Source organism: Halomonas sp. 5021, assembly GCF_036663435.1.
Taxonomy (GTDB): Bacteria; Pseudomonadota; Gammaproteobacteria; order Pseudomonadales; family Halomonadaceae; genus Vreelandella; species Vreelandella janggokensis.
The window spans coordinates 1-107,686 of sequence record NZ_JAXOVU010000011.1 but is presented as its reverse complement, the minus strand read 5'-3'; the positions used below and the strand labels follow the sequence as shown (position 1 = coordinate 107,686).

91 protein-coding genes and 1 riboswitch are annotated in these 107,686 nt (G+C 56.3%); of the genes, 50 read left to right on the top strand and 41 right to left on the bottom strand.

Translation table 11 applies throughout. The features are described from left to right. Nucleotides 1-66: 66 nt before the first annotated feature. Nucleotides 67-666 (bottom strand): HEPN domain-containing protein, encoded by a 600-nt coding sequence (locus R3F64_RS15590; protein WP_332612468.1) that lies wholly within the window; start codon nt 664-666, stop codon nt 67-69. A 330-nt stretch (nt 667-996) separates the two neighbouring features. On the opposite strand from R3F64_RS15590, the gene R3F64_RS19440 reads away from it, so the two are divergent. The 4 genes from R3F64_RS19440 (at nt 997) to R3F64_RS15575 (ending at nt 5,908) form a co-directional block, all read left to right on the top strand. Further along, complete coding sequence (locus tag R3F64_RS19440) at nt 997-1,242, top strand: phage integrase N-terminal SAM-like domain-containing protein (RefSeq protein ID WP_366065239.1); 246 nt, start codon at nt 997-999, stop codon at nt 1,240-1,242. Further along, nucleotides 1,208-1,363: riboswitch (TPP riboswitch) on the top strand. (Overlaps the previous gene by 35 nt.) Before the next feature lie 89 nt (nt 1,364-1,452). Continuing rightward, nucleotides 1,453-2,136, top strand: coding sequence for a thiaminase II (tenA, locus tag R3F64_RS15585; RefSeq protein ID WP_332612471.1), 684 nt, complete (start codon nt 1,453-1,455; stop codon nt 2,134-2,136). A 31-nt stretch (nt 2,137-2,167) separates the two neighbouring features. Then, nucleotides 2,168-4,057: a phosphomethylpyrimidine synthase ThiC gene (thiC, locus tag R3F64_RS15580; RefSeq protein WP_332612466.1), complete on the top strand. Its 1,890-nt coding sequence runs from the start codon at nt 2,168-2,170 to the stop codon at nt 4,055-4,057. A gap of 180 nt (nt 4,058-4,237) precedes the next feature. Continuing rightward, nucleotides 4,238-5,908, top strand: a complete 1,671-nt coding sequence (locus R3F64_RS15575) for a hypothetical protein (protein ID WP_332612464.1) — start codon at nt 4,238-4,240, stop codon at nt 5,906-5,908. Nucleotides 5,909-6,015: 107 nt separating this feature from the next. Here the strand turns inward: R3F64_RS15575 and R3F64_RS15570 are convergent, their stop codons facing one another. From R3F64_RS15570 to R3F64_RS15550, 5 genes are all read right to left on the bottom strand, one after another. Continuing rightward, nucleotides 6,016-7,095 carry an NAD(P)-dependent alcohol dehydrogenase gene (locus R3F64_RS15570; protein ID WP_199283758.1) on the bottom strand — a complete coding sequence of 360 codons (1,080 nt, stop codon included), beginning with the start codon at nt 7,093-7,095 and terminating at the stop codon, nt 6,016-6,018. A 142-nt stretch (nt 7,096-7,237) separates the two neighbouring features. Then, nucleotides 7,238-7,423, bottom strand: a complete 186-nt coding sequence (locus R3F64_RS15565) for a CsbD family protein (protein WP_082925981.1) — start codon at nt 7,421-7,423, stop codon at nt 7,238-7,240. 173 nt (nt 7,424-7,596) lie between these two features. Next, entirely contained in the window at nt 7,597-8,673 is a 1,077-nt protein-coding gene (locus R3F64_RS15560) for a DUF2955 domain-containing protein (protein ID WP_199283759.1), read from the bottom strand. A 2-nt stretch (nt 8,674-8,675) separates the two neighbouring features. Next, on the bottom strand, nt 8,676-9,737 hold the full coding sequence (locus R3F64_RS15555; RefSeq protein ID WP_199283760.1) for an HlyD family secretion protein: 1,062 nt from the start codon (nt 9,735-9,737) through the stop codon (nt 8,676-8,678). 63 nt (nt 9,738-9,800) lie between these two features. Beyond that, a complete protein-coding gene (locus R3F64_RS15550) occupies nt 9,801-10,721 on the bottom strand; it encodes an EamA family transporter (RefSeq protein WP_199283761.1) in 921 nt (306 codons plus the stop codon). 164 nt (nt 10,722-10,885) lie between these two features. Between R3F64_RS15550 and R3F64_RS15545 the strand changes: the two genes are divergently transcribed. Together R3F64_RS15545 and pta are read left to right on the top strand one after the other, a co-directional pair. Further along, nucleotides 10,886-12,070: an acetate/propionate family kinase gene (locus tag R3F64_RS15545; RefSeq protein ID WP_199283762.1), complete on the top strand. Its 1,185-nt coding sequence runs from the start codon at nt 10,886-10,888 to the stop codon at nt 12,068-12,070. Beyond that, on the top strand, nt 12,067-14,250 hold the full coding sequence (gene pta / locus R3F64_RS15540; RefSeq protein WP_199283763.1) for a phosphate acetyltransferase: 2,184 nt from the start codon (nt 12,067-12,069) through the stop codon (nt 14,248-14,250). The genes R3F64_RS15545 and pta overlap by 4 nt, the downstream gene beginning before the upstream one ends. Before the next feature lie 89 nt (nt 14,251-14,339). Here pta and R3F64_RS15535 read toward each other — a convergent pair whose 3' ends face one another. The 7 genes from R3F64_RS15535 to R3F64_RS15505 all read right to left on the bottom strand — a co-directional run bounded on the left by R3F64_RS15535 (nt 14,340) and on the right by R3F64_RS15505 (nt 20,980). Further along, nucleotides 14,340-14,945 (bottom strand): Yip1 family protein, encoded by a 606-nt coding sequence (locus R3F64_RS15535; RefSeq protein WP_085918156.1) that lies wholly within the window; start codon nt 14,943-14,945, stop codon nt 14,340-14,342. Between the two features lie 118 nt (nt 14,946-15,063). Further along, nucleotides 15,064-15,957, bottom strand: a complete 894-nt coding sequence (cyoE, locus tag R3F64_RS15530; RefSeq protein ID WP_199283764.1) for a heme o synthase — start codon at nt 15,955-15,957, stop codon at nt 15,064-15,066. A gap of 5 nt (nt 15,958-15,962) precedes the next feature. Beyond that, nucleotides 15,963-16,280 (bottom strand): cytochrome o ubiquinol oxidase subunit IV, encoded by a 318-nt coding sequence (gene cyoD / locus R3F64_RS15525; RefSeq protein WP_199283765.1) that lies wholly within the window; start codon nt 16,278-16,280, stop codon nt 15,963-15,965. 1 nt (nt 16,281) lies between these two features. Then, entirely contained in the window at nt 16,282-16,902 is a 621-nt protein-coding gene (cyoC, locus tag R3F64_RS15520; RefSeq protein WP_199283766.1) for a cytochrome o ubiquinol oxidase subunit III, read from the bottom strand. Between the two features lie 2 nt (nt 16,903-16,904). Beyond that, nucleotides 16,905-18,944 (bottom strand): cytochrome o ubiquinol oxidase subunit I, encoded by a 2,040-nt coding sequence (gene cyoB, locus R3F64_RS15515; RefSeq protein WP_199283767.1) that lies wholly within the window; start codon nt 18,942-18,944, stop codon nt 16,905-16,907. A 3-nt stretch (nt 18,945-18,947) separates the two neighbouring features. Further along, the gene (gene cyoA, locus R3F64_RS15510) at nt 18,948-19,904 is read right to left on the bottom strand and encodes a ubiquinol oxidase subunit II (RefSeq protein ID WP_199283768.1); all 957 of its coding nucleotides are present in this window, start codon (nt 19,902-19,904) and stop codon (nt 18,948-18,950) included. Nucleotides 19,905-20,212: 308 nt separating this feature from the next. Continuing rightward, nucleotides 20,213-20,980 (bottom strand): DeoR/GlpR family DNA-binding transcription regulator, encoded by a 768-nt coding sequence (locus R3F64_RS15505; RefSeq protein WP_085918161.1) that lies wholly within the window; start codon nt 20,978-20,980, stop codon nt 20,213-20,215. A gap of 355 nt (nt 20,981-21,335) precedes the next feature. On the opposite strand from R3F64_RS15505, the gene R3F64_RS15500 reads away from it, so the two are divergent. The 8 genes from R3F64_RS15500 to R3F64_RS15465 all read left to right on the top strand — a co-directional run bounded on the left by R3F64_RS15500 (nt 21,336) and on the right by R3F64_RS15465 (nt 29,404). Continuing rightward, a complete protein-coding gene (locus R3F64_RS15500) occupies nt 21,336-22,175 on the top strand; it encodes an outer membrane protein OmpK (protein ID WP_085918162.1) in 840 nt (279 codons plus the stop codon). Nucleotides 22,176-22,208: 33 nt separating this feature from the next. After that, on the top strand, nt 22,209-23,492 hold the full coding sequence (locus R3F64_RS15495; RefSeq protein WP_199283771.1) for a NupC/NupG family nucleoside CNT transporter: 1,284 nt from the start codon (nt 22,209-22,211) through the stop codon (nt 23,490-23,492). 89 nt (nt 23,493-23,581) lie between these two features. After that, nucleotides 23,582-24,385: a deoxyribose-phosphate aldolase gene (gene deoC, locus R3F64_RS15490; RefSeq protein WP_332612455.1), complete on the top strand. Its 804-nt coding sequence runs from the start codon at nt 23,582-23,584 to the stop codon at nt 24,383-24,385. 1 nt (nt 24,386) lies between these two features. Further along, nucleotides 24,387-25,712 carry a thymidine phosphorylase gene (gene deoA / locus R3F64_RS15485; RefSeq protein ID WP_332612453.1) on the top strand — a complete coding sequence of 442 codons (1,326 nt, stop codon included), beginning with the start codon at nt 24,387-24,389 and terminating at the stop codon, nt 25,710-25,712. After that, nucleotides 25,712-26,956: a phosphopentomutase gene (locus tag R3F64_RS15480; protein WP_332612451.1), complete on the top strand. Its 1,245-nt coding sequence runs from the start codon at nt 25,712-25,714 to the stop codon at nt 26,954-26,956. The genes deoA and R3F64_RS15480 overlap by 1 nt, the downstream gene beginning before the upstream one ends. A 14-nt stretch (nt 26,957-26,970) precedes the next feature. Next, on the top strand, nt 26,971-27,696 hold the full coding sequence (gene deoD / locus R3F64_RS15475) for a purine-nucleoside phosphorylase (protein WP_309780695.1): 726 nt from the start codon (nt 26,971-26,973) through the stop codon (nt 27,694-27,696). A 23-nt stretch (nt 27,697-27,719) separates the two neighbouring features. Beyond that, nucleotides 27,720-28,127, top strand: coding sequence for a cytidine deaminase (gene cdd, locus R3F64_RS15470; RefSeq protein WP_085918168.1), 408 nt, complete (start codon nt 27,720-27,722; stop codon nt 28,125-28,127). Between the two features lie 152 nt (nt 28,128-28,279). Further along, the gene (locus R3F64_RS15465; protein WP_085918169.1) at nt 28,280-29,404 is read left to right on the top strand and encodes an aminotransferase class V-fold PLP-dependent enzyme; all 1,125 of its coding nucleotides are present in this window, start codon (nt 28,280-28,282) and stop codon (nt 29,402-29,404) included. 84 nt (nt 29,405-29,488) lie between these two features. Here R3F64_RS15465 and R3F64_RS15460 read toward each other — a convergent pair whose 3' ends face one another. Continuing rightward, complete coding sequence (locus R3F64_RS15460) at nt 29,489-30,178, bottom strand: CBS domain-containing protein (protein ID WP_268902510.1); 690 nt, start codon at nt 30,176-30,178, stop codon at nt 29,489-29,491. Nucleotides 30,179-30,317: 139 nt separating this feature from the next. Further along, entirely contained in the window at nt 30,318-31,745 is a 1,428-nt protein-coding gene (locus R3F64_RS15455; protein WP_332612446.1) for a hypothetical protein, read from the bottom strand. 133 nt (nt 31,746-31,878) lie between these two features. Here R3F64_RS15455 and R3F64_RS15450 point away from each other — a divergent pair, with 133 nt between their 5' ends. Further along, entirely contained in the window at nt 31,879-32,868 is a 990-nt protein-coding gene (locus tag R3F64_RS15450; protein ID WP_085918172.1) for a J domain-containing protein, read from the top strand. A 37-nt stretch (nt 32,869-32,905) separates the two neighbouring features. Then, the gene (locus tag R3F64_RS15445) at nt 32,906-33,337 is read left to right on the top strand and encodes a hypothetical protein (RefSeq protein WP_264823496.1); all 432 of its coding nucleotides are present in this window, start codon (nt 32,906-32,908) and stop codon (nt 33,335-33,337) included. Here R3F64_RS15445 and R3F64_RS15440 read toward each other — a convergent pair. Then, nucleotides 33,254-35,743 carry a mechanosensitive ion channel family protein gene (locus tag R3F64_RS15440; RefSeq protein WP_332612444.1) on the bottom strand — a complete coding sequence of 830 codons (2,490 nt, stop codon included), beginning with the start codon at nt 35,741-35,743 and terminating at the stop codon, nt 33,254-33,256. The genes R3F64_RS15445 and R3F64_RS15440 overlap by 84 nt on opposite strands. Before the next feature lie 141 nt (nt 35,744-35,884). Between R3F64_RS15440 and R3F64_RS15435 the strand changes: the two genes are divergently transcribed. Together R3F64_RS15435 and R3F64_RS15430 are read left to right on the top strand one after the other, a co-directional pair. Then, complete coding sequence (locus R3F64_RS15435; protein WP_085918175.1) at nt 35,885-36,907, top strand: amidoligase family protein; 1,023 nt, start codon at nt 35,885-35,887, stop codon at nt 36,905-36,907. Between the two features lie 93 nt (nt 36,908-37,000). Continuing rightward, nucleotides 37,001-37,684, top strand: a complete 684-nt coding sequence (locus R3F64_RS15430; RefSeq protein WP_085918176.1) for a gamma-glutamyl-gamma-aminobutyrate hydrolase family protein — start codon at nt 37,001-37,003, stop codon at nt 37,682-37,684. Here the strand turns inward: R3F64_RS15430 and tpx are convergent. Then, complete coding sequence (gene tpx, locus R3F64_RS15425) at nt 37,674-38,177, bottom strand: thiol peroxidase (RefSeq protein ID WP_085918177.1); 504 nt, start codon at nt 38,175-38,177, stop codon at nt 37,674-37,676. The genes R3F64_RS15430 and tpx overlap by 11 nt on opposite strands. 98 nt (nt 38,178-38,275) lie before the next feature. Between tpx and R3F64_RS15420 the strand changes: the two genes are divergently transcribed. Next, nucleotides 38,276-38,992 carry a glutamine amidotransferase gene (locus tag R3F64_RS15420; protein ID WP_085918178.1) on the top strand — a complete coding sequence of 239 codons (717 nt, stop codon included), beginning with the start codon at nt 38,276-38,278 and terminating at the stop codon, nt 38,990-38,992. On the opposite strand, the gene nfi is transcribed toward R3F64_RS15420, so the two are convergent. Both nfi and R3F64_RS15410 read right to left on the bottom strand, forming a co-directional pair. Then, nucleotides 38,993-39,685, bottom strand: a complete 693-nt coding sequence (gene nfi, locus R3F64_RS15415) for a deoxyribonuclease V (RefSeq protein WP_332612442.1) — start codon at nt 39,683-39,685, stop codon at nt 38,993-38,995. It abuts the gene before it with no gap. A 114-nt stretch (nt 39,686-39,799) separates the two neighbouring features. Then, nucleotides 39,800-41,512, bottom strand: a complete 1,713-nt coding sequence (locus tag R3F64_RS15410) for a DEAD/DEAH box helicase (protein ID WP_085918180.1) — start codon at nt 41,510-41,512, stop codon at nt 39,800-39,802. Between the two features lie 522 nt (nt 41,513-42,034). On the opposite strand from R3F64_RS15410, the gene R3F64_RS15405 reads away from it, so the two are divergent. Together R3F64_RS15405 and R3F64_RS15400 are read left to right on the top strand one after the other, a co-directional pair. Beyond that, complete coding sequence (locus tag R3F64_RS15405) at nt 42,035-42,232, top strand: CsbD family protein (RefSeq protein ID WP_085918181.1); 198 nt, start codon at nt 42,035-42,037, stop codon at nt 42,230-42,232. Between the two features lie 105 nt (nt 42,233-42,337). After that, nucleotides 42,338-42,835: a PRC-barrel domain-containing protein gene (locus tag R3F64_RS15400; protein WP_199283783.1), complete on the top strand. Its 498-nt coding sequence runs from the start codon at nt 42,338-42,340 to the stop codon at nt 42,833-42,835. An 86-nt stretch (nt 42,836-42,921) separates the two neighbouring features. Here the strand turns inward: R3F64_RS15400 and R3F64_RS15395 are convergent, their stop codons facing one another. Beyond that, nucleotides 42,922-43,917, bottom strand: coding sequence for a glutathione S-transferase family protein (locus R3F64_RS15395; protein ID WP_085918183.1), 996 nt, complete (start codon nt 43,915-43,917; stop codon nt 42,922-42,924). Nucleotides 43,918-43,993: 76 nt separating this feature from the next. Then, a complete protein-coding gene (locus R3F64_RS15390) occupies nt 43,994-44,908 on the bottom strand; it encodes a LysR family transcriptional regulator (RefSeq protein WP_085918184.1) in 915 nt (304 codons plus the stop codon). Nucleotides 44,909-45,435: 527 nt separating this feature from the next. On the opposite strand from R3F64_RS15390, the gene R3F64_RS15385 reads away from it, so the two are divergent. Further along, the gene (locus R3F64_RS15385; protein ID WP_332612438.1) at nt 45,436-47,178 is read left to right on the top strand and encodes a peptidoglycan DD-metalloendopeptidase family protein; all 1,743 of its coding nucleotides are present in this window, start codon (nt 45,436-45,438) and stop codon (nt 47,176-47,178) included. Between the two features lie 82 nt (nt 47,179-47,260). On the opposite strand, the gene R3F64_RS15380 is transcribed toward R3F64_RS15385, so the two are convergent. Then, nucleotides 47,261-48,892: a L,D-transpeptidase family protein gene (locus R3F64_RS15380; RefSeq protein ID WP_332612436.1), complete on the bottom strand. Its 1,632-nt coding sequence runs from the start codon at nt 48,890-48,892 to the stop codon at nt 47,261-47,263. Between the two features lie 127 nt (nt 48,893-49,019). Between R3F64_RS15380 and R3F64_RS15375 the strand changes: the two genes are divergently transcribed. From R3F64_RS15375 to R3F64_RS15340, 8 genes are all read left to right on the top strand, one after another. Beyond that, nucleotides 49,020-49,742 carry a murein L,D-transpeptidase catalytic domain family protein gene (locus tag R3F64_RS15375; protein ID WP_085918186.1) on the top strand — a complete coding sequence of 241 codons (723 nt, stop codon included), beginning with the start codon at nt 49,020-49,022 and terminating at the stop codon, nt 49,740-49,742. A gap of 25 nt (nt 49,743-49,767) precedes the next feature. Further along, a complete protein-coding gene (locus R3F64_RS15370; RefSeq protein WP_085918187.1) occupies nt 49,768-50,814 on the top strand; it encodes a patatin-like phospholipase family protein in 1,047 nt (348 codons plus the stop codon). A gap of 296 nt (nt 50,815-51,110) precedes the next feature. Then, nucleotides 51,111-52,463 (top strand): NarK family nitrate/nitrite MFS transporter, encoded by a 1,353-nt coding sequence (locus R3F64_RS15365; RefSeq protein ID WP_264823502.1) that lies wholly within the window; start codon nt 51,111-51,113, stop codon nt 52,461-52,463. Between the two features lie 67 nt (nt 52,464-52,530). After that, nucleotides 52,531-53,793 carry a nitrate- and nitrite sensing domain-containing protein gene (locus tag R3F64_RS15360; RefSeq protein ID WP_332612432.1) on the top strand — a complete coding sequence of 421 codons (1,263 nt, stop codon included), beginning with the start codon at nt 52,531-52,533 and terminating at the stop codon, nt 53,791-53,793. Between the two features lie 100 nt (nt 53,794-53,893). Further along, nucleotides 53,894-54,580, top strand: coding sequence for an SDR family oxidoreductase (locus tag R3F64_RS15355; RefSeq protein ID WP_199283789.1), 687 nt, complete (start codon nt 53,894-53,896; stop codon nt 54,578-54,580). Nucleotides 54,581-54,721: 141 nt separating this feature from the next. After that, the gene (locus R3F64_RS15350; protein ID WP_264823505.1) at nt 54,722-55,714 is read left to right on the top strand and encodes an LLM class flavin-dependent oxidoreductase; all 993 of its coding nucleotides are present in this window, start codon (nt 54,722-54,724) and stop codon (nt 55,712-55,714) included. An 80-nt stretch (nt 55,715-55,794) separates the two neighbouring features. Next, nucleotides 55,795-56,289, top strand: coding sequence for a GNAT family N-acetyltransferase (locus tag R3F64_RS15345; RefSeq protein ID WP_264823506.1), 495 nt, complete (start codon nt 55,795-55,797; stop codon nt 56,287-56,289). Nucleotides 56,290-56,403: 114 nt separating this feature from the next. Next, nucleotides 56,404-58,062: a diguanylate cyclase domain-containing protein gene (locus R3F64_RS15340; protein WP_332612427.1), complete on the top strand. Its 1,659-nt coding sequence runs from the start codon at nt 56,404-56,406 to the stop codon at nt 58,060-58,062. Here the strand turns inward: R3F64_RS15340 and R3F64_RS15335 are convergent. Together R3F64_RS15335 and R3F64_RS15330 are read right to left on the bottom strand one after the other, a co-directional pair. Then, nucleotides 58,053-58,616 (bottom strand): DUF1415 domain-containing protein, encoded by a 564-nt coding sequence (locus tag R3F64_RS15335; RefSeq protein WP_332612425.1) that lies wholly within the window; start codon nt 58,614-58,616, stop codon nt 58,053-58,055. The two genes, R3F64_RS15340 and R3F64_RS15335, sit on opposite strands and share 10 nt — an antisense overlap. 76 nt (nt 58,617-58,692) lie before the next feature. After that, entirely contained in the window at nt 58,693-59,361 is a 669-nt protein-coding gene (locus tag R3F64_RS15330) for a GntR family transcriptional regulator (RefSeq protein WP_085918194.1), read from the bottom strand. A 162-nt stretch (nt 59,362-59,523) separates the two neighbouring features. Between R3F64_RS15330 and R3F64_RS15325 the strand changes: the two genes are divergently transcribed. The 5 genes from R3F64_RS15325 (at nt 59,524) to R3F64_RS15305 (ending at nt 65,651) form a co-directional block, all read left to right on the top strand. After that, nucleotides 59,524-60,102 carry a chromate transporter gene (locus R3F64_RS15325; protein ID WP_332612423.1) on the top strand — a complete coding sequence of 193 codons (579 nt, stop codon included), beginning with the start codon at nt 59,524-59,526 and terminating at the stop codon, nt 60,100-60,102. Further along, entirely contained in the window at nt 60,099-60,629 is a 531-nt protein-coding gene (locus R3F64_RS15320; RefSeq protein ID WP_085918197.1) for a chromate transporter, read from the top strand. Before R3F64_RS15325 ends, R3F64_RS15320 begins: the two co-directional genes overlap by 4 nt. Before the next feature lie 67 nt (nt 60,630-60,696). After that, nucleotides 60,697-62,544 (top strand): ABC transporter ATP-binding protein, encoded by a 1,848-nt coding sequence (locus R3F64_RS15315; protein ID WP_332612420.1) that lies wholly within the window; start codon nt 60,697-60,699, stop codon nt 62,542-62,544. Nucleotides 62,545-62,697: 153 nt separating this feature from the next. Continuing rightward, nucleotides 62,698-64,374 carry a methyl-accepting chemotaxis protein gene (locus R3F64_RS15310; protein WP_332612419.1) on the top strand — a complete coding sequence of 559 codons (1,677 nt, stop codon included), beginning with the start codon at nt 62,698-62,700 and terminating at the stop codon, nt 64,372-64,374. A gap of 122 nt (nt 64,375-64,496) precedes the next feature. Beyond that, nucleotides 64,497-65,651: an EAL domain-containing response regulator gene (locus R3F64_RS15305; RefSeq protein ID WP_332612417.1), complete on the top strand. Its 1,155-nt coding sequence runs from the start codon at nt 64,497-64,499 to the stop codon at nt 65,649-65,651. A 19-nt stretch (nt 65,652-65,670) separates the two neighbouring features. On the opposite strand, the gene R3F64_RS15300 is transcribed toward R3F64_RS15305, so the two are convergent. Both R3F64_RS15300 and R3F64_RS15295 read right to left on the bottom strand, forming a co-directional pair. Further along, nucleotides 65,671-67,917 (bottom strand): ATP-binding protein, encoded by a 2,247-nt coding sequence (locus R3F64_RS15300; protein WP_332612415.1) that lies wholly within the window; start codon nt 67,915-67,917, stop codon nt 65,671-65,673. 18 nt (nt 67,918-67,935) lie between these two features. Further along, the gene (locus R3F64_RS15295) at nt 67,936-68,415 is read right to left on the bottom strand and encodes a molybdopterin-dependent oxidoreductase (protein ID WP_332612469.1); all 480 of its coding nucleotides are present in this window, start codon (nt 68,413-68,415) and stop codon (nt 67,936-67,938) included. A 188-nt stretch (nt 68,416-68,603) separates the two neighbouring features. On the opposite strand from R3F64_RS15295, the gene R3F64_RS15290 reads away from it, so the two are divergent. Next, nucleotides 68,604-69,317 (top strand): response regulator transcription factor, encoded by a 714-nt coding sequence (locus R3F64_RS15290; RefSeq protein WP_332612411.1) that lies wholly within the window; start codon nt 68,604-68,606, stop codon nt 69,315-69,317. A gap of 283 nt (nt 69,318-69,600) precedes the next feature. Continuing rightward, on the top strand, nt 69,601-69,849 hold the full coding sequence (locus R3F64_RS15285) for a hypothetical protein (protein WP_199283799.1): 249 nt from the start codon (nt 69,601-69,603) through the stop codon (nt 69,847-69,849). 105 nt (nt 69,850-69,954) lie between these two features. Here R3F64_RS15285 and arfA read toward each other — a convergent pair whose 3' ends face one another. Further along, a complete protein-coding gene (arfA, locus tag R3F64_RS15280; protein ID WP_254902860.1) occupies nt 69,955-70,191 on the bottom strand; it encodes an alternative ribosome rescue factor ArfA in 237 nt (78 codons plus the stop codon). 124 nt (nt 70,192-70,315) lie between these two features. On the opposite strand from arfA, the gene R3F64_RS15275 reads away from it, so the two are divergent. Next, entirely contained in the window at nt 70,316-71,767 is a 1,452-nt protein-coding gene (locus tag R3F64_RS15275) for a phospholipase D-like domain-containing protein (protein ID WP_332612408.1), read from the top strand. Here the strand turns inward: R3F64_RS15275 and R3F64_RS15270 are convergent. The 6 genes from R3F64_RS15270 to R3F64_RS15245 form a co-directional block, all read right to left on the bottom strand. Then, nucleotides 71,761-73,491, bottom strand: coding sequence for a bifunctional protein-serine/threonine kinase/phosphatase (locus R3F64_RS15270; protein ID WP_332612406.1), 1,731 nt, complete (start codon nt 73,489-73,491; stop codon nt 71,761-71,763). The two genes, R3F64_RS15275 and R3F64_RS15270, sit on opposite strands and share 7 nt — an antisense overlap. After that, nucleotides 73,479-74,372 (bottom strand): uroporphyrinogen-III C-methyltransferase, encoded by an 894-nt coding sequence (gene cobA / locus R3F64_RS15265; protein WP_264823512.1) that lies wholly within the window; start codon nt 74,370-74,372, stop codon nt 73,479-73,481. Before cobA ends, R3F64_RS15270 begins: the two co-directional genes overlap by 13 nt. Beyond that, on the bottom strand, nt 74,332-77,052 hold the full coding sequence (locus R3F64_RS15260) for a nitrate reductase (RefSeq protein WP_332612404.1): 2,721 nt from the start codon (nt 77,050-77,052) through the stop codon (nt 74,332-74,334). Before R3F64_RS15260 ends, cobA begins: the two co-directional genes overlap by 41 nt. Nucleotides 77,053-77,624: 572 nt before the next feature. Further along, nucleotides 77,625-79,022 (bottom strand): L-lactate permease, encoded by a 1,398-nt coding sequence (locus tag R3F64_RS15255; RefSeq protein WP_332612402.1) that lies wholly within the window; start codon nt 79,020-79,022, stop codon nt 77,625-77,627. Between the two features lie 41 nt (nt 79,023-79,063). Continuing rightward, nucleotides 79,064-79,918 carry an aminotransferase class IV gene (locus R3F64_RS15250; protein WP_332612400.1) on the bottom strand — a complete coding sequence of 285 codons (855 nt, stop codon included), beginning with the start codon at nt 79,916-79,918 and terminating at the stop codon, nt 79,064-79,066. Between the two features lie 22 nt (nt 79,919-79,940). Continuing rightward, nucleotides 79,941-81,791: a putative PEP-binding protein gene (locus R3F64_RS15245; RefSeq protein ID WP_332612397.1), complete on the bottom strand. Its 1,851-nt coding sequence runs from the start codon at nt 81,789-81,791 to the stop codon at nt 79,941-79,943. A 311-nt stretch (nt 81,792-82,102) separates the two neighbouring features. Between R3F64_RS15245 and R3F64_RS15240 the strand changes: the two genes are divergently transcribed. From R3F64_RS15240 to R3F64_RS15220, 5 genes are all read left to right on the top strand, one after another. Continuing rightward, complete coding sequence (locus R3F64_RS15240) at nt 82,103-83,509, top strand: aminotransferase-like domain-containing protein (protein WP_332612395.1); 1,407 nt, start codon at nt 82,103-82,105, stop codon at nt 83,507-83,509. A gap of 402 nt (nt 83,510-83,911) precedes the next feature. Continuing rightward, nucleotides 83,912-85,207: an NAD(P)/FAD-dependent oxidoreductase gene (locus R3F64_RS15235; protein ID WP_332612394.1), complete on the top strand. Its 1,296-nt coding sequence runs from the start codon at nt 83,912-83,914 to the stop codon at nt 85,205-85,207. Beyond that, nucleotides 85,207-87,723 carry a nitrite reductase large subunit NirB gene (nirB, locus tag R3F64_RS15230; protein WP_332612393.1) on the top strand — a complete coding sequence of 839 codons (2,517 nt, stop codon included), beginning with the start codon at nt 85,207-85,209 and terminating at the stop codon, nt 87,721-87,723. The genes R3F64_RS15235 and nirB overlap by 1 nt, the downstream gene beginning before the upstream one ends. A gap of 40 nt (nt 87,724-87,763) precedes the next feature. Beyond that, nucleotides 87,764-88,156 carry a nitrite reductase small subunit NirD gene (nirD, locus tag R3F64_RS15225; RefSeq protein ID WP_332612391.1) on the top strand — a complete coding sequence of 131 codons (393 nt, stop codon included), beginning with the start codon at nt 87,764-87,766 and terminating at the stop codon, nt 88,154-88,156. Nucleotides 88,157-88,227: 71 nt separating this feature from the next. Beyond that, nucleotides 88,228-89,160 carry a cation diffusion facilitator family transporter gene (locus R3F64_RS15220; RefSeq protein WP_199283806.1) on the top strand — a complete coding sequence of 311 codons (933 nt, stop codon included), beginning with the start codon at nt 88,228-88,230 and terminating at the stop codon, nt 89,158-89,160. A 52-nt stretch (nt 89,161-89,212) separates the two neighbouring features. On the opposite strand, the gene R3F64_RS15215 is transcribed toward R3F64_RS15220, so the two are convergent. Continuing rightward, nucleotides 89,213-90,700 carry an alanine/glycine:cation symporter family protein gene (locus tag R3F64_RS15215; RefSeq protein WP_199283807.1) on the bottom strand — a complete coding sequence of 496 codons (1,488 nt, stop codon included), beginning with the start codon at nt 90,698-90,700 and terminating at the stop codon, nt 89,213-89,215. 132 nt (nt 90,701-90,832) lie between these two features. After that, nucleotides 90,833-91,594, bottom strand: a complete 762-nt coding sequence (locus R3F64_RS15210; RefSeq protein ID WP_085918210.1) for a metallophosphoesterase — start codon at nt 91,592-91,594, stop codon at nt 90,833-90,835. A gap of 144 nt (nt 91,595-91,738) precedes the next feature. On the opposite strand from R3F64_RS15210, the gene R3F64_RS15205 reads away from it, so the two are divergent. Next, complete coding sequence (locus tag R3F64_RS15205) at nt 91,739-91,876, top strand: hypothetical protein (protein ID WP_156524473.1); 138 nt, start codon at nt 91,739-91,741, stop codon at nt 91,874-91,876. Between the two features lie 394 nt (nt 91,877-92,270). On the opposite strand, the gene speG is transcribed toward R3F64_RS15205, so the two are convergent. After that, the gene (gene speG / locus R3F64_RS15200) at nt 92,271-92,825 is read right to left on the bottom strand and encodes a spermidine N1-acetyltransferase (protein WP_199283809.1); all 555 of its coding nucleotides are present in this window, start codon (nt 92,823-92,825) and stop codon (nt 92,271-92,273) included. 114 nt (nt 92,826-92,939) lie between these two features. Between speG and ltaE the strand changes: the two genes are divergently transcribed. Beyond that, nucleotides 92,940-93,950 (top strand): low-specificity L-threonine aldolase, encoded by a 1,011-nt coding sequence (gene ltaE / locus R3F64_RS15195; protein ID WP_264823519.1) that lies wholly within the window; start codon nt 92,940-92,942, stop codon nt 93,948-93,950. Here ltaE and R3F64_RS15190 read toward each other — a convergent pair whose 3' ends face one another. From R3F64_RS15190 to fhuB, 4 genes are all read right to left on the bottom strand, one after another. Beyond that, nucleotides 93,951-94,556, bottom strand: a complete 606-nt coding sequence (locus R3F64_RS15190; RefSeq protein ID WP_085918212.1) for a LysE/ArgO family amino acid transporter — start codon at nt 94,554-94,556, stop codon at nt 93,951-93,953. A gap of 180 nt (nt 94,557-94,736) precedes the next feature. Then, complete coding sequence (locus R3F64_RS15185) at nt 94,737-96,395, bottom strand: multidrug ABC transporter permease/ATP-binding protein (RefSeq protein WP_332612387.1); 1,659 nt, start codon at nt 96,393-96,395, stop codon at nt 94,737-94,739. A gap of 27 nt (nt 96,396-96,422) precedes the next feature. Beyond that, the gene (gene fhuF, locus R3F64_RS15180; RefSeq protein WP_332612385.1) at nt 96,423-97,202 is read right to left on the bottom strand and encodes a siderophore-iron reductase FhuF; all 780 of its coding nucleotides are present in this window, start codon (nt 97,200-97,202) and stop codon (nt 96,423-96,425) included. Between the two features lie 5 nt (nt 97,203-97,207). Continuing rightward, nucleotides 97,208-99,208 (bottom strand): Fe(3+)-hydroxamate ABC transporter permease FhuB, encoded by a 2,001-nt coding sequence (fhuB, locus tag R3F64_RS15175; RefSeq protein WP_085918215.1) that lies wholly within the window; start codon nt 99,206-99,208, stop codon nt 97,208-97,210. Between the two features lie 175 nt (nt 99,209-99,383). Here fhuB and R3F64_RS15170 point away from each other — a divergent pair, with 175 nt between their 5' ends. After that, a complete protein-coding gene (locus tag R3F64_RS15170; protein ID WP_332612383.1) occupies nt 99,384-100,328 on the top strand; it encodes a siderophore-interacting protein in 945 nt (314 codons plus the stop codon). Continuing rightward, nucleotides 100,321-100,941, top strand: a complete 621-nt coding sequence (locus R3F64_RS15165; RefSeq protein ID WP_085918217.1) for a cytochrome b — start codon at nt 100,321-100,323, stop codon at nt 100,939-100,941. The genes R3F64_RS15170 and R3F64_RS15165 overlap by 8 nt, the downstream gene beginning before the upstream one ends. On the opposite strand, the gene R3F64_RS15160 is transcribed toward R3F64_RS15165, so the two are convergent. Continuing rightward, a complete protein-coding gene (locus R3F64_RS15160; RefSeq protein WP_332612380.1) occupies nt 100,927-102,573 on the bottom strand; it encodes a cyclic peptide export ABC transporter in 1,647 nt (548 codons plus the stop codon). The genes R3F64_RS15165 and R3F64_RS15160 overlap by 15 nt on opposite strands. A 167-nt stretch (nt 102,574-102,740) precedes the next feature. Here R3F64_RS15160 and R3F64_RS15155 point away from each other — a divergent pair, with 167 nt between their 5' ends. From R3F64_RS15155 to R3F64_RS15145, 3 genes are all read left to right on the top strand, one after another. Continuing rightward, complete coding sequence (locus R3F64_RS15155) at nt 102,741-103,853, top strand: GNAT family N-acetyltransferase (RefSeq protein ID WP_332612378.1); 1,113 nt, start codon at nt 102,741-102,743, stop codon at nt 103,851-103,853. Nucleotides 103,854-103,876: 23 nt separating this feature from the next. Further along, nucleotides 103,877-105,169, top strand: coding sequence for a lysine N(6)-hydroxylase/L-ornithine N(5)-oxygenase family protein (locus R3F64_RS15150; protein ID WP_332612376.1), 1,293 nt, complete (start codon nt 103,877-103,879; stop codon nt 105,167-105,169). A 114-nt stretch (nt 105,170-105,283) separates the two neighbouring features. Then, nucleotides 105,284-107,479: a TonB-dependent siderophore receptor gene (locus R3F64_RS15145; RefSeq protein WP_332612374.1), complete on the top strand. Its 2,196-nt coding sequence runs from the start codon at nt 105,284-105,286 to the stop codon at nt 107,477-107,479. Nucleotides 107,480-107,686 lie beyond the last annotated feature (207 nt).

Below are 107,686 nucleotides of genomic sequence, written 5' to 3'. Positions count from 1 at the left end.
ATCCATGCGGTAATGAATCCTAGGCAGTTGACGATGGCCGTATTATCGCTGATTTCGGAGACTTATTCAGAGTCTCCTTAGCTCGTTATCGACATCCAGCGCTGTTGTTTCAACCTGCTGGCGATACTCTCTTAAATTGATGATGGTGACATAATGAGCATCCCTACCTTTATGGGCTATATCACCCCGGGATGACACGAAGTCGTTGATTGAATTTTTACCTAAAGTCCACCAACCAGACATCTCTGGAATACCGAGGAAACGGGTGTATAGCGGATCTAAGTTTCCGGACTTAGGAGTATTCAACCCTTGAAGAACCTCGGAAACATGGTTCCTGTACAGGTCTTTCCAGCCCTCGCCCGCCAACTCCAACGGCTTTAATTCGTGCTTTGACTCTTTGACGGTTCGGGAGAGTTCTTTCTGTACCGGTTTCGGCAGTTGCTTCGGCGAATCCAGTTTTCCCGTAAAGTAATTAACGCCTTCCATGAGTAGTTCTTCTATGTATAGCTCCCATGCAGCGCAGAGCATAAGAACTCCGCTGCGAGTAATATGCCCAAGTGCCCGCCGCCCTTTACCATCGTGATTAAGATGCCCATGGCTTTCTATGATGCGATCGACATCGATTAGCAAGTTGCTCTCGAATTTTTTAAAGCTTGATGACGGCATCAAGGACCCTTTTAACAGTGAATCTACACCCAGCTACAAAACATCAATGAATGCGACGGCACATTCATTGGTATTTTGTAGCCAACCATTTTGACTCTACCCCATTGATTCCCTTGAGAGCAAAGCAAAATTTGGCAGCATAGCCAAAATTCGCGCGCTTGCGCGATTTTCTGTTTTCAATAAAACTGTATATAAAAACAGCTAAAGTCACATGGGTGCAATCTATGAAACTGATGGAGAGGGTGAAAGCTGCCCTAAGAGTCAAGCGCTATACTTCGCACTGAGAAAACTTATTGCTACAGGATTCGCTTTTTCATTCGTTTTCATAGTATGCGGCATCCCGCCACCATGACAGGCAATGAAGTGCGGCAATTTTTGGAATATCTCGCGATAGAAAGGCGCGCTGCTACGGAAAAACAGAACCAAGCGCTGAATGCCATCGTATTTCTTGACCCCCTTTTTAGATCAACCACTCGCAGAATGCGCTTCACCATTAGTCCCCCTTGCATCTCCCCCAACCGCCTCCTACACTCCGCTAACGAACAGCTTGACGGGGTGCCGGTGATATCCGGCTGAGATGGCGCAGGGCGAGCATTTTTGCTGCCAAGCGCTGGTCCCGCTGAACCTGATCCGGCTAATGCGCTGCTTAACATTGAGCAGCACGGGTACCGGCGTAGGGATCAAGCGATGGTCATGGCTAACTTTCTCCCACGATCGCAAGCCACCTTTCCGGGCCATTTCCTCGATCTCTCGCCTGCCCTCCGGATCATTACTACCGGAGGCATCATGGGCTACCGCTTTACCGATCTCACCACCGCCTGCCATAACGATTGGCGTGCTTATATCGAGCACGATTTTGTGCGTCAGTTGGGCAATGCCACGCTGCCTGAGGCGTCGTTTCGCCACTACCTGAAGCAGGACTACCTGTTTTTGATTCACTTCGCTCGCGCCTATGCGCTGGCTGCCTATAAAAGCCCCACCCTTGCGGATTTGCGCCAGGCCCATGACGGCATGAAAGCCATCGTGGACGTGGAATTGGGCCTGCACGTGGGCTTTTGCCAGGAGTGGGGGATTTCCGAACAGGAGTTGGAGGCGCTTCCCGAAGCCAGGGCGACGCTTGCCTACACGCGCTATGTATTGGATACCGGCAGCCGCGGCGACCTGCTCGATCTACATGTGGCGCTGGCCCCCTGCCTGGTGGGCTACGGCGAGATCGCCAACTGGCTAAACGCTCAGCCATCTACGGTACGCGGCGAGCAAAATCCCTATGACGCCTGGATCGCCATGTACGAAGGCGACGAGTTTCAGGCCGCCATGCAGGCGGAGCTTGAATGGCTCAATACCCGCCTGGCCGACGTTACCCCTGCCCGCTTTGCTGAACTCAGCAAAATTTTCCGCGATGCCACCCGCCTGGAAATCGACTTCTGGCAGATGGGCCTAGAGCTCATAGACCAAGACCTGACAGCTTAATGCAGCACCACAACAACCTATGGAGACCGTAATGAGCAAAACCAGTCACTTTTTAGCCGAAACCGCCCAGGTCGATGCCGCCGCCATTCAGCCGCTGCCTGGCTCAAGGAAGGTGTATGTCGAAGGCTCACGGCCGGATATCCGCGTGCCGTTCCGGGAAATTTCGCTATCGCCGACCAAAACCACCGGCATTGATGAAGAGAACCCGCCGCTGCTGGTGTACGACACCTCCGGCCCCTATACTGACCCCGACGCTAACAATGACCTGCGCCGCGGCCTGCCGGAACTTCGCCGGGCGTGGATTGAAGAGCGCGACGACACCGAATTTCTCTCAGGCCCCACATCGGAATACGGCAACCGCCGCGCCAACGACCCGACGCTGGCCCAGCTGCGCTTTGATTTAACCCGCACCCCGCGCCGGGCAAAGCCCGGTAAAAACGTCACTCAGCTTTACTACGCGCGCCAGGGGATTATCACGCCGGAAATGGAGTTTATTGCCATCCGCGAAAACCAGCGCCGCCAGGCGTTAGGGTCTGAAGAAGTAGAGCGTATTTTGGGCCACCAGCATACAGGTCAGAGCTTTGGCGCCAGCCTACCGGAAGAGATTACGCCCGAGTTTGTGCGTGATGAAGTCGCCCGCGGGCGGGCGATCATTCCCAATAACATCAACCACCCGGAAAGCGAGCCGATGATTATCGGCCGTAACTTCCTGGTCAAGATTAATGGCAACCTGGGTAACTCCGCGGTGACGTCTTCCATCGAAGAAGAGGTGGACAAGATGACCTGGGGCATCCGCTGGGGCGCGGATACCATCATGGATCTCTCCACGGGGCAAAATATCCACGAAACCCGCGAGTGGATTCTGCGCAACTCGCCGGTGCCGATTGGCACGGTGCCCATCTATCAGGCGCTGGAGAAGGTTAAAGGCGTGGCCGAGGACCTCACCTGGGAAGTCTTCCGCGATACGCTGATTGAGCAGGCCGAACAGGGCGTGGACTACTTCACCATTCACGCGGGCGTACTGTTGCGCTATGTGCCGCTCACCGCCAAGCGGGTCACCGGCATTGTCAGCCGCGGCGGCTCGATCATGGCCAAGTGGTGTTTGTACCACCACCAGGAGAGCTTCCTGTACACCCATTTCGAAGAGATCTGCGAGATCTGCAAGCAGTACGACGTGGCGTTCTCCCTCGGCGATGGCCTGCGTCCCGGCTCGGTGGCGGATGCCAACGACGAAGCGCAAATGGCGGAGCTGAAAACCCTTGGCGAGCTGACCCATATCGCCTGGAAGCACGATGTGCAGGTGATGATCGAAGGCCCCGGCCATGTGCCCATGCACTTGGTGAAAGAGAACATGGATAAGCAGTTGGAGTACTGCGACGAGGCGCCCTTCTATACCCTCGGCCCGCTGGTCACCGATATCGCCCCCGGCTACGACCACATCACCTCCGGCATTGGGGCGGCGATGATCGGCTGGTTTGGCTGTGCGATGCTCTGCTACGTGACGCCTAAAGAACACCTGGGGCTGCCCAATAAAGACGACGTTAAAACCGGCATTATTACTTACAAGATTGCCGCCCACGCAGCAGACTTGGCCAAAGGCCACCCGGCGGCACAGCGGCGCGATAATGCGCTTTCCAAGGCACGGTTTGAATTCCGCTGGGAAGACCAGTTCAACCTGGGGCTGGACCCGGACACCGCCCGGGAATACCACGACGAGACCCTGCCCAAGGATTCCGCCAAGGTGGCCCATTTCTGCTCCATGTGCGGGCCGAAGTTCTGCTCCATGAAGATCAGCCAGGAGGTTCGTGACTATGCCAATGAACACGGCCTGGACGGCGACCAGGAAGCGGTGATGAAAGGCATGGAGGAGCAGGCGGAGAAATTTCGCCAGAAAGGCAGCGAGCTGTACCAGGAGGTTTAAAGCAGCGGCTTAGCAAATTACATAGCTGAGCAAGGTGGCTCTTGAGTGTTGACAAGCCTCAAGGGTCACTTTTTACTTAAGGAGAAGATCATAAATAAAATTATGTGTATGATTATCATTTACTGATTATTAAGGCCAACAACCACCTAAAACCAACACCATTCAAGGAACGAATACCCGATGAAAACCCAACTTTCCCTGGCGGTTACCCTGATCAGCGCAGGCCTGCTTAGCGGCTGCAGCGATGACAACGCATCAACCGAAGCAGCGACGATGCTGAGTTATATTCCGGCTGATTCCCCTTACTTCATGGCCTCCAGTGAGGCAATGCCCGAGCAGGAAGCCTTTGATCTCTATCAGCGCTTTCAGCCCATGGCGAGCCTTGAGTCTGATCTGGATGAACTGCGCGCGACGCTGCCCGATATTGACGATGAAGCGTCGCGGTCAATGATGAAGCTGCTGATCGCCATGGGTGAAGAGCTCGACGGTGTTGAGTCACTGGATGATTTCCATGCGCTGGGCCTGAAGGTGAGCCCTCGCGCCGCCTTGTATGGACTGGGTATCTTGCCTGTATTGCGCATGCAGCTGCAGGATGAAGAGGCCTTTCGCGAAACGCTTCAGCGCATCCTGACCAAGGCGGAGATCACCCCCAGCACGGCCACCACCAACGGCACCGAGTACTGGGTCCTGACGCCCGAGGCGCCCGTCCAGGCGATCCTCGTCATTGAAGATCAGAAGCTGCTGATGTCGGTAGTACCGCAGGATGCCAGCGACGAGTTGCTTGCGCAGGTACTGGGTAGCGATTTGCCTGACAGCAGCCTTGAAGATTCTGGCGCGCTGGCAGCGCTTGAGCAACGCCATGACTTTACCCCTTACGGTGCCGGGGAAGTCGACTTTTCACGCCTGCTTAATGAGCTCAGCTCTCCTTCCCATGCAGGTACTCAGGCATTGATGGACGCCGTTGAGGCAGAGCAATTGGATCTGTCTGCCTGCCAAACCGATATTGACCGCCTCACCAGCCGCTTCCCCGGCCTTGTTATGGGCATGCGCGAGTACAATCAAGACCGCATGGAGATGAATGTCATCCTGGAAACCGATGAAGCGATCGTCAGTGACCTGCGCGCTCTGACCACTCAGGTGCCAGGTCTTGGCAGCACGGAGGGTATGGCCAGTTTCGGAATGGGCCTGAACTTACCCTTACTGCTTCAGACAGCCCAGAGATATGCCCAGGAAGTGCGTCAGACCCCCTTCAGCTGTGATGAGCTACAGGATTTGAATAGCGCCTGGAGAGACATCAACACGGCGATGAACAACCCGGCCACCATGATGATCGGGTCAGCGCTATCCGGCTTGAGAGCGCGCATCGACAGCCTGACAGTCACCGATGGCGAACCCAGTGGCAGCGGCATCCTGACCCTTGCCTCCCCCAACCCTATGGGGCTGGTGACGACCGCAGGTGCCTTCATGCCTGAATTCGGGGCGCTCGAACTTGAACCAGGCGGAGAGGCCAAGCAAATCGAAAGCATGATGCTGCCGCCAGAGACACCGACGCTCCATGCCGCCATGTCTGACACGGCCATTGCCCTGGGCGCAGACATCAGCGACCCGTCGTCACTGCAGAAAGCCCTGCAAGCCCCTGCGTCAGAGCGCGACCTACTGCTTCATGGTCATCTGACCGGCGAGTTTTATCATTCCCTGGCCGATGTCATGGAGCAGGTGCCTTCCGATGAGCTGGAAACGTCCGATATTGAAATGTTCAGACAGTATGCGGATATCTACAAGAACATGGAGTACTGGTTCAGAGTGGACGATGCAGGCGTTGAAATGAGTTTCTCGCTGGAACTGGACTGATACCTGGCGGCTATTGCCGCCAGCAATAAAACCCGCTGACAGTTATACAGATAACCGTTAGCGGGTTTTTCATTTATAGCCTCGTTGTTTTATACGGTGCCTGAAACTCAGGAGACCCCGAGCGCCACTTTCAAGACGCCGTCGCGCTGGTGGGCGAAAAGATCGTAGGCTTCGACGATGTTCTCCAGCGCGTAGCGGTGGGTAACCATGGGGCCCAGATCCAGGCGGCCGGCGGCGATGATGCTCATCAGCCGGCGCATGCGCTCTTTGCCACCCGGGCACAGGGAGGTAATGATCTTGTGGTCACCAAGCCCCGCACAAAACGCCCCCAGCGGAACCGTCAGGTCTTCGGAGTAGACGCCAAGGCTGGAGAGCGTGCCACCGGGTTTTAACACCCGCAAGGCCGACTCGAACGTCTGCTGCAGGCCGAGCGCTTCAATGGCGCAATCGACCCCACGCCCACCGGTGAGCTTGAGGATTTCATCCACCACGTCGACCTTGCGAAAGTCCAGCGTCACGTCGGCGCCCATCTGCTTGGCCATGGTCAAACGCTCATCCACGCCGTCAACGGCGATGATCATGCCCGCCCCGCGCAGCCTTGCACCGGCCGTCGCGCAAAGGCCGATCGGCCCCTGGGCAAACACCACCACGATGTCGCCAATCTTGATCCCTCCGGCTTCGGCACCGGCAAACCCGGTCGACATGATGTCGGGGCACATCAGTACCTGCTCATCGGTCAGGCCATCCGGCACCGGCGAGAGATTGGCCTGGACATCCGGTACCAACAGGTACTCCGCCTGGGCGCCGTCGATGGTGTTACCGAAACGCCAGCCGCCCATGGGTTTGTAGCCGTGGCTGTGGTGGCCGCCATCCTGGGATGAACAGCCGTCCTGGCAGCCATAGGAGGTAAAGCTCGGGCAGATCGCCCCAGCGATCACTCGCTGGCCTTCGTGGTACCCTTGGACGTTGGCACCCAATTTCTCGATAACACCCACGGGCTCGTGACCAATCGTCAGGCCACGCTCCACCGGGTATTCGCCTTTCAGGATATGTACATCGGTGCCGCAGATGGTCGTGGTGGTCACGCGCATCAAGGCATCGTTGGGGCCAATCTCAGGGATCGGTTTGTCGTCAATTTCAATACGGCCAGGTTCAACAAAAATGGCCGCTTTCATCATGGTCGGCATGGGACGTCTCCTCGGTCGGAAGTCGAATCACCTGACCATTACGGCACACAAGACGACGCGCCATATTGCGCTGGATCAAACTTACCGCGCTTAAACGCCAACAGGGGGCCGAAGCCCCCTGTTGGTCGTCAGTATCATGTGGCTAGCGTTGTTTTTTCTGATTCTCCCTCAAATGACCTACGCCTTTCTGCATGCCGCCCTTTGCCTGTTGGGCTTTGCCTTTGGCTTCGGTTTTGCCGCTTCCGGTCACCTTGCCCGCCGCTTCTTTCAGTTTACCGACGGTCTGACTGGCAGCCCCTTTCGCCTTGTCTTTTTTGCCACTTGCCATGATGAACACCTCTAGTCCGTTAGTGGAGAATAGTGCTGGAGACAGCGCTGGAGATAGTACTGGAAATAGTTCTGAAGATAGATCTGGAGACAGCGCCTAAAAAGTAAATACTTACTTCGTCCTAGGCGCTTTCATCAGCATAGTCGGTATCTGAAATATCACCGCAATTTCTTTTAGCCTACCGCATCGGGTAAGCGCGTGGGCGACCTGGAGTTCAGTGCAACATGCAGGCAGGCCATCACCAGCAGCGTTGCCAGCAACGCCACGCTCATCGACGAAAAACGGTATAGCGCGCTGTAAACGAGGTCTTGCCCCGGCCCCAACGACTGACCAAATAAAATGCCCAGCGTTGTCAGCCCACCAAAACCGATGCCAGAGCCGCCGCCTTCCAGAATGTGCTCCCTTGCGAACAGCATGAGACCCAGCCAGTAGAGCAGGATGACCAGCATAAAATGGTGGCTTTGGGTATACAGCACCAGTTGCATGGCAAGCGCGAGGTTGCACCCCAGAAGCGTGCCCACGGCACGCTTGCCCGCAGACACTTTGGCGCCGTCATAGCCCAGTGAGAAAAGCACCAGAATGGTCGCCATCTGCGCCGAGAGCGACCCTTGCAGATCAAATACTTGAAACATCACAAACGATAGCGTCGCGGTGATGCCGCCCATCAGGGTTTCGTGGCGAATTTGTTCAGCGGGTTTTATGCCTTTGGGTGGCGGCTGACGTGGCTCAACATCGGGAAATAGCGTGTACATCAGCATGGCGATGAACACCGCAAGCCCGCTGGCCACCATGTTACTGGCCAGCAAGTCGCTCAAATCAACACTTGGGTAACTGGCAAAGTGCAGCAGAATGCTGAGCGTCAGCACACCGTTGGCCCCGAACAAGAACAAGGGGCCTTTGGCCATGAGATAAAAGCGAAAGGAGAACATCGCCAGCACTACCAACGTCATCACCACGGGCATATGCTTGAGCAAACCAACGACCAAGCTGACCTCGAGTACATTGATCGACACATTGGCCAGAAACTGGCGCACGATATGGCCGTTCAGGATGGGCACCATCCCCAGCAAAAACATCGGAAAAACGGTGAAGAACACGCCGTAGTTCCAATCCATCAGTTGGCTGACCACAAACCCCATCAGGCCACCGCCTGCCACCCGCAAACATTGGCGCAGGCCGTTCTCCGTTAATCCGGCAGGGTGCTTATCCGCCGCCGGGCGGTAGGGCTTCAATAGCCGTCGGATTGCCATGCTCAATACACCGCGTGAAGCCAGCTGATTAAACGCGCCTGAAGCGCGGCGAACGGCCTGGCCAACAGGTGGCCGCCCGGCACCAGCTGAACAGAGGCACGAGCACCACTGGCCGGTAACGAGGGGACCGGTTCGTCGAGTGCCACGTGGAGGCGTAGCCGCTGGGCATCGCGCACCCAGCGATCCGTCGTCGGAATATCAGCCAGTTGGCCATCGGCAGCCAGCTGGCCGTTACGCACGCCCGCATCAAAGGCACTGACCTTGCCTTCAAACACCTTCCCCGGCCAACTGTCGAAGACAACTTTTGCCTGATCGCCGGGGTGCACATGACGCAGGCTCTTCTCGCGGAAATCGGCAATGATATCCATCTGATCGGCCACCAGCGCCAATGCAGGCTGACCGGCCTGAACGTAGTCGCCCGCCTGCAGTTGAAGGTTGGTAACTACCCCCGGCTGCGCAGCGCGGACTTGGGTATGCGCCATATCCAACTGCGCTTTTTCCAGGGCATTTTCCGCCTGACGCAAACGCAAATTGGCCTCGCCCTCCTCACCCAACTGTACTTCAAGGCTTTCAATTTCGGCCTGGGCAGAGGCGACGGCGGACGTCGCCGTTTGTTCGGCGGCAACCTGCTGATCGTACTGCTGACGAGAAAGGCTGTGCTGTGCGAGCAACGCTTCCCCACGACGGCGCTCGCCACGACGTTCCTGGGCCGTGGCCTCTGCCGATGCCAGCCTGGCACGGGCGGCCGCAAGCTCTGCCCTCAAGCGGGCATTGTCTTGCAGGGCTTGTTCGCGATTGAGCCGGGCTTCGGCGAGCGCTAGCTGAAACGGCGCCGGGTCCAGGCGGAACAGCACATCACCTTTAGCTACCTGCTGATGGTCGTCTACCATCACTTCCTTAACAGGCGCGCTCAATTCAGGGGCAATACGCGTCACCGGGCGCATCACCCGCGCTTCCGGGGTGATGGGCATAAAGCTATCGGCGATGAGAAAATACACAAACAAAAGAATAAAGGCAGCAACCGCTACCTTTACCCAACGGGCAAAACGTTGTTCGGGGGACATGCAGGACTCATTAGCGTGTTAATGACAGCATTAGCTTATCATTTAATTAGCGCGCTAACAATATTACCGCTGCCTGGAGAGACTCAGCACCATAATCCCCCCAACAACCACGGCCCCACCGACCAACTGACTGGGGCTGAGCATTTGGCCCAGGACGAAGTAACCAATCACTAACGAAGCGACGGGTTCGATATTCATTACCGGTGCGTTGCGCGCCATATTCAGTCGAGGCACAAAGATAAACAGGGTCGAAAATGCCGAGCCGTACAACAACCCCAAAAGCGCTAACCCAATCCAGCCCTGGTTAGTTTCCGGCAAGCTCATACCTCCGGGCACAATGCCGGTAAGGCCACCGATGATCATGGCGATAAACACCGTTTGCATGGTGAGCAGGCTGCGCAGGGTACTCCCCACTCTCGCGAGCCGGTGCTCCGTAGTCCAGAGAGCACAGGCGAAGGCAAACGCCGCCGTCAAACCGAAGCCGATGCCCGCCAGCCAACCGGGGCCCATATCGTCTATATTGGCGTACCAGGCGGGAATATCGAGCACCACCAGTAAGCCGATCAGAATCGTGCCCATGATCAGACAGCTGCGCAGCGTGGGTCGCGGTCCACCTAACGCCCAACTCAGCAATGCCAACTGGATCGGAAAGGTATTCACCAGTAACAGGGCAATGACCACGGGCAAGCGCGCCACGGCCGAGTACAAACAGAGGCTCTGCACCGTGATACAGAGCCCGACCGCAAGCTGCCACGGCCAGGTGCCCGGCGGCAGCCAGAGGCGCTTTTTTTGTGCAACGACCAGACAAACCAGAATCAAGCAGGCCACACCTGAGCGGGTAAGCACCGCCAGCAAAAGCCCTGTGCCATTATCGAACGCCAGTCGCGCCGAGACGTGGTTGGCCGCGAACATCGTCGCCACCGTCATTAACAGCAGGATGGCCAAGTGACGGGGTAAAACAGACGGAAGCGAGGGGGATTGCATGTTGGAAGCGGGCTCTTTTTATGATGAAACGAAGGGTGGTAATACCCAGCATGCCGGGATTGTAGCTAGAAGGCTAACGATATAGGTGCACTGACCGCCAACCTCACATAATGTTATACTAACGTCTAATCAACCCATTGTCTCTCTATCGACAGAAGGCCTCTATGAACGCGTCGGTTCTGGTCATTAACTGCGGTTCCTCTTCCATTAAATACGCACTGATTGATGCAGACCCCAAGGCGGCACGTCTTGATGGTATTGTCGAGCGTTTGGACAGTGCGGATGCACAGCTAAAGGGCAACGATAACGCCGGTGAGCGTTTTATCAAATCACTGCCTGGCGCCGACCATGCCGAAGCCATTAGCGCTATTCTGGATAATCTGGAAGGCCGACTGCCCTCTGCGGTGGGCCACCGTATCGTTCATGGCGGTGAACATTTCACAGAAGCGGCGCTGATTGATGAGCATGTCATCGCCGCCATTGAAACCACCGCGGCCTTGGCGCCTCTCCATAACCCGGCTAACCTGACCGGTATTGCCGCGACTCGAAACGTCTTTCCATCGCTTCCTCAGGTCGCCGTGTTTGATACCGCCTTTCATCAAACCCTGCCGCCGCGCGCCTACCGCTATGCGCTGCCTGAAGCGCTTTATACCCATCATGGTATTCGCCGTTACGGCTTTCACGGCACCAGCCATGCCTTTGTTAGCCAGCGCGCCGGGGAGTTAAGCGACAGGGGAGCTGGCGGCTGGCTGACAGCGCACCTGGGCAACGGTTGCTCGACCAGCGCCGTGTGGCAACACCAAAGCCTGGACACCAGCATGGGGTTAACGCCGCTGGAAGGCCTGGTAATGGGGACCCGCAGCGGCGATGTCGACCCCGGCCTGCACGCGCATCTTCACCGCCAGCTGGGTTGGTCGCTGGAAGAGATCGATAACGTGCTGAACAAGCAGAGCGGCCTGCTGGGGCTTTCCGGCCTGACCAACGACATGCGCGAAATCGAACAGGCCGCCGAACAGGGCCACGCGGGGGCGTCGCTGGCGGTGGAGGTTTTCTGCTACCGTATCGCCAAATCACTGGCCGGCCTGTCCTGCGCGCTTCCCACCCTCGATGGCGTGATCTTCACCGGCGGCATCGGCGAAAACTCGCCCCAGGTGCGTCGCCGGGTGATTCAGCTGATGCCCCACTTCGGCTTTGCGCTGGACGACGCGACTAACGACGCCACGGTTCGCGGCCGGGAAGGCGCGCTGGATCGCGACGGTCATCGCGGCCCAGAAGTATGGGTCATCCCCACCGATGAGGAAGCCCGTATCGCTCTGGAAACCCGCCACTGCCTGGAGACCCAAGCATGAATACGCCCTCCGAAACTCCTCAGGCCATTTTGCTTGTGCCCACCAGCGAAGGGGCCGGGTTAACCTCCGCCTGTCTCGGGCTGATTCAAGCGCTGGATACCATTGGTCTCAAGGCGGGCTTCCTAAAACCGTTCATGCAGAACGAGTTGAACGGCCCGGGCCTTGATCGCTCAACGGCGCTGGTGTCCCGGGCGCTGAATCAGCGCCCGCCCTCGCCCATTTCCCAGACCCGCCTGGAGCGCCTGCTGCGCGACAACCAGACCGATGAGCTGATGGAAAACGTCATCGAGCTCTACGATCAGGTCACCCAGCAGGCTTATCGCGACGGCAGCGCACTGGATCTGGTGGTGGTCGAGGGCGTCGTCCCTACCCAGCACACCACCTACGCCACCCAGACCAATGCACAGTTGGCCAATGCATTAAATGCACGCATTATTCTGGTCGGCACCGGGGATTTAAATGAGCCTGAGGCCTTGGCGGACCAGCTAGATATGCACGCGCGCAGCTTTGGCGGCGTCAGCTCAAGCCGTACCCTGGGCGGCATTTTAATGCGTATGAAAAACTTACCTTATGCCCAGGACGATGATCTTTCTGCAGCGCCGGGCACCTTTAAACCTCAGTTGGAAGAGTCGGTGCTCGCTGAACTCCGCCAGTATTCCCCTGCTCTGGCGACTGACAAGTTTCACCTGATTGGCGTTGTCCCTTACAGCAACGCCCTCAGCGCACCGCGCACGCTGGATGTCGCACGGGCACTGAAGGCAAAGATGCTGAACGAAGGCGAGGCCCTCAGTCGCAGGGTGCTTTCCACCAGCCTATGCGCCCGAAGTGCCGCCAATGCATTGCATATTTTCACGCCGGGTAGCCTGGTCGTGGCGTCTGGCGACCGCGACGACGTGATACTGGCTTCTGCGCTTGCCACCATGAACGGCACTCGGCTGGCAGGCGTACTGCTGACCAATGGCTTTATGCCTAACGACAACATGATTGAAATGTGTCGACCAGCGCTGAAAACCGGCCTCCCTGTGCTCGCCGTCGATACCGACAGCCTGACCACCGCCCAGAACTTGAGCCAGTTGAGTAACGAAATTCCCATGGACGATTTCGAGCGCGCAGAACAGGTGGCCCGTTATGTCGCAGCTCACATCGACCTGGAATGGTTAAAGACCCATCTCAGTCGCGGCTACACGCATCGTCTTTCGCCCTCGGCGTTTCGTCACCAACTGGTCAAGCTCGCCCAGCACGCCAAGAAACGTATTGTGCTGCCTGAAGGCGACGAGCCACGCACCATCGAAGCAGCGATTATCTGTCAACGCCGCGGCATCGCCAACTGTGTGCTGCTGGGTAAACGCGATGACATTGACAGCATCGCTCGCAACCGCGGCCTGACGTTGCCAGAAGAGCTGACCATCATCGACCCGGAAAGCACCCGCGCACATTACATCGCGCCCATGGTCGACCGCCGGCGCGGCAAGCTCAACGAGTTAACCGCCGAGGCCCAGTTGCAGGACAATGTCGTGCTCGGCACCATGATGCTGCAGCTGGATGAAGTCGATGGTTTGGTATCAGGGGCGGTACACACTACGGCCAATACCGTACGCCCTGCGTTCCAACTGATTAAAACCGCGCCAGAATATCATCAGGTCTCGTCGATATTCTTCATGCTGCTGCCGGAGCAGGTAGTGGTCTATGGTGATTGCGCCGTGAACCCCGACCCGGACGCTGAAACGCTGGCCGAGATCGCCCTGCAGGGCGCCCGTTCTGCCGAAGCCTTTGGTATCGAACCACGCGTCGCGATGATCAGCTACTCGACTGGCGACTCAGGTACCGGGGCCGATGTCGACAAGGTGCGCGAGGCGACGCGCATTGCCCAGCAGCGCGCACCACACTTACTCATTGATGGCCCGCTTCAATACGACGCTGCCGCGATCGAAAGCGTCGGCAAACAGAAGGCTCCTGACTCGCCTGTGGCGGGCAAGGCCACGGTGTTTGTCTTCCCGGATCTCAATACCGGCAATACCACTTACAAAGCCGTTCAACGTAGCGCACGGGTGGTCAGCGTTGGCCCCATGCTGCAGGGCCTGAACAAGCCGGTGAACGACCTCTCACGTGGCGCGCTGGTCGATGATATCGTTTATACCATTGCCCTCACCGCCATTCAGGCCAGTCAACGACTCGCCTGACTCACCAACGCAAGCTGCCACCTTATCGTTGACGATGAGGTGGCAGGCATTAAATGTCTGAAGACATACAGAAGGCATGTCGACACTGGCTATTGCAGAATACTCAGGATTATCCGCTCACCGTAGCCCCACAGCAGTACCGTCGCTGCCAGCAGCATCTCCAATACCAGCACCCCAATTGCCAACGTCGCGCTGGAAACGATAAACCCCTGCTCATCAGAGATATCCAGGAAGTTCGGTATCCCCACGTAGAGCAGATAACCCGACCAGCAAAGTCCGATCACACCGGCCAGCAGGCAGAGCCATACAATGGGATAAAGCGCCACAACGCCGCTGAGCAACATGGGGGTAGCGACATAGCCTGCAAATTTTACGCAGCGGCGACGGTTCGGGGGGTCAACAAAACGTTGTGCCATCCAGTGGATAACATTGCCCATGAAAAACACGGCCGCCAGAATGACCAGGTAGAAAACGATGCCCGCATAAAAGGCGTCCAGCAAACCCAACTGAATGGTGCGCTCAGCACCGAGTCCCCAGCCAAACTGAGTGGTGCCAATGAAGGAACAGACTACGGGTACTGCGCTTAGAATCAGCACATGGTGGGCATAAAGATGAAACACCGTTTCGTGCTCATCGTGCATTTGTTTCCATTCGCGCTGAGGGTGGGCCATCAAGCCCCAGACGTGTGTCAGCATGGGTACGCCTCCTACTGTCCTTTTTATTCTAACCGACGGGATAGCCGGTCAAACCCGCATCGGGCTTATAGACAGTATAGACAGGAGCATTGCACTCCTGCCTAATTTCTGACGTACTTCATAACCAACGGTCTAACAACGGAGGTAACGAGAGCAGGCTGGCATCCAGCGACATGGCAACACTAAGCGCCGTAATCGCCAGAATCGATACACCAAAAACGCGCCTGGCCCAGCGAACATCATCGCTTCCGTGATAGCCCTGCACGGCTTGGTAAAGCCAATAGCTTCCCATCACCAATGCCACGATCAGATAGCCAACGCCGGCATAGCCAGCCAGCGCTAATGCCAATGACGCGGCAATGAACGCCACAATATAGCCAAGGATGTAGCGGCGAGCCGAGGCAATACCGCGAACGACTGGCAGGACCGGAATTGAAGCGGCGCGATAATCATCCATCCGGAAAATAGCGATCGCATAGGAATGCGGCATTTGCCATAGGCAGAAAATCAACAGCAGCGTCAGTGCGCCTGCGTCCAGTTGGTTCGTCACGGCGCAGTAACCCACCACCGGCGGTATTGCGCCAGATAGGCTCCCCACCAGGGTGCCGAACTCTGAATGCCGCTTCATGTAAAGGCTATATGCCCCGACATAAATAGCATAGCCAAAGCCGGCAAGCCCGACGGTGAGCGCATTGGTGCCCAACGCCAGTACCGAGAAGCCGGCAATGCCGAGTAGTGTCGCAAAGCACAGCGCCGAAACAGGGGTAATGCGCCCCTGCACCAGGGCCCGCGTACGCGTACGGCTCATCACCGCATCGATATCGCGATCAATCACGTTATTGAAGGCACAGCCCGACGCAATGACCAGCGCCAGGCCCACCACCGCGCTCATAAACAGTAGCAAGTCAAAGTCGCCGCGGGCGGCTAAAAAATAGCCGCCCATGACCGAAATGGTATTGCCACCAATGATGCCCGGTTTGGTGAGGGCGAAATAATCGCCCACGTTGACCATAAACGTTATCCCATTTGTAGATTGAGGTGTAGATGTTGCATGATCCACAACGATCCTCCAACAACCAGGCCGAGAATAACCAAGGTGAAGACGAAAGACATCAAATTCCAGCCTTCCTCCTGCTTGGTGTCCATGTGCATGAACATCACAAGCTGCACCAATATCTGGGCAACTGCAGTGATCACGATCGTCCAGACGGTGGCATTCATGCTCAACGCGCCGCTCATCACCGCCGCGAACGGGATAATGGTCAGCACGATGGAGAGAATCAGCCCCGTCACATAAGACTTGACGCTGCCGTGTGCAGTGGGTGAGTCCTTCATATTACAGAGCCCCCATCAGGTAGACGAATGAGAATACACAAATCCACACGATATCCAGAAAGTGCCAGAACAAGCTTAGACACAAAATACGCGGACGCGTCATATCGTTCAGACCCTTGGTACGCAGCTGATAGAGTACCACCAGGATCCAGATCAGCCCGAAGGTTACGTGCAGACCGTGTGTGCCAACCAGTGTAAAGAAGGCAGACAAGAAGCCGCTGCGATCAGGGCCATAGCCGAGATTTATGAGATGCTGGAACTCATAAATCTCCATGGCGATAAAGGCTGCTCCCAGCACGAAGGTGATCCAAAGCCATTTCTTGACCTTGTCGACCTTCTCGGCGGTCATTGCCAGCACCGCCATCCCATAGGTAAAACTACTGATCAGCAGTGCAAAGGTACCGGTCAGAATCAGTGGTAGATCAAAGATCTCTGAGCCGTCGGGTCCACCGGCCGTGCCCCGAAGGAGCACGGCAAAGGTAGCGAATAGTATTCCGAAGATTACCAAGTCGCTCATCAGGTAAACCCAGAAACCGAACACCTTGATGCTGCCGGTATCGTGGTGATCATGCGTCTCGGGATGAGCGTGATCGTCGTGGTTAGTTACTGCTTCGTTCGCCATGGTTACCCCTGCATCCGGACCTGTAGATGAGACGCTTCTTCGGGATGCTGCTTCAACCACTCCCGATACTCTTCGAGGCGCTGTTTATGTGCAGTCTCAATACGTTCGACTTCAGCCGCTGGCACGTAGTAATCAATGTCGTCATTGGCAACGCGTGCGATGAAGGCGACAAACATACCGATACCACCGACAATCGCCAGCCACCAGATGTGCCATACCAAGGCAAAGCCAAAGATCATCGAGAACAGACTGATCACCGGTCCCGCAATCGTATTCCGCGGCATGTGGATGTCCTGATAAGGACCGCTGCTGATCGCATCACGACCTTCCTGTTTCTGGCGCCAGAAGTCATCGATACCGCTGATTTTCGGCAGATGCGCAAAGTTGTAGAACGGCGCAGGAGAGGACGTTGCCCACTCGAGGGTACGGCCATCCCAAGGGTCACCGCTCATGTCAGCATACTTCATGCTATGGCGGTTCTTGATGCTGACCGCCACCATGATCAGCGTCGACAAGATACCCATCAGGATAATGCAGGCACCGATAAAGGCAATGATCATCATCGGCTGCCACTCGGTGGGTCCGTAAGACGACATGCGACGCACGGCCCCATCGAAGCTGAGCACGTAGAGTGGCATAAAGGCCATGAGAAAGCCGATCAACCAGCACCAGAAGCTGCGCTTGCCCCACTTTTCGTCGAGCTTGAAGCCAAACGCCTTCGGGAACCAGTAGTACAATCCCGCCATCATGCCGAACACCACACCGCCGATGATGACGTTATGGAAGTGGGCGATAACGAACAGGCTGTTATGCAGCACAAAGTTGGCCGCTGGCACCGACAACATGACGCCGGTCATACCACCGATGGTAAAGACGATGATGAAACCGATGAGCCACAGCATGGGCACGGACAGCTCGATGCTGCCGCGGTACATGGTGAACAGCCAGTTGAATACCTTCACGCCCGTGGGGATGGCGATGATCATCGTCATGATGCCGAAGAAGGCATTGACGTTGGCCCCCGCCCCCATAGTGAAGAAGTGGTGCAGCCACACGACAAACGACAGAATCGTAATCGCGACGGTGGCCCATACCATGGTGTGGTAGCCGAACAGCCGTTTGCGGGCGTACGTCGCCACGACTTCAGAGAACACCCCGAAGGCCGGCAGAATCAGGATGTATACCTCAGGATGGCCCCAGGCCCAGATGAGGTTGACGTACATCATCACGTTGCCGCCAAGATCGTTGGTGAAGAAGTTCATCCCCAGGTAGCGATCAAGGGTCAGCAGCGCGATCGTCGCGGTCAGAATCGGGAAGGACGCGATGATCAGCACGTTGGCGCACAGCGACGTCCAGGTGAAAATAGGCATGCGGAACATTTTCATGCCCGGCGCACGCATTTTCAGGATCGTCACGAAGAAGTTGATCCCCGTCAAGGTGGTACCCACCCCGGATATCTGCAACGCCCATATCCAGTAGTCGACCCCGACCCCGGGACTGTACTCAATCCCCGAGAGAGGCGCATAGGCCAACCAGCCGGTGGTACCAAACTGGCCGATAAACAGAGATAGGTTGACGATCATCGCACCGGATACAAACAACCAGAAGCTGAGGTTGTTCAGGAACGGATAGGCGACGTCGCGCGCACCGATCTGCAGCGGCACGATCAGGTTCATCAAACCGATGACCATGGGCATGGCCACGAAGAAGATCATGATCACGCCATGGGTCGTGAACAGCTGGTCGTAGTGCTCCGGCGGCAGGAAGCCTTCTGCCCCGCCAGAGGCAATCGCCAACTGGGCACGCATCATCAGCGCTTCACCAATACCGCGGATCAGCATCACCAGTGCCACGATGAAATACATGATCCCGATCTTTTTATGATCGACCGAGGTTACCCACTCACTCCACAGGTAGCCCCACTTGCGGAAGTAGGTAACACCCCCTAACACTACCGCTCCGCCCAAGGCGGTCATGACCATGAGCGTTACCATGATGGGATCGTAAAAGGGGATCGAGTCTAAACCGAGTTTTCCAAACATAGTTTACTCCGCTGCCTCCGCGTTCATCGCCATATCGCCGTCCTGCTCTTGATGATCGCTACTGGCATTTTTGTATCCGGTCTCATCAGGCAACACCTCAACAGGCTCACCGCTGTGGTAAACGTTCAGGATGTCGTCATAGAGGGTTGGCGATACTTCAGAGAAGTACTCGACCGGATGATTACGGCTTGGCTTCAACAGCTCGTTATAGCCATCGTCGAAGCTTATCGATTGGGAGGACGCTTTGACTTCTGCCACCCACTCATCGAAGCCTTCTTCCGATGTCGCATGCGCGTCAAAGGTCATGCCCGAGAAGCCCGAACCACTGTAGTTGGTAGAACGACCTGGGTAAGTGCCTTCCTCGTCTGCAATCAGATGGACGTCGTTATCCATACCCGCCATGGCATAGATCTGGCTGCCAAGCTCAGGAATGAAGAACGAATTCATCACTGACGCGGAGCTGACCCGGAAACGTACGGGCGTATCCGTGGGGAACGCCACCTCGTTGACCGTGGCAATGCCTTGCTCGGGATAGATGAACAGCCACTTCCAATCCATGGACACAGCCTGGATTTCAAGCGTTTCTTCGCCTTCCTCAGCAATGGACTTGTGCGGGTCCAGGCTGTGCGAGGTGTACCAGGTCAGCCCCGCTAGGAAGAGAACAATAACGCATGGAATCAGCCACACCACCACTTCAACCCAGGTGTTGTGAGCCCAGTCAGGCGTGTAGGCGGCCTTGTGGTTACTGCGACGATAGCGCCATGCGAAGAACAGCGTCATCCCGATAACGGGAAGCACGACGATCTGCATAATGCCAAAGGCTGTCAGAATCAGGGTGCGTTGCTCTTCGCCGATCTGACCCTTAGGATCCATCAGCGCCGAGCTACAACCACCCAGCAATAAAAATAAAGAAAGCAACAGTAGAATACCTGCCGCTTTGGCGTAGAGGTTTTTTCTCATGTTACGACCTCGTCAGGGCTGGGAGGCAAACATTGTAAACAAGCTGCCATTCTGGATAGCGAGCTAACAAAATCTCTTGAGCAAACGCAGTCGATAAGCAGGTGCTTAACGTCGACGTCTGATCGCGAGAGAGGATCGTTCGGCAGGCTAACACCGAACACAGTTACCGCAGACGAAGGCTATTCTCGCATCAATGACGCAGAAGAGAAGAGACGATTTGCCGCAGGTAAACGCCGCGGATTCTGCCACGATTGGTCCACGGCTTAAAGGTAACTTGGCAAATTTAATCCAAAAAACGACGCTAGAGGCTATGGCGCAGTGATCGTCGGGTGAGCGCTGTGCGCATCGCGCAGCAAGGCCGGGGCGCCCTCCTCGTCGGTGACAATGACGTCAAACTCACTCACTGACGCAAAGTACGCCGGTCGTACCACACCGAATTTACTGGCATCTACGACCAATAGACGCCGCATGGCCGACGCCATCGCCGCCTGCTTGGGCAGCACCTCATGGAAATGGAAGCAACTCACTCCACGCTGCATATCGACACCCGCCGCCGAAATAAATGCCTTGTTAATACCCAGCCGCTCGATGGACTCGGCCATGGTGTCACTGGCAAAAGACTGCGACGCCGGATAAAACAAGCCACCCAGCAAAACCAGTCGCACGTTCGGCAAGGGTGCGACAGCATTCGCGATGTTGAGGGCATAGGTAATCACTGTCAGTTCCTGAAAGCCCCCCAACTGATTCATCAGCGGCATCAATGTCGAGCCACAATCAACAAACAGCGTATCGCCATCCTCTATGAAACGTTGAGCACGTTGGCACAGGCGACTTTTCGCCTGGTAGTGGCTGGCCTGTTGCTCGGTCAAGTCATATACCGGCGTAACTCCCGGTGTATGCGCCATGACCAGCCGACCACCAAGCAGGCTGATCACTTGAGGATAGGCATTCACATCCCGCCGGATGGTCATTTCGGACACACCGCACAGCTCGGCTGCATCGCGCAGATGCAGCGTCCCGCCACTTGCTAGCGCCTCTTGCAACGTTGCCAAGCGCAACGCGCTTCGGTCTTTCATTGACAGCTTCTCCTGGTAACGGCCTGTTGTCGTTGAATGGGCCTAGGTTATCACTGGGCGTTTCCCCTTGATGGCTGAGGGCTCTCCCCCTTCTTGCAGAGGACCACCCCTTATGCTGAGCGAGCACTCAAAGAATTACCATTAAACCAACGATTCTTGAAACACATGTCAGCCGTTTATCATTTAATGACCGTTGACGGGATAAAAGTTGCAAAATGGCGTTAGAAAAATAACACTAAATGTTATAATTTTAACATTACAATTCCAGAAACCCGCTGACACGGGTCAACGCCAGCCCTCACGTCCGTCGTTGAGGCGGATCAAAACTGCAACTAACAAACCTGTTGAGGCTACCATGACTGCTCGTACTCGTTTTATCTCCGCTACTCCTTCACGCGCGTCGCTAACAGCGCTTGGGGCTGGCGTATTAATCGCCGGTGCCGCCAGCACCGCTAATGCGGACGCCTTTGATCCCATTTGGTCGTTTGCCAATGTGTCGGTCAATTACCTTGACTGGTCTGACGGCACCGAAAACCGTACCGCGAGCAATGCCGCCAAGAGCGATTTCATGTTCCTGGAAATCGAGGGTGGGCTTGGCTACGAATGGGGTGAGTTTTACGGCTTCTTCGATTTTGAAAACCCGACCAACGACCAGTTCGACGAATCAAGCGGCGGCACCGATAACTTCCGTACGGCGGGCAAGTTGACCTCGCACATTTACCTGGGCGACAGCCCGTTATCGATTTATGCCCACCTCTACGACTTTCGCGATTACGGTTTCAATAGCCGCGAGCAAGACCAGATTCTGGGTCTGGGCTATCTAGCCAACTTCGATAACGGCATTTGGTTCAAGCCGTTTCTGGGTGCCGCCCGGGTGCAAAGTAACAGTTACACCGGTTCGAACGGCTTCATGGCCGGCTGGGTCGCGGGCTACGACTTCAATGCCTTTGGCCAGAAGTTTGGTGTCACCAACTGGCACGAGCAGACCTTTGGCCGGGACGACGAATACCTGGAACAGAACTACGTCGGTGGCAAGGCTGACAGCGTGGGCACCAATGGCGCGGTAAGCTTGTGGTGGCATCCTTCCGAGTTGATCACGACCGGCATCCAGTACCGCTATTCTGATGAAAAACTAGGCACGCCTAACAATTATCAGAACGCGATGATTTACACTGTGAAGCTCAACCTGCTGTAACACGCACTTGGCCCACGCGAAGGATCTTTTTTTATGACACTCCTGATGAGCTTGGTCGGCATGGTCACCCTGGTGACCATCGCCCTGATCTTTTCTTATGATCGCAAGTCAATTCGCTTACGTACGGTGTTGGGTGCCTTCGGCATTCAAGCGGGCATTGGCGCTTTCGTCCTTTATGTGCCCTTTGGTCAGAGCGTCTTGCAGACGATCTCGGCTGGCGTTAGCCAGATTCTGGTGTATGCCGATGACGGCATCAGCTTTCTGTTCGGCGGCTTGGCAGATACTGACGAGGTCGGCTTCGTATTCGCCATTAAAGTGCTGCCGGTGATTATCTTTTTCTCCTCGCTGATTGCAGTGCTGTACTACATCGGGATCATGCAGTGGGTTATCCGTATTCTGGGTGGCGCCCTGCAGAAAGCGCTGGGCACTTCGCGTACCGAGTCGCTTTCCGCCACGGCCAACATCTTCGTCGGCCAGACCGAAGCGCCGCTCGTGGTACGTCCGTTTATTGCCCGGATGACACCTTCTCAGCTGTTTGCCGTCATGTGTGGCGGCTTGGCGTCGGTGGCGGGCTCCGTACTGGCGGGCTATGCCGCGCTGGGCATTCCCATGGAATATCTGGTGGCTGCCTCTTTCATGGCAGCTCCCGGCGGCTTGCTGTTTGCTAAACTGATCATGCCCGAAACGCAGGAAATACAGGATAGAGACAGTGTTTCCAAGGTTGAGGAAGAATTAAAAGAGCAGGAAGACAAGCCCAGCAACGTACTGGACGCAGCGGCGTCTGGCGCGACATCCGGCTTGATGCTGGCTGCCAATGTAGGGGCCATGCTGCTTGCCTTCATCGCGCTTATCGCCTTGATCAACGGCATTCTCGGCGGTGTTGGCGGCTGGTTCGGCTTTGAATCGTTGAGCCTTGAGTGGATTCTGGGCTGGCTGTTTGCCCCGCTGGCCTTTTTACTGGGTGTCCCCTGGGAAGAAGCAACACTGGCCGGCTCATTCATTGGCCAAAAACTGGTTGTTAATGAGTTTGTCGCCTATATCAACCTTGCGCCCTATATTGAAGGCGAGCAGATGGTCGCAGCCACTGGCCAAGCGATGACCGCGCACACCATGGCGATTCTTTCCTTTGCCTTGTGCGGCTTTGCAAATTTATCCTCTATTGCGATTTTGCTCGGCGGCCTGGGTAGCATTGCCCCCTCGCGGCGCAAGGAAATCGCCCGCTTTGGCGTCAAGGCGGTATTGGCAGGCACCTTGTCTAACCTGATGTCGGCCTCTATTGCAGGCTTCTTTATCGCCCTGAGCAGCGTAGCTTCTTAACGTAACCGTCAACGATTACGCGGGCGCTGCTGTCATATACAGTAGTGCCCGTTTTTTTCAGTCGTTCTTAAATCCTAATACTGTGCGAGATGTCCATGACCGCTTCGATTAACATCACCCTTGCTGCGCGCCAGGCGCTTTCACTGATGGACTTGACCAGTCTCAACGATACCGACACCGATGCGTCCACCGAATCGCTGTGCAAAAAGGCAAAAACCCCCTTTGGCTACCCGGCGGCGGTATGCGTATACCCCCAGTTCGTCGTGACCGCGCGTCGCGCCCTCACCGCCCACGAGCTCAACGGTGACGTCAAAATTGCCACGGTCACCAACTTTCCCCACGGCGGTGACGACATCATGGGCGCCGCCCGCGAGACCCGTGAAGCCGTCGCCTCCGGGGCAGATGAAGTCGATGTCGTTTTCCCCTACCGCGCCCTCATGGCGGGCGACGAAGAGACCGGCCGCGAGCTGGTGGAAATGTGCCATGCGGCCTGCGGTGGCCAGGCGCTGTTGAAAGTCATCATTGAGGTCGGCGAGCTTAAAGAGCCTGCGCTTATCAAGCGGGCAAGCGAGCTGGCCATTGAAGGCGGCGCCGACTTTATCAAGACCTCAACCGGCAAGGTGGCGGTCAACGCAACGCTGGAATCCGCCGAGATCATGCTCCAGGCGATCAAAGCCAGCGGCAAGGATGTCGGGTTCAAGGCGGCAGGTGGCGTCAAGACAGCCGAAGAGGCCGCCGAATACCTGGCTCTCGCCGCCAACATCATGGGGGACCAGTGGATCTCGCCACGCCACTTCCGGTTTGGTGCGTCCAGCCTGCTGGGGGACTTGCTCAATACCCTGAGTGGCAACCCGCAGACCGCGTCGCTCTCGCGTAATGACGGAGGCTACTAACATGCTCCCGCAAGAACTGATTCGCCTCAAGCGCGATAACCAGCCGCTGCCGGCAGAAAAAATCAAGGCCTTTGTTCAGAGCATTGCCGATGACCGTATCAGTGATGCCCAGATTGGCGCCTTTACCATGGCGGTGTTTTTAAACGGCATGAGCCGTGAGGAAGTCGTCGCGCTGACCACCGCCACCCGTGACTCCGGTCACGTCATGCAATGGGATTCGCTTGACCTGCCGGGCCCGATCGTCGACAAGCACTCCACCGGCGGCGTGGGTGACCTGGTCTCTCTGGTACTCGGCCCCTGGGTCGCCGCCTGCGGCGCTTTCGTACCGATGATTTCCGGCCGCGGCCTGGGCCACACCGGCGGCACGCTGGACAAGCTGGAATCCATTCCCGGCTATAACCCCTACCCCGCCCCGGAGCGCTTCGGCGATGTGGTCAAATCCACTGGCGTGGCGATTATCGGCCAGACCGGCAACCTCGCTCCAGCGGACAAGCGCATCTACGGTGTGCGTGACGTGACCGCCACAGTGGAATCCATCCCGCTGATCACCGCCTCTATCCTGGGCAAAAAGCTGGCCTCCGGCCTGGATGCCCTGGTCATGGATGTCAAAGTCGGCAGCGGCGCCTTCATGCCCACGCCGGAAAAATCCCGCGAACTGGCCAAGAGCATTGCCAACGTGGCTACACAGGCGGGCACACCTACCACCGCCCTGCTCACCGACATGAGCCAGCCGCTGGCTCCCTGCGCCGGTAACGCGGTCGAAATCGTCGAAACCCTGGCGCTATTGGGCGGCGAACGCTCCAACAGTCGGGTGATGCAGGTAACCCGCGAACTGGCGGTGGAAATGCTGATGGCGGGCAAGTTGGTCAATAGCCGCGAGGAAGCGCTGACCAAGCTTGAAAAAGCCCTCACGTCAGGTGCGGCGGCCGAGGTCTTTGCCCGCATGGTGAGCGAGCTTGGTGGCCCTGCCGACTTCATGGAGCGCTCGGATCACTACCTGGCCAAAGCCGACGTGGTCAAGCCAGTGTATGCCGAACAATCAGGCATCATCCAGCGCATTGACACTCGTGCCGTCGGCATGAGCGTGGTGGAACTCGGCGGGGGACGCCTGCGTAACGACGCCAACGTCGACCACAGCGTCGGCTTCAGCGACATTGCCGAAATCGGCGACCGTGTTGATAGCCAACACCCCATCGCCATGGTTCACGCCAACAGCGAAGACGCCGCCGCCCTTGCCGCCGCCCAGCTTCGCGCTGCGGTCACCTTGGGTGACGCCGCCGCGACCGCCGATACGCTACTTCAAGATACCTTCAGAGGAGAAGCCTGATGCGCCGCGCCATTGTTGTTGTCCTCGACTCATTCGGCATCGGCAGCGCGCCGGATGCCAACCAGTTCGGCGACCAAGGGGCTGACACCCTGGGCCATATTGCCGCCGCCTGCGCCCGCGGCGAAGCGGATACCGCCGAGCGCTCAGGCCCTTTGAAACTGCCCAACATGGCAAAACTCGGCCTGTTTCACGCCCACCGCGATGCCACGGGAAAAGTCGCCGAGGGCGTTGACCTGCCGAATACGCTGACAGGTGCCTACGCCCACGCTAAAGAGGTTTCCAGCGGCAAGGATACGCCGTCGGGCCACTGGGAAATTGCCGGCGTGCCGGTTCGCTTCGACTGGGGCTACTTCCTCGATAAAACCGACAGTTTCCCGACAGAGCTGCTCGACAGGATTGTCGATGCCGCCAACCTGCCCGGCGTGATCGGCAACTGCCACGCCTCGGGCACCGAGATCATCGCCCGCCTGGGCGAAGAGCATGTCGCCACGGGCAAGCCCATCGTCTACACCTCGGCGGATTCCGTGTTTCAGATTGCCGCCCACGAGGAGCACTTCGGCCTCGAACGGCTCTATGAACTATGCGAAACCGTGCGCGGTCTGCTCGAGCCCTACAACATTGGCCGCGTGATCGCCCGCCCCTTTGTCGGCAATGACCGCGACGACTTTGCGCGTACCGGCAATCGCCGCGACTACAGCGTCGAGCCCCCCACGCCTACGGTGCTGCAAAAACTCGCCGAAGCGGGGGGCGAAGTGGTGTCGATCGGCAAGATTGCCGATATCTACGCCCACTGCGGCATTACCCACAAGGTCAAGGCCAGCGGTCACGACGCGCTGATGGAAGCGACGCTTGGCGAGGTAGCGCGCACTGCCAAGGAAACCAGCGACCGCCCGACCATGATCATGACCAACTTTGTCGATTTTGATTCGGTCTACGGTCACCGCCGCGACGTGCCGGGCTATGCGGCCGCGCTCGAGCATTTCGATGCCCGCTTGCCCGAGCTGTTCGCCGCGCTCAACGAGGATGACCTGCTGCTGCTTACCGCCGACCACGGCTGCGACCCCAGTTGGGAAGGTACCGAGCACACCCGCGAATACGTACCGGTCATGGTACGCGGCGCCGGTTTCACCCCTGGCCCCATGGGCGAACGCGGCACCTTTGCCGATATCGGCCAGACGCTCGCCGACTACTTCGCGCTCGAAGCCATGGCCGATGGCGAAAGCTTTTTATCCAGCGCCGCTTAAAGGAGAAACCTACAATGGCGACACCGCATATTAATGCTGAGAAAGGCGATTTTGCCGATACCGTGCTGATGCCCGGCGACCCGCTGCGTGCCAAGTTCATCGCCGAGACCTACCTGGACGATGTCCGCCTGGTCAACGACGTGCGCAGCATGCTTGGCTATACCGGCACCTACAAAGGCCGCGAGATTTCGGTCATGGGCCATGGCATGGGCATCCCCTCGGTCTCGATCTACGCCAAGGAACTGATCACCGACTACGGCGTTAAATCCGTGATTCGTGTCGGCTCCTGCGGCGCGGTACGCGACGACGTCAACGTCCGCGACGTGGTTATCGGCATGGGTGCGTGCACCGACTCCAAGGTTAACCGCATGCGCTTCAACGACCACGATTTTGCTGCGATTGCCGACTTCGATCTGACCCAGCACGCGGTCGCCGCCGCCAACGCGCAAAACGTGCCGGTGAAAGTCGGCAACATTTTCTCGGCGGATCTGTTCTATAACCCGCAGACCGAGATGGCCGAGATGCTCAAGCGCTACGGCATTGTCGGCGTCGAGATGGAAGCGGCAGGTCTCTACGGCGTGGCCGCGGAATTCGGCGCCCGGGCGCTGACCATCTGCACGGTATCCGACCATATTCTGAAAGGCGACTCGCTCTCCAGCGCCGACCGCCAAACCACCTTCAATGACATGATGACAATTGCGCTCGACACGGTATTACGCGACGACGCAGCGCGCACCTGAAGGCCAACACCAAGGAAATCGCCATGAGCCAAGTCGATTCGGCACTGGTTGAGACACTACTGACAGCGCTCGGCAATGCCTACGCGCCCTATTCCAGCCACCCAGTGGCCGCCGTGATGGAGTGCCCGGACGGCCAGCAGTTCGCCGGTTGCAACGTCGAAGTGGCCCACTACAAAGGGCTCTGTGCCGAAGCCTCGGCGATTTCCGCCATGGCAACCGCCGGGCAACGCGAACTTGCCAAGGTCTATGTGATGGGTCCCGGCGAGCATCTGTGTACGCCCTGCGGCGACTGCCGCCAGCGCATCCGCGAATTTGCCACGCCCGACACGCAGATCCTGGTGCTTTCTCGCGAAGGCGAGGTGCTGAAGACCTACACCATGGAAACGCTGCTGCCTGACGCCTTCGGCCCCGAGCAACTGCCGGCGCGATAACGCCCTCTGTATATCTCTAACGACCAGCCCCTTGTGGGCTGGTTTTGTGCGTTTATTGCTCGTACTCTTATGCGTACTCTTACTCTTAAGAAAACCTGATTGTACAAGACAAAATGTGCCGATTGAGAGCGCATCACACACTGGAGAACGCCATGGCTGGACTATTGCCCAACGTCGACCCCGACGGCCTGCTGGAATATTCGGTGGTCTATACCGACCGCTCGCTGAACCATATGTCGCAGCAGTTTCAAGGCGTGATGCGCGATATTTCCGCCACGCTCAAAGAAGTTTACAACGCCCATACGGCTGTCATCGTGCCGGGTAGCGGTACCTTCGGCATGGAAGCGGTTGCGCGCCAGTTCGCTGTCGACCAGCCGACGCTGGTCATTCGTAACGGCTGGTTCAGCTACCGCTGGACGCAGATTATCGAGATGGGCCGACTGACCGACCAGCACACCGTTCTGAAAGCACGGCGCGAAGCTCCCAACGACCCGCACTCCCCCTTCGCGCCGGTACCCGCCGACGAGGTTGCTGAGCGCATTCGTGCTGAAAAGCCAGCGGTCGTTTTTGCCCCTCAGGTGGAAACGTCCGCCGGGATGCTCTTGCCGGACGACTACATCCGGACCGTTGCCCAGGCGACCCGTGATGTGGGCGGCCTGTTTGTGCTCGACGCGATTGCTGCCGGCACGCTGTGGGTGGACATGCAGTCGCTGGGTGTGGATGTCGTGGTCAGCGCGCCGCAAAAGGGGTGGAGCGGCTCGCCCTGCTGCGCCATGGTGATGCTGTCGGACCGTGCGGCCCAGCGTCTTTCCGAGACGCAGAGCAACAGCTTTGCCTGTGACCTGGGAAAGTGGCACAGCATCATGCAGGCCTACGAGAACGGCGGGCACGCCTACCACGCCACCATGCCCACCGATGCCTTGCGCCAGCTGCGCGACATCATGCAGGAAACGCGTGACTACGGCTTTGGCAAGGTCAAAGAGGAGCAGCAGGCGATCGGTCGAGATGTCCGCGCCATGCTCAAGCGCCACGGCTTTGCAAGCGTCGCGGCAAATGGCTTTGAGGCCCCGGGTGTGGTGGTGTGTTACACCGACGACAGCGGCCTGGTTGGCAAGCTCGCCCGGGCTGGCGTGCAGGTGGCCGGCGGAGTGCCACTAATGTGCGATGAGGGCGACCACTTCCAGACCTTCCGGATTGGCCTGTTCGGGCTCGATAAGCTACACCATACCCAGCGCAGTGTTGATAGCCTGGAAAAAGCCATCGAGGCAGTCAGCTAGGTATGGAAAAGCCTGCTATCCGCGATAGCAGGCTTTTGGCAAGTCGCACCAGCCCACTAGCGAGCCGACCACAGCAATCAAGGGCTACATATAGCCCACGCCACGCGGCATCATGCCCAGGTTGTTTTCAACCTGCGTCACCCCTGCAACGTTCTCTGCCACCACCGTCACGGCCTTTTTCTGTTCAAGGGATTCAACCAGCCCCCAGACTTCCACGCCGCCGCCATCGACAATCAGACTGATATTTTCGACGCGCACGTCGGTATGGCGTTCAATGTCGTTAAGGATGGCTTCGCGAATTTGTCGATCGTCTGCGGGCGACTGTGTTGGCCCCACGACGGCATTCGCAATGCCTTGCAATAAATTAGCGCGACTGACGATGCCCACCAATTTGCCATCACGCAGAACAGGCACGCGTTTGATGTGGTGCTTTTCCAGCAGGCGAGCAATGCTGTGTATTGGCGTGTTTTCCTCAATGCTCAGTGGGTTGGGCGTCATGACATCCTGAGCTTTACGACCATGGGATTTCACATAGCCGCTTGAACTTTTGCCGGCCCCCAAAAGCGACAACCAACCTGACTGGGGGTGGCCGTCATCGTCTTTTAACCGACGCATCAAATCGCCTTCGCTAACAATCCCGACCACTCTATGCTCACCATCCACCACAGGGACAGCACTGATACGGTGGCTAAGCAGCAATTGTGCGATATCGCGCACATCGGTGTCGGGCGCCACACTCACCACTTTGGGCGTCATGATATCGATAGCTTGCATGGTGCTCCTCCTGGCAACGGGCCCTTGCGACGTTATCGTCGTAGTTTGCAAAGCCCTATATCTCAGACTAGCCCGCTGCTCTTCAGTTGCCCATGCTGACGCCCATTAGTTGGCGCCTTTTTGATCTAGCGCAGTTTATTCACTGGTCTTTTTCACTGACCTTTTCTGTGCCGCTCTCCCCGACTTTTTCTACGTCGACAATCCCTGATCGGCTGACCACGACCTTCCAGCGGGCCAGGTAAGGCTGATCTTCGCTCCCGGTTTCGCGAATGACCAGGTTGAACAGATGACGACGCTCGACACTTTCACGCACGGCCTGGCCTTCTTTAAGTCGATAGACGGCGTACTTGCCCTTGCTCATCAGCCGGGTCAGCATGGAGATATCCAGCGTTAAGCTTTCCTGGGTATGTTCGTAACCACTCAGGAAGCGGGTCGGCGACATCCGAGAGCGTGAACGGTAATGCAGCACCACCTCCTCACGCTGGGCCACGGTCCGGCGACGCAACTGCTGAATTTCAGCGTCCAGGGATGAATAGCGCTTATAGTCGAACCATTCGAGTTGATGCCCCACCGACACATTGCGGTTGGGGTCGACGTACTGGCGCCGCCACTTAGGCCGTCCACGGCGCAGCCAGCGCCATAGCGTATTACGTAAATCGTCTTTGAAGACTTCGCGCATGGCATAAAGTACGGCCATGGCAATCACAAACAACGCGGTAATATCGCCGAGGGTATCGCGCAGACGAAGTACGCCAAACGAAACAAAGGCCATCACCACAGCCGTCGCCAAGGCTTTGACGGCTTTTTGCTCACCTCCGCCCAACTCCTGGGGTCGCTGCTTGAGGGTAATGGGATATTCGATCAAGCGCCGCAGCAAACGCATTTTATTCGACATGCGGGTAGGGTCAGCCATCACCCGTTCGGCGTTGTATTCCTGCTCGCGCCGGTAGGCTTCTTCACGCTGGCAAATCGCCACAAACCGGTGACGGATAGGGGTAAACTCACCGCCCCTGGGCATGTGAGCCACCAGCGCCAATAACTGCTGTTCGGTAAACCACGACAGATAATTATCAATGTTGGTGAAATACTTGGTCAGTCGTTCATCCCGGGGCGGATGGCGACGCAGGCGCCTCAGAATGCTTTCACTCAAATCACTGGTTTCCTGCAGCTGGTCACGCAGACGATCGGCGCTTTCCTGGTCGACCTGATATTTATCTTCGCTTCGGCGTATATCCCGCGCACAGGCCAGCATCGCTTGCGTATTGCGCTCCATGGCGCCAACGTATTGATAAGCATAAAGGCTGAGGCTTAGACGATAGGAGTCACTGCCCAACTGGTTGCGGCTCGCCAGGCGGCTGTGCACCAAGGGCAGATGATATTCGTCACTGTAGTAGGTACGCGACACTTGAATCGCCGCGTGGTAGAACGCCTCCTCCGAAATCAGCTGGGTCGAAAGGCCAAGATCCCCAGGCACGAATAGATAAATATCCAGGTTGTGAGAGGTTTCTTCCTTCAAGCGGCGTGAAATACGCAGTTGAAAGCTATTTTTACGTTCTACATTAATCAACTCACCAATCTCCTGCTTCCCTGGATACGTCAATGCGATAACATGTCATTATCTCGAACCGGTGAAGGCCTTGCCTTAAGGCACGCCTGACGCCACTATTGCCCGCTGTTCTTTTCGCTTTGGGAGCCTGTGGATGTCCATGGCCCGTTTTTCACCCTTTGAGCTGGTGCTGTTAAATAGCCGCAGCCAAGTGGATACGGCAACGCTACTATTGCTGGCTTGGGTACTTGTGAACCGCCAGCACGTGTCGGAAGGTCAGCGACGCCGTCGCCTGGCCCAGGTCACGGCGCAGTTTCGTCATGGACATGAATTGGGGCCGGTCATGAGCATTGCCCATAGTCAGGACCTTCAAGCCATTCAGCTGGCCGCCGAGATTCTGCGTAAAGAGTGCTCGCAGGAGCGCAGCTTGAGTGTATTGCACCAGTCGATCACCGTGGCAACCGATGACGGAGAACTGTCGTTAGCCAACCATTATATCCTGCGCTTTCTGGCGGACTTGCTCAATGTGACCCCCACAACCCTGAGCACCTTGTTTCATGAACTAACGGGCCGGCCGTTTGTGTCTCCTGAAGATCCCAGTCGTCATGCCTACTGGCAGCATCACAATCCTGACTATTTTAACCAAAAGGCACGCGAGGCCGCTGCTGAACAGCAGGCTCGGGACGAAGCAGCACAGCAGGCCGATGAGAAACACCAGCAACGCAAACAGAAAAAACAGCGTAAGCAGCAGGAAAAGCAGCGCCAACAGGAAGAGGCTCAAGCGCGTCAGGCGCACGCCCGACAGGAACGTGAACGCCAACGGCAACGCGATGACCAGTACCGCCGCGAACAGGCTCAGCGTGAACAGGCGCATCAAGACCGGTCTCGGTACGAACGCGCCCAGGGTGAACGCCGACAGTGGCAGCGCACCGCACCTCCCCCGGACCGTACCACGCGTGCCCTGGCCGTCCTCGGGCTGCCGCCGGGGGCCAGCCGCAGCGACGTACGCCTCGCTTATCGGCGCATGGCACAGCTTCATCACCCGGATCGTTTTTTTACCGAAAGCGAGCATCAGGTGGCGCTTGCCTCCGCACGTTTTCAGCGGATCAAAAACGCGTATGATTACCTGATGCAAACCTACTAAAAGACGCAGCAGCGACAGACGGAATAACCACAAAACTATGCGCGATTTGTATCAACGCCTATCACTTTCACCAGAGGCAAGTGAGCACGACATCCATAATGCCGTGATGCGCTGCCCCAACAGTGCCCTACGCCAGGACGCTGAGAGTGTTCTCGCGGTCAACGAGCACCGTGAGGCCTACGATACGTTACACCACACGCTCAACGATATTGGCTGCCTGCGTGCGCGACTTGGCTTGACCCACGGAGCGCACTGGCAAGGCGATGTGGCCAACGATTTTTCGCTGCCACCCGATCATGCCATTTCGCGCCACGATGAAATGGTCGACCGCGTCAGCAACGCAGTCTCACTGTACAATCGCTGGCGGCGCTGGCGAGGCCCATGGCTACTCGTCACCGTGTTCGCGACCGGGGCCGGTCTCGGCATCATAATGGGATTTGCCCTCTGCATGGGGCTTGCCGCGGGATAGGCGACGGTTCTCATCCCCTCCCTTGCGCTGTCGTTCATCTTTCCTGATTTCGGCTTTGGTCGGCATCGGTGCGGGTTTGGGTGGTGTCGGCCTTTCTCTCCCTCCTGATGTCTCCTCAGGGTCACTGACGTCCTCATTGGAGTGACGCTCGTCGGCTGAGTCACCGTCACCCTGCAGCCTCATGTCCACGCTGCCACCCGACGCCGTAGAACCACCTGCCAGACCTTCCATGCTGACGCTCAAACGTGGCACGCCCAGGTCGACCCCGTCGGCTTCCATGCGTTGTTTCAACATCAGGTTAAAGGCGCGGGCTACGTCCCATTGCATTTCGGGTGCGGTACGGAACCGCATGCGCAAGATAGCACCACCATCGTCAAAACTGTCGATTCCCTGCATCTCAAGCGGCGACCAGATATGGTGGCGCATCATCGGATCCTTGCGCAGTTCCTGGGCGGTTTCCTGCATCAGATGGATGGCATCGTCTATGTTCATGTCGTGGGGAATCCGGATACGCATCAGCGCAATACCGAACTGCCGGGACATGTTGTGGATCGATTCAATGCGGCTGAACGTGATGATATGCACAATGCCGTCAAGGTCGCGCAGCCTTACCGTTCGTAGAGTCAGGCCTTCTACCGTGCCCATGTGGCCATTGATTTCGACAAAGTCGTCCACGGCAAGGGAGTCTTCAATCAGGATAAAAATACCCGTGATCAGATCCTGAACCAGCGTTTGCGCCCCAAAGCCGATCGCCAGACCGATGACACCAGCACCCGCCAACAGCGGCGTCACGTTAACGCCCAGATTGGCGAGTCCGGCAATAACGGCAATAATCAGAATCGTGATGAATATGACGTTGCGGATCATCGGCGTGATGGTTTGCGCACGCGCCTGATTGACCCGTTTACCGCGGGAGCGCGTTGATGAGATCAACGCGCGCTGAATGGCCGTATCGGCAAAAATCCATACCAGCCACGCCAGCAGTACGGTTCCGCCCAGGCTCACCAGGGCTGGGCCAAGCTGGGCGCCCGCCAGGCCGCGCTGGCCCAGGCCAAACATCGAGCTACCCCATACCTGCATCGACAGTTCAGCAAAGACCACCCAAGCACAAATGTGTGCCAGCACGAATCCAAAACGCTCAAGCCGCTTTCGGTACTGACTCTGCCGACGGCGACGGTGGCGGCGCTGACCCAAGCGCTCAGCTTGACGACGCAGCAGGCCAGTCACAACCAGCGTCAGTACCAGTAGGCTCGCCGAAATGATCGACCGGGCAAGTGCCGTGCCCACATCGCCAACGGTAATAAAGATCGCCAGCAAAGAGCCACCTACCAACAGCAGCGCAGGGATATGCCACAGCCCACCGAGCGCGCGAATCATCTCCACAGCAGTGTTGGCATCCCGCCGTTGCTTGTAGGGGCGGTTACAGATCAGGTGACGCACTGGACGTTTGAATTTGATCACGAAGCGGGCCGAGATCAACGCTGCCAGCATATTGGCCAGTACGGAAACCAGGCTGGAAAGCTCGTTGCCCAGCATTTCGACAATGCGGGTCGAATTCACCGCATCGCCCAGTGCGATCAGCGCACCAATGACAAACAGGCCTCGCAGAGCACGCTGATGCAGCAGTTGCACGGCCGTAAACCGATGCCCACGGCTGAAGAAGGCCACGACGGTTTCAAACACCACCGAGAGCAACCGACCACAAACGCAAATATAAGCCACGACCAACACCATGGTCCGGCCTGGGCTATAAGCCATCAACTGGCCGATCCCCAGCGTAATCGCAAACGCCAGTATCCAGGGCAGGATGCGCCGAAAGAAGTGCACGACCATCAGCCAGCCTTTCGGGTCGCGGGGCAAATCAAGCGGCCACTCGCGGCGATTGGCGATCACCCTTCCTGCACCAATCATGGATACCAGCAGTCCCACCCAGACCACAGCAAGGACCGCGCCTTCGGCCACCGCACGAATCATCTCGCCGCGACTGGCGCTACTGGCCACGGCTTGCAACCCCTCACCGCCGTTGACCAGTTGACGTTGCCACTCTTCTATTGGCGAACCACCCGCCTGTGCCTGCTCACCGATGTCGGTAAGCGTATCCGCAAGCGCCCCTAGTACCCCCTGGCGAACGACCCCATCATCATTACTGGCTTCTTCCGTCGTGGTTTGCAGTTCACGCAGCGAGTTGATCAATTCGCTGCGCCGCTCTTCGTCTTCAAGCATTGAAATAACGTCATTCAGCGATCCCTGAAAGTCTTCGCTGTTAACGTCGTTCTGCTCTTCCGAGTCACCGCCACCGAGGCTTGGCAGCGAGATCGCTTGCGCGTGAGCGTGGGACGTCATGACGCCCATCAGTACAATGAAAACAAAACTAAGAACGGTATTGATTAGCCAGTGCGGTCGCACATGTTACTCCTGAACCAAGGCATCAAAAGGCAATGCCGCATAATTATCCCTCTAAAGGGCTCGCTGAGCGAATATTCTCAGCCCTCGGACGTGACTATGATAGGCTGAGCACACAAATCGTTCACCTCACAGGATGCCGAGATGACGTTAGAAGCGCCACCTAATGGATGGAACTCAAAGGGCAAAACTCGCCAGGTCGGTGTCGAAATCGAGTTTGCCGGTCTGCCCCCACGCGACACAGCCCTGATCGTGCGCGAGCTGTTTGGTGGCGAGCTTAACGTGGTCAGCCCTCATCGGCTACTGGTCGAAGGCACTCGTTGGGGCGAATTTGGCATTGAGCTGGATACCCAATATGCGCACCCTGACCGGGCACTACTGGAGGAAATCCACGAGCAGGACAGCGAATGGTCGCGCCAGCAACACCAACATCGCCTGGAGTTCCACCGTAAAACCCGCGAGTTGATTGGCGATATGGTGACGGGCCTGGTGCCGACAGAGATCGTTTGCCCACCGGTACCCTGGAACGAGCTTGACGAGCTCGATACGCTGTTTGAGGCATTGCGGACGCACGGGGCCAAAGGCACGGATGCCAGTTTACTCTACGGTTTTGGGTTACACCTCAACCCGGAAGTTGAGCGCGAAGACGTGGATTACTTGCTGGCGATGCTACGCGCCTACCTGCTCCTGGCAAGCTGGCTGCGCAGCGAGATCAAGGTGGATATCACTCGCGAAGTGCTGCCCCACGCCAATCCCTTCCCCAAAGAGTATGCACTCAAGGTATTAAACCGTCAGTACACGCCGGATATCGACACGCTGATTGATGACTATCTGCACTACAATCCCACCCGCAACCGGGAACTGGATTTACTGCCACTGTTTGCTTACCTTCGCCCTGACCATCCGCACAAGCTGTTGCATAGCGAGTTGACCAAACCGCGACCAACGTTTCATTACCGGCTACCTAATGCCCAGCTTTCGGAGCCCCATTGGGGAGGCGTCACGGAATGGAATCGCTGGGTCGCCGTGGAACGTTTGGCAGCCTCCAGGGAAAACCTTGATGCGCGCTGCGACCACTATATCGCCCAGCATAACCGGCCATTGATCACTCGCCTGGCAAGCCGAGCCAAGCGATGGTGGAGTGAGCACGCTTCAACGAAGCGCTGATAGTTTTAACCTCGGGGTATTCCTGTTCAGTCCTTCACGTCGACTATTCATTCACATTGACTATCCATTCACATTAACCAAGAGTGCCGTTGCATGGCCCGCCCGTTAATTGGCATTACTACTTCAGATGCAAAAAGCCAGCTTGCCTGGTGTTTCGACTGGTTTGCAGTCTGGCGTCATGGTGGCCGACCGCTGCGTTTATCGCCTGCCAGACCTCTGCCCGATGATCTTGACGGACTTATCATCGGCGGTGGTGATGATATTGAAGCCTCACTCTATGGTGGTGAGGTGCAGCTGGACGTCCGTTTGGACCCTGCCCGAGACGAACTGGAGCTCAGACTGCTGAAGCATTTCATACCGCGAAACACCCCCGTACTGGGTATTTGCCGGGGCGCTCAACTGATCAACGTGCACCTGGGGGGAACCCTGGACCCGGATATTTACACGACCCATGAAGGATTGAAGCGTCGACGCACGGTGCTGCCGCGCAAGACCGTCGATATCGTGGGGGCCAGTCAGTTGCACCGCTTGCTCGGCGTTACCTGGTGCCGCGTCAACAGCCTGCACCACCAAGCCGTCAATCGGGCAGGAAAGGGAATCGACATTGTCGCTCGCGACCGCGATGGTCTGGTTCAGGGTATTGAGTCCCGGGACCACGATTTTCTGCTTGGCGTGCAATGGCACCCTGAATGGCTGGTTTTCAACCGCCCCCAACAGCGTTTAGTTCGCGCACTGGTGGCGGCGGCAGAGCGCCGTCAGGCCACTATCAAGCGTTAAGCGCAGCTAGCGCCGCGTCGTAATCCGGCTGGTTTTTCAACTCACTGACCAGCTCGCTGTGCAACACGCGGTTATCGGCGTCCAGCACCACGACGGCCCGGGCACACAGCCCTTCCATAGCGCTATTGCACAACGCAACGCCCCAGGCTTCCTGAAACTCGCGATGGCGGAAGGTGGACAGCGTTTCGACATCGTCCAGGCCTTCCGCGCCGCAAAACCGCTTGGCGGCGAAGGGCAAGTCAGCCGACACCACCAACACCACGGTGTTTTCAAGCCTGGACGCCAGCTCGTTAAACTGCCGGGTCGACATCGCGCAAGTCGGCGTATCAACGCTGGGAATGATGTTGAGCACTTTGCGTTTACCTTGATACGTATCAAGGGTGACATCCTGAAGCTCACTGTTGGTGAGCGTCATGGCAGGCGCCACTTCGCCTGGGGCTGGCAAACGGCCGGCAACATCCATCGGCTCACCGGCACGGGTAATCTGTTGCATATCAGACTCCTGAACGTAGTATGGGATGCCTATACTGCATCCTAAACGGAAATTATCCTAGCTGGTTTGTTACACGCCGCGCCAAGACGAGAGCCATCATGCCTTCTTTAGTGATTCTTAAAACCGGTGATGCCTTCCCGGAAGTGGTTGAACAGCACGGTGATTTTGAGCAGCTTTTTATCCAGCAACTGCGCGAGGCGCTACCTGACGACCTGACATTAAGCGTTTGGGATGTACGGGAGAAAACACCAACGGCGTCGCCCGCCTCGTTTGCCGGTGTGGTCATCACCGGCTCGCACAGTATGGTGAGTGAAGCACCGCCATGGAGCGAGGCGCTAAAACCCTGGCTCAAGCAGGCGCTGGCCGACGACGTGCCAATGCTCGGCGTGTGTTACGGGCACCAGCTCATGGCAGCGGCCTTTGACGGCGTCAGCGACTTCCACCCCGCCGGTCGGGAGTCAGGCACACATCGGCTAAGGCTTACCCAGGCCGGTCAGCAGGATCCTCTCTTCAGCCAGTTGCCCGCGTCCTTCACGGCGCATCTCACCCATGCGCAATCAGTGATGCAGTTGCCACCCAACGCCACGGTGCTCGCGCATAACAGCCACGATGCCCATCAGGCACTACGCTATGGACCACGCCAATGGAGCGTGCAGTTTCACCCCGAATTCACTGCACCGGTGATGCGGGCGTATCTGGAGCGTCAGCGGGCAGCGCTACGCGACCAGGGCGAAGATCCCGACGCCCTGCTGAGTGACGTTCACGACACGCCAGAGGCATCAGGCCTTCTGCGCCGCTTCCTGGCGTTTGTGTAGTCAATCGCGTCTTTGACCACGTCGGGAGGCCAGCCGGTCTGCCAGACGGGTGGGCTCTGGCAGCTTGGTAGCGCCCAGGCAGCGCAACACCCATAGCAAAGACGTTTCCAGTGACAGGCGATGGCCAGGCGACACATACACCGGTTTCACCTTGGCACGTGACCGTAACACCGCGCCAATCACCTCACCGCCGCGGACAGTGAGCGGCACCCAGTCGCCACGCTGCTCGCCCACCTCAGTATGGCAGCCGATAAGCCGCGACTTGGCAATGCCAATGGTCGGCGTATCCAGCCATACCCCCAGATGAGAGGCAACCCCCAGCCGGCGTGGGTGGGCGATGCCCTGTCCGTCCACCATCACCAGTTCGGGTTGAACGGTCAGTTTTGTGAAGGCGCCAAGCGCAGCAGGGATTTCTCGAAACGACAGCAGCCCGGGGATATAGGGCATGCGGGTGGGCTCGCGGTGAACCACTTGCTCTATAACGCTTAAGTCAGGCGCAGTATCAGGGTCCCACTTGAGCACCACCACCGCTGCCCGGGTTGTTTCACCGCCATCCTCAAAACCGATATCCACTCCGGCAATATGGCGTACCGTATCGAGTCGGTCGGTCAGCTCAAGCCGCTTTGCCAACTCCGTCTGCAGCGCCACTGCGTCCTTGGGCGCCAGGCTCCATTCATGCAGTGATGCAAGCATGGTTTCCTCCTTGGGCGGGTGAGCGGTGAATATAACAAAAAACGCCCCCGCACCTGGGAAGGCACGGGGGCGTCGGATGTCACCAGTGACCGCTAAGCGGCAACTGATGGCGCCTTAGGCGCGTTCGCGGCGACGAACCGGCGCATCGCCTTCGTCACGGCGACGGCGCGGAGCACGCTCTGGGGCGCTGTCTTCGCTGATTTCCAGCGGACGGCCGGATACGCGAGCACGCGCCATCTTGGTCAGGATTGAAGACGGCAAACCGCTTGGCAGTTCAACTACCGAGAAGGCATTACGGATATCGATACGGCCAATACGCGCGCCTTCGATGCCACCTTCGTTAGCCAGCGCACCGACCAGTTGACCGGGCTTGACGCCGTCTTTATGGCCGACAGAAACGCGGTAGCGGGTCATGCCTTCGCTGGGCGTGCTTGAACGCTCACGGCGAGCACCCGGCTTGCCGCCAGACGCGCCATCACGCGAAGGCTTCTCTTTGCGCGGTGCCTGCAGGCGACCAATAGGCGCTTCATCAGCGCGGGCCATGGCAGAGAAGGCACAGGCCAACTCGACCGGATCATGGCCTTCTTCTACCAGACGCTCGATCAGCGCACGCTGTTCTTCTGCCCCTTTGGTTAACGAAGCGATGACGCGCTGATGGAAAACTTCATCACGGTGCGCACGAATAGCAGATTCGTCAGGTAGCGGCATTTCGGTCATTTTCTGGCCGGTTGCCTGCTCCATCCAGCCCACTTTGCGTCCTTCGCGGAAACCGGCAAAGGTAATGGCGATACCGCTGCGGCCGGCACGGCCAGTACGACCGATACGGTGGGTATACGCTTCCGCATCCTGGGGAAGATCGTAATTGATGACGTGGGTGATCCGCGCTACGTCCAGACCACGTGCGGCCACATCGGTGGCGATCAGCACGTCGACCTTGCCACGCTTCAAACGGGTGATGGTGCGCTCACGCAGGCTCTGATCAAGGTCACCCGAAAGGCCTGCCGCATTGATACCACGCGCCGTCAACTGCTCTACGAGGGTGGTACAGGCGGCACGGGTACGGACGAAGACAATGGCGCCATCGACCGGCTCGACTTCGAGAATACGCGCCAGGGCTTCAAGCTTGGCGCCACCGTCAACACGCACGATGCGCTGCTCGATGTTTTCACCCGTCGTTGTGCCTTTCTCGATCGCGACTTTAACCGGGTCGACCAGATAGCGGTTAACAATACGCTCGATTTCAGTCGGCAGGGTCGCGGAGAAGAACACGCGCTGCGCATTTTTCGGGGTATCGGCAACCACGCGTTTTACGTCGTCGATAAAGCCCATACGCAGCATTTCGTCCGCTTCGTCCAGCACCAGCGCAGAAAGACCGTCAAGTTTCAGACTGCCGCGGTCGAGATGGTCGATAATCCGACCAGGGGTGCCGACAATAACCTGGGCACCGCGCTTCAGCGCGCCGAGTTGCTCACGGTACTCTTGACCGCCACACAGGGTAGCAACTTCGAGGCCTTTAAGGTTTTGGCCGTATTTACTGAACGAGACAGCCACCTGCTGAGCAAGCTCGCGAGTCGGTGCCATGACCAACACCTGAGGCTCACGGCGCGTCAGTTCCAGACGCGATAACAATGGCAATGCAAACGCAGCGGTTTTACCGGTACCGGTTTGCGCCTGGCCCAGCATATCCCGCCCTTCGAGCAACGCAGGAATGGTCTGCGCCTGAATGGGTGAGGGAGTTTCGTAGCCCTGAGATTCAACAGCCGTCAAAACGGCAGGCAATAGAGCAAGATCGCCGAAGCTCGGCGAAGCGACAGAAGTCGAGGTCATTAATCACACCTTGGTAGGCCGGTTGTTCCGGCAAAAAACATCGTAAGCGTCTCTGACTCGTTAATGATGCGCACGTCAAGGCAGCATCAAAGAACATGGCTCCGCATAGCGGATATCGTCATCGGTGGAGTCGGAGACGCCGGTCGCACCCAGCATCCGGATTGGCGCTTTGATAGCGGTTCAATCCGCCGTGGCGACCTTGTTGCGCCGATTTCACCCGTTTGGTGAAATACTGGAGGCGCGCCATCTTCACAGCAGTCAACATCTGGCGTTAGCAGATGTTCCAGCAAACGTTGCTTCGTAGGGAGCGGTTCTTGGGAACGACTCGTGACTACGCAGGCAAACGCTTATCGTCGTGATGGTGGGGTCAGCACATGCGAGGAGTGCGCATGCTAACACCGCCTTCGGTACCTGACCAGTCATTTCAGTGTTTTTTCGTTCGCTGCCTCCTTGCACCATGCCATATTTCGTCTAGCCTGATGGGTGCCTTATCAATTTCATGGCACCTCAAGGAGTGATTCGATGAACTGGGATCAAGTCGAAGGAAGATGGACCGAAGTGAAAGGCAAAGCACGCGCCAGCTGGGGCGAAATCACCGACGATGAACTTGATCAGATCGCCGGCAAACGTGACCAATTGGTGGGCAAGCTGCAGCAAAAATATGGCTTGGAAAAGGAAGAAGCCGAGCGCAAGGCGGACGACTGGGCCAATTCCCTGTAATCGTTCAACGCGCCAATATATTCTCTCAATATTCTGTTGCCTGTCGCCTAGTCGACACGGCTACCCAACCAGATATTGAGGTTCGTAGCCACAAGGAGAGATGCTATGCGTAAATCAATGATCACCACTGCCGTCAGTGCAGCCCTACTCAGCAGTGTTGCCCTCAATGCCAATGCTGCTTCAGACGAGCCACAAGGCATGTATTCCGCCGACGACATCATGGATGCGAGTGTTTATCTCGAAGGCAATTCCAATGAAGAAATCGGTGATGTCGACGACATTCTACTGAACGAAGATATGCAGGTCAGCGCCCTGGTCGTCGAAAGCGGCTCTGTCCTCGGCCTGGGCGGTCGCGAAATCGTCGTCGACACTGACTACTTCAGCCTGGAAACCGATACTGACGGTGACGAAACCGAGCATCGTGTCCTCATCAGCGCCTCGGAAGAGGAAGTAACGTCGTTCCCGACTTATGACCGCGACTGGTGGGAGCAGACCAAGGCAAATGCCCGTGATGCTTGGCAAAGTACCGAGGAAGGGGTTCAAAGCGCCTGGCAAACAACTCGCGAGGCCATTGATCCTGACGAAGAAATCAACGAAGAGTAACTTCAGCGTTGATATCATAAATTCCCTTTTAGGAATGACGTCAAAAAAGCCACCGTGAGGTGGCTTTTTGATTTCCAGACGTTTGATCAGGCCTTGCGGCGTATTCCCTTCCCCGATAACCGCTCGCGATCATGGGGACGATCGAAGTTCAACGCTGGCCCAACCGGCACGATACGCGTGGGGTTGATGGTGTCGTGACTGTAATAGTAGTGGCGTTTGATGTGGTCCATGTTGACCGTTTCGGCGACGCCCGGCCACTGATAAAGCTCGCGCACATAGTTGGCTAGGTTAGGAAAGTCCTCGATGCGCTTCACGTTACACTTGAAGTGGCCGTAATACACTGCATCGAAGCGTATCAAGGTGGTAAACAGTCGAATATCCGCCTCGGTCAACCACTCACCTGCCAGGTAACGATGCTGTGCCAGACGCGTTTCCATACGTTCCAAGGCATCGAACAGCGCCTGTACATGTTTTTCGTAAACGCGCTGTTCGGTAGCAAAGCCTGACTTGTAAACACCGTTATTGATGTGGTCATAAACGTCGGCATTGACCTCGTCAATGACATCGCGCAGATCATCAGGGTAGAAATCCAGGTCATTGCCGGTCAACTCGTCAAAGGCGCCGTTAAGTATACGCACCAAATCGGCCGATTCATTATTGACAATCGCATCACGCCGCTTGTCCCAAAGCACAGGGACGGTAACGCGCCCGGTGTAGTGGGGATCGGTCATTGTATAAAGCTGGCGATGAAACTCGACCCCATTGACAGAGTCGCCGCTGGCACCTTCGTCTTGATGATAGGTCCACCCTTGATCAAGCATCAACGGGCTGACGTGGGAAGTCCCGATAATCGACTCAAGTCCCTTTAGAGCGCGCATGATAAGCGTACGGTGCGCCCACGGGCAGGCTAGCGATACATAGAGATGATAACGGTTCTTTTCAGCCGGGTAACAGCTACCTTCAACACCTGGATGATCGCCCACCCAGTCGCGCAGCTGGGCGGATTCGCGCACGAACTCCCCCCCATGTTTCTTGGTGTCGTACCACTGGTCGTGCCATTCGCCATCAATCAGCAGCCCCATGGTGTATCTCCTCAAAGCGGTTAGCGTCGATTCAGCATACGCTTGGGGGTACGCGACTCAAGCGGATGTTTTAGCGCTATTCATTCGACGCAATCGAATCCTCGGAAGCACACTCACGCACCGCCTGGCGCAACGCTGCAGCCATGGCATGAGCCGCCGGGCCAGCACGGTCCTGATCACGAAAAATTAATTGGATAGGGACTTCCCGAATACTGCCCGCTGCCAGTGGTAATGGCTTGAGCTGGCCATCACGGAGTTCTTGTTCGATACGCGTTTCTGGCATCCAAGCAAAACCAAGGCCCCGCTTGAGCATATCGAGCGAGGTATTCAGGTGGCTGACCGTCCAGCGCTGTTCGGCTTTCAACCAACCAGCGTTAGTCGATTGGCGAAGCGCGGAATCCCGGACGACTAGCTGACGGTGCTGGGCAAGGTCGCGCAGATCCAGCGATCTACCCAATCTGTGCAGCGCATGAGCGGGATGGGCGACGGCAACAAACTTCACCATCACCAGCGGCTCCCCAAGAAACCCTTGCGCCTCAATACCTGAAATCACCAAGTCCGCGCGGCCATCGTATAGCATTTCAATGCCGCCATTTAAGACGCTTTCAAACAGTTGTACCCGTACCTGGGGATAGGTTTCAGAAAAACGCTCCAGCGCTTTCGCCTGGGCGCCAGCAGGAAACACCTGATCAATTGCGAGGACAACTTCCGCCTCCAGTCCGGCTGCCAACCGCGAGGCCACATCTTCCAGAGACTCAGAACTTTCAATCAACTGACGTGCCCGGCGCAGCAGTAACTCGCCGGCCTCCGTCAGCCGGACCTGGCGCCCTACCGGCTCAAGCACCTGAACCCCTAACTGCTCTTCCAGTTTATGTACCGCATGGTTCAACGTTGAGGGACTTTTATGCACGGCCTCGGCGGCCCGAGCAAACCCTCCATGGTCAACCACGGCGGCTAACATCTGCCACTGTGCAAGTGTTACCCGAGACATTTCGATTTCCCCGACGCAAAACAGCGAAACAATCGCCAAACTTTCGATAAAACCATAGTGCCAGCTTATGGCCCGGATTACCGTAACCCGAACCAACTATTCTGCAAGACGCTTTCTACAAGCCCCTTATCTGCAAGCCCCTTCAGGTGACGCAATAGCTTGTCGTCGGGCAGAGCAACTTATGGAGTTATGGAGAGATTTTAGCGCCAATATTAGTTAGACATTACTTATATAGATACTTTACAAAAAGCCAAATACAGCTATGCTTTGCTTGCTAAGCACATGGAAGCTCGCAAAATTTTTTCACTCTATAAAGCTTACAACAAGGATGTTTATCGCCTAGCATTACATTGTTAGCAAACAGTGTTCAAAAAACTGTAGAATCTGCGATGTTCTTGCGCGATTGGGCGTAAGTTCCCTTTATGTATGGATATACAGTCTAGGCACCCCCGCTATCATGGGTTATGGTTCATGGGTTTATTCGCTTTTGTTACTTTAAAATCACGAACTCGGCGGTCTATTTACCCATGTTGCGAATCCTTCATTCGCTGCCCCGCACGCATAAATTGTTATTGTTACCGGTAGCCACCATGGTTACGGTGCTGGGCACACAAAAATTGTTAACGACATACAACGAACTGAATCAACCTGACGCTCCAATGGAGAGCGTTCTGGTCCCTCTTCCAAGCGATTCTACCCCTGGCGTCCCCGTGCTTCATAAAGAACGCACCCCGGTGGCTGATGCCATCGACCGCGCCTCCCGCGCCCTTGATGCCACTCGCGATAACATACCGCTGAGCGATCTGAAGGCGACCGAGATTGTCGATCTGGACGTTATTGATGGCGCGCAAGCCGATGTAAAACTACAAACTGCAAGCGTGCCAGCTCCCTCATCCGCTGTACTCAGCGCTTCAGACACACTCGGCGCTTCAGACACACTCGGCGCTTCAGACACAAGTAAGACAAATGACGTCATTCTTAATGATGGCGCGCTGCACATGGCGGTTGTGATCGGCACCCTTACCAGCGGCATGCTGGATGTCGACGACGAATCATCTACCCAGATAGCCGACGCCACGTCCTATGAAGACTATGGCGCTGAATTGTTTGGCGATGTGTCTTTCCTTGATTTGGAACTTGCCGCAGAAGAGCCGTTTGTCCCGCAGTGGGAAACCCATATCGTTGAGCCGGGAGAAACCTTTGCGGTTCTGGCCCAGAACCAATTAGGCCTGGGTTACAGCGAAGTCCTCGAGCTGCTTGACGACGTTCCCGATCCCAAAATGCTGACCCACTGGCGTGCAGGCCACAGCTTCGATTACCAGCTTGACGAAGAAGGTCGCCTGCTGTCGCTGCGTATGATGAAAAATACCCGTGAAGGGGTATTGGTTGAACGCCAAGATGACCAGTACGCCATCACCGGCATTGAGCGCAAAGGCGAGCCGGTTCAACGCCTTTACGCGGGTACTGTCAGCGGCAGCTTTGCCCGCTCCGCCCAGTCGACGGGTCTTAGCAGTAGCGCCGTTACGGCATTGACCCTACTGCTCCAGAAAAAACTCGATTTTCGCCGCGACAGCCGTCGCGGCGATCATTTTCAGGTGCTCGTCGAATCTGACATGATTGAAGGCGAAACGCTTGACTCACGTGTACTGGCGGTTAAATACCAGGGCGAACGCATGAATTTGACAGTCGTTCGCAATGCTACCGACGATAAATTCTATACGCCTGAAGGTGCTAGTCTGGACCCGGCCTTTGCACGTCGACCGTTTGAAGGCAACTACCGCCTGAGTTCCGGCTTCAACCCACGCCGTAAACACCCGGTAACCGGGCGCATAAGCCCGCATAACGGAACCGATTTTGCCATGCCCATCGGCACCCCCGTCACGGCCCCGGCTTCGGGCCGGGTCGAGAAGGTCGCCAACCATTACGCCGCCGGCCGCTATATTGTCGTTCGCCACGACAACGGCTACCGCACCCGTTATTTACACCTTTCAAGACCTCTGGTCAGCCAGGGCGAACGGATCGAAATGGGCGAGCGCATTGCGCTATCGGGCAACTCCGGCCGCAGCACTGGCCCGCATCTGCACTACGAGGTCATTGTCAACAATTCTCCGGTCAACGCGATGACCGTTGAGCTGCCTGAGAATACCAGCCTGAATGGCGATACGCTCATCGCATTTCAGCGCCAGGCCGAGCCCATACTGGCGGCACTGGATAGCGGTGAAACCGGCACTATCAGTTTGGTCGGCAACACCTCAGAAGACGACGAATAACTCTCGCGTTCCAACAAAAAAGCGCCACACACGTGGCGCTTTTTTTATTTCCTTACTCGGCAATCGGCCGCTTACAGGGTCATTAACCCGATAGCTGCATGGGTTGGCTAAGTGCCGACTCCACGGCTGCGTCGTGGCCGTATATATCCGGCCGAAACTCGACCTCGCCCTCAGCATTCGGCCAAGCCGTCAAATAATGCAGCGCAATGGGCACGCGACGCGGCAAGCTGAGCTGCCGATCGCTTTGACTACTGGCCACCAAGCTCGCCAACTGTGCCGAACTGCCGGTATCCTCTAACAACAGCTGGGCAAACTGGGTAACACCCTCAACCCTGACGCAGCCTGAGCTGAGCGCGCGCTGATGCCGCTGAAAAAGCCCCTGGGCTGGGGTATCGTGCAGATAGATCATATGGTCATTGGGAAAGCGCACGACGATGCTCCCCAATGGGTTCGCGCTACCTGCTACCTGGCGCAGCATGACACTGCCCGGCTGCTGCCAATCGACCTCCTCAGCATTCACCGGGTTACCGTCAAAATCAACCACCTGAATATTTTCCTCGGCTAGATAGCCCACGTCCTCACGAACACGCGGTAATACGTCCTCACGCATGATCGTCGGCGGGATGGTCCAGCTTGGATTTAACGTTAGATGAGTAATCGCCGATTGAATCACCGGCGTTGCACGCTGGGGGGAACCTACCACGACGCGGGTCTGCCAATGCTCGCCGCCTGGCCGATTGTAATGCAAGCGGTAGCCGGCAAGGTCGACCCACACCCTTGGCGCATTGTCCGGCTGAGATCCCATCCAGCGCGCACGCTCAAGGTTCACCTTGAGCTGTTTGGCCCGCAATGACAGCGGGACGTTAAGCGCGCGTCGGGTTTGTTCGCCGACCACGCCATCTTCCTGAAGCAGATGACGCCGTTGAAAACGTTTGACGGCCGCCGCCAGCGGCGCATCAAAATGTCTTTGATCAGGGGTGTCGACGTCTACCAGCGGATAAGCCTGCGGGTTAGCCGCCAGCAGGTGCGGCTCGCCCCAGTGCGTCAGTCGACGACGCAACGTTAAAACATCATCATGTTGATCGCCAGGTCTGAGCGATTCTTCACGATGATCAAGGTAAGGCACGCTCGACTGCAATGACCGCGATTGGAAATCAATAAACGCAGCTCTTAGTCGACGGTACGCCGACGAGTCCGGACGTGCCTGGTCAAACGCCGCCGCCATATCCATCTGATTAACGGCCTTGGCCACCGCCCCCATCGAGTAACCTCGCGATGGCCGCTCAGCATCCCATTGAGCACTTAACTCTCGGGGATTCACCTGGCCACGATTCAAATGATCAAGCGCCTGCAAAAGCGCCTGGCTCGCTTGCAACTCAAACGTCACCTGGGCAGACTCCCCACCTGCCTGGCTGCGCTCAAACGCCTCCATGAGCGACGCTGACGCGTAGTTCTCAGGGTTTATACCGTCCTGCTCAAGCGCATTGAGACCTGCCACAAGCGCTTCCACGCTTGCCGCCGTCGTCCATACAGGCTGGTAATCGCGGTATTGATAGAAGCTTTTGATCGGCAACTGTTGTTCACTCGCCGTCACACGCACTTCCAGCGTGTCGCTAATGGGTGTTGTGTCTGCACCAGCACCACCCACCGCACCTACGCTCAGGCAAAGCGCCACCCCCATCGCCCAACGTCTTAATGGCTGCCGCTCGTTCATTGCCCTCTCCTTGCGTTACTATGGCTGTCCCAATAATGTACGTACTTACTTGTTATCATAGCGCGTTAGTGACTGCCTAACCGCGTTGTACTTTTCAGTATGGACCTATCTTTCAGGATGGACTTATATGGTGCCATTTTTTTCGCCGCGTGCCTGGCTTATTTACCTGCCCGCCACGTTATTGTCACTCCCGATCCATGCCTCCAGTTTTTATAGCCACATCGATAGCGCACCGCCCAATGGCGTTCTGCCGTTAAACCACCAACTGCTTCAGCTCGCGCCAGACGCCAGTCCGGAGGCGCTTCGCCTCGCTGCTAAAGCGCTCAGCTGTCGCGACCCTCACGCCGAGCGCTTGGCGGTGATCGATTACTCTCTACCGTCAACCGAGCCGCGGCTGTGGGTGTTCGATCTGGCCCAGCACGAACTGATGTTCCAAGAGCTGGTCTCCCACGGTCAAGGGTCGGGGGACGCCCTGGCGGAGACGTTTTCCAACATCCCCGACAGCCACCAATCCAGCATCGGGCTGTTTAAAACCATGAACAGTTACTACGGCCGCAACGGCTATTCACTGCGCTTGGAAGGCCTGGAGACCAACGTTAACGACAACGCCTACGAACGAGCCATCGTCATTCACGGTGCCGACTATGTCAGCGAAGCCTTTATTGACCAAACAGGGCGACTGGGTCGCAGCCACGGCTGCCCGGCGGTTCGCGAAGAAGTCACCTACCCCTTGATCGACAGCTTAAAGGGCGACCACTATGTGTTTGCCTACTACCCTGACCAGGAATGGGTGGCAACCTCACAGGTGATCAACTGCCCTAACGCACCGTCACTTGCCCACCGTTTTTAACGACTTATACCCAGGAGGCAAGTCGATGACGCAACCTAAATCGTTAGACCTGGCATTACAGGGCGGTGGTTCTCATGGCGCCTACACCTGGGGCGTCATTGACCGCTTACTGGCGGACTCAAGGGTCGAGATCGAGGGCATCAGCGGCACCAGTGCCGGTGCGATGAACGGCGTGGTCATGGCCGACGCGCTCACCCGGGGCGATAAAGAAACCGCCCGCGAGGCCTTGCACGATTTCTGGCGGGCCGTCAGCCGAGCGGGGATGGCAAGCCCTATTCGTCGCTCACCGCTGGACAAGCTGACCGGGAACTGGAGTCTCGAACACTCGCCGGGTTATATCGCCATGGACCTGATGAGTCGGCTGGTCTCGCCCTATCAGTTCAATCCTCTCAACGTGAATCCTCTACGCAACATTGTGGCCGAACGGATCGACTTTGATCGGGTCCGCCGCTGTGAACAGCTCAAACTCTTCGTGACTGCCACCAACGTCCGTACCGGTAAGCAGCGGGTCTTTCGTCGGCATGAGATGAGCCTTGATGCGGTCATGGCCTCCGCTTGCCTGCCATTTGTGTTCCAGGCCGTTGAAATTGACGGAGAAGCCTATTGGGATGGCGGCTACATGGGGAATCCGGCGCTTTTCCCGCTGATGGAGGAATGTAGCGCACGCGATATTCTGCTCGTTCAGATCAACCCCATTCGACGAGACGACTTACCCACCACGGCGTCAGCCATCATGAACCGCCTTAATGAAATCACCTTCAATTCAGCGCTGATCAAAGAGGTGCGCATGATCGCCATGCTTAAACAGGTGCTTGACGCCCAGGGTATCGAGAACTGCTATCAGCAGGCGTTGTTCCACCGCATCAGCGGTGAAGGTGCGTTACTGCCACTGTCGGTATCCAGCAAGCTGAATGCCGAGTGGCCCTTTCTATGCCACCTGTTTGAACAGGGCCATGCCGCCGCCGACCGCTGGCTGGAAGACAACATCGACGCGCTCGGCGAACGCTCCACGCTGGATATCGACGATGTCTATCTGGATGAAAGCCCGGCGCCTGCTACAGCACCAAACTAAGCCAAACCAGGCCTGCTGATGCCCAATGATGCAGCATTAGCATGATATTTATCTTTCAACCTGTTCCTCAAACACCCTCCCTTCAATAGTAACCAACTGATTAATATAATAAAAAACAACCATGGCAACCACTTTGCATAAATGTAAGCAGTGGTGGTAGGCGTGGACCAGGCCCAAGCGGGTACGAGTGCGTCGAACCTGACCTTCAATGAAGAAGGCATGTTCTCGTGAACCGATGACGCTGCGTGTTCACGCGCAGGGTGTTGAACTCGTAACAGAACCCGTGAGGCCATCCCATGGATATTCGCAACAAAGCCAACCGTATTCGGTTGCTCAATTTCTCTACGCCACAAATGCGCGCTTTCCATTTTTCGTGGTTTGCTTTCCATCTCTGCTTTTTTGGCTGGTTTGGCATTGCGCCGCTCATGGCGGTGGTACGTGAAGACCTAGCTCTCACCCAGACCCAGATCGGTAACACCATCATCGCCTCGGTCGCGATCACCGTCATTATCCGCCTGGTGATCGGCGTATTATGCGACCGCCTCGGGCCACGAAAGACCTATTCCGGCTTGTTGCTGCTCGGCTCCATTCCGGTGATGGGCATCGGCCTGGCCGACAGCTTTGAAACCTTCCTGCTTGCACGCCTGGCGATTGGGGCCATCGGTGCGTCGTTTGTTATCACTCAATACCATACTTCCATCATGTTTGCGCCCAATGTCGTGGGTACCGCCAACGCCACCAGTGCGGGCTGGGGGAACCTGGGCGGCGGCACGACACAGATCGTCATGCCGTTGATATTTGCCGGTATGTTGATGCTTGGAGTTAACGAGGCGTTGGGCTGGCGGTTAGCCATGGTCGTGCCAGGCGTTGTGCTGTTCTTCACCGGCATTGCCTATTGGCTATTTACCCAGGATGCGCCCGATGGCAACTTTGACGAGCTGCGCGCTCGCGGCGAGCTACCGCCCGCCAGCGGCGAAAACGGCGCGCTACAAAGCTTTACCGTCGCGGCAAAAGATATTCGCGTGTGGGCGCTGTTCGTCGTGTATGGGATTTGTTTTGGCGTGGAACTGACGATCAATAACATCGCCGCCATCTACTTTTTCGATAATTTTGACCTGACACTTGCCACCGCAGGTCTGATTGCCGGCCTGTTTGGCTTGATGAATATATTTGCCCGTACGCTGGGCGGCATATTTTCTGACTTGTTTGCCAAACTGGGGGGCCTGAAGGGGCGCGTGCGCTGGTTAATGGTCGCTCTCATTTGTGAAGGCATCGCCCTGATCGCTTTTTCACAAATGCATGTACTAAGCCTGGCGATCGGTATCATGCTGGTGTTCAGCCTGTTTGTGCAGATGGCCGAAGGTGCGACTTACGGGGTGGTACCCTTCATCAATAAAAAAGCCCTGGGCGCGGTGGCCGGTATTGTGGGCGCAGGCGGCAACGTTGGCGCCGTCTCTGCCGCCTTCCTGTTCCGCAGTGAAAGCCTGACCTATCAGCAAGGCCTCTTCTACCTGGGGTTAGCCGTCCTTGCCTTGGCCTCGTGCGTCCTGCTGGTACGCTTCTCCGATGCGCAAGAAGCCGAAGAGGCAGCCGCCTACCGAGAGGCGGTGGGCGACGATACCGGCGCGGGTGCCCTATCGTTACGCTAAACGACGCCGATTGCGCACTTCCAGGGAAGTGCGCAATCAATGGCGGTGAGCACAAAGGAAACGCATTATGTCTTCAGCTCAACAGCTTCTGTTAACCGCCAAACGCTGCGATATCGACAACCTGACCCATCTGGCGACAACCTGTGACATTGTGGGCGACATCAGCCACTTCATTCACATGCTGCAGCGTGAGCGGGGCGCGTCGACGGTTTTCCTGGTTTCCCAGGGCAGCCGCTTTAAAGAACGTCGCGCGACTTACCGCCAGCATAGCCAGGATGCCGAAGCACTGATGCGTCGTCGCCTCGAGGCATTAAGCAAGGAAGCGCGTCCCCAGGCGGCTGCGCGCCTGCTGCGCCGCATTGCCATGGTATGGGCAGCGCTGGATGAACTCAGCACGCTGCGCCACGCCATTGACACCTTTGCCATTACACCCGATGCGGCAACTCAGGCATTCAATCAATTGACCAGCGGGCTGCTGGCGATTGTCTTTGAAGCAGCCGACACGGCTGTCGACCCTGATATCACCCGCGCCCTGGTCGCCATTTTCCATTTAATGCAAGGCAAAGAACTGGCGGGACAGGAACGCGCATGCGGCGCCTTTGGCTTTACCCAGGGGTATTTTGACGATGCCCATAGCGCATTGCTTGGCCAACTGATCGACGACCAGCAGCGCTGCTTTGATACCTTTGAGGAATTCGCTTCTCCCGAAGCACAGCAACATTGGCAAGCGGAGCTGTCGCCACGCACGCTCTCAGGCATCCATCAATTGCGCGATATTGCCCGCCAGCGGGCCTCGCATCCAGACACATCGGATTCACTGGGTGAAACCTGGTATGAGCTCACCACGCTGCGCATCGACAGCATTAAAAACGTGGAAGATGCCTGCAACGCTCAGTTGACCGCCCTGTGCCATAGCAAGATACAACAAGCCAATGTCGCGCTGGAAAAAGCCAAGACGGAGCCTTGCCGTAATTCGCCGGCGCCTTGCGAGCAACTGCTCGCCTTGAGCAGCGGTGAGCCACTGGGAGACTTGACCGCCAATGCGCTTAATTCGCCCCTGGGCCGATCATTGATCGAATTGACCCAGGCACAATCAAGCCGCTTACAGGGGCTTAGCGACGAGCTGGAAAATACGCGCAAGGCCCTGCGCGAACGCAAGCTGATCGAACGGGCGAAAGGCCTGATCATGGCCCACCAGGACATGACAGAAGAAGAAGCGTACCGGTTTCTGCGCACTACCTCGATGAATCAGAGCAAAAGCATGGCGGACATGGCGCAGTCGATTCTCGACCTATCCACCATGCTCAAGCGCAAAGAAGCCGGGCATTAACGCTTTCACCTTCTTCGTTCGCAGGCTTACGATTTGCACAACGGCGCTCAATTAGCCATGCTAGATAGGATGTTATGGTTAATCGTCAGGAGCGCAAAGGATGCATAGAAACGTCTTACTGATTACCGGTGCCTCCAGCGGAATTGGGGCTGCCACCGCCCGAGCAGCCGCCCGTGAAGGTTACAAACTGGTGCTGGCCGCCCGCTCGACTGACAAGCTCACCGCGCTTGCCCAAGAGTTAGGACCAGAAAATGTGCTGACCTGCGAGCTGGATGTCACCCAGATGGACGAACAGCGCGCCATGGTCGACGAAGCATTGGAAACCTTTGGCAGGATTGATGCCGTTTTTGCCAACGCCGGTTGCGGTGGTTCGCCGGGCGGCTTCAGTGGTGCCGATCACGAGCGCTGGCAGGAAATGATCTTAACCAACGTATATGGCGTTGGCCTGACTCTCCAGGCATGCTTACCGGCACTCAAACGAAGCAAAGGCCACGTGCTGTTAACCGGCTCAGCCGCAGGCCGTGCGACCATTCCGGGTTCCATGTACAGCGCGACCAAGTGGGCCGTTACCGGCATCGGCTATAACCTGCGCGAGGAGCTACGCGGTACCGGCATGCGGGTAACGCTGATTGAACCCGGCATGGTCGATACCCCCTTCTTTGACGAACCGCCCGAACATGCGCTGGAAGACCGCGATATTGCCAATGCCGTCATTTATGCGCTATCACAGCCTGCCCATGTCGACGTCAACGAAATCCTGATTCGCCCTACCCCGCCATTGGAATAATGTGTTTTGCCGATACCCTGCCTTGTAATTCATCGATACTGGCCGCATAACCCTTAATTAACAAGCGTGCTAATGATTCGTTCGACTCCCTTGCGTCGGCATCTCATTAGCCGCCCCATCTTCCGGCCTTATAGGTGATGCATGAGCGCACTCGCGTCTACCGCGCTATCCGTACTGGACCTCGCCCCGATTCGTCAGGGGGGCAGCGCTGCCGAAACCTTTCAAGACAGCGTTTCGCTTGCCCAGCGCACCGAACAACTGGGTTATCAGCGTTACTGGCTGGCCGAGCACCACAACATAGATGGCATCGCAAGCGCTGCGACAGCGGTACTGATCGGCCATATTGCCGGTCAGACCTCGCGTATTCGCGTGGGTAGCGGTGGGATCATGCTGCCCAACCACCCGCCACTGGTGGTGGCCGAGCAGTTTGGCACGCTGGAAACTCTTTATCCCGGGCGCATCGACCTGGGCCTTGGCCGTGCGCCGGGCTCGGACGGCGCGACCATGCAGGCGATGCGCCGCCATCCCCACGCTGGCGTGGATGATTTCCCGGCCCAACTAAACGAGCTGCGGGGCTATCTGGGAGACCCTGCGCCTCACCAGCGGGTAAAAGCAGTACCCGGCCAGGGTACTCACGTGCCGATTTGGCTGCTCGGCTCCAGTGGCTTTAGTGCACAGTTAGCCGCCAAGCTTGGCCTGCCCTTTGCCTTCGCCGCGCAGTTTGCGCCAGGCTACCTGTTTGAAGCGCTGCGGCTTTACCGTGAGAACTTCCAGCCCTCGGAGCACCTGGATGCCCCCTACGCCACCGTCGGGTTGCCGGTCATTGCCGCGGAAAGCGACGCCATGGCGGAATACCTGGCAACCACGGCCCAGCAGAAATTTCTCAACCTGATCCGCGGCAAGCCAACGGTGTCGCTGCCTCCAGTGGAGCAGCTTGACTGGTCACCCATGGAGCGCGCCCAGGTCGAGCAGTTTCTGGGGGCAGCGATCATCGGTGGCCCCGACACGGTAAAAACCCAACTTGCCGACTTCCAGGAACGCACAGGGGCCAATGAGTTGATGATCAATAGTGATTTCTATGACCATCAGGATCGGTTAAGAAGTTATCAGATTGTTGCTGAAGCGGCACAATAACTGCCTACAATGGTCGGTAGCCTTGCATAGGGGCTGCTGATTTCAGCCGAGCTAACCCGAAGGATCAGGTACACAGAACCATGTCTGCGCTCACTTATTCTCCAATGTCACACGCTGACTTCATGGCGTTCTGGCCAACCTTTCAACACATTGTGGCGGCCCAGGAAACCTATGCCATCGACCCGGATATACCCGCCGAAGATGCCTACCAACTGTGGTGTAAAGCCCCACAGGCAACGTTTGCGGTCAAGGATGAAACAGGCACACTTCTCGGTACCTACTATTTAAAAGCCAATGCGGCCGGGCCGGGTGATCATGTCTGCAACTGCGGTTATATGGTGGCCCCTGCCGCGCGTGGCAGAGGCGTCGCCCGGAGCATGTGCGAGCATTCACAGCAGTTCGCTCGCGAGCAGGGTTTCAGGGCCATGCAGTTCAACGCGGTTGTCTCTACGAATGAGGTGGCGGTCGCACTCTGGCAGCGCCTGGGGTTCGCCATTGTGGGCACGGTGCCTAACGCTTACCGTCATGCCCGTCTTGGCGAAGTCGATACCCACGTCATGCATAAAACGCTCTAAGCCTTCAACGTTAACGTCACCCACGTCAAGCGCATTAATGTGGGTTGTCTATCGGCATCCTTCGTGGTTGGATAACAATCGTTAGCTGACCTCACCCCCCGACGAGATGCCGGAATGCCCTACGCCCCACTGCGGCTAAACCAAATATCCCTGCGTACACGTTTTATGCTGCTGATTATTGGCTTGGTGTTTAGCACGACCATCCTGCTTGGCTGGGTCGCTGCTCGACAGTCAGCTGATCAACTGGAAGCCAATATCGGCGCCTCTACGGCAGAATCGGCCTATCAGATGGTCGATAAGCTGGACCGCAGCATGGATGCCCGCATTAAGGAAGTAAAGTTACTGCTGGGCATTGAAGCACTGACCGATGGTACCGATAACGATACTCTTCGCTCTCAGTTGGAAACTCTTCAAGATAACTACAACGTGGTGTCATGGATTGGCTTTATTGGCCCAGACGGCGTTGTACAAGCCGCAACCGGTGGCGTACTGGAAGGGACTTCCATTGCCCAGCGCCCGGTCTTTCAAAACGGCCGCGATGGTATGTGGATTGGCGATGTTCACGACGCCGTCTTGCTGTCGCAGCTATTGCCTAACCCGTATGGCAAAGCCATACAGTTTGTCGATATCGCCACCCCGGTCCATACCCAGGATGACACCTTGCTGGGGGTGCTGGCCGTTCACCTGAGCTGGGAATGGGCCGAGTACATTCAACGTGCGATGTTCTCGCCTGCGCAACAGCGCCAGGGCACCGAAATACTGTTACTCGCGGCCGATGGAACAGTGCTGCTCGGGCCGGACGATATGTTGGGACAGCCTGTGCCGGGCCTATCCACCCTGCATTTACAGGCCAGCGCCAAGCCTTCATGGTCAATTGAGACATGGCCAGATGACCAGCGCTATGTGACGGGTGTAGCCCGCAGCCAGGGTTTCGAGGATTTCCCGGGGCTGGGATGGGTGGCTGTTAGCCGTCAGCCGATTGAGCAAGCATTTGCCCCCGTGGAAAGACTAAAACGTGTGATCATGGGCATAGGCGTGCTACTGGCCATCGTGTTTGCAGTGGTTGGCTGGTTTGTCGCGTCGCGGCTAACGACGCCTTTAACCCGTCTTTCTCACGCTGCAGACACTATCCACGATGCCAGCCAACCCACTAACGAGATTCCCCTGGAAACAGGTTCGCCGGAACTGATGCGCCTCTCCACGTCAATGCGCAACATGGTCGGACGCTTGCTCGACCAAAACCGCACTATTCGCCGCCTTGAAGACATCGCTAATAGCGACCCGTTGACCGGGTTGCCGAACCGCGCCTTCCTTGATCGTTATCTTTCACATGCCCTGCCCGAGGCCGAGCGCCAACAGCAAAGTATTGCGCTGGTATATATTGACCTGGATGGCTTTAAAGACGTGAATGATGAGCTGGGTCACCATGCGGGCGACCTGCTGTTAATCGACATTGCCAATCGTCTGCAGGAAGTGCTCCGAGCCAGCGATGTCGTCGCTCGGTGGGGCGGTGACGAATTCGTCATGGCCTTGAAAGCCCCTGCGGACCAACTACCGACGCTCACCCAGGCGATAAGCGAGCGATTGCTTGCCTCCATTTCTCAACCAATATCGTTGCCCGAGCATCAAGCGGTGACCGTCAACTGCAGCCTGGGGGCCGCGTGGTGGCCAGAGCACAGCCATGACATAAAGGAAGTCATGCAGTTTGCCGACGCTGCCCTGTATGTTGCCAAGCAAGAGGGCAGGCATCGGCTGGTGATCCATCAGCCCTGATCATCGAGGCGGCAGCTGCGTTGCCACAGTTGCTCCACGGCCTCAATGCCCATGCCGTTCAGCAGTGCCACATTACGCTCAGGTATCGCGTCGGTATCGCCATAAAACTCGATCGCCTTTTCGACGCTCTCTTCACGCAGCAGATGCACCATCGGGTGGGGTGAGCGATTGGTATAGTTGGCGGCATCATCAGCACCCGCATCGTCAAAACAGTAATCCGGATGAAACGATGCGAGCTGATAGATGCCTTCATACCCCTGGCCAATCAGGATGCTTTCAGCGAGCTCAACAAAATCCAGATAATGATCAAAGCTTTTAAATAAGGTGGGAAATACCAACAGGGTGGTTTCTGTTTCCGGGTGTTCGTCTAGCCAATGCACCTCCACCATTAGCTCTTCAAGCGCCACTTCCAGCTTTTTTGAGCGCACAACTTCAACGCGAACCGCATCCCGCGCCAGCTCGCGGCTGGCAAACGGGCATATATCGTGAACCACAACAAAGCGGTTCACCCAGTTCAAGGTCTGCGCGATGACCCTGTTATCTGCATCTTGCATGCCTTTCCCGTCCCCTTCGGTAATCTCGCCGATGCCTACCACCGCCGACAGCGCAACAGTTTACACGCCATACACACTAGGCGTGTTCCTGATAGCGCTTGAGGGCCACCTGATAGGATTTATGGATATGGTCGTCCAGGAGTGCACGGGCAGCTTTACTATCACGCTGTAAGGCAAGCTCCACCAGTTCGTGATGCTGTTCATCGAGTGTTTGCCTTACCGTCGGTATTTTCGGACCGAGGCGACGGTAGCGATCGAACTGGTCGTGCAGCTGTTCGATAAAACGCAACAGCCAAACCGAGCCGCAGGGCGCCACAAGCGTGCGGTGAAACTGGCTGTGCAACACCTCCCACTCCTCGCCTTTTTCCAGCGATAAATCCGCGCGTTTCAGGCGATGGGCGGCGGCCAAAAGCTCGGCTTCCCATACGTCGTCACCGTGCTGAATGGCGCGTTCAAACGCCATGCCCTCAAGTTCCAGCCGCATATTGGCAATATCATCCAACTCGCTGCGCGATAATGTCGGTACTCTAAAGCCACGCTGATTTTCCTGAATCAACAGGCCATAGGCGGCCAGCTTGTTGAGCGCCTCGCGCAGCGGACTCAAACCAACGTGATAATGGTCCTTGAGTGCGTTGATCGCCAATTTTTCGCCCGCGACAAAGCGTCCGCCAACTAAATCTCGGCGTAGCGTCTCGTAAATGCGGCTGGATGCCGTACTGATAACCGGTTGAAGATGCTGGTTCATATAAGATCCTTTTTCATCCTGACGCCCATGCCTTTAAACGCTGGAGTTGACGCCCTGGGAAGCCCTCGCTTATATTCTATTTTATACATAATAATCGATTTTTTAACTGACAAACGATAAACAAGGGTCGACCATGCGTTGTTTCTCATCATTGACCTTGCGATGTCATCGCCCATGACGTCGTCGGCATCCTGGCAACTGTTCTGGGCATTCTTGCGCGTTGGCCTATTGGGTTTCGGCGGTGGTCCCGCCATGATCCCATTGGTGCGAGCCGAAGTGGTCACCCGCCACCACTGGCTGACCGATGAAGAATTCGCCGATGTACTGGCGATCGGCAACACCCTACCCGGCCCTATCGCCACCAAGATGCCGGGCTACATCGGCTACCGGGTGAGCGGTATCAGCGGCTGTATCGCCGCTGTCGTCGCCATCATTCTCCCCATGATTGTCACCATGATTGTCATGTTAGGCATTTTCAGCCGTTATCGCGATGTTGGCTGGATTCGCGGCATGGGTCAGGCCGTGGTACCCGTGGTCATGATCATGATGGCACAACTGACGTGGGACTTTTTCGATAAATCAAAAGCGTCCCTGGGCTGGCTAGTCAGCATCGTGATGGCCATTACCTCTGGCGGACTTATCTATTGGCTCGGTGTTCATCCGGGCTGGGTGATTGGCGCTATTCTGCTGGCTGCCCTGCTACGCCCTAAAAGCAATAAAAAAGCGGAGGGGTCGGCATGATCTACTGGGAACTGTTTCTTGCCTTTTTCATTCCCAATATTATCGGTTACGGCGGCGGCCCGGCGATTATTCCGCTGATCGAGACCGAGGTCGTTGGCCGCTACGGCTGGATGACCGCACAGACCTTCGCCGAAACCCTGGCGCTGGGTAATGCCCTGCCCAGCCCTATCGCCACCAAGATGGCCGGGTATATCGGCTATGAAGTCGCCGGCATCGGCGGTGCCTTCGTGGCAGTGGCCGCTACGGTCATTCCGACGCTGCTGCTCATGCTGGGCGCGCTGGGCCTCTTGTATCGCCACCGCAACTCTCCCCGCGTCAAACGCATGAGCCAATGGGTACGCCCGGTTATCGCCATGATGATGGGCTGGCTGACCCTGGGGTTTTTGCTCGAAAGTGTTAATTCAAGCGGCACGATTCACACGCTGATTATCGGCGTGATTGCTGGCATTGCGCTGATTCGCTTTAAAACGCATCCCGCTTTTGTCGTCGTGGGGGCGTTGGTTTATGGCGGGCTTTTCCTGGGTTGAACTGGCTATCTACGCTTAACCATCGCATCATGGCAGTCCTTTCTGCCAGGTATCAGCTTGTTGTCATATGTCGCCACCCTCTTCTTACGCCTCCACCGCGCCGCTAAGCAGTTTTCTTAGCGTCTTTGGCTATAGCCGCCGAGCGCTGGGCCTGGTATGGGAAACCTCCCGCTGGATGATGCTTGGCTTAGCGCTGTGTACGCTCGTGGCCGGCGTGCTTCCTGCCGTCGCCACCTGGGTCGGCCAGTTGATTGTGGATGGCGTGGTGAGCGCCATGGACGCCCATCAAGCAGCCACTGACCCCAACTTGCTGATGTCGATTACCCCGGTACTCAAGCTGGTTGCTTTCGAGGCACTCATCATTGCCCTGATTGCGCTTGCCCAGCGCGGGCTTGCCGCCCAGCAGTCGTTACTGCGCGCATTGCTGGGTCAGAAGGTCAATGTGATGATTCTGGAGAAAGCCGGCCAGCTCTCGCTTAGCCAGTTTGAGGACTCGGAGCTTTACGACCAGTTGACGCGGGCGCGGCGAGAGGCGTCAACCCGCCCTCTCGCTCTGGTGAATAAAACCTTTGGGCTTCTGCAAAATGCGATTTCGCTGGGCAGCTTCGGGGTCCTGCTGGTGCAGTTCTCCCCCTGGGCACTGTTGATTCTGGTCGCCGGCGCCCTGCCGGTGTTTATTTCGGAGGCCAAGTTTTCAGGAGATGGCTTTCGGCTGTTTCGCCGACGCTCGTCGCAAACCCGCATGCAGATTTATCTGGAAACCGTACTCGCCCGGGAAGACAGCATCAAAGAGGTCAAACTGTTTGGCCTGGAAGGGCTTTTTCTCAAACGCTATCGCGATATTTTTACCCAACTGTTCGCCGAAGACCGGCGCCTGACGCTCCGCCGGGAAAGCTGGGGATTTGTGCTGGGATTGCTGGGTACCCTCACCTTTTACGCTGCCTATGCGTGGGTGGTAATTGAAACAATTACCGGGACGCTGACCCTCGGCCAGATGACCATGTACCTCATGGTGTTCAAGCAAGGACAGGCCGCGCTTTCCGCCAGCCTGACCGCGATTAGCGGCATGTATGAAGATAACCTCTACCTTTCCAACCTCTACGAGTACCTGGAACAGCCGGTCGAAGCGGACACAGGCACCCTGACCCGGGGCGTATTACCCGGCGACGGCCTGCGCTTTGAAAACGTCAGCTTCGCCTACCCCGGCAGCGCACCGGTGTTGCACGATATTTCCCTGCACCTATCCCCCGGGCAAAGCCTGGCCCTGGTGGGAGAAAACGGCTCGGGCAAGACAACGCTGATCAAGCTGTTGACGCGGCTTTACCAACCGACCAAGGGACGCATCCTGCTGGACGGCAGCGACTTGCGCGATTGGCAGGCAAAAGCACTGCGCGAGCGGACTGGGGTGATTTTTCAGGACTTCGTGCGCTACCAGTTGCAGGTGGGCGAAAACCTGGGCGTGGGCGATACCCATGCCTATCACGACGAGCAACGTTGGCAGCAGGCCGCCCGCCACGGGATGGCAGATGACTTCATCGCCAACATGGCCAGCGGCTATCAAACCCAGTTGGGCCGCTGGTTCAAAAACGGCCAGGAGCTCTCCGGTGGCCAATGGCAGAAAATTGCCCTTTCCCGTGCTTATATGCGTGAAAACGCCGATATTCTAGTGCTGGACGAACCCACCGCTGCGATGGATGCCGCTGCCGAAGCAGAAGTGTTTGCCCGCTTCCGCGAGCATAGCCGCGACAAGATGGCGATTCTCATCTCCCACCGTTTCTCCACAGTGCGCAGCGCTGACCTTATCCTGGTGATCGATCAAGGGCATATCATCGAGCGCGGCACCCACGAGGAACTGCTCGCTGCCCAGGGCCGCTATGCCAAGCTGTTTCAGCTTCAGGCCAAGGGCTATCAATAAATCAGAGTCCTGACCTGGTGACTCCCACGCCTAATTTATTAGCAAGTTAATAAACTAATCGTAAACAAAGGTGACGAAACTCATAAATTCGTCGACGCTTTTAGCAATTTAGAGGTAGTGTTCGCTCATTAAATTCCATTAAAGGATTGTTAAATGCGCCACCTCCATAAAATCAGCTTCAAGTACGCCTTAGCCTTCATCAGCGTTGCAATGGCTCTTTTGTTCATTGTAATCGCCGACGCCATGCTCGTTAACATGGTGAAAAGCCGACTGGATACTTTTATCACCAACTATATACCCGCCACCACAGCAACACTTAACGGAGATAGAGATCTTTACCAGGCACGCTCTGCCGAAATTGAATATCTATTGTCAGACCCTTCAAGTGAGCGGGGATCCGAGCTCATTGCCGTATTTGAAGAAAATGCGCAACAGGCATACGACCGTATGGAACGTTATGCAGGGCTCATGCAAAACTATCCAGAACTCACTTCTCAGCTATCGAACTTCGAAGTTTTACATCGCAATTGGAAACAAGAAGCAGAGCGCGTTTTCGATCTTCACCAAAGAGGCGAAACGTCAGCTGCTCTAGCACTCCTTTATGGCTCATCCTTAACGGCTTTCGATACATTGCGTGATATCTACGATGTATCAGGGGTCAATATTGAAACAGCCACTTACAGCGCTGAAAAAGCTGTTGTAAACAGAATCCAGGTTCAGCAAACGTCAACAATTATCTTTTCTATCATCGTTTTTTTAGTCGCTGTAACGATTGCTTTATTAGGCCCATTAATGATGTCACGGGCTATTCGCCAGATTACCGGGCGAATCAAAGAAATCACCGACGGTGATGGCGACCTAACCGCCCGTATCGAAAGTAGCCGCCGTGATGAAATCGGCGAACTCGCGCAGCAATTCGATGCCTTTATCAAGCGGATCGACGATACGCTACAGTCGGTAAGCAGCAGTACGGTCAGCCTGCAGCATGCGTCTAATGAAATAGCCAAAGGCAGCCAAGAGCTGGCGGCACGGACGGAACAGGCGGCGGCTAATTTGCAACAAACGTCCGCCTCCATGGAGGAAATCGCGGCGGTGGTCACCAACGCTTCTGAATCAGCGGATCAAGCCGACCAGCTCGCCACATCGACGCGCAAACTTGCTCAGCAAGGTTTGCAGGCCATGCATAGCGTTGAAAAGACGATGGATACCATCAACGAGTCTTCCTCCGAGATCAGCAACATCGTCAGTCTCATTGAGAGCATTGCGTTCCAGACCAATATACTGGCGCTAAACGCCTCCGTTGAAGCCGCCCGAGCGGGTGAGCACGGTCGTGGTTTTGCCGTGGTGGCCCAGGAAGTCCGCACGCTGGCGAGCCGTTCGAGCGACGCTTCAAAAAACATCAATGAGCTGATCAACACCTCCTTGACGAGAACCCAGTCGGGTGTCGATCAGGTCAAGAAAACCGGTGCCACCATGCAGGAAATGGTTAAGAGCATCGAGCGTGTGGCTGACGTCATTGCCGACATCAGCTCTGGAGCAAAAGAGCAGAGCGTGGGTATTGGTCAAGTCAATGATGCTGTCACCGAACTGGACAGCATGACCCAACACAATGCTTCAATGGTCGAAGAGTCAAGCGCCGCCGCCGCAGAGCTAAGGGAACAGGCTGATCGTTTGGGTAAGCTGGTGGGCGCCTTCAAACTCAGTAATACGCAAAGCGATTCGCAGGAAAGACCAGCGGTGGCTATTACCAAGAACCGGCCGTCTTCTTCAACGACGATGACTGCCCCGCTACTGAGCAAATCTCCTGCGCTCGAATGGGAATCTTTCTAATACCGCGAGTCTCCCCTGCGTTGATCGTTTAACCCAGGGGAGGCTACTTACTGTACCGCCAATTATTTCTATCAACGCCTTGATATGTAAAACGGTGCTCTGGATCCGCCAAAGGAACCCATATGATTCGCAACGCATTAGTCATAGATGATGATGCCGATATACAGCTATTGAGCACCATGCTGCTTCAGAAACACGGGTACAACGTCGCAACGGCGGGGGGCCTGGGCGAGTTGGCCCGTCAGCCATCTTTACTCAATACAGAATTGATCTTGCTGGATCTGGGACTTGGCGAATTTACCGGTCTGGACATTATCGATTATCTGCATGATTTACGTTTGAATGCCGCCATCATAGTGACCAGCGGTTGCTCTAAAGAGGCGGCGGCACATACGATCGAGAGTGGCAATCAAAAAGGCCTGTGCATGCTGGGCTTCCTGCCTAAAACCAAACTGATGACGGGCCTGGCGCCATTTATTGATTCACTCAAACAGTCGTCCAAACCGCCCGTCAAAGCAGAGCTGGAAAAGGCCCTTCGTGACCGTGAGCTCTTTCTGGCGTTTCAGCCCAAGCAGGACCTTCACACGGGCAACATAACGGGCGTTGAGGCATTGGTGCGTTGGCAGGACCCACAACGCGGGGTTCTTTATCCGGACAGCTTTATTCCACTGGCCGAAAAACAAGACCTGATACTGCCCCTCACCTGGCATGTTATCGAACTTGCGCTGGCGCAACAGGCTCGCTGGCAATCCGAAGGGATCGACTTGAATGTTGCGATCAATGTCCCCGCTGCGTTTATCCAGGCAGAAGGGATGCTGGCGACGTTCGATCGCCTGACGCAACGGCATCGTATTTCCCTGGAAAAGATTACCCTGGAGCTGACCGAGTCAGCAGGCATTGAATGCTTGGGTTACGCACGGCACGTGCTTGAAACGCTGAGGCGGAAGGGATGCCAGCTCGCCCTGGATGATTTTGGAACCGGTTACTCGTCAATGGTTCAGCTCTACCGCCTGCCATTTACCGAGCTCAAGATTGATAAAAGTTTTGTGTCACGGATTGACCATGATGATGATGCCCGCGCAATTACTCTCTCCATTATCGACCTGGGTAAGCGGCTGGGGCTCAAGGTCGTGGCAGAAGGCATCGAAACGTCATGCCAGCACACCCTTCTGTCGCAATACGGCTGTACACTTGGCCAGGGCTACTTCATTGCCCGTCCGTTAGCGCGCCATGCGCTTGACACCTGGTTAACGAGCGAGCCTCACTTGGCCCATTAGACGAGACATTCGCCTTGCCCTAAAGCTGGTTACAAATCAATCCCGCGTCCTGCAACGCCCTTTGGGTAGACGCCTTGAGGCTTTTCAAGCGTTCCAGATACATGGCCAACTCGTCGGGTGTTGCAGTGTTCGCGCGACGTTCTATGTGGCTAGCCTGCTCGGCAATCGCAAGGCAACCTAACGATAAACCAGCGCCTTTTAGTGAATGGGCCTCTTGGGACAGATGCTCGCGCGCCTCTGATGCATTAAACGCTTCAAGCCGCGCATAACGTTCATCAAAACGGGTTATAAAAGCGCTCAGCAATGCATCAAGAGATGCTGCGTCAAAGGTGTCTCTCAACTCATCACAAAGATGCTCATCCAGCAATGGTGACTCACCATCACGCTTGACTGGTGGTGGTACTGAGGTTGGCAAAGCCCCTCGTTCAGTGGCGGGGCTTATCAACTGCCGGGTGGCCAGGTGGCGGTGTATCCCTCTGAAAAGCTCGTCTCTGGTAAAGGGCTTATGGATCATGTCGTCCATGCCGCTTTGCATGCAACGTTCACGATGCTCGGCCATTACATTGGCGGTCATCGCCAGAATAGGCATGCGCGGCAGTTGATGGTGCGCTTCAAAGGTACGCCAGCGCCGAGTTGTTTCCGGCCCATCTATCCTCGGCATTTGCATATCCATCAAGACGAGATCGATCTGCCCGTGGTGCGCTTGAAGTTCGTCAAGTGCCTCCTGGCCATTTTCAGCAATGGTCACCTTTGCCCCCAGGTACTCCAGCATTCCTTGTGCAACGGTCTGATTCAATGGGTTATCCTCCACCACCAGAATATGGTGATAGAACGCCAGCACACGGCGTTGTTCATCAGGGTCGTCGTCCATCATCGGCTTGGCGACATCCATGTTGACCGTGAACCAGAACCGGCTGCCTAATCCTGGTTGACTGCTGACACCGATATTTCCTTGCATGGCTTCCACTAGCCGCTTGCAAATGGCAAGGCCAAGCCCGGTACCCTCATGGCGACGCGCGATGGATGCATCGACTTGTGAGAAGGCCGTAAAGAGTTGTGCTTGATGCTCCTCAGAAATACCACAGCCAGTATCAAGCACCTCAAATAGAATGCTATTGCCCGTTAGTGGTCTTACATAAAACTGAACAACACCCTCTTCCGTAAACTTCAGCGCATTGTTGATCAAGTTCATTATGATCTGCCGCAGCCGTGCAACATCGCCGATAACATAGCGCGGCAGTGCAGGGTCGACCCAGTAATGAAACATGACGTTCGACCTTGACTGTTGCAGTGCATAGCTTTCACAAAGCTCATCGATGCACTGATAAAGGTCCAGTGTCTGATAATCAAGATCGAGACGACCCGACTCGATTTTCGTGTAGTCGAGTATATCGTTAATGACGGCGCGCAAACTTTCCGCACTGCGCTTTAAAGCAGCCAGATAGGTGACAGCCTTCGGCGTTTTTACTTCGTCTTTCAATAAATCCGCCATGCCCACCACCCCATTCAACGGGGTGCGAATCTCGTGGCTCATGACCGCCATAAACTCTGACTTCGCCAGACTTGCTTTTTCGGCGCGGCTGGCCGCCTCGTTCAATTCATGGCCTTTGACTTCTAACGCCTGGGCCTTGCGAATACTGGAACGGCCTTCCAGAATCAGGGCACGCACTAGCATTCCGCCGGAAAACATCAGAAAAATGATAAGTAGCAGTACCAGACCGTATAGATGAGTTAATACACGGCGCTCATCGCTGCGAACCTTGGAAACATGGGCATTGGTCTCGACCAAGATGTTGTTGGTAAGCTGCTGCAGGGCGGATGCCTGTTGGTGCAACTCTGTTATCAATTCACTATCGAGGATGCTTGGCTCTTCCCATAGCGGTTCGATAAAGGTTTCCATCCTTGAAATGCTTGACTGAGACGCTTGCAAAACATCTTGAATATTCCCAAGTTCCTCAACAACCTTGCCTATTTCCCCCTGAAAAAAGAGTTTTTTTCGGCTAAACAATATTTCATAACGCACCAGCAGTTCATCAATAGCAGACTCGTCGGCTGTCATTTCATGCAATGACAGCCGAAACTCTCGCACCTCTCGATCAAACTGGTACGACGCCCATAGCAGGTTTTCAAGCAGTCGGTTTTCCAGGGCATTTTGTCGACTGTAAATCACGCCCCCCACCGTGAGGGCCGAAAGAAAAAAAAGGATCGCTGAAAATGTCGCGACCCTGGTGCGGCGAGAGAAATAAAACTTCAATAAAGCTAGCATGATAGAGACTCAGTCAACTTATTCAACCTCGATACGATTCACCTGCCACACGGAACGCACCAGGATTTCTTCGTTGAGGAGTTCAGGATGAGTATCAAAAGGGTAAATGACAAATAACGGACCATGGTCGCGGATACGCAGTGATTTACCGTTGGCCTGCATAGCCAGGATCACCTCGTAGTCTTCAAAATCACTGATCGGTATCGACGCTGCGTAGTCGTTGAGTGCTACTACGCGCAGGCTCCTGCCAGTGGCCCCAACAGCATCAAGTATGGCGCGCCCCAATGGACCTGAAAAACGCACTTCACCGTCATACCAAGGCGTATGTGAAACCGTTTCATGCTGAGCCAGCGCTTCCAGCATGAGTTTATCAAAATGGGCCTCATCGCCCACATTGGTCTGCTCTATCTTGCCGCTCACCACTAGTATCGCCGGCCCCTCCGGCATATCCAGCGCAAGTGCGTGAGTCGAAAACAGGGCAACCCCCGCCGCGATCATCAAAGCCAAGTAACCCCGAACCATGTGACACCTCAGTGTGTGTTGTTTGGACTGAACGAGTATATAACGGCCGTTTTACGCCAAACTGTGAACCTTTGTGTCAACGCACCTGTATCAATTAGACTTAATACAGTTTTTTTCTGCTCCTCAGCTTGTGGCGTTTATAAGCGATAATAAGGTCATTTACCATGCATATTGGCGTACTTGAAGACGATCTTGACCAACAAGCTTTTATCGAACAGTGTCTGACCGCATCAGCGCATTCGGTGATACTGTTTACTCGCGCCAGTGAGCTGACTCGCGCCATCCGTCAACAAACCTTTGATTTGCTGATTATCGATTGGCGCCTCCCCGACAGCTGCGGCATGGATGTTGTCGCCCACTTACGACAGCACGAAAGCTGGAAAGGCCCCATCCTGTTTGTTACCGCCAGTCAGGGCGAGGATGACGTCGTCCGCGCTCTAGAACAGGGCGCGGACGATTTTCTTGCTAAGCCGCTTCGCCCTAAGGAGCTTATTGCCAGGGTCAGTGCGCTGGGTAGACGTGCAGGCTATACGACTCCACGTCCGGCGGCTGCATGCCCAGATACTTTCACCCTGCACACCGACGAGCATTACATCAGCGTGGCAGGCCAACCCGTCAATTTGACCGAACGTGAGTATCGGTTGGCTGCCCTCTTTTTTTCCAAGATCGGTGAATTGGTCACCCGCCCCCATTTGCTCGAGCTGGTCTGGGGCATCAAGGGAGACGTTTCAACGCGCACTGTCGATACGCACGTGAGCCGCCTGCGCCGAAAATTGGAACTGGATGGTCGTCATGGTCTACGCCTGCGCAGCGTTTACCAATCCGGATATCGAATGGAAATCTGCCAAACCGCTAGACATGAACAAATCGCGGAATAGGTTGACGCTTATATAAGCATCGGTTAAAACATAGAGGCTACCTTATAAAGGTAACGTCCTTTTTAATCACGAGACGTTCTCATGCGCTGGCAAATCCCCGCGACCCGAATTAATAAGCTGCATCGCATTATGAATAATGCGGTATCAGCTTATTGTTGTCGCGCGCCAGAGGTAAAGTGAGAAAATTGGCCGCGGCAAGTGTCGCGGCCATGTATTTTATCGTTACCTTTGATACTTCCTGATCGCGATGTTGCCCGGCCTCCTAACCCAGGAGACCGATCCCATGGCAATAGCAACGATTACACGTAAACTACTCAACGCCATCAAGCACTCGCGCACTCAGCGTCGTCTTTACGAAGATCTGCGTTTTCATGACCCGCATCTGTTAAAAGATATCGGCTTACGCTGGGAGCAGGGTCAACTGGTATCGATTCATGGGGTAGAAGAACCAAGTCAACGCCATCAGCGCCATGAGGCTGAAACCCGCGACGCTCACGAAACCTGTCCCTATTGTGGGAGCCAATTGACCTAGCGAACGCCCCGACCACAGGAAGTGGTCGGGGCGAGTTATTGATTGTGTAAAGCAATCAAAAAGAATGATGGAGGTATGGCCAAATCGCCTAGCGTCAATGCTGGCTCAAGCAACTTGGCGATACCCCCTCAGGACCTTGTGGCTTTTAAGGGAATTACGTCCTTTACGGGAGTAGCTGCCTTTGCCTTTTTTCGGCGTTTGCTGCTGCATTTTAAACATCGGGGTTCGCAGCTGTGCCTGCAGTGCGTTATCGCGAATGGAATGTTTCTTCACCGTTATCTCCTGATCGAATGGATATACTTGGCACTGGCTAGCGCCGACAATTACGACACCTTGGCTCACCAAGCGTTCCTTTTACCGTGGTACAAAATCTGCGTCTATTGCATTGCAGCTTTTAGCGTACGCACTATCTTAAAGGCACACTCAGCAACGTTATTGCTGACCATACCTTAGCTTGGGGATTCGGGTGACATTCTTTAAACATTTTGTTCGTTGGTTACGACGTCTGGGTGTCGTTGTTCTGGTCATACTCACTTTCTACTTCACCCTCATGGCGTACCACCAGCTAAAGCCGCTGCCACCCGGCATTTCCCACACCAGCCCAGTTTATCAAATCGATAATGTCGGGTTCTTCCGTGACTTGACGCACCACGCAAATGGCGAACGTCATGTAGATCAGGAAATTTTTGACCAAGTCGAGCGTATGATCGAACGCGCCGACGACTTTATCGTGATCGATAATTTCATGGTCAATGGCTTGGTCAATGATCCCTCCGAAGATTACCCGCCGCTGAGCGACAATCTGGTTGATCAATTGGTTCGCAAACGCGACGCCAATCCCGACATGCCGATTGTGTTTATCAGCGATGCGATTAATTCGGGCTACGGCTCCTATCCCGCCGAATGGCTTGACCGCTTGCGCGACACCGACATCGACGTGGTGATCTCTAATCTGACGCCGCTGCGCGATTCGACTCCACTCTACTCGTCTTTCTGGCGCATGGGGCCGCAGTGGCTGGGCGATCTAGGTGGCGAATGGTGGGAAAACCCGTTTGTTGACGATGGCCCCAAGTTCAATCTGGGCGGCTACCTGGAATTGTTCAACATCAAGGCCAACCATCGCAAGGTGGTCATTACCGAGCGCACGGCACTGATCGCCTCTGCCAATGCCCATGACGAATCCGGCTTTCACGAAAACGTAGCGTTCGAAATCGATGGGCCCATTATCGCTGACTTATTGCGCGCCGAGCAGGCAGTCATCGACCTCGGCGACAGCGGTATTCAACTCCCCAACTACGCGCCGCGGGAGATGCCCGCAACCGGTGAGTTAAACATTCAGTACACCACTGAAAGACAAACGCTTTACAACGTGCTCGACACCATAGAGCGTGCCGCGCAAGACGACGAGCTTTGGCTTGCCATGTATTACCTTGCCGACCGGGAAATCGTCAATGCACTGACCCAGGCCAGCCAGCGCGGGGCTCAGGTTTCACTGATTTTAGACCCCAATAAAAAAGCCTTTGGGCGTGACAAAAGCGGCCTGCCCAACCGCCCGGTAGTCGAAGAACTGATAGAAGATACCGATGGACACATCAATGTGCGCTGGTACGACGTTGAGATAGAACAGTTCCATCCCAAAATGATGATGCTGCGCCAGGCCAACCAAAGCACGATTATCAGCGGCTCGACCAACTTCACCAGCCGCAACATGGATAATTACAACCTGGAAGCCAGCCTGATGATATCAGGCCCTAACGATGCCGAGGTGATGCGGGAGGTGGACGATTATTTCCTGATGCTATGGCATAACGAAGGCGGCGATTACACAGTAGAAGTCGACGAATACCAGAATACCCTGTCCGAATGGCAAAGAGTGCTTTACGGCGTCCAGGCATATCTCAAACTCACGACTTATTGAGGCATATTGACCAAAAGCACCACAATAATGACACCCAGCAAGACACATAGCCACTGCCAGAAACGCACCGGGTCGCGCTCCAGGAGCGGCGGGCGCGATTGCTTCAGGGTGCCTGGACTTGGCGAGCGCAGTTCGAAAATAAACTCCGAAAGCGCCGGATAGCGGTGTTGAGGGTTAGGGTGCAGGGCTTTCTTGAGCACCTCATCCACCCAGGCGGGCAGCGCGCGGTTTTCGCTCAGCGCGGATTGATAAGCGAGCTTGCGCTGGGCAGCCCGGGTGCGGGTTTTGGCCACCTCGGTGCCGTAGGGCAGCGTGCCGGTTAGCATTTGATAGGCAATCACTGCTAGTGAATAAAGGTCGGACTGCTCCGTGCCGCCCTCGCCCAGAAAATATTCCGGCGCCGTGTATTGGGCGGTTCCGAGTATCGGGTCAACCTCGCCGGCGGAATCCGTTGCTTCTGCAATTCCCGCGATTCGTGTGGCGCCAAAATCAATCAGCCGGACCATACCGTGGCGGTCGATCATGATGTTGTCCGGACGCACGTCCTGATGGAGCATTTCCAGCCGGTGAAAGGCACGCAGCGCCTTGGCCACCTGCTCGATAATATCGCGCACGTCGGCCAGGTCCGGGTCGGGATGGTCGCGCATCCACTGGGTCAACGTCTGGCCTTCAATGTATTCCCAGACGGTATACAGGTAGCGCCTTGGGCCGCGCTGCACGGGCGCGGATAGCACATGGGGATTATGCAAGCGACGCGCGATCCACTCCTCCCGCACAAAGCGCTCGACGCTGGCGGGGTCCTCGGCAAGCTCGGTGGCCAGGGTCTTGACGACCACATGCTGGTCGGCCTGAGGGTCGTGCGCCAGGTAGACGTGACTGCGGGCGCTGGCATGCAGCGGGCGGATGATCTGCAGGCCATCCAGCTCGCTATTCGCACGCAGCTCGGAGGGTGACGGCAGGCGGCCCAAGGACTCGAAAAGCTCGTCGGCCTCGCGGTCGGGTAACGTCTCGATACGCACCAGCTGTGCGGTCAGGTTATCGTCGCTGCCGTTGACCAGCGCGGCCTCCACCAGGGCTTTTGCGCCGGCCTCAAGGTCTGCCGCGTGGTCCTGGATCAGCGTGGCCATCACCTGAGGGGACAGCCATTCGTAAACGCCGTCGCTGGCCAGTAAAAACACATCGCCCTCACTGAGCGAGACGGCACGGTAATCAAGCTCGAGATGCTGGCTTGCCCCCATCGCGCGGCTCAGGTGGCTGACCTCACGCGAGGCCCAGAAACGGTGATCTTCGGTCAAGGGCTCAAGCGTCTTGCCTGCTAACTGGTAAATGCGGCAGTCGCCGACGTGGAACAGGTGCGCCGTGGCCGACTTGATCACCATCGCGCTCAGCGTACACACGTACCCCCGATCCATATCGTAGCGATACTGGCTTTGCCGCGTTTGGGCATACAGCCACGCATTGGTGGCCTGAAGCACCCGCTGCGCCGAACTTTTGACGCTCCACGGGGCGGGGGTGGCGTAGTAATCGGTCAGGAAGCCGCCCACCGCGGCTTCGGCGGCGTCGCGGCTCACGGCGCTGCTGCTGATGCCATCCGCCAGGGCAACGGCAATGCCTTTTTGTCGCCGCTGGGTGTCGTCGGGCAAACAGGCGCCGTAGAAATCCTGGTTGCTGGGCTTTTGGCCTTTATCGGACCACTGGCCGAGGGAAATGCTCAGCGTTGACATGCATAGCGCGCTTTATTCTCATGGGTTGCAGGGCTTGCTTCGACGCGTTTGACGACGCTACCCACGACAATCACACAGGGCGACGGCAGAGGCTCGGCGGCCAACCGCCCCGGCATATCGGCCAGGCTGCCGACCAGCGACCGCTGGTCAGGCTGACTGGCATTGGCAACCAGCATGATCGGCCAGTCGTCGGGCAGCCCCGCCTCGCGCAGGCCCGCGCAGATCGCGTCCACCTTGGAAAGTCCCATGTAAAACACCAGCGTTTCGTCGCGGCGCGCTAGCGCCGCCCAGTCCGGCGTGCCGTCCTCGCGGCACAGCTGCGCGGTGACAAAGCGCAGCTGCTGGGCATGGCCCCGGTCGGTTAACGGAATGCCCATACAGGCCGCCGCCGAAGAGGCCGCGGTAATCCCTGGCACGATGGTGGCCGGCACCTGCGCGGTGGCCAGGGCATCAAGCTCTTCGCCCATGCGTCCGAAAACGGCCGGGTCGCCGCCTTTCAGGCGCACTACCGATTTGCCCTGCCGGGCCAGGCGCACCATGAGCGCACCGATCTCGGCCTGGGGAACACTATGATGGCCCTTGGCCTTGCCCACATAGTGGCGCTCGCCGCCGACGGGCAGCAGCGCCAGCACGTCATCGCCCACCAGGCGGTCGTAGACCACGGCATCCGCCTGCTGCAAAAGCCGCGCGGCCTTGAGGGTCAGCAACTCGGCGTCGCCGCTGCCGGCGCCCACCAGGTACACGTGCCCAGGCCGGCAGTCGTCGCTCAGCGGGAGGGACCGCGACGCATCACGGCCACTGCGGGGCAGCTCAAAGCGGCTCGCCAGGCGCGCCAAGGGGTTACACCATTTCAGAAGCTGGGATTTGCTCAGCGCGCGCATGGGGGCGTTCCTCTTCAAGTAATGATTTCAACTCAGGAATGCAGCTACCGCACTGGGTACCGCACGCCAATCGTGCGCCTAACGCCTCGACGCTGGTATCGCCGCGCCGGATGGCCTCGACAATCGACGTCTGGCCGACCTGATGGCAGCTGCATACCACCGGGCCACTATCCACCGCGCCGTCGTCGCAGCCCGCCAGCAGTCGGCGGCGGTGGGCATCACTCACCGCGTCGTCGTTGAAGCGCGCTTCCAGCCAGGCAAAGCCCGGCAGTTCGCTGGGCGGCCCCACCATCAGCCACCAATCGAGACGACCGTTTTCGACGCCCGCGGCGCGCAGGCGACCGGTAGCGGCATCTTCACACCACAGCGCCGGCGACGCCGACAGCCATTCGCCCATCTGGCGGAACCAGTCGCTGACCGCCCTGCTACCGGCCAGTTGCCAGCGCTGGCAGCCGCGCATCGGGATTCGTGTCCAGTAGTCGCTCACGCACCAGCTCGGCGCGTCAGGCAGCGACGCCAGGGCGTGATCAGCAACAAACAGCGTCGCCTGCCAGGCGGTCGGCAGGGCCGCCAGAGCCACGGCACCGTGCTTGGCTTCCGGCTGTCCGGACAGCGGGTCAGTAATGCCTTCGATCAAGGCGCTGCTGCGCGCACTATGGGTAAAGCAGTCGGTCCAATGAATCGGCACGAACACCTCCCCGCGCCGCTGTCCATGGACCACCCTCACCCGGGCGCGGTATTCGCCGGTGGCGGCGGTCAACACGCCAAGCGACTGGTCGGTGACGCCCGCCTGGGCGGCATCGTCCGGATGCACCTCCATGAAAGGCTCGGCGCGGTGGTTCATCAGCCGCGGCGACCGCGCGGTCCGCGTCATGGTATGCCACTGGTCGCGAATCCGTCCGGTATTCAGACGCAGCGGATAGGCGGCACTCAGGGCTTTCTCCGGCCCACGCGGGGTAATCGGCAACAGCTTAGCCCGGCCGTCGGGCGTGGCGAACCGCCCCGCTTCGAACAAGCGCGCGGTACCCTGGGGGGCATCGCGATTCACCGGCCACTGGATCGGCGCGAGCGCATCATAGCCCTCGCGGCCAAGCCCGGCCAGCCCTGAAATATCGAAAAGGCGCTGCGTGGCGCCGGTATTGTCCACGCCGGAGAGCCGTGCGTGCTCGTCGAATATCTCGCTTGGGTGAGTGTAATCAAACGCCCCCCCGAAACCCAACTGCTTAGCCACATCGCAGATAATCTGCCAGTCGTGGCGCGCCTCGCCGGGGAGTGGCAGCATGCCCCGCTGGCGCGAGATGCGCCGCTCGGAATTGGTCACGGTGCCATCTTTCTCGGACCACCCGGACGCGGGCAGCACAATGTCGGCGTAGGGCAGCATATCGGTATCCGCCGCGCATTCCGAAACGATCACCAGCGGGCATTTTTCCAGTGCGGCCCGCACGCGGGCGGCATCGGGCAGGCTAATCGCCGGGTTGGTGGCCATCACCCACAACACCTTGATCTCGCCGCGTTCGATCGCATCAAAGAGATCGACCGCCTTGTGGCCGGGGCCTTCCGGCAGGATGGGCGCGAGGTTATCGGTTGCCCAGAAGCGGCTGACCAACTCGCGCGCGCCGGGGGTATCGTAATCCATGTGCGCGGCCAACTGGTTGGCCAGACCACCGACTTCACGCCCGCCCATGGCGTTGGGCTGACCGGTGATCGAGAACGGCCCAGCCCCGGGCAGGCCGATCTTCCCACCGGCCAAATGACAGTTGATGATGGCGTTGCACTTGTCCGTTCCGCTGGACGACTGGTTGACCCCCTGGGAATACAGCGTCACCACGTGGAGCTGGCTTGCAAACCAGTAATAGAAGGTTTCCAGGCGTTCGGCATCCACGTCGCAGGCCGTCGCCACCTCGGCGAGCGAACCCGCCGTTTGTTGCGCCGCGTCCAGCGCCGCGTCAAGGCCTTGGGTGTGGCGCTCGAGGTAGACATGGTCCAGCTTGCGCTTGGCCGCCATCCACGAAAGCAGCCCGTTGAACAAGACCGCATCACTACCGGGCTTGATGCCCAGATACAGATCGGCAATCTCGCAGCTGTCGGTCACCCGCGGGTCAATGACGACGACCCGCATCAACGGATTGCGCTCCTTGGCGACTTTAATCCGCTGATAGAGCACCGGGTGGTTCCAGGCCAGGTTGGAGCCCACCAGCACTACCAGCTCCGCCTCTTCCAGATCCTCGTAGTTGCAGGGCACAGCGTCGGCACCGAAGGCGCGCTTGTAGGCGGCCACCGCCGACGCCATGCACAGCCGCGAGTTGGTATCCAGGTGCGGCGTGCCCAGAAAGCCCTTGAACAACTTGTTGGCTACGTAATAGTCCTCGGTCAGCAGCTGCCCTGACAGATAGGCCGCTAAACACTGATTGCCGTGGGCGTGACGCAGCGTGTTCATGCGCTCGGCGGTGGCGCTCAAGGCGGTTTCCCAGGACACATCCTTGCCATCCACCCGCGGTCGTGTCAGGCGGCCCTGTTCGCCCAGCGTTTCGTGCAGCGCCGAGCCTTTTACGCATAGCCGGCCGAAGTTGGCGGGATGGTCGCGGTCGCCCTCCACGGTGCTGAGGGTGCCGTCTGCCACGGTCGCGGTAACGCCGCAGCCAACGCCGCAGTAGGGGCAGGTCGTTTTGGCTTGGTGCATGGTGACTCCTCGGCTGATTGCCAACGCCGCACATAAAAAAACGCCCAGGCTGCTGACCCTGTTGCGCAAAGCGCAAGGCGATCAGCAGGCTGGACGTCGTTGCCGCAGCGGGCACCGTTAAAGGTGCCAAACGTATTGTGTAAAGATACTTATTTGTCTAACAACGTTATTGGGCTTATTCGCTGCCACTGTTTTTTGATGAACGCACTGCAATGCGCGTTTGTTGCTTATGCCTGGATAGTTGCAAAGGCTACGCCGTAACCGCGCATTTTCAATTAAAAAACAAATAAAACAGTACTTTAAAAGACCGCGACAGCACCTTTCGGTCATCCCCTCTCTGCGCACCGCTTGATAGTTTGGGTGCTGAGGGTGCACGCCAAGTTCTTTTCCGCACTGTCATTGTGCAGCCTATGCGCAAAGCCGTATCGCCAGTAATCCAGCTACCAAACATAAGCCAGTGACGTCGACGTCATTAAAAATAATAATCTATAAGCAAGTTCATAGGTTCAAAACTTCATATATGGCTCTAGCAAGTAGCTTTAATAAATAACGCTACATCTATGGATGATTTATCAGATCAGCAGCGAGGCTAACGCCCCAATCGATATTGTATTTATCACGGCAATGAGTGCGCCGCGCCGAAGCAGCCACGACTCCTCCTCCTTAGTTTGGTTGCCCGCTATGCTTAGAAGAAGAATAACAATGGGGATAGATGCCAACACCGCATGCCCAGCAGCGCTGTTTTGTACAGCAGCGTAAACTGTGTCTTCAGCTCTATCGAGTAACGTTGCGGTAGGCATCAGGAGCGCATTTGCGCCAACGTTGGAACCCGTCACGTACCCCGATAGTGCGCTAAAAAACGCAAATAGGGCTTCGCCGCCCATGTCACTAACAGGCTTGAGGGCATCCGCGATGGTATTCATCTGCCCTCCAAGCACCATTACTTGAGACATTACCAACAGCAGTGTTATGGACAACAGTGGTTTAATAGCTTTACACGTAGATTGCCAGAATTGCTTGAAAGAATACCTAGTAAGGAAGCTTGTCAGCAATAATGGTAGGCCTGGCGATTCAAATAAGCTCCAGGAAAAACGTCCTGCAGATACCCCTATATGTTGTATCCCAGGCACAGTTAACCAGAGAACTCGCTCCAGAATGACAAATACGATGAGAAATACGTAAGGTGCAATGGCTATGCCCGGTGTCGGTAGATGTTGGTGCCGAACATGAGCTGTAGACAACATTACAACAATTACCGCTAAACCACTGAGTACGCCAGCAATCGACGGGCCAACCAAGTAGTTGGTAACGATTAAGACTATTGAGAAGAAAATACCCACTGCAGCCGCCAACATCAGTGTTTGCACTTTCTGGTAGCCTGCGACAATACAGCCTGTCATGGCTGCAATCGGAAAGACCAGAGAACTGATAATGGCTGAGTGATAGCCCAACGTTGTTGGTGCCACATTTGCAATCGTCGCACCAATAATGGTTGCAAGACCCAAAGTCCCCCACGGCATAATGCTCATACCGAGCAAACCAACCATAAGCGCTCGGTCTCGGCGCAACATGTTCAGTAATAGCGGGATCGTAATAACCATCGACACGCCGAATCCAGTCATCGACTCTACAGCAGTAGCCACACCCACCACTATAACGATGATTTTGCTACCATCATTGATCGGCCAACGTGCAACCCAATTTTTGAGCTCATCGGCTGCACCAGACTGACTCGTTACGTTAACGAATAACAATCCAGGAATAATGACAGTAGCAACAGTGAGAAATAGAACGGCTATCTGTGGTATTAATGCCACCGTTAAGCTGAATGCCCCTACCTGGCCAAGCGTTAATGTAATAATCAGAGCGACAAGCAAGGTGACTGCAGCTGACCACACTGCAGAAAGCGGCGAGAAGAGCATCAGGCCAATCACAGCAAGGATGGGCGAAGCTGCAATCAATGGAGACATAAACGTCAACCTGTCAGTTATTATTTAATCGTTCTTGTCGATTACCGAGATACACTTTCATCGAAGGCGGCTTTAACCATTTTAAAGACAGGCCCTGGGACGCCATCACCCAGCAATTGGCCATTATGCTCACTGATTGGCACAATCTCAGCATGAGTGCCGGTAAGAAAAGCTTCGTCCGCATTCAAAAGCTGTATCGGCGTAATATTGCCGACCTCCACAGATTGACCGAGTGAGTGGAGTAGCTCAATTACGAATTGTCGCGTGATTCCAGGAAGGATTCCGTTGGTTACGCTAGGGGTTAATATACGATCTCCTACTCTTACGAAGATATTGGCAACAGGTGCCTCTGATAAAAAACCTTGTGAGTCCAACATGACAACGTCGTCTACGCCAAGTCGCGAGGCTTCAGCCTTCCCCAGTACGCTCGGTAAGTAATTGAGCGACTTAATCTCAGCAGTATTCGAATCTACAGCTACACGACGCATGGTGCTGATTGCTGTTTTGAGGGTGGGGTTATCATCGCCATGAAGCGGAGGAATATCTTTAATTATCAAGATTAAACCAGGCTGATAACACGGTGTTGGGTCTGGGCCAATGGGGCCGGTACCACGCGTTATTACAACGCGTACATAGGCGTTAAGAAGCCCAGTTTTTTCGAGCCCTTCTCCAATTAATCTCTCCAAATCGTGCCCCGAGATAGGAAGCACTAGCCCTATCCCACGAGCCGATCGCTGTAATCTCTCAAAATGTTCGTGGTATTTAAATATCTGCCGTTTATAGATCCGGATCCCTTCGTAGATCCCATCACCATAGAGTAAGCCATGATCAAGTACGGAAATCTTGGCATCCTGCTCATCTGTCCAAAAGCCATTGATATAGATAAGGTCAGTCACGTTAGTTACCTCCTTTTTTCAACTATTTTAAATACGCCATATAAGCGTAATGCTCATGAATTCGATCAGGACTAGTCGAAACAAAATCGATACGATTGCTTGAGACTTTATCAAGCATTCGTATACTCCAATAATCAGCCGCTTGCTCCCCACCAAATCCAATGATGGCGCGGTTGTCGAGAACACGGCGAATACGGCGAGCTCCTTCGGCGATAGTCTCGATTACGAGTTTATCTAGACGAATGAATGGATTATGCTCAAACAATCCCAGCTTTTGATAAACTGGAATTAATTTTTTCACTGAATCGGCACGATTCATATTGAGTACCGCGGCCGTAAAATCATTGCCTCCAAAGAAAAAACCAGTAAGCGCACAAGATTCATTCGATATCGTGCAAAATCGCTCAAGTAGTAAATAAGCACCTGAAGTTTCAACCATGATAGCTAGCTCAACAAAAGGCACATGTTCGCCCTCAGCTCTAATCTCTTGAGCAATTTCATTCAGCCACTCGCTAAATTTAACAACCTCAGCTGGCAGTGTGACCATAGACATAAGAAGTATGAAACGTTGCTTATGGTCTATCTTTCTAACTTCAGTTATAGCGTTCAAATAAGCGCGTATTTCAGCCTTCGCTAATTCTTTATTAAACATATGTAGGCGAGTTCCACGTGCGCCATGAAAAGTCTCGGACTCATTAATATTGGTTTCAACTACTTGCCTGACACCTTTTTCATCCTTATCATGCTCTTTTGAAAAAATTTCAATATCTAAATCTGGAGGGAAAAGCTTATTATTTGGCATACATAAAGTACGCGTAACAGAAAGCCCACCACGATTTGCCAACATCAACTGCTTGTATTCACCTTCGACAAAAGTCATGAACCTTTTCAAGGCAACATCGATTTCTTTTTGGGTGAAAACTGTTTGGCCCAAAGTGATGACTCGCAGTTCATTGAGTTCAGGTTTGCGTGTAAATATACGTTCAGTTCTAAGCAATCCAATTCCAAAATTCCCTGGCTTGGGTTCAATTACCAGTTGGTCTTTCTTCTGATCCCATCTTATTGAGCAACCAGCGAGACGTGCTTGGACTACGCCAGAAACTGTGTGAACTGTTCCGGCAATCTCTGGACGATGATTGTTAGGCAACTCAGATGTATATCTGAGCACCTGAGAAACGCGACTGTCTTGCAATAATTCTTTTATTCGATCTTTATATATCTGATACAACTCCGTACGGACAAATAGGCGCCAACCAGTTTGCGGCCCGTGTTGGTTCAAGCTATCGATAATAATATCTGTCAAAATCTTGTATAACTCTGGCAATATAGCATTTCCGGTAGCACATGCACCCGCATAAATACTTCCGGTCGAGCCGTCAATAGTTATTAACTCTCCATCATGGATGCGTCTTGAACTAGCCCCACCCTCATTAAGAATATCGATATAACCAGGCTTAAGCGTTACAGAGATAGGAGAGTTAGCATTGCCAATAAATTCAACCGCTCGCTCTTGCATTTGATGAGCATCGCCCCCAATTAAGCCTTTAAGACCAATTATCGAGGGCAAACCTTCGCTTTTAGCTTGAACAGCACACCAGGAATTGGGGCTTGCGTCACAGCTGAGAAACGCTACAGAATTATGTAGATGAGTGAGATCATCTACACTATCATGATCAAGACATAGGGCGTATGGAGCATTTATATGTAACTCATCTACAGCCTCACGGAGTAGATCAAGATTATCTCGGTTCGTTATTAGATACGCGACACGAACCCCTGGGTGCATCGGGGTTCCTGAAGCAATCTCCGCCTCTGTCGTGACAATATGGTTTTTGAATAGATAAACCAAGTCATCATCGCTGAGTTTTAGCATGAGCAGTCTCTTCAATGAGTGAGTATCACCTTTCTTATAAACAGTCCGTTGTCGCTTTCATTAGGCTGTCTAAAAGGCCACTAAAAATAGAGTTAGCAACGCATCTCTGCAATGTCATAGCGGTGGAAAATGGCAGCTCATAAATACTCTTTGATCTATCAAGATCAAACCCATCCGCTATTAATGATGCGTTGGGTAAAGATTGGATCAAAGCTAGAGAGGATAACAGCATCAAAAATGTATTATAAAAGCAGCACAAATTAAAAATGACGTTCACTGTGATGCTTTTCTAATGAGGAATTGTATTGGTCATGGCTCTACTATACGAACGCATCGCAGACTCGATAAGCGATTTGATCAAGAGCGGCGTCTACCCTCCTGGAACCCGCTTACCATCAGTGCGTGATCTTAGTCGAAACCGCTCCGTAAGTGTTTCGACCAGTGTCCGTGCATATCATGAACTTGAGCGGCGTGGCATTATCGAGTCCCGACCGCAAGCTGGTTTTTATGTGGTTGCCTCTGCCCAACTATCTGGCCTGCCGGGAACTATTGATACAGTTAAGCGGCCAATCCCTGTCACTGGGCAAGACCGAATCATGCGTATGCTGCAGGCGGTCAACGACCCAACAGTAGTAAATTTCGGCGCAGCGACACCCCATCCTGAGTTCATGCCAGGTATTGCGCTAGAGCGTTCCTACAAAAAAGCTTGGCACAGCAATCGGCGGCGATGCCTAAGTCAAGAATTTGCTCCAGGTTGTGCTGAACTGCGTACGCAAATAGCGCGTCGATTAGCCAGTATTCAAACGTTTACGCGACCTGAAGACATATTGGTCACAAATGGATGCCAAGAATCAGTATCGCTTGCTTTGAGGCTAGTGACGCAGCCAGGAGATGTCGTTGCTATCGAATCTCCGACTTATTATGGTCTGCTTGAAGTGATACGAGGGCTTGGCCTACGTGCGCTGGAAATTCCAACCTGCCCCGAGAGTGGCCTGTCATTAGAAGCTCTCGAACTAGCCGCAACAGAGTGGTCTATCAAAGCATGCGTCGTTATTCCAAACTATTCCAACCCTCTGGGAGTGAGCATGTCCAATGATAAAAAAAAGCGGCTTATTGCCATGGCTAAGCAATTTGACTTCTCCATTGTGGAAGACGATATATATGGTGAAATCCCGGCCAAAGGAAATCGGCTCCTTCCCATCAAAAGCTGGGACAATACAGGCCGGGTACTTTACTGTTCATCAGCAACAAAAACAGTGAGTGCTGGTTTACGGGTAGGCTGGCTTGTGCCAGGTGAAGCCAACATGGCACGCGCTATGCACTTGCAATATGTCAGCACAATTTCAGTCCAGACAGTTGGGCAGTTGGCTTTAGCAGACTATTTTGCAAACGGACAGATCAATAGGCATACACGGAGGATGGCTCGTGAATATGATCGTTCTAGGGCGCACATGCTCAACGAAGTCAAAAAGCTATTCCCAGGGAATAGTCGATTTAGTAGACCCTCCGGAGGGTTCGTTCTTTGGGTTGAGCTACCCGGCAATATTGATACTGCTGAGCTGATGAATGAGGCGCTTGAAGATGGGATTTGCTTTGCTCCCGGCACTTTGTTTTCGGCCAACGGCAGATTTACTAATTGTCTACGACTAAATTCAGCCCAAAAGTGGGAGCCCAGGATCAATCGCGCCTTGAGCCGTCTTGCAAAATTAATCAATTGACACTTGCTAATCTCTATTAGAAATAACTTGAGTTAACTAGTTGCGATAATCCGTTCAAAGCATGTTGCGCACTCTTAATGACATATGAGAGTGCGCAACATGCCTTTTTAGCACCATCACTGTGCAGCCCATCCTAAGAGCAGGGCTACTGCCTATTTATTATCCATATCTAAGCATCTGACTCTATTGAACAAATACTATTCAATAGCCATTTGGCAAGCTCCTTGCTTGAAACAACGCAAGGTTTTAATCAGCTGGCAGCCAACGGCGGCGGCCACGCGTTAAACAACGCTACCGGGCAACGACGCCCCTGACCTTGCTCCCCTGTTCGCAGGAGGCGCATGTGTCAGGGGCGTTTTTGTTTGGCGCTCAAGCAGCCGCAACGACACAGAGGAGTCACCTATGGAAACCGCTTCCCGGTGCTCACCTAATGATCATCTCGTCATAATCGGTAACGGCATGGCCAGCCACCGTCTGGTGGAAGCCCTGGTCAACCAGCCGCAACGCCCCAGGGCGATTACCGTGATCGGGGCAGAGCCGACGCCTGCCTACAACCGCATCCTGCTGTCGCCGCTGCTGGCGGGCGACATGCGGCACGATGCACTCACCCTGCGCGATGCTGCCTGGTACGCCGACAACGACGTGACGCTTCGCCTTGGCGAACAGGTAGAGGCCATCGATCGTGGGAAACGCCTTCTGACCACCGACCGTGGACATGCCATTCACTACGACCGACTGGTGCTGGCCACCGGCTCGCGCCCGGCGCTGCCCAACGTGCCCGGCATCAAGCTTGGCGGTGTCCACGGCTTTCGCGACCTCGACGATGCCGCCGAGCTGGAGGCAATCGCCAAGCGCGGCGGCCATGCGCTGGTCATTGGCGGTGGCCTACTGGGCCTGGAAGCCGCTGAAGGGCTGCGCAAGCGCGGCAACGAGCTGAACGTCAGCGTGCTCCAGCGCAGCGATCGCTTGATGAATCGCCAGCTCGATGCCACCGCCGCCGATCTACTCAAAGACGCGCTGACAAAGCGCGGGCTGAACATTGTTACCCAAGCACAGCTCGCAAGGCTCGAAGGCGACGCCAACGGCCAGGTATGCGCCGCGGTGCTCAAGGATGGGCGCCGCCTGCCCACCGATAGCGTCATCATCGCCGCGGGCATTACGCCCAACGCCGACATCGGGCGCAACGCCGGCCTCACCACCGAGCGGGCCGTGATGGTCGATGCCTTCCTGACGACCTCAGACCCGGCGATTTATGCCCTCGGCGAATGCTGCCAGTTTGAGCAGCATACCTATGGCCTGGTCGAGCCCATTTGGCATCAGGTCGAGGTATTGGCCGCAACTCTCAGCGGTGAACCCACCAACGGCTACCGCGAAGTGCCCACGGCCACCAAGCTCAAGGTAAGCGGCGTCGCGCTTTATGCGTTTGGCCCCACCGACCCGGGACCCGAGCACGACGAACTGCGTTACCAGGACCCGCAAAGCGGCGACTACCGCCGCCTGCTGCTACGCGATGGGCGCCTCGAAGGCGCCGTGCTGTACGGCGATACCCGCCACGGCCCGTGGTATTTCGAGCAGGCCTTGGCTGGCACCGACCTGAGCGCCTCTCGCCAGGCGCTGCTTTTTGGCGCCGCTGACGCAGAAGTGCTCAAGGATCAGCAGAACGACACACCCCATTTATCGACCTCAGAGGCGGCATAATGATGTCTTCCAAGACTCCCGAACAGCTTATTATTATTGGTAACGGCATGGTCGGCCACCACCTGGTCGAACAGCTGGTCGACAACGGTGCCCTCGAGCGTTATCAGGTCACCGTGTTTGGCGAAGAGCGCCACCGGGCCTACGACAGGGTGCATCTTTCTGAATACTTCAGCGGCCGCGATGCCGATTCGCTGGCACTTTGCGAGGCGGATTACTACGCCACCAGCGGCGTGGAACTGCACACCAGCGAAGCCGTCATCGAGATCGACCGCAGCGCGCAGGAAGTGGTCACCGACCAGGGCCGCTACCGTTACGACAAGCTAGTGCTGGCCACCGGTTCCTATCCCTTTGTGCCGCCGATTCCCGGCAACGACCGCGACGGCTGCCTGGTGTATCGCACCCTGGATGATCTTGACGACATTCGTGCGGCGGCGGAAAACGCCACCAACGGCGTGGTGGTCGGCGGCGGGCTGCTGGGTCTGGAAGCGGCCAACGCCTTGCGCGGACTGAACCTGGATACCGCCGTGGTGGAGTTTGCCTCTCGCCTGATGCCCATGCAGGTGGATAACGAAGGCGGCGAGCTGCTGCGCGAAAAAATCGAAGCGCTGGGTGTGCAGGTACTCACCGAGCGCGCCACCCAGCGAATCGAGGACGGCGACAACAGCCATCACCGCATGGTCTTCCAGGACGACAAGGTGCTGGAAACCGACCTGATCGTGTTTTCCGCGGGTATCCGCCCCCGCGACCAGTTGGCCCGCGAATGCGACCTGGAAATAGGCGAGCGCGGCGGCGTGGTGGTCGATGACCAGTGCCGCACCAGCGATCCCGCCATCCTGGCGATCGGTGAAGTCGCCCTATGGAACCAGAGCATTTTCGGCCTGGTTGCCCCGGGCTATCAGATGGCCAAGGCGGCGCTCGCCACGCTGACCGACGGCGATACCCGCTTTAGCGGCGCCGACATGAGCACCAAGCTCAAACTGCTCGGCGTGGATGTGGGCTCGATTGGCGACGCCCACGGCAACCAGAACCCGGGGGCAAGGATGTTCCGCTACCTCGACCCGCTCACCCAGGTGTACCGCAAGATGGTGGTATCCAGCGACGGCAAGAAGCTCCTGGGCGCCATGCTGGTGGGCGATAACGCCGCCTACGACACCCTGCTGCAGTATTACGCCAACGGTATTGAGCTGCCCGACGAACCCGCCTCGCTGATTCTGCCGCAAAGCAGTGGCGCCGCGCCCACGCTCGGCCCTGGTGCACTGCCGGAAACCGCCACCATCTGCTCGTGCCACAACGTCACCAAGGGCGATATTTGTGCCACCATCGATGACGGCGCCGTCGACCTCGGCGGTGTCAAAGACGTCACCAAAGCCAGTACCGGCTGTGGTGGTTGCACCGCACTGCTCAAAAGCGTGGTGGACCACGAGCTTGAAGCCCGCGGTGTCGAAGTCGACAAATCGATTTGCGAGCACTTCGCCCATACCCGCCAGGGGCTTTACGACATCGTGCGCGTCGAGGGTATCAAGACCTTCAGCGAGCTGATCGACAAGCACGGCAACGACGATACCCATCGCCTGGGCTGCGATATCTGCAAACCCGCGGTGGCTTCGATTCTCGCTTCCTGCTTCAACGAGCCGATCACCGACGCCGCCCACGTGCCGCTGCAGGACACCAACGACACCTTCATGGCCAACATGCAGAAAAACGGCACTTACTCGGTGGTGCCGCGTGTCGCCGGTGGTGAAATCACCCCTGATAAGCTGATCGTGCTCGGCGAAGTCGCCAAGAAATACGGCCTCTATTCCAAAGTCACCGGCGGTCAGCGCATCGACCTGTTCGGCGCGCGCCTGGAAGACCTGCCGGATATCTGGGGCGAGCTGATCGAAGCCGGCTTTGAGACCGGCCACGCTTACGGCAAGTCGCTGCGCACCGTGAAGTCCTGCGTGGGCAGCACCTGGTGTCGTTACGGCGTGCAGGACAGCGTCGGCATGGCGATCCAGCTGGAAAATCGCTACAAGGGCCTGCGCTCACCGCACAAGATCAAGTTTGGCGTATCTGGCTGCACCCGCGAGTGTGCCGAGGCGCAAAGCAAGGATATCGGCATTATCGCCACGGAAAATGGCTGGAACCTGTATGTCTGCGGCAACGGCGGCATGCGCCCGCGTCACGCCGAACTGTTCGCCACCGATCTGGACGACGAGCAGCTGTACCGCACCATTGACCGCTTCCTGATGTTCTACGTGCGTACCGCTGACCGTCTCCAGCGTACCTCGGTATGGCGTGAAAACCTCGACGGCGGCCTCGACTACCTCAAGGAAGTCATCCTGGACGATAGCCTGGGCATCAACGACGAGCTGGAGCGTCAGATGCAGACCGTGGTGGATACCTACCAGTGCGAATGGGCGGATGCCATTAGCGACCCAGAGAAGCTCAAGCGCTTCAGAAGCTTCGTCAACGACGACCGCCCCGACCCGTCGATCATCATGACCAGTGAGCGCGGCCAGCTTCGTCCCGCTTGATCGACGCGTTGACTGACTCTGAATAAAAACGAGGTACCTCATGACCGCAACGGCAATGAAAAAAGCGATGGACACTGTGGATTCCGAAAACACTATGACGTGGCAAAAAGTCTGCACCCGAGCCGATCTGGTGGCGTTCTCCGGCGTGGCCGCCTGGCTTGAAACCCCAGACGGCGCCGCCCAGGTGGCGATCTTTTATCTTCCCGACCAGGGAAATGAGCTTTTCGCGCTGGATCATCACGATCCTTTTTCCAACGCCAACGTGATTGCCCGGGGGATTGTGGGCGACCTTAAGGGCGCGGCGGTGGTCGCCTCGCCCATCTACAAGCAGCATTTCCGCCTGGAAGATGGACAATGCCTGGAGGATGAGGCCATCAAGCTGCGTACCTGGAAGATCGAGTTCAAAGGTGAGGAAGTATGGATTGAGGGGTAGTGCCATCCCCCTCGTTAACGCGCGCTGCTGTTATACTGTCGCTTTTATCAAGCTCACAGGGCAGTGGCGTCATGAAAACCGAGTCTCGTACCTTAGCCTTTTCCGCCTTCATGGCATTGCTGATCGGCTGTGCAGGCATTGCCGCCACACTGGCCTCCAATTCCCAGGCGATTCTGCTGGATGGATTGTTCAACCTGATCTATTTCGGCGTGGCGCTGGTCACCATCAAGGTCAGCCGCCTTGCCACCCGCCCGGATAGCGAGTCGTACCCGTTCGGCTACAGCTACTTCGAGTCGCTGGTCAACCTGTGCAAGGGACTGTTGATCTTTGGCGTGTCGATATTCGCCCTGGTGGATGCCATTGCGGCGTTGCTGACGGGCGGACGCGCTATTGCGGCAGGTATCGCCATCGCTTACGCCCTCTTTGCGACCGCCGCGTGTTCACTGACGGCCTGGGTCATGCGCCGCAGTCTGCGCTCGGTCAGCAGCCCGCTGGTGGAAGCCGACAAAGCGAACTGGGTCGTCAACAGCGTTATTTCAGCATCGGTCCTGGCTGCTTTTTGCCTGGTGCTGATCTTCGAAAAGCTCAATTGGCAAAGCGTACTCACTTATATCGACCCGCTGCTGGTCATTGCCGTGGTTGTCTTGTGCATGGGGGTACCGGTGCGCATGGCCTCCCAGGCATTGAAGGAACTGCTCAACAAGACGCCAGAAGAAGCCCTTGCAGAGCCAGTTCATCAGGCCGTCGGGCGTGCACTGGCGGATATCGAGACTCAAGAAGTGCGCGTGCGCATGGTACGCCCCGGTCGCCTGCTGTATGTCATTGTGCACGTGGTATTACCCACTACCCCTGACATTTCCATTGCGGCCCAGGACAAGCTGCGAGCGAAAGTCGATGAAGAAGTCAGGCGTTACTATTCCCCCGTGGTTTGCGACGTGGTGTTCACCGCCGACACACGCTGGGCGGCGCCATCCTGTGGGCTGCTGGTTGAACCCCATCATTAAACAGGGCGGCCTAGCCGCCCTGATGTATGCTGATCGCCTTTCCTTTTTATGGTCAGGACTTTGTCTCTTTTACCGGCCATACATCGTCATCGACCAGCTCGGGGCGTTTGAGCACCGAGGGATGAAAGATCGGCTCTTTGATGCCCTCCCGGCGTTGGCGCTCGTAGTCTTTGAGCACCGACACGGCGATGGGCCCCATGATCAGGATGGCAAACAGGTTGGTGGTGGCCATCAGCCCCATCGCCAGGTCGGCGAAGTCCCATACCACGCTGAGCTCGGCCACTGAACCAATGAGCACCATGGCGATGATGACAACTTTAAAGACGGTGACCGCTTTTTGCGCATGACGGCGGAACAGGTACTCGATATTCACCGCAGAAAACGAAAAGTTGGCCAGAATCGAGGTGAAAGCGAAGAAGAAGATGGCCACGGCGATAAAGATTTCCCCGAAGCCACCCAGGTGATCGACCATGGCGTCCTGGGTAAGCTGAATACCTTCGATGCTATCCCCCGCTGATTCAGACAGTAGCCGTTCGTACACGCCGGAAAGCAGGATCACGACCGCCGTACAGCTGCAGATCACGATGGTATCGACAAACACCCCGAACGATTGAACCAGCCCCTGGGCGGCAGGGTGTTTGACCGTGGCCTGGGCAGCGGCGTTGGGCGTCGACCCCATACCGGCTTCGTTGGAAAACAGACCGCGCTTGATGCCGTTTTCCATCGCTGCCTTGATCGCATAGCCCGCGGCGCCACCCACGGCAGGACCAAACCCGAAGGCGCTCATCACAATCAGCGAGAGCATATCCGGCACAGCGGAGAGGTTGGCAAACAGAATCCACAGCGCGACCAGCAGATAGGCAATCGCCATGACGGGGACGATTTTCTCAGCGGTACGCGCTACGGACTTGAGCCCGCCATAAATCACCAGGCCCGCCAGGACCGCAATAACGACCCCGGTTAACCAATTGGGTACGCCAAAGGCGCCATTCATGCCCTGGGCTATGGTGTTGGACTGGGCAGCGTTGAATGCCAGGCCATAGGCAATAATCAAAAATACCGCAAAGAGCGACCCCAGCCAGCGCCATCCCAGGCAGCGTTCGATATAGTAGGCAGGCCCGCCGCGAAATACGCCATCTTCATTACGGTGTTTGTAAACCTGGGCCAGCGTGGATTCGATGAAAGCGGTTGCGAAGCCCACCAGCGCCGTCACCCACATCCAGAAAATCGCCCCCGGGCCGCCAATCCATAACGCCAGCGCCACACCGGCAAGGTTGCCGGTACCAATACGCGCCGCCATTGATGTAGCAAAGGCCTGAAAACCGCTCACCCCTTCGCCGGCGCCCCGGGCCGTTACCGTGACGCGGGCCATATGGCCGAACATACGAAACTGCATGCCTCGGGTGATGATCGTGAACCACACACCGGCGCCCAACAGCAGGTACACCAGAATATAGCTCCAGATAAAGTCGCTGACCGGCATCATGACGGCATAAAGGCCATCACGCAGCGGGCCGAGTACCGATTCGAGAATTTCCATGGCCATGCTCTCCAGATTGCTGAATAACGGCGGGAAGTGCCTTGCCCCGCAAGCGAGCGGTAGTCTAAATTCGCGCTCTTATTCGAGTCTAGTCAGTTTTTATTCTTGTCGCATCGTGGTCATTGCCGAGACTTACAGGCCCACTACCCAATCTGACTTAAACAGCGGCGGGCTGAACTCATCAGGATAGCCGCCAGGATTGGCAATAATTCTTGTGCCCTCGCGGCACATATCGACTGGCTCATGGACATGGCCGTGTACCCATAAATGCATTTTGCCCATTAGCTGTGGAAGATGAGATGCAAATGCAGGCGAAAGCGTATCGCCTGTGTACTGGTCAGGGATGCATTCACGCATTGGGGCATGGTGGCTAACCACGACCTTGGGGCCGTCAAACTGATCGTCGAGTGACGCTGTCAGCCAGTTCAAGGCCTCTTGGTGCAGCGCTTTACTTGCCCCGGGGGTCATGATGGTACCGGGATGTGATTCGACAATACGAAAATCAGGCATATAGCGCTTCGCTTTTGTGACCGTGTCTTCTGGATTACGTGTCGGGTTGTCAGCGTAAAGGGCAAAGTCTGTCCATAGCGTTGTGCCGTAAAAACGCACCCCATTGAGGGTGACGGCACGATTGTCCAGAAGCTCAATATCGAGCCGTTCGGCTTCGAGCGCCAGCTCTTCACGCAATAATGGCAGGCAAGTCCCGTAAAACTCATGGTTGCCGGGTACATAGATAATCGGCGTGTCAGGAAAGCGCTGCCGGGCCCAGGCCAAGCCTTCACACTGGCGATGGATATCTCCGGCCAGCACGACGACATCGGCCTCAACATCAGGCAATTCTCGGTGACCGTCAAAAAACTCCAGATGAAGGTCCGATAAAATTCGCAACCGCATCCATTTTCTCCTTTCTTTAATCAAGGCAAAACCCAACACCGCCCGATCCCTAATGGCGGTGCCAATACGACCGTTTGAAAATACTTTGCTGCAGTGCAGCAAAGTCGCTATACTGACGTTGTAGTCCGAATAGGAGGGCCACACATGTCTATATCCAATGTATTCTCGACGCGGGATAGCGAAGTACTCAATTTCTGGACACAGCGCGCATATTGGCAACGCGCCGCCAGTGATGCCCTCGCGGATTATTGCGAGTCATTGACTTATTCCTTGCCCCGTTAGACCAAAAGAGAATAATCGAAGCCGAGCTTATGCTCGGCTTTTTCATCTTGTGAAAAGCTTTTCCATCCAATGACATAGCCTGTTTAAGCCAGAATTGTAAGAATATGCTTACACACGTAAGCCAAAAGACTACGTTTTAAGTACTAGATTGCGGGTAAAAAAGTCCTTAATATCGTTTTTCCGCTAACCATGTTGCGATACAGCAGGCGGCTATTTCTGTAACACCACATTTCCACTCGCCACTCAGGAGTCAACCCCATGCCGTTATCACTCAACGGGGCCAACGTTGATGTTCTCGACGTATGGGCCTCGCGCGCCGAGAAACAGCGCGCTGCGGTAGATGCCATCGCGGCTTACCTAAGCTAGTGACGAACGCCTCTTGATGAGGCGTTTTTTATAAGTCCAATAGATCTGAGCTGTCGGTATCGGTCAACTGCGCCAGGAAAGCTTCCTGCAGGATATACATGCGTTTTACGTCGCGGTATTTGCCATTGATAAAAAACTCCTGCACCAGATGCCCTTCCTCCACAAAGCCGCTCTGCTGATACAGGTGGATCGCCTTAATGTTTTCCACTGCCACGATCAGAAATATCTTGTGTAAATTCAGGATGGTAAAGGAATAATGCAACGCTTGGTGAATCAAGGTCCGAGCAAAGCCTTGGCCCTGATAGTCCGGCGCAATAATGATCTGAAACTCCGCGCTACGGTGAATATAATTAATTTCAATTAACTCGACCAGGCCAATGGCGTTGCCCCTACTGTCCTCGGCAACGAAACGCCGCTCGGCATTGTCATGGATATGCTTGTTGTACAGTTCCTCCAGCTCATCAAAGGACTCATAAGGCTCTTCAAACCAGTACGACATGATGCTCTGGTTGTTATTGAGCTGGTGAACGAAACGCAGGTCGTTGCGCTCCAGGGCACGGAGCTTAAGGTCGGGTGCTGCCATTATTAACGCCTTATCCAAGTCTTTACGCTAGCGTAGCGCTTTTCGCGCTTGTACGGCATGCAGTATGCTCAAGAAAATGTTGTCGTCATTAATCCCGCCGCTCAGGAGATGCCCATGATTGATCTACGCAGTGACACGGTAACCCGCCCCTCCTCTGCCATGAAAGACGCCATGATGGCCGCCCCTGTGGGTGACGATGTGTGGGGCGATGACCCGACGGTCAACGCATTTCAAGCCAATCTGGCCGAGCAGGCAGGTAAAGAAGCCGCGTTGCTGTTTCCCAGTGGCACACAAAGCAACCTGGTGGCGCTCATGGCCCACTGCGAGCGCGGCGATGAGTACATCGTTGGGCAGTCGGCCCATACTTATCGCTACGAAGGCGGCGGTGCAGCGGTCTTGGGCAGCATTCAGCCACAGCCCATTGAGAACGCAGCCGATGGTTCGCTGCCGCTGCAGAAAATCAGCGCTGCCATCAAAGCCGACGATTTTCACTTTGCACGCACCAAGCTACTGGCGCTGGAAAACACCATTGGCGGCAAAGTGCTGCCTGCCGACTACGTATTGAAGGCCACCGAACTGGCACGCGAGCGCGGCCTGGCAACGCATCTGGACGGTGCACGGCTATTCAATGCTGCTGTTGCCACCGAGACCTCGCTCAAGCAACTGTGCCTACCGTTTGACAGCGTGTCGCTATGCTTTTCAAAAGGCATGGGCACCCCTATTGGCTCGGCCCTGGTGGGTTCGCAAGCACTGATCGACCGCGCACGGCGCTGGCGTAAAGTGGTGGGTGGCGGCATGCGCCAGTCAGGCATTATCGCCGCTGCCTGTCAGTATGCGTTGGATCATCACATGGCGGACTTAGCCGACGATCACCGCCGTGCAGCGCGCCTGGCAGAAGGTTTGGCGAGGTTGCCGGGCGTCGAGATTACCTCCCAGGCAACTAACATGGTATTCGCGCACTTTCCCGACGAACACGTTCAGCCGCTCTCCGCCTGGCTCAAAGAGCACGGCATTTTGATTGAACTACTCTACGCCACGCGCCTCGTCGCACACCGCGATATCAGCGATGAAGATATCGACAAGGTTACCGCAGTGATGGAGGCCTATTTTAGTCGCCACGGATGACTAGCTGGCGTTAAGCGCAAGATGCACGGCAATCCCAGCCATCATCAAACCAATCAGGCCATCGATAGTGCGCCACGCAATGGGCTTTGAAAGCCAAGGCGACAGTGCGGCACCGCCCCAGGCCAGCAAGCTAAACCACAGTATGGAGGCGGTGGAGGCCCCCGCCACAAAAACCCCGGCGCTCTCCTGCTGAGCGCCAATGGCAGGGATCAGCAGCAGCGTGTCCAGGTACACCTGAGGGTTGAGCACTGTGACGGCAAGGGTCGCGAAAATCACTTTGGTTAAACTGCGCGCCTTGCCCGCTTCCGCGTTCAGCCCCTGCCGCCCGCTAACGGCTCTAAACAGTGCCTGGGCCGCCAGCCAGCTTAAAAACACCACACCCACCCAGCGCATGACCTCCATAGCGCTGGGCATCGTCAGCAGGAAGGCGCTCACCCCAAACATCCCCGCCGTGAGCAGAATAATATCCGCGCTTATACACAGTCCTGCCGACCACCAGTGGTACTCACGACGAATCGCCAGCCCCAGAATATAGGCGTTCTGCGCCCCAATCGCCATGATAATACCGCCGCACACCACCAGCCCGGTGATATAACTTTCCCACATTGCCCTGCTCCCATTGCCGGAATTAGCGTCGTGTTGATAAATCCTGGCACTAAGGTAACGGGCAGCACTGATAACTAAAAATCATCCTGCTAATGGGGTATTAGTTTTTCTTATTTAAAAAAATTCCTCAGAGACGGCCTGAACCAGCCAATGGTGGAACTGATTTTAGCCATTACGATTTCACTCATTCACCCTCGCCACCGCATCGCGGCTGGCCGCTTCCCGCTGCTCACCGGTGAGTTCGACCAAATGCCCCTGGCGCATTTCCAGCAGGCGGTCGGCCTGGTCGAAGTAATGATCATCGTGGCTGATGACCACCAGTGTCTTGCCGAGTGCCCTTAGTTGGGGGAGTAGTTCACGGTAGAACACCCGCCGGAATTGCGGGTCCTGGTCGGCGGCCCACTCGTCGAGCAGCAAGAGGTCGCGCTGTTCAGCGACCGCCAGCAGCATTGCCAGGCGCTTACGCTGCCCCTGGGAGAGGTTGGCATTGGTGACTCGATCGCCGTCAAAATCGAGCTTGCTGTGCATGCCCAGTGCTGCCAGCCACTCTTCCATTAGCGCCGGGTCGGGTGACTCGCCCGCCGGGCCGATCAAGCGGTCAAACAGGTGCAGATCGGTGTAGATAGCCGAGATGTGCTGACGATAGGTTGTCCAGTCTTCCTCCTGAAGCGGCCTGCCATCGACCCTTATACAGCCGCTTTGGGGCTGATAGAGCCCGGTCAGAAGCCTGGCCAGGGTCGACTTGCCGCTGCCGTTACCGCCGATCAGAAATAGCACCTCGCCGCGTTTTAACGTCAGATCAATAGGACCAATGGCAAAACCCGGCCGCGCCTCTTCCGCGGGGTATCGATAGGTGATCTGATCCAGCGCCAGCGTTTGCCACTCATGACGATGGGTAGAATGCTCGAACGGTTCATGGTGTTCAGCCAGATCGAGGGCGCTGATTTTTTCGAACGCCACCCGGGCATTGATCAGCGGCGGAAAGGCGCCAATGGCCTGAATCAGCGGCGCGCGCAGAAATAGCAGCGTGAGCGAGAAGGTGGTCGCCACCTGCGCCGACGACCAGCCGAGGCCATTGGCCAGGAAGAACACCACGCCGATGGCGCCCAGCATCATGATGTTGAACCAGTTCACCGCGCTGAGATGGTAGGTATCGCCGCGAATGATATGGTGGCGATACGCTTCGGCGTTGGGGGTGTAAACGTCACGGTACAGCCACTCGGCGCGGTCGCGATTGAGCGCCAGTTCTTTGCGCCCTTCGATCACCGACTGGTAGTCCTCATAGAGGCGGTCTTCAGCATCGCGCAGCTTGGCCATGTGCCGATAGACCTTCGCTACCAGGCGCATGCCCACCAGAATCGTCAAGATCACCCAGAGCGCCGTCACGGCCAGCATGGCAGGGGCGAGCCAGGCCAGGTAAAGGGTCACGCCCGCCGTCAGCACCCCGCCCTGCACCAACTCCGGCAGGCGCACGAAGGCCACAGTGATATAGCGCACGTCACTGGATAAGCTGGCCAGCAACCGTGCACTGCCAATCTGTTCGATACGCTCGATATCGGTATCCAGAATGCGCTTGATCAGCTGCCCCCGCAGCCTATAGACGAAGTGGTGCCCCAGGGTGGTCAAGGCTAATTGCGAGGCCAGGGTGATCGCCAGCAACAACGCCACCAGCGCCAGAAACTCAGGCAGGATTCGCCAGGGATCAGCGAAGGTGCCTAGCATCCGTTCATTGATATAGGCAATGACCCCGATGCCAAGGCCAGCGCTGACCAGGCTGAGCACCACCACAGCCACGAAGGGCCAGCGGTAATCACGCCAGACAATCCTCAACAACTCCATGAATAGGGCTCCTTGGCGATTCGGGGGTTAGCGCCGACGCTTGGTCGGCTTGTTTTCAGGTTTGAGTGGGCAGCCGCCACACAGGGGTTCGCCGGGCAGCCTGTATTTGATGCAACACAGGCGCCTCACCCTGGACGGCGTCTCAGCGCCCAGTTCAAGATAACGTACCGGCTGGTAGAGCGGATTGCGCCGCCCATCAGGGAGCGTCCTGGTGTCGAGATAATCCAGCAGCGGCTCACCCGCGCCAGTAAATTCCGGGTGCCGGGAGCAGGTCTTCCCTACAAACTCCACATAGTGGCCAAGGTTGCTCCAGAACACCTTTTCAGACAGCCCGGAGACCAAAGCCAGCGCTTCAATGAGCGGTGCACAGTGGTCATCGAATAGGCGGCTGAATCGCGCTTGGGGCGCTTTGGACGCCAATGTCACGCCCCCGTGGGGCAACCAGATACGCGCGGTTTGGCCCTTATCGCCAAGCGCCAGCCGCAACGCATCCCCACCCACCGGTAAGTCGTAACCCAATAACAGATTGGCCACCAGCGTCGGGATCGAGACACTGCTGAAATGAAACTTCGACCAGATCGACGCAATGGCTTTGGGGTCAGCATGGTCACCGTGGCTGCGGCCATAGCGCGCCAGTTGCTCACTCAAGAAACCTCGATCCAGCAACGCAGAGGCTGCCAGCGTCGGCTCATCAGGCGAACCAAACGCCGGGGCCTTCATGCTATCCAGCGGCGGCTGGCGGTAAAGCGCCAACAGCGCCTCCGCTGGATCCGCCGCTGCCAAAAGCTCACTCGGTTTGATCGCCATGTTATTCATAGCCGCCTCAGCCCCCACATAAAGTAAGCCCCGCCAATCAAGGAGGCGACCAAGCCGGCCGGTATCTCATACGGGAAAATGATTTGGCGCCCCACCCAGTCCGCCAGCACCATCAATAGCATGCCGATCAGCGCAGCCCCCAGCAGATGCTGCCCTGCCCGGGAGAAGCCGACCAGGCGCGCCATATGCGGCGCCAGCAGGCCAATAAATGAAAGCGGCCCTACCACCAGGGTGGCGCAGGCGGTGAGTAGCGCCACCAGTACCAGCAACGCCAAACGGGCGCGGTTGAGGTTGACCCCCAATGCCCGCGCGGTGGGTGCCCCCAAAGGCAGGATATCCAGCCAGCGGGTCAACGGCAGCGTCACCAGCGCCAGCGCGGCAGCGATTACGCCGACGATCACCGCATTGGTGATATCCACATAGTAGGTAGAGCCCGCCAGCCAGGCGATCACCTGCTGGCCACGTGGATCGCCACCCGCCAGCATCACGCTGCGCACCGCATCAAACAACGCACTGACCGCCACCCCGGTGAGCAGCAAACGCTCCGGGAGATAACCACTCTTGCGGTTAATGCCCACCAACACCAGCAGCGTCGCAAAAGCCCCCAGGGTACCCACGCCAATCAGCATCATATTGGTGGGCGCAGGCAGAAGGAAGATGCCCAGAATCAGCGCAATGGCACAGCCCCCGCTGATACCCAGCACTTCGGGGCTGGCCATAGGGTTGGCGGAAAGGCGCTGGAGAATCGTCCCGGCAGTCGCCAACATTAAGCCACTGGCGGCGGCCGCCATCACCCGGGGCACGCGCCACTGCATGACGTTCCAGTTATCAGGCGACAGCAAATACCAGCCATCAACTCCCTGTCCAACCAACAGACCAAGCAGCGTAGCCCCCAGAAGCGCGAGGATTAAAGCGGTGGCCAAGCGGGTAGGTGCGGGGTGGCGATGGGCGAAAACACCCGCCCCTTTCGGCGGCTGGTCGCCCTGCAGCTTCAGGCGTGGAATCAGCCACATTAACAGCGGCGCCCCTAGGGCACCGGTAATTGCACCCGTCGGCACAAAGGCCGCCACCATCCCACCGAACTGCTGCAGCAGCAGATCCGTGGTAGCCAGCAGCACGGCCCCCAATAGCGTCGACCAGAGCAGCCGCGGTCCCAGGCGCCGCGCACCAGCCATGCGCACGATATTGGGCGCTGCCAAACCGATAAAACCGATGATGCCTACCACGCTGACAATGCTGCCGGTAATGAATACGGCCAACCCCATGCCCGCAAAGCGCAGATAGGCAAGCGATACCCCCAGGCTCTTGGCGCTGGCATCGTCAAGCTCCAGCACCGCCAGAGGGCGCAGCAGGAACCAGGCGGCGACACAGCTAATCGCCAGCCGCGGCCAGAGGGTGGCAACGCCGTCCCAGCCGTTTTGCGCCAGAGAACCCGCCCCCCAGATCAGCAGCCCCGAGAGCGCCTCGTGGTTGAACAGCAGTAGCGCCGTAGACAGCGCCCCCAAGTACAGATTGACCACCAAACCCGCCAGCACCACCACGATCGGCGCCAGCCCGCGCCGCCAGGAGAGCAGGAAAACCAGCCCCACTGCCAGCGCGCCGCCTAACAAAGCCACCCATTCGCGGCCAGCCACCAGCAGGCCCGGCGCCAGCAAGGTGGCCGCCATCAACGCCAAATTAGCGCCCGACGCCACTCCCAGAGTAGTGGGCGACGCCAAGGGGTTGCGCAGCACCTGCTGCATGAGCACGCCTGCCAGCCCCAAGCCGCCCCCGGCCAGCAGCGCGATCGAGAGGCGCGGCCACCAAGCATAGTGAAGCAGCAGCTCATCAACGTTCTCGAAGGAAGGCGCCACTAATGCCTGTAGCCCTATCGTAATTCCCCCTTGGCCCTGCAGGCCCAGCCAAAATAGCACCGCCATCGGCAGGCTAAGCAACAGGCAGGCTTTCGCGGGCGACATGCCTCCCACCCGATGGGCAACTTGCGAGGCGCCTAGCATAGTGGACACCCTCTTGTGAACACCGAACAGCTCGCCACGCGGGGCATAATAGGCAACAGCGTCATTGTCTAAGCCTTAATCGTTCAGGAGGTTAATGATTAAATTATTGACAACGATTCTAAATGATAATAATTAGCACTACAATTGACTCCTTATATAAAAAGGAGGCATCACAATGGCAACCAAACCGAGCTACCGGCTTTTTGATATCACCCTCGCCCGGCGCACCCAAGTCAGCGCCTCATTAGTCAGGTTTACTTTCACTGGCCCGGAAGTCAGCCAAATGGCGACCTACGCCCCGGATCAGCGCGTCAAGCTGTTCTTCCCCGAAGGCGGTGGCAGTCTCGACCCGCTGTTTGAGATCGCCAAGCTGGAAGAGCACGACTGGTACGGTGCCTACCGCGCACTGCCGGACGCCCAGCGCCCCTCTGCGCGCACCTACACCATCCGAGCCCTTCGCCCAGAGAAGGCTGAGGTGGACATCGAATTTGTACTCCACGGCGACAATGGCCCCGCGTCGCGCTGGGCAATGCGCGCCCGTCCCGGTGACCGACTCGCCATGACGGCCCCCGACGCCAATGCGGAAGGCCCCAAACTGGGCTTTGAGTGGAAGCCACCCCAGAACGTGCGCCGAATCCTGATTATCGCCGATGAGACCGCCCTCCCCGCGGCGGCTGGCATCCTGGAAACCCTCGATGACCTGCCGCTCAAACCCAGGGCCGAAGCGCTGTTCGAAGTGCCCCGCAGCGACGATGTCCAGCCGCTGCCCCAGGTCGCCAAGCTGAACTGGCTGGCCCGCGACGCTGAGCCCGACTGCCAACACGGTGAGCTGCTGATGAGAGCGTTGCGTGATATCGATTTGCATACGGAAATTCAAGCACTAGGCGGCACGCCTGCTAACACCACTACCAGCGCCACGACCAACGACGAAAGCGACGATGAGGACGGCCCGCTCTGGGAATCCGCCACCCTGGACGATAGCGCGCCCTTCTACGCCTGGATTGCGGCTGAAACCAAGGTCGCCATGGAGCTGCGTCGCTACTTGGTTAACGAGTGTGGGCTACCCAAAAAGTACGTCACCAGCATGGGCTACTGGCGCAAGGACAAAGCCAATGGATAAAGGTGCAGTAAACGGCACAGCGCTCAGCAGTGATCACACAAGCAAGCCAGTTCAAGCGACCATTGGCTGGCGAGACAGCCCCAGCCACTACGGACGCATAAGCCGTACACTGCACTGGCTGACCGCCGCGCTGGTCACGCTGCAATTTACCGTGTTGCTGGCCTGGCGAGGGATGGGCGAAAACGCTATCACGCTCTTTTTGGCGAGCATCGGGCCTCATGGCTCCTTGGGTTTTATGCTCCTGATCGTAACCCTGACGCGACTTGGCTGGGCATGGGTCAACCGCAAGCAGCGTCCTCCGCAGCCGCCTGGATGGGGTGGTCGCATGGCGCGCCTTGTACATATCGCCTTTTATGGGCTGCTGATTTGGCTACCCGCTTTTGCCATTCTGCGTCAGTACGGGCGTGGCGGGGCGCTGCGCTTTTACGGTATGGAGCTACTGCCCGAAGTCGAGCGCGACATCACCTGGATGACCGCCCCCGCCGCTCTTCTCCACGGCCCACTCTCGTGGCTGCTGTGTGGGTTGGTCATCGGCCATATCTCGATGGCGCTGATTCACAGGTTCTGGCTCAAGGACAAGGTATTGGCGCGGATGGTGTCAAGTGGCCACTGAGGGTGCCACCTCCACCTCAGCGTCAGCCGACTGCTCTGGTGCCAACAGCTTGCCGCTTTCCAGCCGCACCAATCGATCCGCGAGTTGGAAGTAGCGGTCATCGTGAGTAATCACCAGCACCGCCTTGCCCATGCGCTTCAGCTCGGGCAATACCTCACAATAGAACACCTCTTTGAATAACGGATCCTGATCCGCCGCCCACTCGTCAAACACCAGGAAAGGACGATCTTCCAGGTAAGCTACTACCAAGGCCAAGCGCTTACGCTGCCCCTGGGAAAGCGACTGGGTAGTAAAGGCACCGTTCTCAACCCGCACCTTGTGCTGCAGGTGCAGCTTGGCCAGCAGGCGGTTGCCTTCTTCGTCGAGATCTTCCCGCGGCGCTTCCAGCAGGCGCTCGAAAAGATGGAAGTCTGAAAAGACGACCGAGAAGAGCTGCCGGTAAGCATCCCAGCCATCCGCTTCGACCCGCTCTCCATTGAGCAATACCTCGCCACCTTCAGGCGAATAAAGCCCCACCAACACTTTGGCAAGCGTCGTCTTGCCGCTACCGTTGCCCCCCACCAGAAACACCACTTCGCCTGGCGTAAAGCTCAGATTGATCGGCCCCAGTTCAAAGACGTCATCGCTCTGCTCGTGGTAGTACTGATGGGTGACGTCGCGTAACTCAAGACGCTGCAAAGCAGGTACCCGAGGTGACGCCTGCCGCTCCTGCCCCTGGGGCATCTCTCGTGTGATGTCATCGATGCGGCTAGCGGCAACCCGCGCCATATTGATCCGCGGAATATTGATCAGTAAGCCTTCCAGGGGCGTCACCATATACACAAAGACCAGGGCAAAGCCGGTCATGACCTGGGTTTGATTAGGCCCATTGCCCGCCAATACAAACAGCACCAGGCCAATAAAGGCGTACATCAGGAACTGCCCCCAACTGGTCGAGATCACAAACAGCGACATGCCATGGGTACGCAGCCGCCGCACGCCTTCAACCGACGCTCCCAGTACCTGATTAATGAACGTGTGGCGCTTGTCCTGATGCAGGCGAAGCTCTTTCGCCCCATCGGTCAGCGCGCGGAAATGCCCAAATAAGCGATCCTGCTCTGAGGACGCAGTCTGGAGGTAGCGAATAGCGCGTAAGTGCACCAGGTGATAGCCAACAGCGCCCAAGCCAATCACTCCCAGGGCAAACAAGAACACCTGCCATGACAGCATTGCCAAGTAGCCCAAACACCCCACCACAATGACCGTATTGGTCAAAATCACCGGCAAGCTAACGAACAGTACCGCCACATTGTTGCTGTGCTCGGTCAGCGCCGACTGGATCCGCGCACTGCCCACACGCTCGAAGTGAGCAAAGGGGGTCTTGGCTACACACTGGGCGACAAAACTGCGTAACTCGGCCAGAGCACGCTGCCCTAATCGTTCGAAGAGTACCGTCGACACCATGCGACATGCCATCAACGCCACAGCGATCCCCGCAAAGGCCCAAGCCGCACTGGCGCGACTGGCGGTATCGCTGGTTAACGCCGTATTGATCTGGGCGATCAGCATTACGCTGAAAAGCCCCGCGAGAATACTGGCCAGCGCAGCGGCGGTCATCAGCCCGCGGGTTCGACGAATCAGATAGACAAGCACGTTCACCTCGTTGGAAAGCAATTAGAAAGCGACACCTATAGATACAGACGAATCGCCACCCCAGAAAATTAGCCAACATTTATGTAAACAACCCTCATTCTCATTCGTCTTTAGATAAGGAAGTCAGTAATACCGCCTTTTTGTTGATATTTGATAGGAGCCTAGCGGTGTCCCGTTCTGTCCAGGCACAACCCCAGGTACACGCACCTTCCGAAAGCCACACGGTGGCCTCGCTGCTCTCACACCCCGAGGGCTACACCTATCAAGTCATTGGTGATACCTCCACGCAGTCGCTGATCGTAAAGGGTGATCACGAACGTCTTGAATGGTCATTAGTGGACGATAGCAACACCTTGACGCTGCGCTGGCCGCAGCGCTCGGCGCCACCGCTTCCGGCATTGCTTGCCGCTATCGAGGGGGCTTTTGCCGTTTACCCTGGCAGTGTTGCGCTACGCCTTCAGCTACCTAGTGCTTTGCACACCAAGCTGTGTGCCACTGGCGTCGCGGTGAGAGATAGCCACGGAGCGCTGTGGGCCCATGCGGAGCTCTTTTGGCAGTTACCGACGCTTTGGCTTACCCCACCACCCACGCGCCCTTACCCGCAGCAGCCCATCCTGGAGAATGGAAAACGACACCCACGCCGCCCGCCGCGCCCTACTGGAACGGTGTATCAGCGCCATATTGCCTGGCTGGATGCCACCCTGAGTTTTCGCGTCCTTGACCTGGAACAGGATCTGGAGCGCTTCAACCGCTGGATGAACGACCCGGTCGTCGCCCATTTCTGGGAAGAACAGGGGGATTTGGCGCAGCATCGCGAGCGGCTGGAAAGCACGCTCCAGAATCCCAGCGTGGTACCGCTGATCGGCTGTATCGACGGTGAGCCCTTCGGGTATTTCGAGACTTACTGGGCCAAGGAAGACCGCATCGGCGCTTATTACGATGCCGATGATTTTGACCGCGGCTGGCACGTGCTGATCGGCGAAGCCGCTTTTCGCGGGCGGCCCTATGTCGCTGCCTGGATGCCCTCTATCTCGCACTATTTATTCCTGGATGACTGCCGCACCCAGCGCCTGGTGATCGAGCCCCGCGTGGATAACGCCAAGATGCTGCGCAACCTTGCCCAGTGCGGGTATGCCCATGTGAAGGCGTTCGATTTCCCCCATAAGCGGGCCATGCTCGGCATGCAGCTACGCGAACACTTTTTTAACGAGCGCAGCTGGATTCCGCTGCCGCCCCACCCTGGGTCAGCGCCACGACCCGACCCGCGCTTCACCCCATAAATACATCAGCCACGAGGACGCTTATGCATATTCACGATTTGATCGGCATCGGCTTCGGCCCTTCCAATATTGCCCTGGCCATTGCGCTCGACGAGCAACGCCAGTCAGGGCAAGCACGGGATGCCTTCTTTATTGAGCGCCAGCCCTGCTTTGCCTGGCACCCGCATATGCTGCTGGACAATGCCCATATGCAGATATCTTTCCTGAAAGATCTGGTCACGCCACGCAACCCCAAAAGCCGCTTCAGCTTTCTCAACTATCTTCACAGCAAAGGCCGCCTGCAGGACTTCATCAACCTGCAGACCTTCTTCCCCAGTCGCCACGAGTTCAATGACTACCTAAGCTGGACGGCCAGCCACTTTGAACACCAGTGCGCCTATGGAGAAGATGTGTTTGAAGTACTGCCCGAAACGGATAACGACGAGGTCGACTACCTCCGCGTTCGCTCCTGGGATGAGAATGGCAAGGTGCAGGAAAGGCTCACCCGTTCACTGGTGATCAGCGTAGGCGGCGCGCCCAATGTGCCCGAATGCTTCGCCGGGCTAAAAGACGACCCACGGGTCTTCCACTCCAGCCACTACCTTCGTGAGCTGGCCAAGCAAGACGCCCCCAAACGCATTGCGGTGATCGGTGCTGGCCAAAGCGCCGCGGAGATATTCCTGGATCTGCACGGCCGCGAAGGCATTGAGGTAGATCTGATTAGCCGGGCATGGGCCTTTAAACCCTCGGACGATAGCCCCTTCGTCAACGAGATTTTCAACCCCGAATACACCGACTACGTGTTCAATAACCCCACCGGCCAGCGGGAAGCGCTGTTGCAGGAGTACAAAAGCACCAACTACTCCGCCCCGGATCTCGCGCTAATTCAGGAGATTTACGATGTGTTCTATCAACAAAAAGTAACGGGCCAGGCCCGCCACCGATTCCGCCGGCGCCATGAGGTTATTGACAGCGAAGCAACTACCGAAGGCGTTGAGCTCAACGTGCGAGACCTGGAGACGGGCCATACGGATATCACCCGTTACGACGCCGTGGTGCTCGCCACCGGCTATGTACGCGACACCTATAAACAGCTACTGGCCCCCGTCGCGGACTACCTGCCTGATTTTGCCGTCAACCGCCACTATCAGCTTTACACCAAGCCTGAGTTCAAACCGGCTATTTTCCTGCAGGGAGGTTGCGAGCCCACCCATGGCTTGAGCGACACCCTGCTGTCGATTTTAGCGGCGCGGACAAGCGAAATCTGCGATGCATTAGATCAGACAACCGCCTTGTCTGCCTCATCCCCCTGTAAGCAAGAAGTTCCCGCGCCATAGTGGCCAACCCCGGTGTTCACAAGTGTTGACATCGGGTTACAGCTATTCATAATACAAACAATAACAATTAGTATTTACAAAAATTAATATCAACTCATTGCAAGGAGAACATTCATGCAACATCCCACTTTCCGCAAGCGGTGGCTAACGGCCGCCATTGCTGTGGCTGCCTGCAGTTATTCGGCAGCTGCGTTTGCACAAAATGCTGAGCAGAGCTCATCACCAGGTAGTGAACCCTCAACCACACTACCAACAGTCAAAGTAACCGAAAGTCGCATCTATGAAGAGGCTACAGGGCCGGTAGATGGCTATGTGGCTACGCGCAGCGCCACAGGCACTAAAACCGATACGCCCCTTAATGAGGTGCCACAATCGATTTCTGTAATCACCCGCGATGAAGTTGAGGCTCGTAACGCTCAATCTATCGGCGATGCCTTGAGTTACACTGCAGGCGTTGATGGTAAGGCTAACGGGCCAGATCCAAGACGGGATTTTATTTCTATACGTGGTTTTAGTGCTACAGAGCTTTTCTATCGCGATGGCTTAAGGCTCACTGCGTTTAATAATCAGGGGCGAACCGTCTCAGAGCCTTATGGCCTTGAGCGCATTGAAGTCCTGAGAGGCCCTTCCTCAGTCCTTTATGGACAAGGGGGGCCTGGCGGGCTTGTCAATCTAGTTAGTAAAAAACCCACCGACACCCCTCAAGGCGAGGTGCGTTTGTCAACAGGGAGTTATGATCGGAAACAAATCGCAACAGATGTCAGCGACTATTTAGATGAGCAGGGAAATCTAAAATATCGTTTTGTTGGCTTGCTAAGAGATGCAAATGCCGAGGTAGATTTTAATAAGAATGATCGCACCTATCTCGCACCTAGCATCTCCTGGACGCCAGATGACAAAACCTCTCTTACGTTACTTGCAGAATATAAGGAGCTGGATACCGTTGGTTCTTATTATGCGCTACCTCGTGTAGGTACGTTGGATAACAATCCTAACGGTGAAATTCCTCGTTCACGTTTTATGGGTGAGCCTAGCACTGACGAATTTGAACAAAACTACTTTTCAGTAGCAAGCCTATTCGAACATGAACTTAATAACACCGTAACAATTCGACAAAACACACGTTACCGGGAAGCAGACACAGATATTGTTAATATTTATCCTGGACAAATAATGGATGACTTACGGACATTACCCCGGTTTGGCTTAGGGCGCGACGAAAAGGTTGATGCCATTACAACCGACACTCAATTAGAGTTTGATGTTAATACTTATGACATCGAACATACTATACTTGTTGGGTTAGATTGGCAAAAAGCCAACAACGACATAACTTACTTGTCAGTCCAAGACGTTGCGCCTTTGGACGTTTTTAATCCCACTTATGGCACTACGAACCCGAAAGTTTCAGAGTCAGCTAGTGTTGAGCAAGAGCTAGAACAAACGGGCTTATACCTTCAAGATCAAATCAAAATAGACGAACGCTGGGCTTTGACACTTGCCGGCCGCCATGACTGGAGCAGCCAAGTTAATCGCAACAGGACTGACGATACAGAAGAAGAAGCATCTGATAACGAATTTACTTATCGAGCAGGACTCGCTTACACTGCCGATAATGGGATAACACCTTACATTGGTTACTCGACATCATTCTTACCTGTCGTAGACCAAGCTGCCGATGGTTCTGCTTTTGAGCCAGAAACAGCCCAGCAATACGAGGCTGGTATAAAATACCTCTCGAACGATGGCAATCTTTCTATTATCGGCTCAATTTTTGACCTCACGCGTCAGAATGTGACAACAGCTGATTTAGATAACCCTGGCTTTAGTAAACAGACTGGAGAATGGAATTCCAGAGGCCTGGAGCTAGAGGCGAGAGCAAGCCTATCGTCTGGCGTTGACTTGGTTGCAAGCTATACTCACCTAGATCTTGAGGTCACCGAAAGCAACAGCGGTAATCAAGGAAAAACGCCAACTGGCCAACCTGAAAACATGGCTAACTTATGGGCGAATTATAACGTTAACAGTGGAACTTTTAATGGTTTAGGACTTGGAGCCGGCGTACGCTACATGGGCTCAAGTTTCTACGATAGTGCTAATGAAAACTCACTTCCATCTACAACACTGTTTGATGCAGCGTTGAGCTATGACTTCTCAAAAATCGATGCCAGTTTTGAAGGTTGGCATGCGCAAATTAATGCTAACAACATTACAGACAAAGAGTACGTCAGTAATTGTGGCCTCTTCGGAGACTCCTGCCGATATGGTACGGGAAGAAATGTTATAGCAACAGTTTCCTACGATTGGTGACCCCCAACCAACGAGCCCCGAAAGTTGTATTTTCGGGGTTTTTTTACACCGAAAATTTGAAATATGGCCATGCGTAAAAAACGCTTTTTGTTATTACTTGTTATATTATTTTCTTCAAATAGCTCTTTAGGGAGACTCTGAATAAGTCTCCGAAATCAGCGATAATACGGCCATCGTCAACTGCCTAGGATTCATTACCGCATGGAT

Excerpts from the sequence above, each read along its gene's own strand:
- R3F64_RS15590 (WP_332612468.1), bottom strand. The coding sequence starts at position 666 with ATGCCGTCATCAAGCTTTAAAAAATTCGAGAGCAACTTGCTAATCGAT.
- R3F64_RS19440 (WP_366065239.1), top strand. The coding sequence starts at position 997 with ATGCGGCATCCCGCCACCATGACAGGCAATGAAGTGCGGCAATTTTTG.
- tenA (WP_332612471.1), top strand. The coding sequence starts at position 1,453 with ATGGGCTACCGCTTTACCGATCTCACCACCGCCTGCCATAACGATTGG.
- thiC (WP_332612466.1), top strand. The coding sequence starts at position 2,168 with ATGAGCAAAACCAGTCACTTTTTAGCCGAAACCGCCCAGGTCGATGCC.
- R3F64_RS15575 (WP_332612464.1), top strand. The coding sequence starts at position 4,238 with ATGAAAACCCAACTTTCCCTGGCGGTTACCCTGATCAGCGCAGGCCTG.
- R3F64_RS15570 (WP_199283758.1), bottom strand. The coding sequence starts at position 7,095 with ATGCCGACCATGATGAAAGCGGCCATTTTTGTTGAACCTGGCCGTATT.
- R3F64_RS15565 (WP_082925981.1), bottom strand. The coding sequence starts at position 7,423 with ATGGCAAGTGGCAAAAAAGACAAGGCGAAAGGGGCTGCCAGTCAGACC.
- R3F64_RS15560 (WP_199283759.1), bottom strand. The coding sequence starts at position 8,673 with ATGGCAATCCGACGGCTATTGAAGCCCTACCGCCCGGCGGCGGATAAG.
- R3F64_RS15555 (WP_199283760.1), bottom strand. The coding sequence starts at position 9,737 with ATGTCCCCCGAACAACGTTTTGCCCGTTGGGTAAAGGTAGCGGTTGCT.
- R3F64_RS15550 (WP_199283761.1), bottom strand. The coding sequence starts at position 10,721 with ATGCAATCCCCCTCGCTTCCGTCTGTTTTACCCCGTCACTTGGCCATC.
- R3F64_RS15545 (WP_199283762.1), top strand. The coding sequence starts at position 10,886 with ATGAACGCGTCGGTTCTGGTCATTAACTGCGGTTCCTCTTCCATTAAA.
- pta (WP_199283763.1), top strand. The coding sequence starts at position 12,067 with ATGAATACGCCCTCCGAAACTCCTCAGGCCATTTTGCTTGTGCCCACC.
- R3F64_RS15535 (WP_085918156.1), bottom strand. The coding sequence starts at position 14,945 with ATGCTGACACACGTCTGGGGCTTGATGGCCCACCCTCAGCGCGAATGG.
- cyoE (WP_199283764.1), bottom strand. The coding sequence starts at position 15,957 with ATGGTCAACGTGGGCGATTATTTCGCCCTCACCAAACCGGGCATCATT.
- cyoD (WP_199283765.1), bottom strand. The coding sequence starts at position 16,280 with ATGAAGGACTCACCCACTGCACACGGCAGCGTCAAGTCTTATGTGACG.
- cyoC (WP_199283766.1), bottom strand. The coding sequence starts at position 16,902 with ATGGCGAACGAAGCAGTAACTAACCACGACGATCACGCTCATCCCGAG.
- cyoB (WP_199283767.1), bottom strand. The coding sequence starts at position 18,944 with ATGTTTGGAAAACTCGGTTTAGACTCGATCCCCTTTTACGATCCCATC.
- cyoA (WP_199283768.1), bottom strand. The coding sequence starts at position 19,904 with ATGAGAAAAAACCTCTACGCCAAAGCGGCAGGTATTCTACTGTTGCTT.
- R3F64_RS15505 (WP_085918161.1), bottom strand. The coding sequence starts at position 20,980 with ATGAAAGACCGAAGCGCGTTGCGCTTGGCAACGTTGCAAGAGGCGCTA.
- R3F64_RS15500 (WP_085918162.1), top strand. The coding sequence starts at position 21,336 with ATGACTGCTCGTACTCGTTTTATCTCCGCTACTCCTTCACGCGCGTCG.
- R3F64_RS15495 (WP_199283771.1), top strand. The coding sequence starts at position 22,209 with ATGACACTCCTGATGAGCTTGGTCGGCATGGTCACCCTGGTGACCATC.
- deoC (WP_332612455.1), top strand. The coding sequence starts at position 23,582 with ATGTCCATGACCGCTTCGATTAACATCACCCTTGCTGCGCGCCAGGCG.
- deoA (WP_332612453.1), top strand. The coding sequence starts at position 24,387 with ATGCTCCCGCAAGAACTGATTCGCCTCAAGCGCGATAACCAGCCGCTG.
- R3F64_RS15480 (WP_332612451.1), top strand. The coding sequence starts at position 25,712 with ATGCGCCGCGCCATTGTTGTTGTCCTCGACTCATTCGGCATCGGCAGC.
- deoD (WP_309780695.1), top strand. The coding sequence starts at position 26,971 with ATGGCGACACCGCATATTAATGCTGAGAAAGGCGATTTTGCCGATACC.
- cdd (WP_085918168.1), top strand. The coding sequence starts at position 27,720 with ATGAGCCAAGTCGATTCGGCACTGGTTGAGACACTACTGACAGCGCTC.
- R3F64_RS15465 (WP_085918169.1), top strand. The coding sequence starts at position 28,280 with ATGGCTGGACTATTGCCCAACGTCGACCCCGACGGCCTGCTGGAATAT.
- R3F64_RS15460 (WP_268902510.1), bottom strand. The coding sequence starts at position 30,178 with ATGCAAGCTATCGATATCATGACGCCCAAAGTGGTGAGTGTGGCGCCC.
- R3F64_RS15450 (WP_085918172.1), top strand. The coding sequence starts at position 31,879 with ATGTCCATGGCCCGTTTTTCACCCTTTGAGCTGGTGCTGTTAAATAGC.
- R3F64_RS15445 (WP_264823496.1), top strand. The coding sequence starts at position 32,906 with ATGCGCGATTTGTATCAACGCCTATCACTTTCACCAGAGGCAAGTGAG.
- R3F64_RS15435 (WP_085918175.1), top strand. The coding sequence starts at position 35,885 with ATGACGTTAGAAGCGCCACCTAATGGATGGAACTCAAAGGGCAAAACT.
- R3F64_RS15430 (WP_085918176.1), top strand. The coding sequence starts at position 37,001 with ATGGCCCGCCCGTTAATTGGCATTACTACTTCAGATGCAAAAAGCCAG.
- tpx (WP_085918177.1), bottom strand. The coding sequence starts at position 38,177 with ATGCAACAGATTACCCGTGCCGGTGAGCCGATGGATGTTGCCGGCCGT.
- R3F64_RS15420 (WP_085918178.1), top strand. The coding sequence starts at position 38,276 with ATGCCTTCTTTAGTGATTCTTAAAACCGGTGATGCCTTCCCGGAAGTG.
- nfi (WP_332612442.1), bottom strand. The coding sequence starts at position 39,685 with ATGCTTGCATCACTGCATGAATGGAGCCTGGCGCCCAAGGACGCAGTG.
- R3F64_RS15410 (WP_085918180.1), bottom strand. The coding sequence starts at position 41,512 with ATGACCTCGACTTCTGTCGCTTCGCCGAGCTTCGGCGATCTTGCTCTA.
- R3F64_RS15405 (WP_085918181.1), top strand. The coding sequence starts at position 42,035 with ATGAACTGGGATCAAGTCGAAGGAAGATGGACCGAAGTGAAAGGCAAA.
- R3F64_RS15400 (WP_199283783.1), top strand. The coding sequence starts at position 42,338 with ATGCGTAAATCAATGATCACCACTGCCGTCAGTGCAGCCCTACTCAGC.
- R3F64_RS15395 (WP_085918183.1), bottom strand. The coding sequence starts at position 43,917 with ATGGGGCTGCTGATTGATGGCGAATGGCACGACCAGTGGTACGACACC.
- R3F64_RS15390 (WP_085918184.1), bottom strand. The coding sequence starts at position 44,908 with ATGTCTCGGGTAACACTTGCACAGTGGCAGATGTTAGCCGCCGTGGTT.
- R3F64_RS15385 (WP_332612438.1), top strand. The coding sequence starts at position 45,436 with ATGTTGCGAATCCTTCATTCGCTGCCCCGCACGCATAAATTGTTATTG.
- R3F64_RS15380 (WP_332612436.1), bottom strand. The coding sequence starts at position 48,892 with ATGAACGAGCGGCAGCCATTAAGACGTTGGGCGATGGGGGTGGCGCTT.
- R3F64_RS15375 (WP_085918186.1), top strand. The coding sequence starts at position 49,020 with ATGGTGCCATTTTTTTCGCCGCGTGCCTGGCTTATTTACCTGCCCGCC.
- R3F64_RS15370 (WP_085918187.1), top strand. The coding sequence starts at position 49,768 with ATGACGCAACCTAAATCGTTAGACCTGGCATTACAGGGCGGTGGTTCT.
- R3F64_RS15365 (WP_264823502.1), top strand. The coding sequence starts at position 51,111 with ATGGATATTCGCAACAAAGCCAACCGTATTCGGTTGCTCAATTTCTCT.
- R3F64_RS15360 (WP_332612432.1), top strand. The coding sequence starts at position 52,531 with ATGTCTTCAGCTCAACAGCTTCTGTTAACCGCCAAACGCTGCGATATC.
- R3F64_RS15355 (WP_199283789.1), top strand. The coding sequence starts at position 53,894 with ATGCATAGAAACGTCTTACTGATTACCGGTGCCTCCAGCGGAATTGGG.
- R3F64_RS15350 (WP_264823505.1), top strand. The coding sequence starts at position 54,722 with ATGAGCGCACTCGCGTCTACCGCGCTATCCGTACTGGACCTCGCCCCG.
- R3F64_RS15345 (WP_264823506.1), top strand. The coding sequence starts at position 55,795 with ATGTCTGCGCTCACTTATTCTCCAATGTCACACGCTGACTTCATGGCG.
- R3F64_RS15340 (WP_332612427.1), top strand. The coding sequence starts at position 56,404 with ATGCCCTACGCCCCACTGCGGCTAAACCAAATATCCCTGCGTACACGT.
- R3F64_RS15335 (WP_332612425.1), bottom strand. The coding sequence starts at position 58,616 with ATGCAAGATGCAGATAACAGGGTCATCGCGCAGACCTTGAACTGGGTG.
- R3F64_RS15330 (WP_085918194.1), bottom strand. The coding sequence starts at position 59,361 with ATGAACCAGCATCTTCAACCGGTTATCAGTACGGCATCCAGCCGCATT.
- R3F64_RS15325 (WP_332612423.1), top strand. The coding sequence starts at position 59,524 with ATGTCATCGCCCATGACGTCGTCGGCATCCTGGCAACTGTTCTGGGCA.
- R3F64_RS15320 (WP_085918197.1), top strand. The coding sequence starts at position 60,099 with ATGATCTACTGGGAACTGTTTCTTGCCTTTTTCATTCCCAATATTATC.
- R3F64_RS15315 (WP_332612420.1), top strand. The coding sequence starts at position 60,697 with ATGTCGCCACCCTCTTCTTACGCCTCCACCGCGCCGCTAAGCAGTTTT.
- R3F64_RS15310 (WP_332612419.1), top strand. The coding sequence starts at position 62,698 with ATGCGCCACCTCCATAAAATCAGCTTCAAGTACGCCTTAGCCTTCATC.
- R3F64_RS15305 (WP_332612417.1), top strand. The coding sequence starts at position 64,497 with ATGATTCGCAACGCATTAGTCATAGATGATGATGCCGATATACAGCTA.
- R3F64_RS15300 (WP_332612415.1), bottom strand. The coding sequence starts at position 67,917 with ATGCTAGCTTTATTGAAGTTTTATTTCTCTCGCCGCACCAGGGTCGCG.
- R3F64_RS15295 (WP_332612469.1), bottom strand. The coding sequence starts at position 68,415 with ATGATCGCGGCGGGGGTTGCCCTGTTTTCGACTCACGCACTTGCGCTG.
- R3F64_RS15290 (WP_332612411.1), top strand. The coding sequence starts at position 68,604 with ATGCATATTGGCGTACTTGAAGACGATCTTGACCAACAAGCTTTTATC.
- R3F64_RS15285 (WP_199283799.1), top strand. The coding sequence starts at position 69,601 with ATGGCAATAGCAACGATTACACGTAAACTACTCAACGCCATCAAGCAC.
- R3F64_RS15270 (WP_332612406.1), bottom strand. The coding sequence starts at position 73,491 with ATGTCAACGCTGAGCATTTCCCTCGGCCAGTGGTCCGATAAAGGCCAA.
- cobA (WP_264823512.1), bottom strand. The coding sequence starts at position 74,372 with ATGCGCGCGCTGAGCAAATCCCAGCTTCTGAAATGGTGTAACCCCTTG.
- R3F64_RS15260 (WP_332612404.1), bottom strand. The coding sequence starts at position 77,052 with ATGCACCAAGCCAAAACGACCTGCCCCTACTGCGGCGTTGGCTGCGGC.
- R3F64_RS15255 (WP_332612402.1), bottom strand. The coding sequence starts at position 79,022 with ATGTCTCCATTGATTGCAGCTTCGCCCATCCTTGCTGTGATTGGCCTG.
- R3F64_RS15245 (WP_332612397.1), bottom strand. The coding sequence starts at position 81,791 with ATGCTAAAACTCAGCGATGATGACTTGGTTTATCTATTCAAAAACCAT.
- R3F64_RS15240 (WP_332612395.1), top strand. The coding sequence starts at position 82,103 with ATGGCTCTACTATACGAACGCATCGCAGACTCGATAAGCGATTTGATC.
- R3F64_RS15235 (WP_332612394.1), top strand. The coding sequence starts at position 83,912 with ATGGAAACCGCTTCCCGGTGCTCACCTAATGATCATCTCGTCATAATC.
- nirB (WP_332612393.1), top strand. The coding sequence starts at position 85,207 with ATGATGTCTTCCAAGACTCCCGAACAGCTTATTATTATTGGTAACGGC.
- nirD (WP_332612391.1), top strand. The coding sequence starts at position 87,764 with ATGACCGCAACGGCAATGAAAAAAGCGATGGACACTGTGGATTCCGAA.
- R3F64_RS15220 (WP_199283806.1), top strand. The coding sequence starts at position 88,228 with ATGAAAACCGAGTCTCGTACCTTAGCCTTTTCCGCCTTCATGGCATTG.
- R3F64_RS15215 (WP_199283807.1), bottom strand. The coding sequence starts at position 90,700 with ATGGAAATTCTCGAATCGGTACTCGGCCCGCTGCGTGATGGCCTTTAT.
- R3F64_RS15210 (WP_085918210.1), bottom strand. The coding sequence starts at position 91,594 with ATGCGGTTGCGAATTTTATCGGACCTTCATCTGGAGTTTTTTGACGGT.
- R3F64_RS15205 (WP_156524473.1), top strand. The coding sequence starts at position 91,739 with ATGTCTATATCCAATGTATTCTCGACGCGGGATAGCGAAGTACTCAAT.
- speG (WP_199283809.1), bottom strand. The coding sequence starts at position 92,825 with ATGGCAGCACCCGACCTTAAGCTCCGTGCCCTGGAGCGCAACGACCTG.
- ltaE (WP_264823519.1), top strand. The coding sequence starts at position 92,940 with ATGATTGATCTACGCAGTGACACGGTAACCCGCCCCTCCTCTGCCATG.
- R3F64_RS15190 (WP_085918212.1), bottom strand. The coding sequence starts at position 94,556 with ATGTGGGAAAGTTATATCACCGGGCTGGTGGTGTGCGGCGGTATTATC.
- R3F64_RS15185 (WP_332612387.1), bottom strand. The coding sequence starts at position 96,395 with ATGGAGTTGTTGAGGATTGTCTGGCGTGATTACCGCTGGCCCTTCGTG.
- fhuF (WP_332612385.1), bottom strand. The coding sequence starts at position 97,202 with ATGGCGATCAAACCGAGTGAGCTTTTGGCAGCGGCGGATCCAGCGGAG.
- fhuB (WP_085918215.1), bottom strand. The coding sequence starts at position 99,208 with ATGCTAGGCGCCTCGCAAGTTGCCCATCGGGTGGGAGGCATGTCGCCC.
- R3F64_RS15170 (WP_332612383.1), top strand. The coding sequence starts at position 99,384 with ATGGCAACCAAACCGAGCTACCGGCTTTTTGATATCACCCTCGCCCGG.
- R3F64_RS15165 (WP_085918217.1), top strand. The coding sequence starts at position 100,321 with ATGGATAAAGGTGCAGTAAACGGCACAGCGCTCAGCAGTGATCACACA.
- R3F64_RS15150 (WP_332612376.1), top strand. The coding sequence starts at position 103,877 with ATGCATATTCACGATTTGATCGGCATCGGCTTCGGCCCTTCCAATATT.
- R3F64_RS15145 (WP_332612374.1), top strand. The coding sequence starts at position 105,284 with ATGCAACATCCCACTTTCCGCAAGCGGTGGCTAACGGCCGCCATTGCT.